Source organism: Lacticaseibacillus boliensis, from assembly GCF_054784775.1.
Map to the genome: position 1 here is coordinate 1 of NZ_BAAIHN010000006.1, position 99033 is coordinate 99033.

Below are 99033 nucleotides of genomic sequence, written 5' to 3' on the forward strand. Positions count from 1 at the left end.
TTGGAGCGGACCAGTACTAATCGGTCGAGGACTTAACCAAAGCGCGTAAGCGCTAGTGAGCAAATACGGTTCACGGCAACAAAAACAAACAATGATGTCCAGTTTTGAGGGTGCAAACCTTCTAAAAATACAGTGTGGTGGCGATGGCGAGAAGGATACACCTGTTCCCATGCCGAACACAGAAGTTAAGCTTCTCTACGCCGAGAGTAGTTGGTGGGTGACTGCCTGCGAGGGTAGGAAGCCGCCACGCTGAGTAAAAAGACCAGTCGTTGACTGGTCTTTTTTTGTCTGTTTAAAAGGTTGATGAGAAGGCATTGGTGTGCGCGTGGCAACATGCTACAATCAAGTTCGAGGTGAATGATCATGACAACGGCAGTGACAGTGAAGACGCTAGCGCAAGCAACGGCAAAAGGAACGACGGTACTTGAGCTATGGGCACCTTGGTGTGGTCCCTGCAAGATCATGAGCCCACTGATGGTATCTCTGGAAGAAGAACTGCCGATCCAAGTGTTGACGATGAACATCGACGAAGATAATCAAATCGCACGTCAATTCGGGATTCAGAGCATTCCGGCGTTAGTCGTTTATCAAGACGGGCGCCCGTATGAGAAAATCGTGGGGGCATACCCTAAAGCAGTCTTGAAAGCACATCTGGAAAAGAGCATTGCAGGAGCGACGCATCATGCGCAATGAGTTGTTAGAAACGTGCCTGTTGGCCGGGAGAATCATGATTGAAGGCGGTAGCGAGATGTACCGCGTCGATGATACTATGCGCCGAATCGCGCAAAATGGCGGCGTGAAGAATGCACTTGTCTTCACGACCCCGACAGGCATTTTTATCGGGTTGGAAGACTCCCCGCTGATGAAGTTAAGTCCAATCAATAAACGGTCGATCGATATGGAAAAAATCGCCCAGGTCAACCAGTTATCACGCGAATTTGCCGCTCACAAGCTCACAATCAGTCAGTTGCATCAAGCCTTGCACCATCTCGATGAAGACACGCCGTTTTTCCCGTTATGGTTACAAGTGTTAGCAGCGGCAGTCTGTAGCATGATGTTGATGGTGGTGTTTGCCCAGACTTATGATTGGTTTGACATGCCACTATCCGCAATCGCAGGGGCACTGGGGTATCTTGTCTACGCGAAGCTCAACCATGTGACGCAAGTACGCTTCATTTCTGAGCTCCTTGGGGCCTTTGTCGTCGGGGTGAGCGCGTGGCTAGGCGTGCGTTTAGGAATCGGTCGTAACCTCGATAACGTCATCATCGGGGCGGTGATGCCATTGGTGCCAGGCGTGGCGATCACGAATTCGATCCGGGATATGCTGGCAGGCCATCTGCTATCTGGAATCGCTCGCGGGATGGAAGCCTTATTGAGCGCTGCGGCCATCGGGGTTGGTATCGCGTTGATTTTCAGATTCTTCTAGGAGGAACATCATGCCATATTGGGTGCAGTTCTTGATTCAGCTGAGCTTCAGTTATCTGTCGACGGTTGCGTTTGCCATTATCATCAATGTGCCTCGACGTGCGCTGAACCTTGCTGGCTGGGCAGGGGCGGTCGGCTGGCTAGTTTATTGGGTGCTGACTTACGATCTTGATGTTGGGCGGATGCTGGCGAATTTATGCGGGGCCTTTGCAATCGGTTTGTGCGGGATCATTTTCTCACGGGTCAAAAAAATGCCTGTGATCATCTTCAACATTCCCGGCTTAGTGCCTCTGGTGCCGGGAGCGACAGCCTATCAGGCGGTGCGCGCTTTGGTGCTCGGTCAGATCGACAAGGCATCGCGCCTGACGATCAGAGTGGTGATGGTGGCTGGGGCGATCGCGGTCGGATTCATGCTGGCGCAATTGCTTGCTGAACAGACTTATCGTCAGCCGGTTGGCGCCAAGCCAAAATCGTGATATGATAAGGCCATGCGATGAGTCGAGTAACCCATTTTTAGGGTGAAAGCGCAGCTGGCAGGCATGATTTACCACCCGACGGATTTCGGGGCCAGTGGACACAGGTTGTGGAGCCGAGATGTCCTTATCTTCCTTGTGGAGGTACTGCAAACGAAAAAGCGTGTGACTTTTAGTCACACGCTTTTTTTAACGCTTCTTTTTAGGCGTCCAGCTCATCATGAACACGGCACCCAAGACCAAAACGATACCGGTGAATTGAAGGGCGTGAAACCCTAACGCCAAGAAGAAGATCGACAGTACCGTTGCCGTCAGCGGCTCTAGATTACCGATCATCGAGGCGATGGCAGGACGCAACGTCTTCAGACTGGAGACGTAAAGGATGTAAGCCAAGAAGGTGGCGCCAAAAACGATGAAAGCGATCGCCGCCCAAGTCCATGGCGTTAAACCAGTTGGGACATGCCAGACCGGGGAGAGGAAATTCATGAAGACACTACCGATGATTAAACCCCAGCCGACGACGACCAGCGGCGGTTCGGTGGCGATGACGCGACGTGGCAACATGGTATAGGCAGCGCCGGTGACGGCGGCTAAGATCCCCCAGAAAACCGCGATCGGAGCGACATGGAGCTTCGTCGGATTGCCGTCGGTGACCAGCAGGAAGACCCCTAATAAGGCGATGATGATGGCCAAGGTGTCAATCAGGCGTGGCCAGGTCCGCGCACGTACGCAAGTCACCACGGTAATCATCGCAGGCACTAAGGATAACATGATCGTCGCCAGTGCCGCGTTGCCATAATAAATTGCCAACAAATAGGTGAACTGAGCCAGTGCGACGCCCACCAGGCCAAAGAGCACTAAGCGGATCGCATTGCCACGGTCGTGCCAGACGCGAAGCAAAGGTTGCCGTGTCGCCACGGCGAAGATCAGCATGGCGATGCCCGCCCAGGTAAGCCGCATACTCACCAACCAGGCGGGCAGCGCGTGGCTGGTGTTGAAGACGATGTTGGCTAAGACGCCGCCGACGCCCCACATGGTTGTCCCGCAAGCCGCGCGTATTGCCGCGGTGCGATTAGTTGTTCGTTTCACATTGTATTCCTCCAAACCGCAATGCAACCAGTATACCATCACGGATCGCAAAAATTGGCCGGATCCCGCCAATTTCATACCGGATCGAATGAATTGGAATGAAATTAAAGGAATTTTGGGATTTCGGTTGACAATTAGGAGAGAGTGAAGTAAATTCTAATTAATCATTAATCTTGAAAGGGGGATACATCATGAATAAGTTTAACGTACTGGGTGTATCCACCCGTCAAGATTTGGCCTTGTTGTTGAAGTAGAGGACCCGATTTCAAGCGGCACGTACTTGCTGGTTGAACATTGAGCCCTCTGGTTTGCTTTGACGATGGGGCTCATCACGTAACTAGGTGGTTGGCCTCATCCGTTAAGGATGGGGCCATTTTTAATGAAGCGGATCTGTGGCGCGCGCAGATCCAACATTATTCCAAAAGGGGAAAAGACATATGAAAAAGACGATGACAAAAATTATCGGCGCCGCAGCAACGGTCGCCGCAGTGATGGCAATGGCTGGCTGTTCCGCAAAGAGTTCTGCTGCTAAAGGCAACACGGCAACCGGCAACAAGGTCAAGATTGGGCTCAACATGGAACTTTCTGGCGCTGCAGCCGGTTATGGCGAGCAGCAAAAGCAAGGCTTCGAGCTGGCGGTCAAGAAGATCAACGCAGCCGGCGGGATCAAGGTCGGTAACAAGAAGATGAAGATCCAAACCGTTGTTCAAGACAACAAGTCAACAACTTCTGGCTCCGCGTCGGTTGCCGCTCAGCTGGCCACCAAAGACAAGGTGACCGCGATCGTTGGCCCGGCCACGACCAATGATGGGACTGCCTCGATTCCAAACATCACTAAGGCCTATGTACCATCAGTCTCTCCATCGGCAACTGATCCTGACTACACGCTACAAAAGAACGGTAAGGTTCAGACCTACGTTTTCCGGGCTTGCTTCAACAATGACCTCCAAGGTAAAACCGCCGCACATTTTGCCAACAACACGCTGAAAGCCAAGAACGTCGCAGTGCTACAAGACAACTCGTCCGATTATGGTACCGGGTTGGCTAAGGCGTTCAAGAGTACCTTCAGCGGCAAGGTCGTTTCCACTCAGTCCTTCTCTGAAGGAGACAAGGACTTCAACGCGCTGCTCACCAGAATCAAGTCCAAGAAAGTCGACGCGATCTACGTGCCAGGGTATTACTCTGAAGTTGGGCTGATTATCAAGCAAGCTCGCCAATCCGGCATCACCGTGCCAATCATCGGCTCTGATGGGATGGCGGATCCTAAGCTGGCCAAGATCGCCGGTGACAGTAACGCAAGCAAGATCTACTACACCACACCATTCTCAACCATGGCGGGGCAAACCAACAGCGTCGCCAAGCAGTTCATGTCTGACTTCAAGAAGGAATATGGCACCGACGCCCCGACCTTCTCCGCACTGGCTTACGATTCTATGCTGATGGTCAAGCAAGCGATCGAGGATGCCAAGTCGACCAACTCCGTCAAGGTCGCAACCGCACTTTCTAAGATCAAGGATATGCCAGCGGTTACCGGGACGACTTCTGTTGACAAGCACCATGATCCAGAAAAGCCGATCGTGGTTGAACAGCTCACCAACGGCAAGGTTTCTCACGCGACTGCCGTTAAGTAATTAAGCTAGACTGAATGGTTAGATGAGAATCTTATGGGTGAAATAAAAAGACCTGATGACTGCTATGACGGTAATTGCTGGGTGATGCGCTGAAAATTAAATGTGAATTTTTCATTGACTTTTAATAATTCTCCCATTATTATTAAAACATTCGATCAGTACTGACATCTGGATATCCAGATGATTATGGCCGACGAGCATCTGGGCTAGCTCCAACCCATGTTTTGAGGGGAAACGAAGAAAGAGGGATTTATTATGAAGAAGTCAATGTTGAAACGTATCGCGGGCCTTGGGGTAACCATTGCCGCGTTTGGGGTCTTGGCCGGTTGTAGCGCCAAGGCTGCCAATAAAGGAAATTCCGCAACAGGCTCTACAATCAAAGTCGGGGTCAACATCGAACTTTCTGGTGTTGGTGGCGGCTATGGTGAACAGGTCAACAACGGGATCAACTTAGCCGTTTCCCAAATCAACAAAGATGGCGGCGTCAAGGTCGGCAAGAAGAACTACAAGTTCAAGACCGTCACCCAAGACAACAAAACGGCGACCTCAACGGCGGCTTCCATCGCCGCTGACTTGGCTGGCAAGCAAAAAGTCTCCGCTTTGATCGGCCCTGCAACGACCAACGCCGCGACTGCTGCACTGTCTAACGCGACGAAGTCCAGCGTGCCTCAAATCTCACCTTCCGCGACGGCCGCTGACTATACCTTACAAAAAGGCGGCAAGGTGCAACCATACGCCTTCCGTACCGCGTTTACCGATGATTTCCAGGGTACTGAAGCCGCACACTTCGTTGACCAGGATCTGAAAGCTAAGAAAGTGGCCGTCCTCGCTGATAACTCTAACGACTACGGCAAAGGTTTAGCCGCCGCCTTCAAGAAGGAATACAAAGGCAAGGTCGTTGCCACTCAGTACTTCCAGTCTGGCGACAAGGACTTCAACGCCGTGCTGACTTCCTTGAAGAACAAAGGCTTTGATGCTTTGTACATTCCAGGTTACTACACCGAAATCGGCTTGATCATCAAGCAAGCACGTGGCATGGGGATCAACACCCCAATCGTTGGTGGTGACGGGATGATGGATCCTAGCCTCACCAAGATCGCCGGTGCCAAGAACGTGACGAACGTTTACTACACCACACCGTTCTCCACGTTGTCTGCGAAGACTGATAAGACGGTTGCTAACTTCATGTCAGCATACCAAGCCAAGCACCACACCACTGCATCTGCTTTCAACGCCTTGGGTTACGACTCCGTATACCTGCTTAAGCAAGCCATCGTTGATGCCAAGTCGACCAACTCTGTCGACATTGCCAAGGCTTTAGGTAAGGTCAAGAACCTCAAAGGGGTCACAGGGACGATGACCATCGATTCTAAGCACAACCCAGAAAAGACCATCTCAGTCGAAAAGCTGGTTAATGGTAAGGCTGTGTCCGCCACAGTCATCAAGTAAAGTTTGACAATAGCAGGCGCTCACTGACGCCTGCTATTGCACTTATATTGGAAAAAAGGAGGCGATCTCTTGCATACTGTCATGCAACAATTGATCAATGGCTTATCTCTCGGGAGTATTTATGCGCTGTTGGCGTTAGGGTACACGATGGTTTACGGGATCATTAAGCTGATCAACTTCGCTCACGGTGACATTTACATGTTAGGGGCCTTTTGGGGCTACTTCGTCATCAATCGCTATCACGTCGATTTCATCGTGGCGTTGGTATCGGCAATGATCGTGACGGCCTTGGCAGGGATGTTGATCGAATATCTCGCCTATCGCCCGCTACGGAATTCACCGAGGATCACGGCGCTGATTACCGCCATCGGGGTCTCGTACTTCCTCGAAAACGGGATGTCGTATCTCTTTGGTGCCAACACGCGTAACTTCCCGCAAACGATCCAGCAGCATAACTTCACGGTGTTTGGGATCACGGTCTCAAACATTCAGTTATTGATCCTGGTCACTTCGATAATTTTGATGGTGGCCTTGCAGTTGATCATTCAAAAAACCAAGATGGGTACTGCGATGCGTGCCGTCGCGGTCGATCAAGAAGCCGCTGCTTTGGTCGGGATCAATCCCGATCACGTCATCTCCTTCACCTTCGGCTTAGGCTCCGCACTAGCCGGTGCCGCCGGAGTATTGATCGGTTTGTACTATAACTCGATCGATCCGCTGATGGGGATGGTTCCTGGGATCAAAGCCTTCGTTGCTGCCGTTGTTGGTGGTATCGGTTCAGTCCCTGGGGCTGCGATCGGGGGCTTCTTGATCGGTTTGTTGGAAACGGCTGTGCAAGCGGTCGGCTTATCTGCCTACAAAGACGCGGCGGTATATGTGGTCTTGATCATCATCTTGATCGTGTTACCTGCCGGGCTGTTAGGCAAGAATGTGAAGGAGAAGGTGTGAGCGCATGACCAAAAAGAAACTTCAAGCGAACAGCTTATGGCTGCTTGTCATGATCATCGGCTTCGTGGTCATCAACCTCCTCGTTTATGTCGGTGTGATCGATAGCTTTATCGAAAACATGTTAGTCACTATTGGCATCAACATCATCTTAGCAACAGGGCTCAACTTGATCATCGGCTTCTCTGGGCAATTTTCACTGGGGCATGCCGGGTTCATGGCTATCGGGGCGTACGCGACCGGGATCATTTTACAAACCGTTCCGACAGTTGGTGGTTTCATCGGCTCGATTGTCGTTGGGATCGTGATCGCGATCATCGCGGCGATCATCGTCGGGGTGCCAACGCTGCGGTTGTCTGGGGACTACCTGGCAATTGCAACTATGGGTGCCGCTGAAATCATCCGCGTGGTCATCAACAACATGAAGATCACCAATGGCGCTGCCGGATTATTCAACATCCCGCAGTTTGCGACGTGGCCGGTGGTTTACTTCTTCGTCTGCGTGACGACGATCGTGATCGTTAACTTCGCACATTCCCGTGCAGGGCGCGCGATCCAGGCGATCCGTGATGACGAGATCGCGGCTGAAGCCGTTGGGGTCAACCCGACGAAGTGGAAGCTGGCCGCCTTTGTTCTTGGCGCCGCGACTGCTGCGATCGGGGGCTCCCTGCATGCCAGTTACATCCAAACCATCGCCCCTAGCGACTTTGGGATCATGAATTCCATCGCCTTGCTGATCATCGTGGTGCTCGGTGGTGTCGGTTCCATGACAGGGACCTTCCTTGCCGCCATCGTGTTAGGCGTTTTGGACACCGTGCTTCAAAGCTTCGGGACGTTACGGATGGTTATCTACGCTGTGGCGTTGGTGGTCATCATGGTCTTCAAGCCATCTGGTTTACTCGGACGGTACGAGTTCTCGTTTGCTAGAATTTTGAATCGTCACAAAAAGGAGGATGCCGCATGACCACGTTATTAAAAGTGGACCACGTGTCCAAGATTTTCGGCGGTTTACATGCGGTCGAAGATGTTAGTATCCATGTTGATGATGGCGAGCTGGTCGCGCTGATCGGGCCCAACGGTGCCGGCAAAACGACGCTGTTCAATGCGTTGACCGGGGTTTCACCTGCGACAGAAGGCACCGTCGCGTTCCGTGTCGGTGATGAGATGGTTTCTTTAGATAAGAAGAAACCGTATCAGGTCGCCAAGATGGGGATCGCCCGAACCTTCCAGAATATCCGGTTGTTCCACCAACTGTCTGTACGGGAAAACCTGCAGGCGGCGATGACCCACCGGTACAAGGAAAATTTCGTCGCCAGTCTCTTGCGGCTGCCGGCGTTCAACAAAAAAGAAGCGATGGTCAACGCCTGGACCGATGAGATCTTGGCCAAGCTTGATCTGTCAGATGTCAGTGAAGTGATTACTGCCAACCTACCATACGGGACGCAACGTCGGGTGGAAATTGCCCGGGCGGTTGCCACCGATCCAAAGCTGATCTTTCTCGACGAACCTGCCGCGGGGATGAACCCCGAAGAAACCGCCGACCTGGCGAAATTGATCCGCAGCCTCAAGACCGATTTTGGCCTGACTGTGGTGTTGATCGAACACGACATGTCACTGGTCATGAATCTGGTTGAACGGATCTACGTGTTGGAACACGGCAAGCTGATCGCCGAAGGCACACCAGACGAGATCCAGCACAACGACGCCGTCATCACGGCTTATTTGGGAGGTGGCGTCCATGCTTAATGTCACTGGCTTAAAGGTCAATTATGGCGCGATCAAGGCGGTACGTGGCGTTGATTTCAACGTTCAAGACGGCGAAATTGTCACACTGATCGGGGCCAACGGGGCTGGTAAGTCGACGATTGTCAAGACCATCTCTGGGATGCTCAAGGCAGCAGACGGCAAGATTGTCTATAACGATCAAGACATCACGAAGATGTCAGCTTCTCATGTGGTTGGTGCCGGCATCGCGCAGGTGCCAGAAGGCCGGCGGATCTTTGCCGGGCTGACGACGATGGAAAACCTCAAGATGGGGGCTTATCTCGTGCCACGCAACGAGCAGGCCGATATCTTGGCTGAGGTCTTTGATCAGTTTCCGGTACTCAAGGAGCGGCGCAATCAAGACGCCGCGACGCTTTCTGGTGGTGAACAGCAGATGCTCGCCATGGGCCGCGCGCTGATGGCCCGACCGAAGTTTTTGATGCTGGACGAACCCTCAATGGGGCTGGCGCCGATATACATCCAGAAGATTTTTGATATGATCAAGACGATCAATAAACAAGGTGTGACTGTCTTATTGATCGAGCAAAACGCCTTGCAGGCTCTGGGAATCGCCAACCGCGGCTATGTTGTCGCAACCGGCGAGATCCGCCTGTCTGGCACAGGCAAAGAATTGTTAGCTAACCCAGATGTTCAAAAAACTTATCTAGGTGGCTGATCAAAACCAACAAAAATACGGATCGATCCCAGCAGGATCGATCCGTATTTTTTGATTCGTTATGGCGTTTACTGGGCAATGCGCTGTTGGGTGGTGAGAATGGTCAACCAGTTGCGGAAGAAGTGCTGGCGCGTGCTTTCCCATGACCAGCCAGCTTGCGGGTCGTCATGCTGCGGCATTGGGCCAAAGGGTTCGCGCTGGTGTTCCTGCCACAACCCCCAGCGCCGATATTCGAGGTGGGCGAACAAGAACACTTGGCGAAAATCGTGGCTACTTGCCAGCATTGGTTGGCCGTTGATGGTTGTGGCGTTTACGGTCACGACAGACGCCAGTGCTGTTGGGTCCATGTCGGTGTAGCGCGCATGGGGGGCGATGAAGTGCGATACGGTTCCGGCCAGTAGCGGCGACGGCATCAGTTGCCGGTGAGGGAAGGCCCCGAAGAGTTTGTGTGGTAATTGATACTTCTCGACGCCATACAGCGTGTGTAAGGCAGCCAATGCTCCCCAGCAAGAATACAACACAGGCATCGAAGCTACGGTCAGCTCGCGGATCAGGCGGCTGACTTCGGGGTAATAGTGCACCTGGTCAAACGGGAGGCGATCGATGGGTGCTCCGGTGATGACGAAGGCGTCACAAGCCAACGCGGCGGCGACGCTCAGAGGCTTTATCTGTGGTTGCGGGCTGTGTAGCGGATGGCTGACTGGATGGAAGAAGCGCAGGCGAACGCCGTCACCCAGCGCGTCTTGCCAGTCGGTCATCGTCGCTTGCTTGTCGTGCATCAGCACGAGCACACCGACGGTTAACATTAGACTAACGCGGCGAAGCCCGCCGCCAGATCTGCCTTGAGATCGTCGATGTCTTCTACACCGACAGACAGGCGAATCAGCTCGTCTTTAATGCCGTTTTGCAACCGGATATCGCGTGGAATCGACCCATGCGTCATGAGCGCAGGAATTTCGATCAGCGATTCCAAGGCGCCAAGGCTTTCCGCTAACGTGACCAGGTGGAGGTTTTCAACGAATTTTTTCGGGTCCAATCCAGGTTGTAGCTCGAAGGAGATCATCGCCCCGAAGCCGTGCATCTGTTTTTTGGCGACGGCGTAATCAGGATTGTCGGGATCGCCGGGATAGTAGATATGGGCAACTTGCGGCTGGGCTTTGAGAAATTCGAATAAGGCTTCGGTGTTAGCGAGATGGGCTTGCATCCGCAGCTTCAGGGTCTTGATCCCTCGCTGTAGCAACCAAGCTTCCTGCGGCGCAAGGATGGCCCCGATCGCGTTTTGTAAAAAGCCGATCCGCTCTGCCAACGCGTCGTCTTTCACGGCAACGACGCCGGCGATTACATCAGAGTGACCTCCGAGATATTTGGATGCGGAATGAAGTACGATATCGACGCCTAAAGCCAGTGGCTGTTGAACGATCGGGCTGGCAAAGGTGTTGTCGATGATGCTCACCAGGTTGTTTTGTTTGGCGAGCTTCGCGACCGCAGCGATGTCGGTAACACGCAACAATGGGTTGGTCGGCGTTTCGAGATAAACGGCCTTGGTATTGGGCCGAATGGCCTTGGCAACCGCCGTCAGGTCGCGGGTGTCGACTGCGGTGAAGGTGATGCCAAGCCGGGCTAAGACCTGGTTGAGCAGGCGGAAGGTGCCGCCGTACACGTCGTCGCCGACGATGATGTGATCGCCTGCGTTGAACAAGGAGAAGACGGTCATGATGGCCGCTGAACCGCTGGCAAAAGCAAAGCCAGCACTACCGTCTTCGATGTCTGCGACCAAAGCTTCGACCGCTTGGCGCGTTGGGTTGCTGGTACGAGAATACTCATATTCGGCTTCGCCAATGTGGGTTTGATGGAAGGTGGAGGCCATGTAGATCGGCACGGAAACGGCGCCGGTCGCCTTGTCTTCAGAGATACCGCCGTGAATCAGTTGCGTTGCAATTTTCATAATTGAGCTCCTTTAGTTTAGGACTTTGAATGTGGCTGTGTCGGTGTCGTAGATGTTTTCGCTTAAATAGCGCTCGCTACTGTCCGGGAAAATGGTGACGATGTTACTGCCAGCAGGCAAACTGGTGGCGACTTTCAGGCTAGCCGCGACGGCTGCCCCGCTGGAGCTACCGATGAATAAGCCGGCGGTGCGGGCGAGCTGGTGAACTTGGGCGAAAGCATCCGCATCGGTGATTGTGAGGGTCTGATCGATCGTCAGATGATTGAAAAATGGCGGGATGAACTCAACACCGATGCCTTCTGTACGATGTGGATGGGGTTTGCCACCGTTGAGAATCGAGCCGTCTGGTTCCACCACCACCGCTAGGGTGCGGGCATCTTGGCTTTTGAGGTAGGCGGCGACGCCGGCGAAAGTGCCGCCGGAGCCTGCACCAGCGACGAAGGCTGCAATCGGTTCGTGAAGATCACGTGTGATCTCCGGGCCGAGGGTGTGATAGTAAGTGGCAGGATTAGCGGGATTGGCGAATTGCATCGGGACGAAACTGTCATCGATGTTAGCAGCTAGCCGCTTGGCTTCTTCGATTGCGCCTTTGATGCCGGTATTACTGGGGGTGTTGATGATGCGGGCGCCTAAGGCTTGCATCAGCGTCTGTTTTTCTTGGCTGAAATGTTCTGGCACCACCAAGATGGTCGGAAGCTGGCGGGCCTGGGCTGCCAAAGCGACGCCGATGCCGGTGTTGCCTGCGGTGGGTTCGATGATGGTAGTGTGCTTGCCAACAAGGCCGCGGCGTTCCCCGTCTGCCAACAGGTATTCACCCAGCCGGTCTTTGATGCTGCCACCAGGGTTGAACATCTCGAGTTTGGCGTAGATATGAACATCGTTAGGAGCTTGGATCGGGAGTTCGAGTAATGGGGTGTTACCGATGGTTTCTTGAATATGATGGATTAGCATGTGATTGCTCCTTTGCTGAGCGTAAAAAAAGCGCGTTAACCAAAAATTGGTTAGCGCGCCTCAGTCCAGTCCCCACCTGGGCACTGGACTCTATGTGTCAAAACACAGAATCAATGCAAACAGGCCGGACATCGCCTTAGGCGCGCTGTCCGACAGCAACAATTGAAGTTGTACGTGTTCATTGTCTGCATGTGTTTTGACCTCCGTAATAGATTACCGTCACTTTACGCCAGAATGAAGGCGCTTGTCAAGCACTAAAATTTTTATGCAAAAGGTTTCGATGTGTGGCATAATAGCCGCACAACTGTCATGATAGGGGAGATTTTTCAATGAATAGACATTCAAAAGCTGCGCGTCTGACGCTGCGGGCGTTACTAACGGCGCTGATCATTTTGCAGACGATGGTCCCGATGCTCGGGTTCATTCCATTGGGCTTCACCAGCCTGACGATCATTCATATTACCGTGATTGTTGCGGCAATTGTGCTTGGACCTTGGGATGGTATGTTCATCGGCTTGATGTGGGGCGTCTTTACGATTGTGCGGGCGCTAACGGCACCGACTAGCCCATTGGATCCGATTGTTTTCACCAATCCGATCGTCTCGGTCGTTCCGCGGGTGCTGGTGGGCTTAGTCGCCGGAGTCGTGTTCAGACTGTTATACCGGCGGTTCCATCGGGTACCAGTCGCCAGCATTATTGCCGCGGTGCTAGGGACGCTGACCAACACGGTCGGGGTCGTCGTGCTGATGGGCGTACTGTATACCGGTGCGGTGGCTAAGGCATATGGCGTGACCTCTAGCGGCTTGTTGAAGGTTTTGATGGGTATCGTTGCGGCCAATGGGGTGCCAGAGGTACTCGGTGCGGCCATCTTAACGCCGCTGATTGTTGGCGCCTTGTTTGCCGTCAAGCGCTTGGGTTTGCGTCCGGAGTAGGCTTTACGCTTTTGGTTGCCACTTTTCTGTTAGAATGGAAGGTGGAAACGGAGGCGCAAAGACGTGAAGGAGACAAAAAAGGGGCTGGAACTGGCATTACCTGAGGCAGTGTGTAAACAGCTGGCGATAACCAAAGGCATGCCAATGGAGATCGAGGTCAAAAACGGGCGGTTGATCTTGCAGCCAAAACTGGCTGCGCGTGTTGACCGCTTGCGCCTGCAGTGGGTGTGGCCGATCGTGGTCGCCGTCTTATTCAGCATTGGGGTCTATATCTACTGGTGGCAGCAGGGCCTACACATGATCCCGCTGTCCGGAGGAGTATCGGTGGCAAGTTTTGTTATCGGGCTCGGACTGGTGGCGGGCTTGGGTTTGTTTGCCGGCTTTTTCATCAAGACGCAACGCGCGCAAACTGCACCTAAGATCTATTGGCGCAACTTTCCCGTCATCACCGGGGCGTTTGCCATCATGCTCGGCCTAGCGCTTGTCGGTGGCTTCTGGTTGCTTGGTCAGCTGTTTCCCGGGGCGACGTTTGATCGGTTCACCGCTGTCCTGATCTTTTTGGTATTCATCCTGATGTCAGGCGTGTTCATGGTACAGGCGGCATTAACGGTCGACGCCACGGCTTTGAACAACTTGTTATTGATCGTGATCGTCACCGGGTGTGTGATCGCGATGGCAACGAATAACACGCGCCGCTGGTGGCAGCATAATCTCAGCTTTTTGGGGACGAACATGGCCAGCCAGGCTTGGCAGTTCAACGTCACCTTAATGATTTCATCGCTGTTATTTATTGCGCTGGTAGACACCTTGTTTGTCGCTTTGGAGGAGCGGTATCCGCGGAGCTGGCGCTTGTGGACGATGCGGATTATGTTGACCATTGTCGGGATCGATCTCGGGTTCATCGGACTGTTTCCAAACAATGCGGCATCACACTTGTTGCATGATCAAGCTGCGGGGATGCTTGTTTTTTTGGTTGCAGGGCTGATCATTGGTTGCCGGTGGCTTTTGCCTGAAGTTTCCCGTGAGTTTCTTGGGTTGTCATATGCCATCGCGGTGGCGTTGATGTTATTAAATTTTGGCTACCGCCTATTTCGTTATCCGTCTTTGACGAGCTTTGAGATCCAGGCTTTTGTCCTGGCTTTCGGCTGGCTTTTGCTTTTGTTCGGTCGCTTAGAGAATCTAGTCAAACGTGGTAACCAGACCTGGGACGTCCACATCGTCAGCACGCGAAAAGAATAATTGAGATGGTCATTGTCCGGCAACGTAAGTCCTCTTCGGGATGTGTTGGGGATAGTGGTATAGGTCCGGACGGGGTGCACTTCAGACAGATATGGCTGGAACGGTGCGCGGCGCTCGGGAGCTAACTCTTCGCTGCGCTACGAGTGGATCTCCCTCGACGCCGTTGTTGTAGGTGGCAAGCCACCAACAACAATGTCGCGCCTGAGCCATATCTGTCTTCCGCGCACCCCGTCCTTACATTTGCGTTCGACTACAACAAAAGCAACGATTTACGAGATACCAGACGTTAATCGTAGAGCGTCATTTAGATTTGCTTACAGTAAGAGTCATTCGCAGTTAGCTTAACCTGTTCGTTACACCAAACTATCCTGATACGCAGAATCCAGGGTGTGGGCGAAAGTGACGGAAGCAGGTCAATCTGACGTGGTGAGATTGCTGTTAGCGGCTTGTCGCTTACAGCAAGGCGCAGATGGAGATCCACTCGAAGCGTAGCGGAGAGTTAGCTCCATCGAGCACCCTCTCCACGACAGATTGATCCTGCTGGAGTCGCTTTCGCCCGCACCCGACCGCGATTGGTCTACTACCAACGACACACTTACGCTGCCGGACAGTGTAAGTCTTTGAACAGATGAAAGCTCCCGCCAATCGTACATTGGCGGGAGCTTTTTGGTTATTCTAGTGGTGATTACTTGCCAGGAACATAGTCTTCATCGATGACCAGAACTGGCTTGATGGTCTTGCCGGAACGGGAATCAGCGTTGGCTTCGTTGATTTGCTCGAACTTGTAGAACTTTTCAGTCTTATCGAAGTCGAACACACCCATCTTGTAGAAGTCGATCAAACGCGGAATATCGATTTGTGGAATAGAATCACCCATGTTGACACCGACAATCTTCTTGTCGTCCACGCACAGGTCGTTCCAGGTGTCGACATCGATGTGATTTGGTGTAACGGCGATGGTAGCAGTGGTACCGCCTTGGGCCAGCACTTTGATGGAGTTTTCCATAACGGCGGTGACACCAGTGGTATCAACAGCCCAATCAACGCCATAGCCACCGGTCAAATCCTTGACAGCCTTAACGACATCGACGTCCTTGGAGTTGATGACATCAGTAGCGCCGAGTTCCTTAGCTAAGTCCAAACGAGAATCAACAATGTCGATCCCAATAACCTTGGTGCAACCGGAGATTCGGCCGGCCATCATAGCTGCTAAGCCAACGGCACCAGTACCGAATACGGCGATGGTATCACCAGGCTTTGGCTTCAAAGTGTTCAAAACGGTCCCGGAACCGGTGACATAGCCGCAACCCAGAGGACCGAGCTTGCGCAAATCGAGTTCCTTAGGTACTTTGACTGCATTGCGTTCGCGGACAACCGTGGTGGTGGTGAAGGAGCTTTGGTCGAACATGTCAGCAACATGATGGCCATCTTCAGTGAAGTGGCTGGTGCCGTCTGGACGGACACCAGACAAGTTGTTGTGGGCGTAGTTTTCACACTGCGTTGGAATCCCCTTCAAACAGGACTTGCACTGACCGCAGGCATAGAAGGACAAAACGACATGGTCGCCAGGCTTGAACTGGGTAACTTCAGGGCCAACTTTTTCAACGATCCCAGAACCTTCGTGGCCGAGGACAATTGGATAGTCGATGACGGCGTCCCCAATCCGCAGAGCTTCATCGGAATGGCAAATGCCGGTTGCCACCATGTGAACCTGAATGTCATCAGCGCCCATGTCGGCGAGTTCGACATCGTCTTTAATCACAAAATCTGCATTTTGCTTTTCAACAACTGCTGCTTTGATCTTCATGTGTGTAGCCTCCGTATTGAATGACTTTTTTCTACGATGTTAATTATTTCACATACAACGAAAAAATCAAGCGCTTTCAAGAAGTTCTGCGCATGTGTTACATTTAACTAAATTGAGAGTATGACAGCTGAGACCTACAGAATCAGTAGATACTGTGACAGATTTTGGCCACGATGACAACAGCATTGAGCAATTTGAGGGAACAAAAGCACAGATTAGGCCGGTGATGCTGGGGTGGCCGTAATTGGTCAACCCAATAAGCGCGTGAGGCTAAATCTAAAAGCGACACTGGCCATCACCCCAGACGTGGGGCATGATCAGTGCCGCTTTTGATGCGACGCGAAACTTCAGTTAAGAGTTGAATAGTTGCTCTGTACCGATGAACGATACCGTAGATTGTTTACGGTCGTCTTTGGGGGTGTGGCCGAACTTGTCTGCATATTTGTGATAGAAGAAACTCTTGTTGGAGATCCCGACTTGCGTGCAGATACTGGAAATCGGCTGATCGGTGGTTTGAATCAGTTCGCGGGCCCGGATAAGCCGCTCTTCGGTCAGCGCCTGGCTGAAGGTTTTTCCAACCTCTTTGCGGAATAAGTTACCGAGATAGTTTTTGTTGTAAGAATATTCCTCTGATAGCTCTTCGAGCGTGATGGTCTTGTAATGCGTCCGAATGTCATCAAGGATCTTAATGGCGATCTGTTGGGCAGTCGAGGTGTGCTTGGTTTCAACGTGGTAGTTACGAATGAGATCAGCGAGCAGGATCGTGAGTTCTGCTTGAATGATTGCATCAGAAAAGGTGTTTTGTTCATAATATTCGCTGATTAAACGCTCGATGGTGTTTTTGATTTTCTCGTTGTGGTGGTTCGCGAACAAAAGGAAGTTTGGGGTCTTTGCATCGGGATGTATACGATTGAGCAAGAAGTCGTACAAAACGCTCTTACTAGATTGAACTTCTTTGAGCAAATCGAGTGAGATGTTGCGATCCCTAAATAAGATGTTCATCAAGATATCATCTTTACCTGCGGCGCCGATGGTGTGTGTCGAACCGACATCGAGCAAAAGAACATCGCCTTCGCTCAAGGTCAAGTGCGTCCCGTTAACGATTTCATCGACGTGCCCAGAAAGCATGTAGTTGATTTCGAGAAATTGATGAGAATGCTCTGGGTAAGGCGCAAAGCGGGCGTGCTTAGAAATGTAGATATTACGGTTACGGAAAAAGTAGTCATTCAAGACGGGCATTTTGCCTGCACTTGTCAGCTCGAGGTTGATGGCAGCAGGGGGAATATCATCGTTCACAGAATGGCTGGTTTGTTGCATGCGCTCTACTGGTGTGAGCGCCTGAAGTTTTTTCATGACGTTGAGGTCCATATTTGCCTCCTGTGATTATGTTCCAAAATGAATTGATTTTTGACATTGTATCGCATCAGTGAAAACGGTTAAATGAAACTGTAAATCGGTTCCAATAATGTTACTACTTTGGATTATCACATTTGCTAAGCGCTTGTCAACCCGCAACTCGACAGCATTTTCCTGGACTAAGCTTTCGCCCCTTGTGAATTTGCACGCGCATAGCTGAATGGAGTGAATAAATATGAAGACATATGTTGCAGTTGATATAGGTGCATCAAGCGGTCGCTTGATTTTAGCCACGCAACAAAATGGCAAGTTGCAACTCGAAGAAGCACATCGATTCAAAAACGGGTTCGCCAACGAAGATGGTCATGATCGCTGGCAGATCGATCAGATCATCAAAGAAATCTTCACCGGCTTAGAAAAAATCAAGAAGCGCGGTATCGATCATGTTGATCTCGGGATCGATACTTGGGCGGTTGATTACGTTCTGGTCGATGAAGATGGGAATAAGTTGCACGATCCGATCAGCTATCGCGATAAGCGGACCGATCACGCGATCGAAGATCTTTCTGCGACAGTTTCTAAAGAGACTATCTACGAAAAGACCGGGATTCAGTTTCTTGACTTCAACACGCTGTATCAGCTCTATCGTGAAGATGCAGCGGACTTGAAGCGCACGGATCGGATCATGATGATTCCTGATTACATTGGTTACGTCTTGACCGGCAATGCGGTTACCGAAGTCACCAACGCGTCGACAACCCAGATGTTGAACCTGCGGCACGGCTTGTTCGACCAAGAACTGATGGCCAAGGTCGACGTTGAAGAGTCGCAGTTCCCAGAGCTGGTTGAAGCCGGGACGCAGCTGGGAAGTGTTCGGCGCAAGTGGCACAAGCAATACGATTTGCCTGAGACTGATGTGATTACAGTGGCGACGCATGATACCGCCAGTGCGGTTATCGGCACGCCAGGTAAAGGCGACAATTGGGCGTTCTTAAGCTCTGGGACATGGTCGCTGTTAGGCGCAGAGTTGAACACTCCGGAAAACGGGCCGCTCGCTTACAAGGAAAACTATACCAACGAGTGGGGCGCTTACGGGACGTACCGGTTCTTGAAAAACATCATGGGCATGTGGATCGTCCAGTCCCTCAAGCACAACTATGACGACAAGTATAGTTTCCCTGAGTTAGCGAAGATGGCTGCAGAGGCCAAGCCTTTTGCCCTGTTCATCGATGTGAACGACGATCGCTTTGCCAACCCAGACAACATGCTTGAAGAGTTGAAGGCATACGCCAAGGAAACCGGCCAATATGTCCCGCAAACACCTGGTGAAATGGTGCGTGCTGTGTACGATAACTTGGCGCTGTACTACGCTTCAGCCATTCACATGTTGGCGAAGATCATCAGCAAGCCGATCACGACGCTCAACATTGTCGGTGGTGGTTCTAACGTCGCCTTGTTGAATCAATTGACGGCTGATCTTGCTGGTGTCACTGTCATTGCCGGACCGAGTGAAGCGACCGCCATCGGTAACATCATTGTGCAGATGATTGCCACCGGAGCGGTGAAAGATGTTGTTGCTGGACGTCAGTTGATCGCAGATTCTTTTGACCTGAAGACTTTCAAGCCAGCACAAGATGCGTATGCAGGCGTTTTGGATCGTTACGAAGCATTCATGAAAGCGAAAGGATAGGGAGTTCAATCATGAAGCGAATCGCACAAGTGATGTATATCAATCCAGATTGTTACGATGAATATGCGAAGCGCCATGCCGAAATTTGGCCAGAGATGAAAGAGGCCTTGAAGGCGCACGGTGCAACCAATTATTCCATCTATCTCAACCGCGACAACGGGCAGACGTTGGCGTATCTGGAAGTGCCTGATGTTGACGCGTACAACGCCATTGCCAACACCGATGTCTGCAAGCGGTGGTGGCATTCCATGGCGCCTATCATGAAGACCAATCCTGATGAGAGCCCGGTCGCTAAGGACCTTGAAGAAGTATTCCATTTAGATTAAAAAAGGAGTGTACTAATTATGGTTAAACCTGAAGCAGTCGATAAGGCTTATGAAGTTGCCAAACAGCGTTATGCCGAAATCGGCGTTGACGCAGATGCTGCGATGAAGCAGTTGGAAAAGGTACCATTGTCAATTCATTGCTGGCAAGGCGATGATATTCACGGGTTCTTGAACCCAGATCAAGAGCTGACTGGTGGGATCGCGGTTACCGGGAACTATCCTGGTGTTGCCCGCACCCCTGATGAATTGACCGGTGATTTGCACGAAGCACTGAGCTTGATCCCAGGCAAGCACCGGGTCGCATTGCACATGATCTATGCGGTGCCAAAGGACGGCAAGAAGAAAGACTTCAATGATATCCGGCCAGAAGATTTCGATTACTGGATTGACTGGGCTAAAAAAGAAGGCGTTGGCCTGGACAACAACGGGACGTTCTTCTCTCACCCTAAGGTCAAAGACAACATGACCGTTTCTTCACCAGACAAAGATATCCGCGACTTTTGGATCGAACATGGTAAGTTGACCCGTGAAGTGTCCAACTACATCGGCGAAAAGATGGGCTCCACTTGCTACAACAACTTCTGGATCCCAGATGGCTTTAAGGATAACCCAGTCGACAAGAAGGATCCGCGTGAGCGCTTGTTGAAGGCCTTGGATGAAATCGAAGCCAAGAAGTATCCAGAAGCCAACGAGCAAGATTCCTTCGAAGGTAAGTTGTTCGGTGCGCCTGGGATCGAATCCTTCACCGTTGGGTCACATCTGTTCTATGAAAACTACGCGGTTACTCGCGGTCATCTGTGGACGATCGACGCCGGACACTTCCACCCAACAGAAGATGTTTCCGACAAGTTCGCCTCATACTTCCCATTCACCGACAAGGACTTGTTCATGCACGTTTCCCGTCCTGTTCGTTGGGATTCTGACCATACCGTAATTATGGACGATGCCTTGGTTCGCATCACCCGTTCGCTGGTTCGTGATGGCTACTTGAACCGCACCCATCTGGGCCTCGACTTCTTCGATGCCACCATTAACCGGGTCGCCGCTTGGGTCGTTGGCGCCCGCGCAACGCAGAAGTCCTTGCTGCAAGCGATGCTCGAACCGATCGATCAGCTCAAGAAGGCTGAAACTGACGCAGACTTCACGACGCGTTTGGTTGAAACCGAAGAACTCAAGAGCATGCCATTTGGCGCTGTTTGGGACAAGTTCTGCCAAGACCACAACGTCCCAGTTGGCTTCGACTGGATGAACAACATTCATCAGTACGAAAAAGACGTCCAGTTCAAGCGTTAATTTTAAATTATTAAAAACAAAGGAAGTAACTAACAGATGGATACCAAAAAACAATTTCTGAACCCTGAATATGCACCCGCTTTTGTTGATTCGCCATATGTGAAGCAATTAGGCAAGATCACTTACGGCTTGTACAACCATGGCTGGGACGAACGTAATGGTGGTAACGTTTCTTACCGCTTGCTTCCAGAAGAAGTCGCACCATATCTCGATTGCCACAAAGTTTTGCGCAACATCCCGATCGACTTCGATGCTAGTCAGCTGAAGGGTCAGCTTTACTTGGTTACCGGGACTGGCCGTTACTTCAAGAACGTCATCGATTTTCCAGAACGTGATGCTGGCTTGGTCCGTATCGCCGAGGATGGCCATTCCGTTGACTTGCTGTGGGGCTTCAACGACGGTGGTCAGCCGACCTCTGAATTCCCAGCTCACTTGATGACACACATCGTTCGTCAAAAGCAGGATCCGCAACAACGTGTCGTCATGCACTGCCACCCAACCAACCTCATTGCAATGAGCTTCACGTTGCCATTGGATGCCAAGGTCTTCTCCCGGATCCTTTGGAAGATGCAAGCTGAATCTGTCGTTGTCTTCCCTGAAGGCATCGGTGTCATTCCTTACATGACCCCTGGGACCAACGAAATCGGCGAAGCAACCGCTGAAAAGATGAACCAGTTCCGTCTGGTTTTGTGGCCACAACATGGTATCTTTGCAGCCGGCGACTCGATCGACGAAGCCTTTGGCTTGATCGAAACCGTTGAAAAGGCGGCCTTGATCTACACTACCGTCCAATCTCAAGGCGGCAAGTTCGTTAACGAAATTACCGATCAAGATCTCAAAGATCTGGCGGCTCGGTTCTCCATCACCCCGAACCAAGATTTCATTGATGGGGATTCACTCGTCAAGTAATCGTTGATGACGTCGACAGCGCGCTTAGGCATATCGCCTAGGCGCGTTGTTTTGCTTTCAGGAGATTGTGATGCGAACAGAAAAAGAGAAGTTTTTAGCAGGTGAGCCGTATCAAATTTTTGATCCCGAGCTGGCCGCAGATGAAACCAAGGCCCGGCGGCTGTGTGCAAAGCTCAACGCGCTAGACGATACGCAAACCGTAGAAAAACAAGCTGTTCTTTCCCAGTTGTTTGGTCAAGTCGGGAAGAACTGCTATGTCGAGCCAAACTTCAGGTGTGATTTTGGCTATCACATCTTTGTGGGAGATAATTTTATCTGCAATTACGATAGCGTTATCCTCGATATTGCGCCGGTGCACATTGGCTCCGATGTGATGTTTGGCCCGCATGTGCAGATCTATGCCGCCACCCATCCGCTAGACGCCAAACGGCGCAAGGCCCGCATCGGAATGGGGGCACCAATCACAATCGGGGACAACGTTTGGCTGGGCGGTGGCGTGACCGTTTTGCCCGGAGTGACGATCGGAGACAACACCGTCGTGGGTGCCAACAGCACTGTCACTCATGATTTCGGCCCCAATTTGATCGTCGCCGGCAACCCTGCCCGCGTGATCCGAGAAAATCCAGAATAGAAAAAATCAGGCTGTGGCAATTTTGCCACAACCTGATTTTTTATTTACGCTGTCCGGCAGTGTAAGTGTGGTTAGGTTGGTGTTGGGGGATGGTGTATAGATCGGGCTTGGTGTGTTCCGGCCCTTGAGATGGCTGGAACGGTGCGAGGCGCTCAGAAGCTAACTCAGGCAAAGCCTGAGTGGATCTTCCTCGACGCCTTTGTTGTAAGCGGTAAGCCGCTAACAACAATGCCGCGCCTGAGCCATCTCGGGTCTCCACACACCAAACCCTGACGTTAGCGTCTGTCATCGCCGGAAGTGGCAATTTCCAAGAGAGTAGAAATGGATTAGTTGTAATTAGCGAGTTAGCCCGATTGTCCATGACATCAAATTATCCAGGTACGTAGAATCTAGGGTGTGGGCGAAAGTGACGGAAGCAGGTCAAACTGACGTGGTGAGATTGCTGTTAGCGACTTGTCGCTTACAGCAAGGCGCAGGTGAAGATCCACTTGGCCGGAACGGCCAAGTTAGCTCCGCCGAGCACCCTCTCCACGACAGATTGAAGCCTGCTGGAGTCACTTTCACCCGCACCCGACCGCGATTGGTCTACAGCCAACTACACACTTACGCTGCCGGACAGCGATTAATGATTAGCGATTGTCGTAATCGTCGTTTTCAGCGGTGTTGGCTTGGGAGACGGAGACGTTGACGTCGTTGAATTGCAAGCCGTTGACAGCAACGATATGGCCGAATTCGTGGGCTTGGATGCGGACGTGATCGAATGTCACGTCTTTCATCGGCTTCTCCGGCAAGGCCTTGAGGTCAAAGGCACGTGACGGCCACGTGTAATCTGGGGTGAGGGTGGCATCGACGTCTTGCACATGGATATTTTGGACCTGGGTGATTCGCTGATCTTCTGGAATCTGGGCTGCGACCGCGCTCCAGGAAGCCGGCTTGTCGGCCAGATCGACCATGGTCTTGTGGTTGTATTGGTTGTGCCACGTCAACAGCCAGGAGAATGGGAACTGCACGTTGACCATATGTAGATTGGACACGGTGATGTCTTCGATGATGCCGCCGCGATCGATGGCAGATTTCATCCGGAAACCGCAGCCGGAATTGTCAAACTGCATGTCGTGGATATTGATGCGGCGAATCGATCCAGAGACTTCACTCCCAATCGTCACCCCATAACCGGACAAAATGTGGCAGTGATCGATTTCGACATCAGCGGTTGGCTTGTTCACGCGCAGGCCGTCGCCATCACGACCGGATTTGATTGCGATACAGTCGTCGCCGCAAGCAAGGGTGCAGTCATGGATATGGACATGGGTCGAGGAATCGACATCAATACCATCGGTGCTGGGTCCGTTGCTTTGGTTGATCGTGAGATTGGTGACCTCGACGTCATCGCAATAGGTGAGCTGTAAGTTCCAGAAGCCAGCGCGCTGCAAGGTGAGGCCGTCGACGCGGAGGTGGTGGCACGATTGCGCGAGAATCGTCCGCACACGTTTGATGTCATAATCGGCGATCCAACGCAGATCTTTGGCATCATAATCCGCGCGGAGGCCGCCGTGTTGGTCTGCGCCCCAATACTTGTTCCACCAAAAAGGCCCGGACCCGTCGAGGACGCCGGGACCTTGGATAGTGACGTCGTCGAGTCCAAACAGGTTCAAGATCGCCGTTGGCCAGTTCATCTCTACACCTGCCACACGGGCGAAGCGCTCGGGAAACTGGTCGATGTCGGTGGTTGCGACCAGCTTAGCACCGGGGGCGAAATCCAGGGTCATGTGATCATGCAAAAAAATGGCGCCGGTCAAGTAGGTGCCTGCGGGAATGTGAACAACCGAACCAGAAGCGCTTGCAGTATCGACTGCCGCTTGGATGGCGGCAGTGGTTAAATGTTCCCCATCCGGAGAAGCACCAAAGTCGGTGACTTGATAGACTGTCATGATGAAAACCTCCTCATTTTTCAGTGATAACGTTGCCATTTGGGGCAGATCCATCGTACCATTCTTGTCAGATAGGAACAAATTATAAGTAAGATTATTTTGACACGATGCGAGTAATGACTGGCTTTTCATTTGACGTAAAGTGCTGTTAATGGTTAAACTAAATCGATTGATACCGCTGTTAGCACGACGATTTGAGTAGTGCCAGCTGGTTAAAAAGACAAGGATGCGATTAGAGCAACAGTTAAACCGGTAACCTGTGAATATGACCCGATAAAATAGAAAAATGCCATTGCGATACATGTGAGAAAGTTATTAAATAGTATCTGTAAGCGATTGCAGATTCTCTGTGAAGCAGTAGAAAGATTGAGGTGTGTGAACAAATGGCACAGTATAAAAAAGACGAAGTCGAAGCGAAAATCGATTTGCTGATCGACAACGAAATTCACTTGAGCGATCCTACCGGTGAATTCTTCGTGAAGGTTGCCGATGGCTCACTGATCGATAACAAGAGCTTCGATTTCTGGGAATGGACTTCAGGTGTCGGCCTGTACGGCATGATGAAGTATTATCAACTCAGCCGCAAGCCGGAAGTTTTGGCCACCATCAAAGATTGGTTCGACCGTCATTTCCAACAAGCGCCGGTTGAAAAGAACATCAACACGATGGTGCAGATGCTGACGCTGGCTTATCTCTATGAAGAAACTGGGGATAAGTCTTATCTGCCACACTTGCAAGCATGGGGCGACTGGTTGTACTATCGCCTGCCGCGGACAGAAAAAGGTGGTTTCCAGCACGTCACATATGGTGATCTGAACCCCGATGAAATGTGGGCAGACACCTTGATGATGAGTGTGCTGACGCTCACCAAGCTTGGCAAGACGCTGAACAAGCCGGAATACATCGAAGAAGCCAAGAAGCAAGTCCTCTTACATATTCAGTTCTTACAAGACAAGAAGACAGGCTTGTGGTATCACGGCTGGAGCTTCCTGCGGCGGGATAACTTCGCCGGGGCGTTCTGGGGTCGTGGCAACTCTTGGATCACAATTGCCTTCCCAGAATTGCTCAACCTTTGGGATCTGCCAAAAGGCGATGCCTTGCGGGAATTTGTCATCATGAACTTGCAATATCAAATCGATGCCTTGAAGAAGTATCAAGATGAAAAGACCGGTTTGTGGCACACCTTGATCGACGATCCGTCCAGTTACCTTGAAGGCTCTGCAACTGCAGGCTTCACTTACGGGATCTTGAAGGCGGTTCACGATCACTACATCGATCCGTCATATCGCGACGTTGCCCTCAAAGGCATCAAGGCGTTGTTCGACAACATCGATGAAGACGGCGGCTTGGCTCGGACTTCCGGTGGGACCCCGATGGGCGAGACCAAGGAATTCTACAACCAGGTCAAGTGCTCATCAATGCCTTATGGGCAATCGATGGCCGAATTAGCCTTAACCGAATACCTCAAAGAATTCTATTAATTTGAACTAAAGACGCGACGTTAACGCGTCTCAGTGTGAAGGCGACATATCGCCTTTGCACCCAGGCGGGTTAACTCGTTGTTACCATTATATGTAAACGCTTAGCTCACTATGTGTTTAATCCCAGTGCTGCGTCCAAAGCAACCTGACATTATCGAATCGCTTTATCTTGTTGGGCAACGCACTGAATCTAAAAAGAGGAGTGTCTTTGCTATGAAGGACAAAGAATCATCTGCGGCAGAAACTGCTGCTGGCCTGGAAATGGTCAAGACCAATGCCCATCCATTTAATTGGGTCGACAAGGTCGGATATGCTTTCGGGGATTTAGGTAACTGTTTCATCCTCGGGTTAGTCAACAGTTTCTTAACCATTTATTACACCAACGCGCTGGGGATTTCCGGTGCGGTTGTCGGGATGTTGTTCCTATCCGCGCGGTTCATCGACGCCTTTGCTGATGTCACCGTCGGCCGGATTGCCGATATCACACCACTGACCAAGAACGGGCGTTTCCGTCCTTGGATCAAGTGGGTCAAGTATCCTTTCTGTGCCATCACCGTTATCTTGTTCCTGCCATTCGTTAAGGACTGGAGCATGGGTTACCGTGTGGTTTACATCTTCATCACTTACCTGGTTTATGGGATCTTGAACTCTTGCATCAACATCCCTTATGGTTCTATGGCTTCTGCGATTTCTTCTGATCCTGACCATCGTGCCAGCCTCTCCACGTCGCGTTCCGTTGGTTCCGCTATTGGTGGTGCGACCACTGGTTTCATGATTCCGCTGTTGGTTTACTCCACAAATTCGGCTGGCCAACAAACCGTTTCTGCTAACCGCTTCTTCATGGTTTCGATCATGTGCGCGGTCATCGCGTTCGTTTGCTACAACGTCATCTACCGGATGACCACCGAACGTGTTCAGGTCAAGAAGACCGAAAAAGTTTCTGCTAAGCAACTGATCAAAGGCCTGTTCACCAACCGTGCATTGATGGCCCTCGTGTTCGCCGACTTCTTCTTGGTTATCAACCAGAACCTGTCCGGGACCTTAGCCACATACATGTTCACCGATTACTTCAAGAACAAACAAGCTTTGTCTATCGCGTTACTGTTTACTTATGGGACTGTTGTTGTCCTGGCACCATTTGCAACTAAGTTGATTAAGAACTTTGGTAAAAAGGAAGCTTCTATCGCTTGCTTGGCCTTCGGGACTGCAATGTACTTGCTGATGTACTTCCTGCACATCACCAACCCTTGGATCTACTTGGTCCTGTTGTTCTTAGCTACCCTTGGTTCTGGGATGTTCAACCTGATGGTTTGGGCGTTCATCACCGATGTTATCGACTATCACCAATACTTGACCGGTTTCCGTGAAGACGGTACTGTGTACGGGGTTAACTCATTTGCCCGTAAGTGCGCGCAGGCTGTCGGCGGTGGTCTTGGCGGCTTCATGCTTTCTGCGATCGGTTATGTTTCTTCCACAACCGGTGGTGCCCAACAGTCTGCTGCCGTTATCCAGCGGATCTACATGTTAGGTAACTTGATCCCTGCAGGGTGCATGTTGCTTGGGATGCTGACTTTGATCCTCTTCTACCCTCTGTCTAAGAAGAAGATCGACTATGTTGACGCTGAATTAGCTAAGCGTCGTGCTGAAGAAATGAAGTAGTCCGTTGTGTCGATAACAAGATGAGGGAGTGAGTTCTATGGCCAAAAAAGAAGAAGTGCAACTCGATCCAGAGAAGTTCGCTTATTCTGTAGTTAACTTGTATCGTCCGACTGAAGAAGACGACCTCAAGGCTTCCAAGCAAGTCTTGAAGCGGTACTTAAGCGCCTACTTCTTGGCGCAAGAGTTCAACAAGCTGGAAACACATCAGTTTGAAGCTAATTCAGGGTTGGATTACAGCTTGTTAGCCCAAGCGTTAGACTCGATCAAGTCTAGTCGCCAGCTGTAACAAATTGGCGGTGTGGCGAAAGCCGCACCGCTTTTTTGATTCCAGAAGCAAAAAACGAGGAGGAACCATCGTGAGACGTGATTTTGGTTTTCGAGGACATGATCTGCCTGTCCAAGATGATATTGAAGGCATCGCCCAGGCCGCTGAACAGCGCGGCATTCATACGCTACAGTTTGCCTTGCCGCTGTCGCTGCCAACCGTGAGCGACCATGGCAACAAGATCAGCCAAGGGTTAGGCAACTATGTGCGCCGGATCTTTGCCGACCGAGATGTCGAAGTGGGCATCTTAAGTTGCTATGTGAACATGATCGACCCAGATGCCACCGCGCAACAGGCGGCCTTGGCCCGCTTGCAGCGGTATCTGCGCTACGCGCCAGCATTCGGCACGCGTATCGTGGCGACCGAAACCGGCAGTGTCGTCGCCGGCTTCCCATACACGGAGAAAAATTTCGCTGCCGAGCCTTTTGAAGCGCTACTTGAAGCCGTCACCAAGGTGTTGCCTGCGGCGCATGCGGCAGGGACGATGCTGGCCTTGGAACCTGGGGTCAACCATCCGCTGTATTCGCTGGATAAAACCGCAGCGTTGCTGAAGCATTTTGACAACGATCCCGCGCTGAAACTCATCATCGATCCGGTCAACCTCTTGCAACCTGAGCACCATGACGTTGTCGGGATCTTGCAAGAAGCGTTCGATCGCTTTGCGGATCAAATCGTTGCGGTCCACATCAAGGACTATCAATGGACGCCTGGTGCCGCCCGCCTGGTCAAAACCGTGATCCCGGGTGCTGGTGAACAAGATATCCAGCCACTGATCGACCTGGCCGAGCGCTATCAGCCGTTTGGCATCAAGTGCTTAGACGAGCTTGAACCCGCCCACATCGACGAGGCCTTGGCTACGCCTGTGGTAAAACAATATCAATAGAAATTAAGCGTCGGTGTGACATGACCCAGGTCGTGTGGCACCGACGTTTGCGTTTTGCAATCGTTGTAGGAAGATAGCCGCCGCCACTTTTAAGGGGCAAAATGGTAAGATAGGGATAATGAGAACGAAAGGGAGCGATTCCAATGAAGCCATTAGCCAAGTATATTGATCATACCTTGTTAAAACCTGACGCGACCCAAGATCAAATCGATGTTGTGTTGGCAGAGGCCAAACGCTATGCGTTCGCCTCGGTGTGTGTGAATCCGTATTGGGTCCCTCGCGCCGCCGCGGCCTTGGCAGGCAGTGGGGTGAAAGTGTGCACGGTAGTTGGCTTCCCGTTGGGGGCGAACACCACGTTGGTGAAGGTGGCTGAAACCAACCACGCCTTGGACGAAGGCGCCCGCGAAATCGATATGGTGTTGAATATTGGTGAGCTCAAGGCCCACCACGATGACCAGGTGCGAGCAGACATTCAGGCGATTGCGGCGGCGACCCATGCCAAAGGCGGCTTGTTGAAGGTCATCATCGAAGCCGGCCTGCTGTCAGATGAAGAAAAGACGCGCGCGTGTGTCTTGAGTGAAGCGGCAGATGCAGATTTTGTTAAAACCTCGACAGGCTTTGCTAGCGGTGGGGCCACGGTCCATGACGTCGTGCTGATGAAGCAGGCGGTGGGAACGCGGCTGGGCGTCAAAGCCGCAGGGGGCATCCATACCTATCAACAGGCGCAGGCGTTGATCGATGCCGGTGCGGATCGTATCGGCGCCAGCGCAGGGGTCACAATTCTTAAGGAGGCAGGATTAGCATGACGAAATTTGAACGTGTGATCGTCATTGTTACCGATTCGATTGGGATCGGCGAAGCGCCAGACGCCAAGGCGTTTCACGATGTAGGCGCAGATACACTAGGCCATATCGGAGACTTTTTCGATGGCGATCTGTATCTGCCAAACTGGCAGCGGTTAGGGTTGGGCAATATCACGCGCTCACGGCCGATCCTTGGTGTCGGGCCGGTGCTGAAGCCGCAAGGGTATTTTGGAAAAATGGCTGAGATCTCTGCTGGCAAAGATTCCATGGACGGCCACTGGGAAATGATGGGTTTACCGGTGACGGAGCCGCTGGGTTATTTTCCAGCAGGCTTTCCGGATGCGCTGATCAAGCAGATCGAGCAGTTCTCTGGTCGCAAGGTGATCGTGAACAAGCCTTATTCCGGTACCGAGGTGATTGCAGAATACGGCGAACAACAGCTCAAAACCGGTGATCTGATCGTGTATACCTCAGGCGACTCGGTGCTTCAGATCGCTGCGAACACAGCCGTCATCCCGCTTGAAGAACTTTATCGGATCTGTGAGTTCGCGCGTAGCATTACGATCGATGATTATCGTATCGGTCGGATCATCGCCCGGCCTTATGTCGGCACCAGTGCAGCCACGTTCACGCGCACGAGCGATCGCCACGATTACACGCTGCGCCCGACGGCACCAACTGATCTGGATCGCTTGCAAGAAGCCGGCGTGGCGACTTACGGAATCGGCAAGATCAATGACATTTTCTCGGGCGTCGGGTTGAGCGACGGGGTGCACACGACCAGCAATGATGACGGCATGACGCAGACGATCGCGGCGGTAGACAGCGATCGACCTGGCTTTATTTTCACCAACCTCGTTGATTTCGATGCCATGTACGGCCACCGGCGCAACCCTCAAGGTGACGGCGACGCGTTGATGGCGTTCGATGCACGGCTGGGAGAGTTGCTGACGGTGCTGAAGCCGTCTGACCTGTTGATGATTACCTCTGATCACGGCAACGATCCCAGCTTCACCGGGACAGACCACACGCGCGAATACGTGCCGTTGATTGCTTACAGCAAGTCACTGGCTGGCGGTGGCGATCTGGGCGTCCGTTCGCCGCTGGCGGATCTTGGCGCGACCGTGCTGGCCAACTTCAACGTGGCAGATAACGGTGTCGGGCACTCGTTTTTGGATTTGTTACGCTAAAAGGAGGCAGCTATGAGTACACATATCGATGCCCCAACTGGCGCGATCGCGCCGATCGTGTTGTTGCCAGGCGATCCGTTGCGAGCACAGTATATCGCTGAGACCTATTTAAAAGACCCAGTGCGCTATAACACCGTCCGCAACGCCTACGGCTACACAGGGACGTATGCAGGTACGCGGGTGTCAGTGCAAGCTACTGGCATGGGGATTCCGTCGATGAGCATCTATGCGACAGAATTGATGGTGGATTACGGCGTTCAAGTGTTGATTCGCGTCGGTACGGCTGGCGGTTTGAGCGCTTCTGTGCATGTACGTGACGTATTGCTTGCGCAAGGGTCGACGACAGATTCGAGCATCATCTTAAACACGTTTGGGGCGGGGATGTATTTTGCGCCGCTGGCGGATTTTGGCTTGCTCGATCGGGCTTTCCATGAGGCCCAGGCAAGAGGACTCCAGACGCGCGTTGGCAACATCTTGGGTGAAGATCGCTTCTATAATGATGAGATGGATCGCCACAAGCTGATCAAGTATGGGGTACTTGCCACAGAAATGGAGACCCCGGCGTTGTATCTGCTAGCGGCCAAGTATCAACGGCGCGCTTTAGCCATTTTGACGGTGTCCAATCATCTTGTGTCAGGCGAAGAAACAACAGCTCAGGAACGCCAGACGAGTTTTGATGATATGATCACGCTTGCATTAGCAACTGTAAAAGGATTGTAACATTTGGCCACCACTCGGTCTTAAGCCCGAGTTGGCGGCTTTTTTAATGCGCTTTCGCCGTGACGCGAACGCGTATTCGCGTGTGTATTAGCGCTAAAGGTGCTATTCTAAAATTATCTATTTAAGAAAAACTAAAGCTATTAAAAAGCGATGTTAATTTCGATTGGAGGAATTTAGATGACAGAGTCAACGAAGGCATTAGCGATTGCCGCTGGCCTGGCAGGGGTTGCAGGGGCGGCCACTCTAGCAGTGGCGCCTAACCAAGTCAGCGCAGCGACAGGGACAGTCACCTATGCTGATGGGGCAACAACCGTCTGGCAAACGCCGGCGTTCAAGTCGGTTAAGCGTTACGTGGTGAAAGATCAGTCCATTGCCATCCTTGGTCAAAAGACCATCAATGGGACGACTTGGTACAAGATTGGTGCCGGTGAATGGATTCCAGAAATCTACCTCCAGGTCCAAGGCACAACGCCTGAAGCGACTAGTACGGCTAACGCCGCGACGGCCAAGGCCACCGCGACTACCGCAGATACGTTTGCTGTTCAAGCAACTTACACAGAAGGTGCCGTTACGATTTGGAACGGAACTAACTATACCAGCGCTTCCGGCAAATATCTGACGACTGACAGCAACTTGACGGCTGTGGCGACGGTTCAGGCTAACGGTGAAACTTGGTACAAGTTGAGCGACGGTGGCTATGTGCCTGCCCGCTTTGCAGCCAAGGCTGGTAGCGCAGAAGCGACTGCTGCCGCAGCTACCGCAACCAAGACGGCAACGACGGCAACTGTTAAGACTGCCACTCCGGCCCCTGCGACAACGGCAACGCCTGCTGATACGACCAACACCAGCACTGGTGCTACTGCAGAAGATACGGCGTCAACCGCAGCTAACGCAACGGCTGCGGCAAGCACCAGCACAACCGCTGCTCCTGCTGCAAAAGCCACAACGCCTACTACCACTGCGACGCCTGCTGCGAAGGCCTCAGCTCCTGCTACGGCGGCAACAACGCCTGCAGCGGCAACGCCTAAGGTCGCGGCCACGACACAGTCGACTGCAACGCCTAAGGCAAGTCCAACAACCGCAACGGCTAGCCAGTCCCTCACCGTCACCTACACTGACAGTGTTGTCACTGAATGGAAATCTGCCGGCTATACCCAGACTGCAGGCAAGTACCTGACTTCTGGCACGACGGTAACAGCTGTCGGGACGACCACAGCCAACGGTGAGACTTGGTACCAGCTGAGTGATGGCAACTACGTGTCTGCCCGCTTCTTCGGTGCCCAAGGCAAAGCTAACAGTAGCGCTGCAAAGGCAGCGGCTACCACGCAAACAACCGCCACACCAGTAGCCACGACGCCAGCCAAGGCCGCAACGCCTGCCCCAACGACGCAAAGTAGCACACCTGCTACGACCAATACCCAAGCGAGTGCGAACACTGCAAGCACGACCCAAGCAACGCAAACCAATACTCAGGCGCAAACTAGCACCCAAGCAAGCACTGCAACGCCAGTCAACACGGTGAAGCAAACGACTGCTGCTAGTGCTAACGGGTCTCGTGCAGCACGGATCGCGGCAGTGATCAGCGTGGCCAAGGCGCAACTTGGTAAGCCTTATGTTTGGGGCGGCAAGGGCCCTAGCAGCTTCGATTGCTCCGGTTTGACCCATTACGCATACTTAAACGGGGCTAACAAGGAGATCGGTGGCTATACTGGCGCGCAAGAAAACGCTGGTACTGTGGTATCTCTTGCCAATCTCCAAGTTGGGGATCTGGTCTTCTGGGGTAGCCGTGGCTCAACATACCACGTTGCCATTTACCTCGGTGGCAACCAGTACATCGCTGCACCGCAACCTGGTGAAAGCGTCAAGATTTCATCAATTTCAAGCTACTTCATGCCATCCTTTGGGGTACGCGTGCTGTAATCTGAGACACACAAAAAGCCTGCTCATCATGAGCGGGCTTTTTGTGTGTCTAGCCAGCGGCCGACGATCGTCAACCAATGCATCAGTTGCAACTTGCGGACGGTGCCTAGTCCTGGAAAATGATCCAAGGCCAACAACTTCGTTAACGCGGGCGTCGCCGCTTGGGGCTGAGTTTTCAACCAGGCGGTGACAGGGCTGAGAGCTTCGAAAAATTTGGTGGCCGGGTCGCGGAAGTCTTGGTTGTTCACCGAGACGAAGTGGTGCACCCACAACATTTTGTCGCGGGCATACAACAAGTGTAAGGCAATCGCGCGTTGCGGATAGCCGGTTTCTGAATAATGGCGGGTGCTCAGCGGGTAATCGGCAAAGCCTATCCCTGGCAGGGTAGCCAACGGGTATTGGTAGAGCTCGTCTTGGATGTGGTAATAGTCTTCGGTGCGCTCTCGTGTCGGATAGTGGTCTTCCAGATAAACTGCTTGGGTGTGCTGAACGGCACGCACGCGCGCGGTGTTTGAGACTAAGGCCAGCTGTGCCGGCGAAAGTAACTGCACTTGGGTTTTGGTCTGTGCGATGGTGAGGGCTGCTGGGTAAGGATCGAAGTAGCGTGCGGTTGCGACTGGTTCAGGCAATGGACTGGGCAAGGCGTGTTTAGGCGCCGCCAGCAAGCCGTATTGGCCGACCTGGGGATTGGCGATGAGGTATAGCGGGTGGTTGGCCTTGGCAAACGCGTTGACCGTGCGCGGCAACGCAGCGATGTCTTTGACCGGTTCGATAATTGGCAAGATGTGCGGGCTGAGCTCTGGTAGACTGGCCTGCAGCGCCAATAGGTCGTATTGGCGTCCTCGAATCAGCGGATAATAATCTATCATGGCGCCTCCAGTTTGGCGATGGCCAGCTCTGCCGTCAGCGCGTCGACTTCTTCTTGTAAGGTGGCGATGGTATCGCTGTGTAGCTGGGCTTCGAACTGGTCGTAGAGATTGGCCTCGGGATCGTACACGGCGTAATCAGTGCTACGCCGGCGAAGTTCTCGCATCAGTTGGTCGTTGCTGAAGGCGCTCAGGCCGCGCTCGACGCGCTTGGCCTTATTGACTTCACGGTTGAGGCTGGCGATGAAGCGGGTCGTTAGCGCCGCGTCATCGACCTGCAGTGCCTGATAGCTGGCGGGTTTGACGATGGTCAGCAAGCCTGGTGTTGCTGGCGGTTCGCTGCTGGCGGCGATGGCCTTGGGATCAAAGGCGCGATAGGTGAAGACCCCGATGTTGGCTGGAATTTCGGCTTTGATTTTGGGGTAAAGCATCGCCGGCAAGACGAAGTAGTTGTAATTGCCGATAAAGCTGAGCTTGGCGCTGGAGTGAAAATCGGCCTTGGTGACTTTGAGCTCGAAGCAGCGCCAGGTGCCGTCGTTTTGGCGTACCAGCGTGTCGACGATCCCGGCGTCGTCGGGCATCGTGACCTCTTCGACGGCCGTAGCGCCTTGTTCTTCCCAATAGGCGTAAAGCGTTTTTTCAAGATCAAGTGTCAGCGGGGTTTTCATCAGAATTTCCTTTCACATCGCTCCAAAAGGCGGTGAGCTTGGTGGCGAGCTGGTCTAAGTCATAGGTGACCTGCGCATGGGCCCAGTGTGGCGGAAACAGCGTCGCGTAATCAGGACGGCAGAATCTGGCGTCTAGCAGCATGATCACCCCGCGGTCGTGGTTGCCACGAATCACTCGGCCACCCGCTTGTAAGACGTTGTTGAACCCGGGGAGCTGATAGGCGTAAGCGAAGCCGTTGCCGTTGATCCGGTCGAAGTAGGCTTTCAGCTGATCAGTTTCGGAATTGAGACCAGGCAAGCCGACGGAAATGATCGCCACCCCGATCAATTGCGTGCCTTTAAGATCGATGCCTTCGCTGAAGATGCCACCCAAAACGGCAAAGCCAATGCAAGGCGTCGGGTCTTCGCGATAACGGTCCAAAAACTGGGCGCGGGCTTCTGCATCCATCTGCGCAGTTTGGCGGATGACATCGATGTCAGGCTGGGCGGCGGCAAAGGCGGAAGCAACCATGTCCAAATAGGCGTATGACGGCAAAAATACGAGGTAGTGGCCAGGCTGGGCTTGCACCATCACGGTCAGGCTGGCGACCACTTCAGGCAGGCTTCGTTGGCGCATGCGATAGGTGGTTTGGATGTTGCCGGTGACGATGACGGCTTGGTGTTCTGGCGGAAACGGGGATGGCAGGCGGTAAGCCAGGCTCTCTTCGGCCCCACCCAACACGTCTTGATAATACGGCAGTGGCGATAGCGTCGCGGAAAACAGTACGGCCCCACGGCCTTTATCCAGTGAGTCGCTGATGAAGGCGCTGGGATCCAAGCAAATTTCTTTGATGACGAGGTGGTCAGGCGTCGCGGTAAATTTGGTCTGGAAGCAGTCGTTGTAAAAGTCGTAGATGCGCAAGAAGCCGAGACAGACGAAGTAAACCGGAAGTAACAAATCGACGACGTTTTGTTGATCGGTACGCAGATCCCCCGTCAGCCAGTCGTGGATGCTGGCACTGAGCTGGTTTAAGGCCTCAACGAACGCCTCGACCGGCGCGGCTTGAAATACCTCGCGCTGATTGTCCATGCCCAAACGGACGACGTCAAAGGCAGTGATCAGCTTGGTGAGGTTGCCTTTGATTGCCGGCAAGCCTTTGCCTTTGAACGGCGCAAGTGCGATTTTTAACTGGGTGAAGGCGGCATCGTCGATCTCAGCAGAGTACATGTCGCGTGCCCGCGAGACCAAGTTGTGCGCCTCGTCGATCAAAAAGAAGTTGGCGTCGTCGGCCTCGGCAAAGAAGCGTTGCAGGTAAACGGCAGGATCGAACACGTAGTTGTAGTCACAGATGATGACATCACAAAACAAGCTGGCATCCAGCGAGAATTCAAAAGGATCCAACGTATGCTTTTTGGCGTAGAGCTCGATCGTCTTGCGGGTCAAGGCGTCTTCGTTGGCAAACATTTCTTTTAAGGCGGGCTTGAGCCGATCGTAGTAGCCGATCATGTAAGGATTGCGGCTGGGATCGTCGGGCTCGTCGTCGAAGGTGATGGTGTCTTTGGCCGTCAGCGTGATGCTTTTGGCGTGGAGACCGTGCGTTTCCAATAACGCCATCGCGTTTTCCGCGACGTGACGGGTGCTTTGTTTGGCGGTGAGATAAAAACACCGCTGGATCAAACCTGCGCCCATTGCCTTGATGGTGGGGAACAGTGTTGAGATCGTTTTGCCGGTTCCTGTCGGTGCTTCGACAAACAGCCGCGTCGCGTTGGCGATGGTGCGGTAAGCGGCGGCGGCCAGCTCGCGTTGGCCTTGGCGGTAGGCGGTAAAAGGAAACTCGAGCGTGGCGATGCTTGCATCACGCTGGGTAATAATGTCGCTGCGCATTTTCAACCAGTCGCCAAATTCACTCAGCAGATCGTCAAACATCACGCTTAACTCTTCTGCGGAATGTGTCTCGGAAAAGCGGGTGACAGCGTCGTTGCTGGTTTGGTAGTAGACTAAGTCGAGCGTGATGGCATCGAGATCGCGATCAACACACAGAAAATGGCCGTAAACGCGCGCCTGTGCCCAGTAGCGGTCTTTGGTGTTTTGAGTGAGCTGATCCCACGAGCGTGCAGAGGTCTTGATCTCTTCGACGACCACGCCATCTGTAGTGGTTTGCACTCCGTCGGCGCGCCCGTCGATGACATAATCTTGATTGTTGACCTGCACGCGCTGTTGCAAGTAGACTTCTTTGGCATAGGTGTCGTCGTAAGCCGACTGCAGGCGGCGGTGGATCTTGGCACCGATCAAGGCGGTGTTGTTCGAATTGGTGGTGATGGGGTTGAGGTCGCCAGTGCGGACTGTGAACTCAACGAACTCACGCACCCCGATGCGGTTAGTAGCCAAAAGCTCCCCTCCTTTTGTCGTTAATTATAGTAGAGCTTCTAAAAAAGTTGAACCGTTCGCCCTAAGTACGCTATCATGGGCCATGTCATGAATTTCTGAAAAGAGGCATATATCACATGCAGATCAATACCAAGGCCTTCCAAGACGCGGTCATGGACGGCAACTACACGACGTTCGACCAAGAGGCAACGCCTGAGGCAATCGCCAAAAGCGGCTTGGATACGGCGCTTGCACCTGTGTTTGCGGCGGTCGATGCGGCGCTTGACGCCGGGAAGCTGATCCAGGCACAGCTGACGATCACGAGCAAGGAACCGACCATTATCCGCCTGGAAACCGGCATCGTCAACCTGCCATTCGCTGATGCCAAGAAGATCATCAATTTCTTGGAACCAGAAGAAATGGTGCCATTGCGATTGTACCTGATCGTGATTTCCGAGCATGTTAACGCCTCGGGGCTACGTATCGATGAGGTCGCGACGCTCGATGATTATTCGAAGGCCAAAGGTGCCCAGCAGGCCGCAATCATCGCCGCCGGCCAAGAAAAGCTGGCACTGATTGCGGAAAACGCGGTTAAGCCGAAACCTGAACCGGCAAAACCGGCGGCTAAGAAGCCGGCAGCAAAACGGGCAACGACTAAGAAGACCACCAAGCGTACGACGACGCGTAAGACTGCCGCCAAGAAGAAGCCGGCGACTCGAAAAACGACCCGCAAGCCGGCGGCCAAGACGACCAAAGGGGCAGCCAAGGCATGATGGTTCAGGCCATCATGCTGATCGGCGTTGGCATGTTGGCCGGTGTCATGGGCGCGCTGTTGGGGTTAGGCGGTGGCATCATCGTTACCCCGGTGGTTACCTTGATCATGGGACTGCCGATCCGGTATGCGATCGCTGCGTCGATCATTGCAGTGATCGCCACGAGTTCTGGGGCGACGATCGCGTATCTCAAAGACGAGATGCTTAATCTGCGGGTGGCGATGTTTTTAGAAATTGCCACGACCGTTGGTGCGGTGCTAGGTGCGGTGATTACCGGCTTGGTTTCTGGTCAATTTTTGTACGTGCTATTCGGGGCGTTGTTGCTGTTTTCAACCTATAACATGGTGCGCAAGCTGATCGGCAAAGGCGAGAAGCTTCGCGACGCCAAGCCAGATCCGTTAGCAAAAAAATTGCGGCTGAACGGTGCGTATTACGATAAAAACACGATGCAAGAAGTCGAATACAAAGTCACCAACGTCTCCGGTGGGTTCGCGATGATGTTTGGTGCGGGGCTGGCCAGCGGCTTGTTAGGCATCGGTTCTGGGGCGTTCAAGGTGTTGGCGATGGATTCCATCATGAAGATGCCTTTGAAGCCTTCCACGGCGACCTCGAACCTGATGATGGGAGTCACCGGAGCGGCCAGTGCGACGGTGTATTTCTTCAATGGCTCACTGCAACCACAGATTGCCGCGCCGCTGGCCATCGGGATCTTGGTTGGCGCTACCATTGGGACGCGGTTGATGCAGGTGATGCCAACGAAGGTGTTGCGGTTGATCTTTATTCCGGTGATCGGTTATATGAGCGTGCAGATGTTGCTTAAAGGATTCGGGGTGACGATCTGATGTCAGACGAAATGCGCAAGGAAATCGATGACATCGAGAAAATCATTGGGAAGATCATGCAGATCGGGGTCTTGATTGCCGCGGCTGTGTTAATCATCGGCTTGGCTACTTTATTGATTACCGGCAATACCGGCTATGCTACTGGCGTGCATCCGCACAGCGTTAGCACCATTTTGCAAGGCGTGGTGCATCTGCGCCCGTATGCGGTGATGATGCTCGGAATATTCTTGCTGATTTTGACCCCTGTATTGCGGGTCGTGGTTTCGATCTACGCGTTTATCAAGGAAAAAGACCGACTGTATGCCGGCATCACAACGATCGTGTTGATCATCTTGCTTGTGGCGATGGTGATTGGCTATCTTGAATAAGTTTTCGAAGGGGTAAGCCGTTCCGGCTCGCCCCTTTTGTTGTTGTGAATGTTGCTAGAAGCGGCCGAACCCACGCCAGGCCTGTTATCCCACCCTGATTTGAGGTTGGTTCACCGGTTTAAGGATTGTTATTAAATTTCAATATGTATCTTGATTGTTCTTTTCAAGTAACGTTCACGTAAACTTCACCTGTTAAACTCAAGTTATCAAAAGGTGATTACCAGATGAATATTGTGTGATCAACCAAGAATCGTTGTTATCTATGTTAACGAGTGCCACGCCAGGAGGAAATTCACGTGAAAATCAGTAAATTAACCGCATCCCTATTAACCAGTACCGCGGTCTTCGCCGGAGTTTTGGTTGCCCAGGGCCAATCCAAAAACGTCTCTGCCAGCAGCAAACTGCGCGTCGACTATTCATCTAACCTGCGCCAGAAGGCTGGAACTGATGCTAAGATCATCGGTGGCTTGAGCGTCGGCTCCAGCTATACTTACGATAAAACCGAACAAGCCAGCGGCTATACCTGGTATGAAATCGGTGATAACCAGTGGGTTGCTAATGCTGGCGCCACCGCTGTGAGCGGCCAAGTAAAGGTCAACTATGCGGCCAACAAGCGCGTCGGCCCAAGTACCGGTCATAAGATTGTTGGCAGCTTTTACCCAGGCCAAGTACTGACTTTCACCGAAACCCAAAAGGCCAACGGCTACACCTGGTATAAGGTTGGGACGAACGCTTGGATTGCTTCCGCTGGTGCTTCTGAATATACTAACGGTCAGACAACTGTTGCCACGACAACGGCTGCACCAGCCGCTCAAGCGACAACTACTGCCGCTACCCAAGCTACCACCGCTCAGGCACCGGTGGCTGCTAAGACCGCCACTCCCGCGGCTACAGCAAGCACGCAAGCTAGTCAACCGGTCAGCCAAGCAACAACTACCACTGCTAGCGTAGCAACGACTAAAGCGCCAGCCACTCAGGCTGCCACAACTACGGCCGCACCAGCCGCTCAAGCGACGACTACTGCCGCAAGTGGTCGCGTGAAGACCAACGTTGCTTCCAACCTGCGTAGCGGTGCTGGTACCAGCTACGGCGTTGCTGGGACATTGCCTGCAGGCTCCGTCCGTTCTTACACGGCCACAGCAACGGCGAACGGCTACACTTGGTACAAGGTCGGTGCTAACGCTTGGGTTGCCGGTGCAACACCATATTATGGTAACGCCGCAACAACGACCACCACGCCGGCAAAGACCACAACTGCTAGTCAGAGTAACGCTAGCGCTAACTATAGCTCTCCTGCAACCAGCAACGCTTCGAACACGACGAGCCAAGCAACAACGACGACTGCAACCAGCAATGGGTCCAAGACGTCTAGTGATGCCGCTGGCAACGCTTATGCTTGGGGTCAATGCACCTGGTATGTGAAGTCGGTTGCGCCATGGGCTGGCAACCACTGGGGTAACGGCGGTCAATGGGGTTCAAGCGCTGCGGCTGAAGGCTTCACCGTTAACCGCACGCCATCTGTTGGGTCGATTGTTGTTGTTGCCGGTGGTCAAAACTTTGGCGGCTGGACGGCAGCACCAGGTTACGGCCATGTGGCTTATGTTGTCGGTGTCAGTGGCAACACGATCACCGTTCAACAAGGCGGTACAGGCTTCTCCAACCCGGGTGGTCCTAACACCCAAACCGTTAGCGGTGCAAGCAATTTCACGTACATCCACCGTTAATCAGTTATCACTAACGAGCCTCTTGATTCGCAATCGGATCGAGAGGCTCGTTTTTGTGTGGCATTAACTTGCAGACTGATATTATTTTAATCTGTCATACTTGTCATTTTAATGGTTGCAATATGGCCGTGCACACCGGGATGTGTCTTGCTGATGTCGTAATTTAGACATAGTGGCGCAATATTGCCTTGATATACTGAATGTGTTCAATTTGAACATGTGATTTTTAATTGTTGTCAAACGTTATTGAATGATGGGGGTAGTTTCGTGAAAACTAGTCGAATTAAAGCGTCATTATTAGCCAGCACCGCAGTTTTTGCTGGCGTTCTTTTTGCTCAGGGACAGGCAAAGCAAGTGGCTGCTAGTAGCACTGTTACAATCAACTATGCGTCCAACTTGCGGCAAGGACCCAGCACCAGCGCCAAAATCGTTGGCGGACTGAGTGTTGGGGCGACGTATACATACAGCCAAACCGCAACGGCCAACGGGTACACGTGGTATCAGATCGGGGCCAATCGTTGGGTCGCTTCTGCAGGGGCGACGGTTACCAACGGCGCTACGACCACTACGTCCGCAACTGGCAAGGTGCAGATCAAATATACTTCCAATCAGCGCAGCGGCGCCGGGACTAGCTACGGCATTACCGGTAAGCTCGCGGTAGGGCAAGTGTATAGCTATACGGCGACCGCGACGGCCAACGGCTATACATGGTATAAGATTGGCACGAACAAGTGGGTGGCTTCAGCAGGCGCGGCGGTCACAAACGCCAGCACGACACCTGCAACCAGCACACCGACGACGGCCAGCGGCAAGGTGCGGATCAACTACGCGTCTAACCAGCGTAGCGGTGCCGGCACCGGTTATAGCGTCACTGGGCGTCTTGCGGTGGGCAGCATCTACAGTTACAGCGCCACCACAACGGCCAACGGGTACACATGGTATCAGATCGGGGCCAACGCGTGGGTGGCTTCTGCAGGGGCTTCGGTTTACACCGGCAGTGGTAGCACCAATGGCGCCACCACGACGACCGGCACCACTGCCAACGCCAAGGTCAACGCGGTGATCGCATTGGCTAAAACTGAAATTGGTAAGCCATACGTTTGGGGCGCAAAAGGGCCAAACAGTTTTGACTGCTCGGGCTTGATGTACTACGTCTTCTTGCACGGTGCTGGGGTGAACATCGGTGGCTACACGGTCGCTCAGGAGTCTGCAGGGACTAGGGTTTCACTAAGCAATCTCAAGCCAGGCGATATCTTGTTCTGGGGGAGTGCCGGTGCTTCATATCATGATGCCTTGTATATCGGTAATAACCAGTACATTGCCGCGCCAGAACCTGGAGAAAACGTGAAGGTTGCGACAATTTCGAATTACTTCATGCCAAGCTTTGGCGTTCGCGTATTGAAATAATCGTCTATCCAAAAAACACCGCCAACACCCTCAAATACTGAGTGCTGGCGGTGCTTCTTACGTGATGCTATTTAACTGCGGACTGTTTCAACTCGGTTTGCAACGCCAGCCCGAGCGCACGAGCGCCGGCTTTGATCGCCGTTAAGGAAGCGCCAGTGAAGTTCAAGCGGGCACCGTTGGTCATCGTGTGATCGGGAACCATGATGCTGGCAGGGACAAAAGAGACGTTTGCTTCAGGTAACAACGTATCGTTCATGAAGGCTTCAGCGTCGAAGCCTTCTGGTAGGCGCAGCCACAAGAAGAAGCCGCCTTCTGGGTCGTTGATCGAACAACCATTAGGGAGATATTGGCGTAGCGTCTTCACCATCAAGTTCTTCTTCTCACGATAGCAGGCGCGAATCGTCTCGATGTGAGCATCAAGGTCGTTGTGTTCGAGGTAATTGTCGATCCCGTGCATCATCAGGTTGCTGGATTCGACATCGACGCCGCCTTTGAGTGACATTAGCGGGCGTAAAAGGGCAGGGCTAGCATTCACCCAGCCGAGGCGTAGGCTAGGCGCGAGGATCTTGGAGAAGCTACCAAGAAAGATTACCCGGCCTTGGGTGTCAAAATGACGCAGTGGTGGCAGACTTTCGCCAGTGTAGCGCAGGTCGCGGTAAGGCCCGTCTTCAAGGATCACGACATCGTATTGGTTCGCCAAAGCGACAAGCGCCTTGCGCTTGGCCAAAGACATGACGGTACCAGTCGGATTTTGAAAATCTGGGATCGTGTAGATCATTTTCACGTGATGGGTCATTAAGACCTTCTGTAGGGCGTGGAGATCCATACCGTCTGCTTCCATTGGCACGGTGTAATAAGTCGGCTGATAGGCGTCAAAAGCCGCCAAGGCGCCCACATAAGTTGGGCCTTCAACGACTAAGCCATCGCCTGGGTTCAATAACAAGCGGGCAGTGAGATCGATGCCTTGTTGGGCACCTTGCGTCAGCAAGATATCGTCAGCCGAAGCGTCGATATCGTTGCCCTGCATCCGCTTAGCGAGCTTCTCGCGTAGCGGGCGGTAGCCAGCGGCGGAGGTGTATTGGAGCAATTCGGTGTCGTCAGAGGCAAAGCTGTTGGCAAAAGCCGCATTCAGTTCGCGTTTAGGAAACAGGCTACGATCTGGATACCCACCGGCAAAAGAGATCACATCCGGAGTGCTGGCGGCAAACAGTGCCTCTAATCCTGTTGCTGCATTATGGTTATTGCGTTGTGCGAATTCCATCGTGACCTCTTCCTTTCATGAATTAACTTGACTTCATCATACCGAGATCCTATGATGAAGTAAAATTCAACTTGTTCAAACTTACATGAACAATTCTCAACAATGAGCCAAGGCGCAGTTCAGGAGGGCATTATGAGTAATTTTAGCTATGAAGTTTTTAGTGCGGTTGTCGAAAAAGGGACGTTCATGCAGGCGGCGGCAGAGTTAAACGTCACACCTAGTGCCGTTTCTCACAGCATCTCGCAACTCGAATCCGATCTGGGCTTTCCATTGTTTATCCGCAACCGTACCGGCGTGGAGCTGACACCGGATGGCAACGCCATTTTGCCCACCATCCAATCGATTCTCAACCTCGAAGACCAACTGGTGCAGATTGCAGACAATATCAATGGTATCAACACCGGACGGATCCGGATCGGAGCCTTTTCATCGGTGTCCAACAATTGGCTACCTGAGATCATCATGGCCTTCAGAAAGCAATATCCGAAGATCGATGTGTCCTTGGTTCAAGCTAGCTTTAATGAGGTCGCAGAGCAGGTACGGGTGGGGACAATCGACATCGGGTTTTCGCTGATGCCGGTGCCCAAGCAACTCATCGCGATCCCACTATTGCAAGATCCGATCTACTGCATCACGCCACGGGCCTATACGCCGGCTAACGGGACCTTCATGACCGATCGGGACATGGCCCATCAGAACTTCATTTTGCAACAGGCCGACTATGACCGCGACACCAAAAAAGCGCTTGACCGCTACAATGTTTCGACGAATTCGCTGCATTATTCGCTCGATGATCAAAGCATTTTGTCGATGGTCGAAGCGGGCTTAGGCTTAGGGGTGCTTCCGCGCTTGGCGCTACAAAAGCTTGTCGGGGATGTCAACACCTTCCCATTCTCCGAGCCCTTCGCCCGCACCTTGTGTCTGGTCATGAATCCCACCACCCAAAAGTCGCCTTCCGTCGCCAAGATGCAAGAAGTCATCATCGACTACATGCGCACGAATTACCCAGAAGACTGCCTGGTCCCACGGCAATAATGCTGTCCGGCAACGTAAGCATTTTGCGTTGGGTAGACCAGTAAACTGTCGGGTGCGGGCGAAAGTGACTCCAGCAGGTTTCAATCTGTCGTGGAGAGGGTGCTCGGCGAAGCTAACTCAGCTTCGCTGAGTGGATCTCCACCTGCGCTTGGCTGTAAGCGACAAGTCGCTAACAGCAATCTCACCACGTCAGATTGACCTGCTTCCGTCACTTTCGCCCACACCCTGGATTCTGCGTATCAGGATAATTTGATGTCATGGACAAACGGGTCAACTCGTTGATTATAACTAATCCGTTCTTAGTTAGATGTACTGTCAGCCGCTAGTCCATTTCTACTCCCGTGGAATTTGCCACTTCCGGTGACACAGGACGCTAACGTCAGGGTTTGGTGTGTGGAGGCCCGAGATGGCTCAGGCGCGGCATTGTTGTTAGCGGCTTGCCGCTCACAACAAAGGCGTCGAGGAAGATCCACTCATAGCGCAGCGGAGAGTTAGCTTCCGAGCGCCTCGCACCGTTCCAGCCATCTCAAGGGCCGGAACATACCAAACCCGACCTATACCACTATCCCCAACGCATCCCAAAGAAGACTTACGTTGCCGGACAACGACAGTAGATGAAACAAGCCCAACCGGAACGTGAGAGTCCTGGTTGGGCCTGTTTGGTTAGCGTTTGGTTGGTAGCTGGTCCATTGTGTGGTTGAGCGCCGCGTCAACGGCGTTGTTGTTTTCGTTGTTGGCGTGGCCTTTGACCTTGTGGAACGTGACTTGGTTGAAGCGGTTGATCTGGGCGAGTAACTGCTGCCATAGATCGGCGTTGATGACGGGTTTGCCGCCTTTGATCCAGTTGTTTTGTTGCCACTTGACCCACCAGCGTTGTTGCATGGTGTTGATGACATAGGCCGAGTCGGAATAGATATCGACTGGCACCTCTGGCTTTTTAATCGCCTTAAGGCCTTGAATGACGGCCATGATCTCCATGTAATTGTTGGTGCGGCCATAGTCACCGCCGGAGAGCATTTTCTTGTGATCGCCGTAAATCAAAAGTGCCGCCCAAGCGCTTTTGTCGGTCGGCCGGACGGAGCCGCCTTTGTTGTTGCCAGTGTTGCGGTTGCCGCCGTCGGTGTAAAGTGTGATTTCTGCCATGTGATCCCGCCTTTCGTCCCTCCATTGTACGGCAGTGGTACAATAGAACTCAATGCCTAACGAGGAGGCGGCGTATGACCCGCAAACTGATTGCTTTAGATCTTGATGGTACCACGCTGAACCAAGCCGGTTTGCTGAGTGCCAAAACCGTTGCGACACTACAAAAGGCAAGTGCTGCTGGGCATCTTGTAGTGATCGCGACCGGAAGACCGGATGCCATTTCCGAAACAATTTATGATGAGCTTCACCTGCAAGGCCCGATGATCAACTTCAACGGTGCGCTGGTCCATATCCCGCACCAGCGTTGGCGCGGGGAGCGCCAAGTAGCCATCGAGGTCCCGACTGCGCTGGCACTACGCCGGTTCAAGCGAGAGTTTCAAATCCGGTTGATGATTGCGGAAGGCAAGCGGTTGCTCGTGGCGGATCGTGGGTATCGTAACGTGCCTTTTTTGCCTGATATGCCGCATCCTGATCGTTTGTTGAATGTGTCTGGGCTGACGCAGGCCCCTATTTCTGTGACGATGTTTATCAAAGAAACGACGCTGGCGCCGTTGCAGGCTGCGATCGTTGCGGCCTTTCCACAGCTGACGCCAAAGACTTGGGGCGCTTGGAGTGGTGAAGACACAGCGCTTGAGGTGACCGCGGGGCAGACCGGTAAGGCCAAGGCGCTGGCTTATGTCGCTTCCCAGTATGGCATTGCGCGCGACGATATCGTGGCGTTTGGAGATGACCTCAACGATTTGGACATGCTGGCGTTTGCCGGCGTCGGGGTGGCGATGAAAAACGCGCGTCCTGAGTTGTTGGCAGTGGCCGATGCCATCACGGCGCGCGATAATGCAGCCGACGGCGTAGCAGATTATTTGACTACGCATTTGGCGTTGTAGGGACAATGTATGCGGCTTTGGAGCATAACCACACGTCATTCACTTACAGCGTTGAGCGTGATGAGACGGGAATTATACTGGTGATAAAGGAGTGGTGACATGCAGCAACCAAAAACGCATCTATCGAGTGCAAAGCTTCTTGGGATGTTCAGTTTTTCGTTGATCTTGAACGGGTTTGGCAACGGGTTGACCGTGGCGATGAACTTAGGGTCAGCGTTGTGGACGTCGAGTGCGGTCAATCTTAGCCATGCCTTTTCCGTGTCGCTACTTACCATCTTGTTGCTCGAAGGGGTCGCGGTGGTGATTACAAACACGATGATTCTCGGGCATATCGATTGGCGGCGGATCTTCGGGAACTTCTTGTATATGATTCCGTTTTCTTTCCTTGTGTCTGGTTTCGCGTATGTGATTCGTTTGACGCCGGTGGTCGATCTACCGCTAGCGGCGCGGGTAGTGTTGGATCTGTTGGGGATCGTCTGCATTGGTAGTGCGACGTCGATCTACCAGCGCATCAACGTGCTCTTGCACCCCAACGATGACTTCATGCAGATCCTGCGCTTCCGCTTCCTGCATGGTAACGCCGCTGCTGCCCAACCGGTGTCGTTCATCCCCCCAATTGTGTTGGATCTGCTGTGTTTGCTGTTTACCCATCAGCTCTACGCCGTCAACATTGGGACCTTGTTCTCATTGGTCGCACAAGGTGCTATCGTCGGGGTGGCAGACAGGCATGTCTTTCCAAAATTAAAGCATCGTCACTTAAAGGTCTGACAAAGGCCTTTTTCTTATGGGCTTCTCATCATCTTGCCAGAATGGCTTGATACAATTGCGGATAGTTAACTCTGGGAGGAATATGATGGCTACTCGCAAACTAACCCGCCAGGAACTGCTCTTCATTGGGACCATGCTGTTTGGGCTGTTCTTCGGTGCTGGTAATTTGATTTTTCCGGTCTTTGTCGGGCAAGAAGCCGGCAGCCAGCTGTGGCCGGCGTTGCTCGGGTTTCTGTTATCCGGGGTCGGCTTGCCGCTACTTGGGGTGGCGGCCATCGGGATCACCAAGGTCGACGGCGTGTATGAACTTGCCAAAAAAGCCAACCGTCCGTTCGCCTACGTGTTTACGATTTTATTGTATCTGTGTATCGGACCGCTGTTTGCCTTGCCGCGGCTGGCGACGATTTCCTTTGAAATCGGGCTGACACCTTTTGTCGCGACGCCGCACACGACGCCGGCGCTATGGGTGTATTCGGTGCTCTTCTTTGCCGTGGCGTGGTGGTTTGCACGCAAACCCAGCAAGATCATGGTATATGTCGGTAAGGTGCTCACGCCAACGTTTCTGGGCGTATTGGCGATCCTGTTGGCAGCAGTAGTCATCCATCCCCTCGGGCATGGACAGGCAGCCGCAGGCACTTATCGGACCGCGGCGCTGTCCACGGGTTTCACCGCTGGTTATTCGACGATGGATGCCTTAGCTGCACTGGCCTTTGGCATCATTGTCGTCAACGCGTTGCGGGATCTTGGGGTTACCCAGCCGACTCAGATCGCCAAGCACACGGTACGTGCCGGGGGCTTGGCTGTCGGGATGATGGCGGTGATCTACACTTTGCTGGCCTTGCTCGGCCGTAACGCCTTGGGGCCGTTTGCCCGTGCGGACAACGGCGGGGTGATCTTGGCCAATGTCGCGCACGCTTATTTTGGGACGGCGGGCAATGCCTTGTTGGCGGTCATCGTGATCATCGCGTGTCTCAAAACGGCGATTGGTTTAATTACGGCGTTTGGCGACACGTTCAAGGAACTGTTCCCGAAGGTGCCTTATCAGGTGCTGATCGCAGTGGCGACGTTGGTGCCGATGGTTTTTGCCAATGTTGGTTTGGATGCGCTACTAGCGGTGTCAACACCGGTGCTGACGGCGCTGTATCCGCTGGCAATCGTGTTGATCTTGGTCGGTCTTGCCAGCCCTTGGTTGGCGCGTACGCGCATGCTGTTCAACTGTACGCTGGTCGCCACGGTGATCCCAGCGCTTCTCGATGGTCTGAACGCTTTGCCGGCAGCAACACATCAAGGCTGGGTGGCTGTTGCACTACGCCTTGGCCGGCTTCTGCCTGGCTTTGCAGTTGGTCTGGGCTGGATCGTGCCTGCGCTGATTGGGGCGGTCATCGGCTGGCTGTGGGATCGCGTACGGCAACAGCGTGAGGACGTGTCGCGCTGAGCGGCATTAGAAGTGCTTAAAGAGGCTCGAAGCAAACGGATTAGGGTTTGCTTCGAGCCTTTATTGTATGTTGTCGCTGTTTTTGATTTTACTCTGCCTGTTCTTCAGGTTCTGGTTCGATGATGCCGCCGCCAAAGTTTTTCTGGATGGCTTTGAAATTAATGACAATCTTGAAGTTCAGTTCAGCCACGTTTTGTTTATCGGCAGACTCATAATCGGTGATGTCGAGTAGTGCCGAGTTCTCGTAGACCTTCTGGACCGTGCCGGTGAATGGTTTCTCCATGTCTTCTTTGACCTTGCATTGCAGGGAGTCGCCGAGATGAATATCTTCCTTCTTCATACGCTCAGATCCTTTCGCTCAATCGATATGATGATTGATGGTAAGAAGAGTATCTCATTTCGTGGAGAAATACAAGCTATTAGCGAAAATTTTCACAAAATAATTCAGATTTGCCATTCACCCATAATTTAGCTATCGTATAATAGTAAGCAATCTGAAAGGATGGGAACAAGTTTATGGCAACAATCGACGAATTAACACCCGAAGCGCAAGCGAAGGCTTTGAGTGATTTCACCAAATTTTATCTGGATAAATACCGTCATGAAGGGTTGGATCTGATCGCCCAAGCCGACGGTGCGGGGCACGTGGCGGATATCAACGCCTGGCTGGTCGCCAACGCTAACTTCACCACGGCCGAGCTACAAGCAGGGCTGCTGGCCGATCGCGGCGACAACATCAAGGCGCTGCTGACGGCGATCAAAGCACCGTTCACCGAGGCCGGGTTACCACAAACGCCTTGGGACGAATGGTTTAAACAAAGCCTGGCAAGCATCCCTCAAGGACGTTAAGCAGGTGTACGGCGGCGGATCAACGCCGTCTTTTTTTCGAAAGGAAGACGAGATGGACAAATACTTGATTATCTCCGATATCGATGGCACGTTGTCATACGATCATCAACACGTCAGCGCTAAGACGGCAACCGTCTTGCAGCAACTGTTAGATGCGGGGCATGAATTTTACGCGGCGACCGGGCGTATGTACAATCTGGCCAAGTTGATGACAGATCAGGTGGATGCACGCGCGGAGATCATCGCGTCTAACGGAGCGGTTTATGATTTCAACGGATCGCGGGTACATCATCTGATGGGCAAGCCGGCCTTGCAGGCGACCGAAACAGCCGCTTCTGCGCAAGGCTTGGTGGCGGTGTATTTTACAGATGACACCGTCTACTACACGCAGACGCCGAGTCAATCTGTGATCGATACCTTGATGAGCTTCGCCAACGACGCGGCGCACATCAAAGTCGAGCAGGTTTTTGACCAAGCGGGTCTGCTGCGCCATACCGAAGAAATCACCAACGGGATCATTTTCAGCCCTAACGATCCAGAGGCCTTGGCCAAAACAATGATGACACTGGCGGCTACTAACGCCATGCACCTGTCTGCAAGCGACGCGACGAATATCGAGCTGATCCCTAAGCACGTCGATAAGTCGACGGCAATCTCGGAACTGCAAGCTAAAACTGGGATCCCGGCATCGCGCACGATCGTTTTTGGCGACGGGCTCAACGACTTAGGCATGTTGCAGGCAGCTGGCGTCAGCGTGGCCATGGGCAATGCGGTGCCGGAAGTCGCGGCAGCGGCACGTTTCCAGACGCTCAGTAACACTGAAGACGGCATCGCCCACTTTTTGTCCCGGTACTTCGCATAATCTTGCACGCCAAACGCCTCTGAATCGCGATCCCAAAACAAATCGTGGTGCAGAGGTGTTTGTGTTTTGTTTTGGTGAAAAAGTAGACGGCAACCGCGGTGGCATGGTACATTGAAACCGCAATCAGAAAGGGTGGTAATCATGTATCAAGCAGATTCACAGCGTTATCAGCATGTGCCGTTGCGCCACGCGGGACGTTCCGGGTTGCTGCTGCCGGCAGTATCGCTTGGGCTGTGGCAACATTTTGACGCGGCGTCACCGTATGCAGCCCGCCGAGATCTATTGTTGCACGCTTTTGATGCCGGTGTCTTCCATTTTGATGTTGCGGATCACTATGGCGCCCCAGAGCTCGGGTCGAGCGAGGAGTTGTTAGGCCGTGTCTTAAGCCATGACCTGAAGCCATATCGTGACGAGCTAGTGATCGCGACCAAAGGCGGATTTTCGATCCACGAAGGGCCTTATGGCATCGGCCAGTCGCGCAAGGCCATCATGCAACATATCGATGGGTCACTGCGCCGCCTACAAACCGATTACGTGGATGTCTATTATGCCCACCGCTTTGACGAGCTGACACCGCTGGAAGAAACCGTGCAGGCCTTAGACGACGTTGTCCGCCAAGGCAAGGCGTTGTACATCGGAATCTCGAATTTTGAAACTGCCCAAGCGCAAAAAGCGATCGCGTTGTTCCGCGAACTCAAGACGCCGCTCGTGCTGAACCAGATGAGCTACAACATGTTCAACCGCAACGTCGAAACGACCGGCTTGCTGGACACTCTACGCGCCGGCGGGGTCGGCTTGATTGCTTACGGGCCGCTGTCGGAAGGGCTATTGTCTGATCGCTACCTGAACGGGTTGCCAGCAGACTTTGCGATCCACCACACCAACCAGGCGACTTTGAAAGACGGTGCTGAAGCGGTCGTGGCCAAGCTCAACGAACTGAACAAGCTCGCGGCCGATCGCGGCCAAACGCTGTCGCAGATGGCCTTGGCATGGCTGTTGCGCGATCCTGTCGTGACCAGCGTGATCATCGGCACCACCAACGCCGATCATCTCGACGACAACTTGAAGGCTTGCGACAACCTGACCTTCACGCAAGACGAATTGGAAGCCATCGATCAAATTACCAAGTAATCTTGGATTCAACTCAAAAGGCAGTCTCTCTGTTTCCAAACGGAGAGACTGCCTTATTTGTTATGGTTTGAACCGTTCGAGGTGTGCTTTGAGATATTGGGCGGTGTGGCCAGTGCCTTGGACGATGACTTCAGGCGTGCCGGTGGCGACGACCTTGCCACCAAACTCGCCGCCTTCAGGCCCCATGTCGACGATGAAATCGGCGTTGGCGAGCATATCTAAGTCGTGTTCAATTGCTAACACGGTGCCGCCGTTGGTGATCAGCCGCTGGAAGACTTGCAACAAGACTTGGACGTCTAACGGGTGTAAACCGACGCTGGGTTCATCGAAGACAAACAGCGTGCCTTTTTGCGTGCGCCCCATGTGGCTGGTCAGTCGGAGGCGTTGGGCTTCGCCACCGGACAAGGTCGGGGTGCTTTCCCCGAGATGGAGGTAACCTAGCCCCATGTCGTGAAGCGTCTGTAGAGTGGTGTGAATGGCGGGCTCGTCTGCAAAAATCGGCAAGGCGTCATCAACGGCCAAGGCGAGCAGGTCCGCGATGCTGTAACCGTGCCAGTGAACGGTCAAGATCTCTGGCGTGTAGCGCTGGCCGTGGCAGGTCGGGCAGACTTCTTGCATGTCTGGAAGGTATTGGATGTCGAGGCTGATCGCGCCGGTACCGCCACAAGTCGGGCAGGCGCCAGCTTTGACATTGTAAGAGAAGTTGCTGGCGGTGTAGCCGCGTTCCTGGCTTTCTGGCAATGCGGCAAAAAGCGCGCGCAAGTGGTCGAGGATGTCGGTGTAGGTAGCGACCGTGGAGCGAATATTTTTGCCCACCGGAGTAGCGTCGATTGCTACGACCCGGCGGATGCCCCCGCGCTTGAGAGCTTTGACAAATGCTGGGGCTGGGTGCTGCTTGGTGGCGGTTAAGGCCGGCACCAAGGCGTCGAAGATTAGCGTCGATTTGCCGGCACCGGAAAAGCCTGAGACGACCGTGAACTGGTTGATCGGCAGGCTGACAGAAAGATCATGGAGATTGAAACGGTCGGTGACAGTGAGGCCAAAGTGTTTGGTGGCAGGGACCGGCTGCGGTCGCGTGCGCAAGGTTGCTTCGCCGGTCAAAAACGGCCCGATGAGTGAGTTTGGCGCCTGGGCGACGGCGGTTGGGGTGCCAAGATTCAACAGGTGGCCGCCGGTGCTACCGGCGCCTGGGCCGATTTCTAAGACCGTGTCTGCGGCTTCGATGATGGCGGTGTCGTGGTCGACGACGACCACGGAATTGCCTTGGGCGACGAGCTCGCGCATGACCGTCAACAGGCCGTCGACGTTGGCGGGATGCAACCCGATGCTGGGCTCATCGAGGACGTACAAGACGCCGGTGGTTTGGGTACGGAGCGTGCGCGCCAGTTGGATACGCTGTAGCTCGCCGGTGGAAAGGCTGGCGCCTGCGCGACTCAAGCTGAGATAGTTGAGTCCAAGCGCCAACAGCGGCTGGAGGATCTGTGTCAGCTCGCGGATGACGTCATGGGCCAACGCCTGCATGTCTGCCGGCAACCAGGTGTTGATCTTGGGGATGAACGCTGTCAGTTCTGCCAAGGTCATGTCGGTGACTTCTGCGATGTTCTTGCCGGCGATCAGCTGCGTCAACAGCTCTGGTTTGAAGCGGCTGCCGTGGCAAGTCGGGCAGACGTCAAACTCGTAGAAGCGGTTGAGGCGGGCGATGGCCCGTTCGTTGGTCGTGGTCGCCATCGAATCGAGCACCGCGTTATAGGCGTTTTCGTAAACGGCGTTGTCCATGTGAAAAATCTTGCCGGTTTTGCTGGGGATGTTGATGGCGTAGGTCTTCTTCGGACCGTGCCAGACCATCTCTTGTTGGGCTTTGGGCAAGTCCTCAAAGGGTGTATCGATGTCGACGCCTGCGTATTGGGCGACGATCTGCATGAAGTTGCGTCCCGGCAGGCGCCAAGAAGCGACCGCACCATCCCGGATGGTCTTGGTCGGGTCGGGGATCAAGCGCGACACCGCCAGCGTCTTGGCGACGCCGGTGCCGCCGCAGGTCGGGCAGGCCCCAACAGAGTTGAAGGCGAAGCTTTCCGCTCCGTATAAGCGGATGTCGGCGCCGCAAACTGGGCAGGCGAGGTGGGCTTTTTCACCTTGTGTGTCCATCAAGTGGGCAATGGCGATCGTCGGCGGGATTTGGTGGCCGTTGGGACAGCGCGGCGAGCCGAGGCGCGAAAACATCAAACGCACGACGTTCAAGGCCTCTGTGGTGGTGCCGACGGTGCTGCGGATACCAGGCACGACCGGACGCTGGCGCAAAGCGATGGCGCTGGGGATGTGTTCGACTTTGTCGACTTGCGCGTGGCCGACTTGGCTAAGTCGCCGGCGCGTGTAGGTCGACAGCGCTGAGACGTAACGCCGCATGCCTTCAGCGTATAAGACACCCATGGCGAGGCTGGATTTTCCCGAACCAGAGCGGCCGGTGATGGCGACCAGCTGGTGCAATGGGATATCGACGTCGATATTTTTCAAGTTATTGACATGCGCGCCGCGCACGACAATGTGAGTGGGAATCGTGGTATGATTTGGCATAGTAACCTCTTTAGTGGACAAATTGAATGGTATATCAGTAGTGTACCACTGAGAAAAACAACAAAAAAAGTCTGGCATTACGCCAGACATATCAGGAGGCTCCCAATGGATCAACAAGCGTTCAATCATCGTAGCATTCGCGCGTTCAAAGACGAACCCGTCGACTATCAGGCATTGCTTGCCGTCGCTCAGGCAACCAGTTCAAGTGAATTTCTGCAAGAATTCACGGTGATTCGCGTCACCGACCAGGCGTTGCGCGACGCGATCGTCAAGATCACCAACTGTGCCTTCATTGCTGGGCCCGGTGAACTGTTCATTTTTGTGGTCGATACCGGCCGGGATATCCGGATCGCCGATTCCCAAACAGACAACCACAACTTCAGAAACTGGAACGCCTTTTTAGCCGGTGCCTTCGATTCTGCGCTGGCCGCACAAAACGTCTTGGCCACCGCGGAACGCAGCGGGTTGGGCGGCGTCATGCTTGGCAGCATTTTGAACGATCCCCAGCAGATGATCGACCTGTTACACCTGCCACGCTATACCTTCCCCTTGCTCGGGCTGATGGTTGGAGTGCCAGATCAGTTGCCGGACGCCAAGCCGCGCCTACCTAAGCCGCTGGTCGTCGGCGAAAACAGCTACCCGCAAGCCACTGCAGATCTGGCGGCGTATGATCGTCAACTGGCGGACTATTACCAGTCACGGGCGTGGAATCCACGCGAAGAGACGTTCACCAGCCTTGTGCAGCGGCATCTGAGTGCAGATCAGCATCACCGCGATGAGATCGGCGCGATCCTCAAGGCGCAAGGCTTCGTGTTGCCTCAATAAGGACATCGTTAGCGTCTTCGAGCAGGTTGGTGAGCTTGCGGAATTTCTTTTTGCCCAAGCCGTCGCGGAGATGTTCCAACGGCTGAAAATAATCCGCGGCCAAGGCTGTTGCCAGCTCCGCACCGGCAGGCGTCAGCGTCAGCGTGAAGCTGCGCTTGTCTTGCGGGGTGATGGTCTTGGCGACCAACCCTTCTGCCAACAGCGGGCCCAAGGCTTTGGTGATCGCAGCACGCGAGACTTGCCATTCACGGGCCAAGGTGCTGGGTTGCGGCGCGACGGGCCGATCGATCAGCCCCAGCAACAGCCGGATTTCAGGGGAAGGCCGACTCAGGCGCATCGGCGGGACCAAGCGCAAAAACTGTTGCAGCGTCTCGCTGGTGGTAAACATTTCTGGCTTCATGATGGTGCCCTCCTTTAGGCGGGATGTGTCCAAAGATTCCTACTTTAAGTGTAACCAAGTGCAGGCGCGACAAACAAGTTAGAAGGTGACCGAGATGGATCTAAAACAATTGCAGGCTTATGCAGATAGGGTAGCTGCGACCGACCACAGTGGCCATGCCGATGACCATATTCAGCGCGTGGTCGCTAACGTTAAGCGGTTGTTGGCCGAGACGCCAAAAGCAGACGCGACGATTGCCTTGGCCGCGGCGATGTTGCATGACACCTATGATGACAAACTGGTGGCTGACGTTACCGCCGCCCGTCAACAAACGCAGGCCCAGCTAGCAAAAGCCGGCGCAACGGCTGCTCAGCAAACGGCGGTGCTTGCAATCATCGATCATATGGGGTTCAAGGCCAACCTCGCCGGCCACCAGAAGTTGATCCTGGAAGGCGAGCTCGTTCAAGACGCTGATCGGTTAGACGCGTTGGGTGCAATCGGCATCGCGCGCGCCTTCATGTATGGCGGTGTGCACGGCAGTAAAATGTACGATCCCCAACTGCCGCCACGGCAGACACTAGACGCCACTAGTTACCGTCAAGGCGAGTCGACGGTGCTCAATCATTTTGAAGAAAAGCTCTTCAAACTCGCCGGGCAAATGAACACGTCGGCGGGCAAAATTGTCGCCCAACAACGCACTGGCGTCATGCGCCAATTTGTCACTGAATTTCTGCTTGAATTTAATGGGAAAGCGTGACTTTTTTAGTCAAAAGGGTTGCAACACCGTGTCAGATATTGTATATTAATTGGGCAGTTGTTTTTCTTAAAACAAACGCATATGCCGTCTTAGCTCAGCAGGTAGAGCGCAGCCATGGTAAGGCTGAGGTCACCGGTTCGAATCCGGTAGACGGCAGCGTTGCCCAACTTACGAGTTGGGCTTTTTTTGTTATTTAATTCGTTGAAATCCGGAGGTGTTGAATGAGCCTTTTCAAGTCATTAGGGCGCATTGCGGCGGTTGTCGGCGTGTTCGCCTTGTACAGTGTCGCCGAGGCAATCAGCGTGTTGCCAACGATGCTGACCAATGGCAAGGCCAACGCCGTTTTGGTCGGTGTGGTCTTTGCCGTTGTGTTTGGAAGCCTGATTTACTTGCTGGCGTCGATGTATCAGTACTTTTTACGCAGCGAGACACCGCAACTTTTTGGTCCGCGCCGACCAGATAAAAAGGTGTGGCGCTTCATGGCGGGGATGGTGTTGGCACTGGTGCTCATCCAGGCCTTAAACGCGGTCGCCATCAGCTTGCACTGGGTGGCGGAATCACAGAATCAAGACGCCTTGGTCAAGCTGCTCCAACAAGCGCCGCTGGCGATGGTGTTAGTCGCCGTTGTCGGGGCGCCACCGGTGGAAGAGCTGATCTTCCGCGGGTTGTTGATGCACAGCTTCCCACACTTAGAAAAGCGTGGCTGGTTAGTCGCCGCCGGTACCGTCTCGGCTGTGGTCTTCGGGCTCTTGCACGCTGGGCCCAGCGAACCGTACAGCATGGTGTCTTATATCGCCATGGGTGCGGTATTTGCGGCAACATATGCTTACACCAAAGACATCCGCTACAGCATCGCGTTGCATTTTCTCAACAATTTTGTGGCGTTATTCATCTAAATTCAAAACAGCCTCAGATACTGAAAATCCAGTATCTGGGGCTGTTTTAGGTTTTGTTCTTGCTGTCGGGTGTAGGCAAAAGCGACTCCAGCAGGATCGATCTGTCGCCTTCGCCTACACCCTGAATTTGACGTTACAATATCATTCGATGGCCAGCGATCGTGTTTCTTTAACCGGATATGGGGCTAGCGGCGCGTAGACGGAAATGGCAGTATGCAGTGATAACGCCAACGCCTGTGAGACAGCTTAGCTGGTTCACAGGCGTTGGCGTCGGCAATTTTGGAGACGCAAAGCGGCTTCAAAATTAGTCGTAAGACTGCAAAGCAGGCTGAAGACGGCCGCACAGCATACTGTCATTGCCGTGGAAGACGACTGTCTGTCTCAGGCGTGTTGAGGATCGCCTTGGGGGCGCTCGTAGAGGTCTTCTGGTAAGGCCGTGATCAAGGGACTGGGATCGTCTAAGGCGACTAAGGTCAGGTGGTGCAAGGCACGAGAACTCAAGGTGTATAAGATATCGCGGTCGGCTTCTGAATTGTAGGTCGAAGCTGAGATATCCCAGCCGATCACGGCGTCAAACTCTAAGCCCTTGGCTAGGTAGACCGGCAAGATCAAACAGCCGGTATGCATGGTGTGGTCGGCCGGCGACAGCAGGTGCGTCGGGGTGTCGATCTTCAAGGTCGTGTAGAGTTGCTCGGCCGCGGCACGATTTTTGGTCAAGATCGCAACGGTGTGGTTGGCACGCAACAAAATGTTGGCCAGCTGGGTCAGATGGGTGATGGCTTCTGTCTTGGGAACGGTGAGGACCTGCGGCTTTTGGCCGTCGCGGTTGAACGCCTGGATGTGCCGGCCGTCAGGAAGCAGCGCCTTGCCAAAGTTGGTGATCGGTTGTGTGGAGCGATACGACTTGTTTAAGCTGATCAGCTCGACACGCATGCCGGCAAAAACGGCCTCGATTTCGTGGATGAAGTCGCTGGGCTGGTAGTTGCTGGTGAACACGTCTTGCTTGGCGTCACCCAATAAGGTCATCTTGGCTTTAGGGAAGGCGTGGTGGAGGTAGCGTAGCTGACACATCGAGTAGTCTTGCATCTCATCGATGAAGACGTATTGGATCTGGTGGTTGGCGCCGGCGCCGGCGATGGCGTCGCGCAGATAAAGGATCGGCGCGGCGTCTTCAAGCCGCAGGCGGTGGGCTTCGAGGTCGGCGGCAACGGCTTCGGCCATGGTCGCCCACACGTCAACCGTGACGTCAGGCGCACAGACGGTGGTCAAAAAGCGCTGGTACTCTTGGTACTCGTCGAGGAAGTAGTCGTTGTAGATGGCGTCGTACACGGGTTCAAAGGCGTCTGCAACGACGCTTTCAGCGATGAAGCGCGCTTCTTGATCGCCGGTGGCAAAATGATGATCGCCGATGATCGCGCGGGCTTGGTCGTCTGATAGCAGGTCGAGTCGGTCTTGCACCCAGTCTTCGTAGGCGGCCAACTTGATGCGAGTCTTCAACCGCCGGATCAAGGTGTTCTTGGTGTCCAAGAATTTGTTGGCGGCGGTTGCCGTTGCCGGCTGACTGGCATAAATCTTAGTGATGGTTTTGGCTGAGAAGAAGACCTCACCGTTGAGCATGATATCGATGAAATAAGGGATGCGGCCGGGTTCGTCGGCGTAGGCTTGGATGGCGTCGAGGTAAGAGGCGCTTTCTTTGAAGCGGCGAATCTTCTTGGTGGTTTCGGGCAGTCCTTGGCCGTCTTGTTCGAAGCGTTCAAAAAGCGTCTGCACGTGTAGACCGGAGAAGCGCTTGGCGAAGAATTCGTACATCGTTGCTTGGCGCATGTTCTTTTCGCCTAGGCTTGGGAGCACCGCAGAGATGTAGTTGGCAAACAGTTGGTTTGGTGAGAACAACACCATTTGATCTGCGTCTAGCGATTCGCGGGCGTGGTACAGCAAGTACGCCACGCGTTGAAGCACCGCGCTGGTTTTGCCAGAGCCGGCGACGCCTTGCACGACCAAAACATCGGCGCTGGTGTCTCTGATAATGTCGTTTTGTTCCTTTTGGATCGTGGCGACGATGTTTTGCATGTAGTCATCGGTTTGTTTGCCTAGCACGGATTGGAGGATCTCGTCGCCGACGGTTTCATTGGTGTCGAACATGTTGGTGATCTTGCCGGCTTGGATCATGAACTGGCGTTTCTTGGTGAGCTCGACTTGTTCTTGGCCGAACGGGGTCTCGTAGCTGACCGAACCGAGGGTGCCATTGTAATAAACGGAGGAGATCGGCGCCCGCCAGTCGTAAACCAGAAATTGGTTGTTGGCATCCATGAAGGTGCCGGTACCAATATATAAGGTTTCCGGGGTGTCGCCATCGGTGATGTCGATACGCCCAAAGTATGGGTTCCCTTGCAGCCGCGTCAGGCGCGACTGTTCGTGTTCGAGAATGGTTTCATTTTCGACGGCCCGGGCGACCATCATCTTCTGTTGCTGAACCGCGGCGTTGGTTTCCATCCGGTCGTCGATTTCGGTGATGTTGACCTTGGTGGCATCGCCGTAACTTTGTTCAATGCGGGTGGTGTCTTCGTGGGCTTCTTCTAGCTGTTCAGTGATGACGCCAAGGCGCGCGTTGAGCTTGGCGATGACGGCATCAACTCTGATCTGTTCTTGGGCTTTCGTGGCATTTTTCATCTCGGTTCCTCCTTCCGCAGGCAAAATAGCGTCCATCTAGTTTAGTGCAAACCAGGCGTGCTGGCAAGTGACGCCAAGGCAAACGAGTAGGTATTCTAAAATAAATTGTGTTAAGCTCGTACCATTATGAAAAACAATCCCGGTTAGTGCGGGTAAACGGAGGTAGGCATGACGGATTTATGGCAGACTTTTCTGGATAAGCGCGGCGATCTGCTGGTGGCGTTGGGGCAGCATCTGCAGATCTCGTTGATCTCGTTGGTAATTGCAGTGCTCATTGCGCTACCTTTAGGCATCTGGGCGAAAGATCACCGGCGGTTTGCCAACGTGCTCTTGCAACTGACCGGTGTTTTGCAGACGATCCCGTCGCTGGCGTTGTTGGGCTTACTGATCCCGTTCGTTGGCATCGGGACGGCGCCGGCAATCATCGCGCTGGTGGTGTATGCGCTGCTCCCAATTTTTCAAAATACCTATATTGGCCTGAGCGAGATCGATCCTGCCTATCAAGAAGCGGCCGAAGCTTTCGGGATGTCTGAATGGCAAAAGTTGCGCAAGGTCCTGCTACCGCTGGCGATGCCCACCATCATTGGCGGCGTTCGCACCGCCACTGTGTTGATTATCGGGACCGCTACTTTGGCGGCACTGATCGGCGGCGGGGGACTTGGGAGTTTCATCCTATTGGGGATCAACCGCAACGACGCCAGTCTGACCTTGATCGGGGCGCTGGCCTCAGCGTTGTTGGCGTTAGTATTTTCTGCGGGCCTGGCGCTGATCCAGAAGATACGCTTCCGCTATGTCGCCTATGGGATCGGGGCGCTGGCCGTGATCGGCGGCGGCTGGTTTGGCGTGCAGGAGCTCAAGCCGGCACCTGAGACGATCACGATCGCCGGTAAGCTGGGCAGTGAACCGGAGATCCTCATCAACATGTACAAGCTGTTGATCGAAGATGGCAACGACAACGTGAAAGTCGAGCTGAAGCCGAATTTTGGCCAGACCAGTTTCTTATACAACGCCTTGAAGTCTAAAAAAATCGATATGTATCCGGAATTCACCGGGACCGTGGTGACGAGCCTGGTGAAGCCGACCACTAAGCAGCAAGCGGCGATCGCAGACGGTGCAGATAGTTACCCAATCGCCAAGCAGTTGCTGGCCAAGCAAGGTCTGGTCATGTTGCGGCCGATGAAGTACAACAACACCTACGCGCTGGTGGTGAGACAAGTTGACGCCAAGCGCGACGGGCTCAAGACGATCGGGGATCTACAGAAATTAGCGACGGGCAAGGCCGGGTTTGACCTCGAGTTTGCCAGCCGTCAAGACGGCTATGCAGGCATCAAAAAACAATACGGGCTACAGTTGAATGTGCAATCGCTCGACGCGTCACTACGGTATCAAGCGCTGGCGCGCGGGCAAGTCGTGGTGACCGACGGGTATTCGACGGATTCACAGATCGCGCAATATCACTTGCTGGCGCTGCAAGACGATAAACACGTTTTTGCCACCTATCGTGGGGCGCCTATGATGACCAAGGCCTGGGCCGATGCCCATCCCGCCATCGTCAAGCGGCTCAACCGCTTGGCCAACAAGATCTCAGAAACCGACATGCAACAGATGAACTACGCGGTGAACGTGAAGAAACAAAGTGCCAACGCGGTTGCCAAAGCATATTTGATGAAGCATGGGTTATTGAAGGAGGCGCGCTGATGACGGATCTGATCACATTTTCGCATGTCAATAAGGTGTATGATGCCGGTGTGGCGGTGGCCGATTTGAATTTGAAGATCCGAGAAGGCGAGCTGTTCGTGCTCGTCGGTGAGTCAGGCAGTGGCAAAACCACGACGTTGAAAATCATCAATCGTCTGATCGAACCGACCGAAGGCGAGATCACTTTCAACGGCAAGCCGCTGACGTCGTATCCGGTGCGGACCTTGCGCTGGGACATTGGGTATGTCTTGCAGCAGATCGCGTTGTTCCCCAACATGACGGTCGGCCAAAACGTTGGCCTGATCCCGGAACTGCGCGGTTGGCCGAAAGCCGAGGTCAGCACGCGCATCGATGAGCTGCTGAATTTAGTCGGACTACCGGCGGCCCAATATCGCGACCGCTTGCCTAAGGAGTTGTCCGGCGGGGAACAGCAGCGCGTGGGTATCTTGCGGGCCTTTGCCGGTAAGCCACCGGTGGTGTTGATGGATGAACCATTTTCTGCGCTGGATCCCTTGTCGCGCAACCAGCTGCAAGAGCTGGTGTTACAGTTGCACGCGGATCTGCAGATGACGGTGGTGTTTGTCACCCATGACATGAACGAAGCGATGCGGCTCGGTCAGCGGATCGGGGTAATGCGCGACGGCAAAATGGTGCAGTGCGCGACGCCGACAGAGATCGCGCACGAGCCGGCGACCGACTGGGTGGCAAGTTTCTTCGCCGGGGCCTCGCAGGTGCTGTTGGACACGCCGTTGCGTGAGCTGGCGGCGTTTGGCACGCCGACTGCCAGCGGCATCACGCCTGGTGCGGTCAAGTTGCGTGAAGTTTTGACGTCGGTGGCGGCGGGTAAAAGCGTGACAGTTGCCGCTGAATCGGGTAGTTTTAAACTAGATGCCCAGGCTGTTTTGAGGTTTCTGGCAGCCAAGGCGTAGGCAGTTGACGGCAGTTTGCGGAAAGGAAGATGACGATGGAACAGTATGATGTGATCGTAATCGGCGGCGGGCCTGCAGGATTGGCGGCGGCCAGCGGATTGGCCAAAAGCAAGCGGGTGCTGGTGATCGAGCGTGACTTGTGGGGTGGTACCTGCCCAAATCGCGGTTGTGATCCCAAGAAGATGCTGTATCGGGCGGCGGAAGTGCAAACCGCTGCGGCCCACATGCAAGGCTCAGGCCTGAAGTCCGTGCCAGGCGTCGACTGGCAGGCGTTGATGGCGTTCAAGCGCGGCTATACGACACGAGTCCCTGAAGGCACGCTGGCGGGATTAAAAGCCAGTGGCATCGCCACGCGCCACGGGCAGCCGCATTTTGTTGATGCCCACACCATCGTGGTTGGCGACGAGCAGTTCCAAGCGACTGACATCATTATCGCCACCGGTCGTGAACCGGCGCGTCCGGAGATTCCAGGGGCACAGTTGTTGCAGACGTCGAATGAGTTCTTGGATCTCGACGAGCTACCGGCATCGATCGCGTTTCTTGGGGCCGGCTACGTCAGCTTGGAGCTCGCCAACATCGCCGCGGCAGCAGGGGCGGAGGTTCACATCGTTAATCGCTCTAAGCGGGCACTGCGGGCTTGGGATGCCCAGGCGGTGGCGGAACTGCGTGAGCAGATGGCGGCCAAGCGGATTCACTGGCACGATGAGGTGCACGTGGAAGCTGTTGAGCGGGTCGAAGCCGGGGTGAAGCTGACCGGTGCGGATGGTTTTGAGCTGACTGTTGCCATGGCGATCAGCGCCATCGGCCGGGTACCGGCGGTGGCGTTAGGATTAGATGCGGCAGGGGTGGCGACGACCGCCAAAGGGATCGAAGTCAACAAGTTCATGCAGACCAACGTGCCGCATATTTACGCGATCGGGGATGTGGTTGCCAAGACGCAACCGAAGCTGACGCCGGTGGCGAGTTTTGAAGGGCGCTATGTCGCCCGACATCTGGCAGGCATGACCGAGCCAATCGCTTATCCGGCGATTCCAGAAATCGTTTTTGGCACGACGGAGCTCGCCCAAGTTGGGGTTACGCTGGCGGCTGCCAAGGCGGCACCGCAGCGCTATTCCGTGCTCGACCAAGACGTCACGCACTGGTACACTTATAACCGAGTGCAAGAAGCCGGTGCGCGGGTGGTCACGATTACGGATCGGGATACCGGGTTGTTAGCCGGTGCTTTGGTCGTTGGGACCCATGCAGAAGAGCTGATCAACCAGTTCACCGTGATGATCGACAAGCACACCAGCGCCACAGCCAAAGAGCTCGTGTATGGTTATCCGAGCGCATCCAGCGATTTGCAATATTTGCTTTAGAATACAGTTTAAGAGGGGTTTCTATTGTCTACAACAATTTCAATTCTTATGGTCGCCGGCATGCTCCTTGCGGTGATCTTCGTCATGATCTTCGCTGTCGGTCACAAGTTCAAAAACGATAACAAGCCTTCCGGGCGTGTCATGGAGCTGGTGGGCATGATTGGGGTATTTGTGTGTGTTATCGGGGTATTTTTGGTTGCGTTTTCACAAGTGATGTAGTTAAATCCAACGTGGAGGCGTAAATTATGGAGGGTAAACAGGGAATCATTGAACTAGTAAATGCAACAGATTGGCCTGATACATCTGGTGGAGCGGATGAGTGGTATAGCTGGGATGAGCCTTCTGATTTTGATCAAAGAGGTAACAAACTATGTCAGCAATATCTGAGCGCGAGGGTCTGGATACAATATCGAAAGCTAACTGATGCTAATCATAAAGTGTGGAAAGCGGTGAGATATGCCAATAGCCGTAAATCTTCAGATAAGCCTGTGGCAACCGATTATGCTCGAAACTTATTAGAAATTCAAAAATTCAACGATAAGAGTCGAACAGAGAAAAAGGTCGGGAAGACGATATTGGTTATCATGCAGAACCCAAGTGATGGCCTAAATGATTACTGCGATAGAACGCTGGGTTACTTGGTTGATTATCTTCCTAACGATTATACGCGGATCATCGTGGCTAACGCGACGCCAGTTGTGACGACTAAGCCTAAGTATTTATCAACGCGGGGGAAAGCGACTGGGCTGAGGCTTTATTGGTGGAATGGTGATGACGATCAACGCCCATTCAGAGATGGTGAAAGCGATGAGATTCGCAAACGGAACGAAGCACAAGTTGATTCTATGCAACGTTTTAACCAAGAGATGATTCACAGCATTATTAACAAATTAAACAAAAATAGTGAGTTTGATATTTTTTTAGCAACAGGTGAATTGAAGGCTTCCGTAAAGCAAGCCTATGAGTCGTTGTTAGGATCTCTGCGGGAGGATCTCGTTAAGTGTGAAAAATCAGGGCACCATACCTATGTGTGTGGAAGTAACCAAGGTCATACTCAGCTAGTAACGTCATTCGAAAAAATACGTGGCGCACATCCATTAGCGGCGAAAAAGAAAGAGGATGTAAAAGCGACAGGTAAGGTCTTTGATTGGGTACAGGTTCCTGTGGGTGACCTCCCAAATTAAGTTTATATGCTGGCAGTACTCCTAATGGGGGCACTGCTATTTTTTTTGTCAAAAAGGGTACGCCACAAAATAATTAAGTAACGGCAAAAAGCCAAACCTCCTCCCACCGCCGACTAAAACTGCGAATGGGTCGGGCTAGATGAATAAGCCCAGCAAGATGGAAAAATTTTCACCTAAACCCCGTTGACGCCAAGTGTGCCGCAGGAAACACTATTGATGTTGATAACGATCAACGCGATCGAAGGAGGTCATGGCATGTTGCAAACGCACTTTATCCCAACGCTCGGCGCGGCAATCAAATTAAGTCAGGCACTGACTGAAGTCGATCCGACGCTACAGGTTGAATTCGCACCGGCGTATCGGAATCGTCGGGGGCGTGAATATCCCGCTAACGTGGCGGTTTGGTGGCAGAAAGAACCGCGTGCCCTTGTGTGGCAGGCACACAGTGACGATGACTTCGATCGCTGGGATCTGCGGGTGCCAAACGCACTGCATCAGCGTGTCATTGCGACCGTCGATGCGCAACCGCAACCCGATGAGTTGTTTGAGGTTACTGCGGTGACGGGCAAGGCGGGGATGCCGGTGATGGTTGTCGCTGAGAATCAGGCGCAATTAGAAGCTCAAATTGAGCGCGACCAGAAGGCGTTGGCCGCCAAAGCCCAAAGCGTTGCGTTAGAAGAAATAATCACCACGCAAGAATTACGGTACTGGTTGTGGACGCAGGCGACGGGAGATCGTGAGGAATTCGAACCGGTGGTGACGCTCACGCACGGGGCGGATACCGAGCCTCGATTTGATCGCTTCAAGATGGTCAAAGCCAAAGGTGTGGTCCCGGTCCGGCGGCAAAGTCTCAATGATATTGACGTGTTGCCGGGAGCACCATATCTGGACTTAACCAACGAACTTGGGTTGCGGGCGATCTTGGCCTATCTGCCGCGCCGCCACGCCTGGGTGCTCCAGCTAAGCCCGGCGGCAAATTTGTTTGCTTGGTTGCAAAAGGAAACCGCCGGGCAACCCCAGTATGAGGTGCGGTATCGAGCATTCGCTGACGGGGCTGTGCGTGTGCTTGATGAGGAGGATGACTGATGGCGGTAATCACAATGGACTTGGCCAAGGCGCTAGATGGTATTTTAAAACGTGTCTCACCACGGCTGAACGTCCGCTACTGGCCGGCGTATCGCGACTTGCGCGGGCAAGTTACCAACGCGACGTTTGCGGTGTGGTGCAGCGATCCTGATGATTCCGAAGAGGAGGTGCTGTTTGCCACGAATTCAGTGTTGTTGACGCGTGGCCGGCATCCTGATCAGCTACCGCTGTCAGAGAAGCGCCAAGCGATGGCACGGCGGGCCGTCGTCAAATTTTTTGCCGACTTGCCAGACGATGTCTATGCGCCGTTGGTGGAAGCAGTCGACGAGGAAACTTATGCACCGTTGCGGCTGGACCGTCTGACGACAGACGTTGTGAAGGCGCGCGCCCAAGCGATGCAAGCGCGGGTGTCGAAGCAAGCTCAGACGCAAGACTTCACCGCGTTGTTGGATCGCGAGGCATTGCTGACGGCGCTGATGGCGCATTGGCAATACGATTGCCGATTGCCGGTGCATGTGCCTGAGGTGATGCTGGCTACCCACAACCTGACCGGAAGCCTGCCCTTTGAGGCCTATCCGCGACTTGAACTGGATGCCTTTTTTGACGCTCATGCAGTTGCAAAAATTCGCCAGCAGCAATTTGCTAACGCGTCGATCCCAGCGGGACAGCTTTATCTGCAGACGCATGTTGGTGAAGCCCGCTTGTATCTGTTTCACGATCATGACGCCTATCGCCTAATCGTCGTGGGCGCGGCGGCTTTTGCGGATTGGTTGGGGGTCCCCGAAGCGGCGGCTGAAGCGGGCTGGCAGTACACGGCGCAGGCGGATGGCAGCTTCGAGGTGGTGGCCCAAGATGCTTGAGACGGTGACATTGGGCTTGTGTGCGGCGATCGATGCCGTTGTTAAAGCTGAAGTCAGCGATGGCTTTGTCGAATACCTACCGGCGACACCAGCTTATCCGGCTGGGTTTGCGGTGTGGCGTGGGCAGGTCAAACTCATGCAACGCCGCGGCAATCCCAACGGTGAGTGGTCAGACGCACAAGATGCCCGGCTGGCAGTGTTGGTGGAAGATGGCATCGATGCCTACCAGGAGCCAGGGGAGTTTGTCCCTGATGCCGCGTTGATGCCGGCGTCTGCGATCCGTGTCGATAAGATCGCGCCGAGGACGATTCGCGAAGCCAGCGCGTTAAGTCAGGTGCTTTGTGCAAAAAAGGCCGAGCAACAAGACGCTTGGCGACTGCTCGATCGTGGAGCCTTGGCTTGGTATCTTAACGCGGTATTGGTGGCCAAAACTAGGGATTTTGGCGCGATATTATGCCGCGAGTGGGGGGATGCCCCCGACGTGAGTTGCTATCCGGCCCAAGCGTTTACCATCCGTAATTTTGAGCGCGAGTTTGACGCGCAAGCGGTTTGTCGCAATCGGCGATGGCACGGGATCCCAGACGGCTGTCCGTGTGTCGTCGGGGACGGACTCAAGATCTATCGTACCCAAGAGCGTTACTGGGTGGTGCTGGCACCGCTGGCGGATGTAGTGATTCGGCTGGGGTTGGCACAACAGTGGCAAGCGGCCGGGATGCAATTTTGGCGACAAGCCGATGGTGGGTTTCGACTGCGCTGAGTAACTGGAAGAAAATTCAAGGAGGAACTGAGATGTCAGTCTATTTAAGCCAAGCAATTAACGTCTATGAAGCAGTGCACGCCATGTCGCCGAATCTGACGGTGGCCTTTTATCCCGAATATATCAATGCCATCGGTGAGCACGCCGACGCGATGTTGAAAGTGTTTGAGCGGCATGGCGACCAAGTCAAAATGCTGTGGTCGACCACGCATGGTGCGCGGTTGATCCGCGACCCGTTCGATCCGTTCGCAGACGTTAATCCGTTTGCCAAAGCGTCCCAACCAGTCGGGGCTGATCCTAAGCTTGCACAGGTGGCTGATGTCGCAGCAGTTGCATCGCGGAAAGACCTGGTGGAGTCGTACATGCCACCGGCCGCCACCGGCGATGCCGCTGCACCGATCTGGTTAGATCAGGTCGGTCGCGATGATCTGCTGCGCCAGATCAACCACAACGACGCTGTAATAGATGACCGGATGGCGGCGCTGCAGCTCGGCGATTTCTTTGCTCTGGATGATTTCAAAGCGGTCTTGTGTGCGTATGCCAAGCGCCCAGATGATCAAGTGCCTGAAGCGTTCACGCTGACGCTGTGGCCCGGGTCTGATGTCGCAAAAGCCTGCGTTTCTGATTTTGACGCCAAGGTGGCCAAGACGGCGGCCAGGTTGGTGTTTGAAGAAGAAGACCTGCCTGCCGAACAGCCGATGATCCGGATCCGCGCTGAGGAGTATCAGGTCTATCTGGTGCAGGTTCATGACGTCTGGACGGTGAGATTTGTTGGTAGTGCCGGCTTGTATCGGGAACTTGGCTTGCTGGAAGAGCTTGAACACCATAGCCACGAAATGGCACTCATCCCAGGCGGTGGGATCCATCTCGCCGGTTATTGGGGTCCTGATGATGATGACTGGGACGACTAGGAGGAAACCATGAAAACATTAAGCGAAGCGATTGCGTTAGATCAAGCCTTAAAGGCAGTTTCTTCACGGCTGTTCGTGCTATACCGGCCTTATTACCGCGATCAACGAGACCGGTATTATCCTGCTGCAGTCACCGTCCGGTTGCAGGACCCAGACGATGCCACCCAAAGCGAATCGTTTTCCCATGTGGATGGGTCGTTTTTCGTGACGGCGGCAGAAGGGGCTTTGCTAGCCGCACCCAGACGAGAGCAAGCGCTCGAGATCATCAAGCAGTTGGACAACCATGAAAAAAATCACTACTGGGATCCGCAAGCGATTGTCACAGATGCTAACTGTGAGCCCGTTCGCGTGGATACCTTAGACGCCAATAAGGTGGCGTGTGACGCTGATCGCGTCGAGCGGCGCGAGACTGCCAGAGAAGAAGCCCAAGACTGTAGCGACCAGATCGACCCCCATCGCTTGAAACAAGAATGGGCGCAGCGGATGCTGGCACACGTCGCGCTTCGCCAGCGCAATGGCATTGGCGCCCCGTTCAGTAGCGCGAATAATGAAGAGCGTCATCGCGTCGATAGCGAGTCGGTCATGGATTGTGCAATCGCTGAGGCAACAGTCGATCCAGAGACGTTCCCGGCGTACTTTGACCGTGAACAGCTGGTTGCGACCGATCCAGGCCATCAAGAATTATCGGTGATCTGGATGCGGACGACTAATCCCCGCCCAGAGCACTATGTTCGAGCCGAGATCGACGGTTCCCTGTTATATGTGCGCAAGGCGGAAGATGGTCGCTTCCAATTCGTCACGACCGACGTGGTTAAGCTGGCGAATTGGTGCGGGCTGCCCAATGAATTCCGCAGGCTCGGGTGGTACTGCGGGGCCGACAAGTTTGGAGGGCTGAGCTTTTGGCGCGCAGATGCCTGAAGTGGCTGGGCCTGGTGCTCGCTTGCGGGTTATTAATGGGATCCCTTGCAGAGCCAGCGACGATCACGGCGCGGTATACCTTGCGTCGTGATGGTGCGCTCGGGGACCTGACGTTCATTCCTAATCAGCGTTGGTGCTTGCGATGGACGCCAACGAATTGCTGGCGCGGGCGTTATCGCCTTGTCGCCGGTGGCGCGGTGTTGACGTCGCGGCGCCGGGTGATTACAGTCGCTTGGTGTGATGGTGGCTGGGGTTGTCGGCTGGTCAGGATACAGCGCCGTTGACATTTGCCTAGCGCTTCACTATCATGAACGTATCGTCAATGCATGCGAAAGGCGTTATCGCAGAGGTGTACAGAGAGTGGTCGTGACTGCAAAGACCATCACCAAGCGGCAACAATGGGCTCGTGTGGGACAATTCGGTGGGTGCGCCTTAAGCCGCTTCGAGAGGTCACGCTTAGCGTGGCAAATTAGGTGGTACCGCGCGCAGTCGTCCTATGTCTTTATGACATAAGACGACTTTTTTATACATTCAGGAGGCAATTATCATGGCTAAACATACATTCTTGACCGGCGACCGCCCAACTGGCCGCTTACACATCGGGCATTACATCGGGAGCTTACAGAACCGCGTGGCACTGCAAAACTCCGGCGACTACGACAACTTCGTCATGATCGCTGATACCCAGGCACTGACCGACAACGCCAACAACCCCGAGAAGATCCGCAACTCGCTGATGGAAGTGGCACTGGATTATCTCGCCGTCGGCATCGATCCGAAGAAAACGACGATCTTGGTGCAAAGCGCGATCCCGGCGTTGCCAGAGCTGACGATGTATTACCTGGATCTGGTCACCGTCAACCGCTTAAACCGCAACCCGACTGTCAAAGCCGAGATCCAGCAAAAAGCGTTTGGCGAATCTGTGCCTGCAGGCTTTTTCATCTATCCTGTCAGCCAGGCGGCCGACATCACCGCGTTCAAGGCGGATACTGTGCCGGTCGGTGACGACCAAGAACCGATGCTCGAGCAGACCCGCGAGATCGTGCGGACGTTCAACCGCACCTATAACGCTGACGTGCTGGTGGAACCAGAAGGCTACTTCCCACCAAAAGGTTCCGGACGTCTGCCTGGTATCGATGGCAACGCCAAGATGTCCAAGTCGCTCAACAACGGGATCTACCTGGCCGATGACGCCGACACCGTGCAAAAGAAGATCATGTCGATGTACACCGATCCCAACCATATCCATATCGAAGATCCTGGTCAGGTAGAAGGCAATGTCGTCTTCACCTATCTCGACATTTTCGATGAGGACAAGGCCAAAGTCGCTGAGCTCAAGGCCCAATATCAACACGGCGGCTTAGGGGATGTGAAAATCAAGCGTTACCTCAACGATGTCATGGATGGCGTGTTGCGCCCGATCCGCGAACGCCGCGAAGAATACGCTAAGGACATGGCCAGCGTGCAACAGATCTTGATCGACGGCACCGCCCACGCCAATGAAGTCGCCAACCAGACCTTGCAAGAAGTCCGCGACGCTATCGGGTTTAATTACTTCAAGTAGCAGGAGGCAACATGGTCAACGCGCATCGAACGATTCGCCAGTTTACTGATCAGCCGCTAACGGCCACGCAGATCCATGACCTGATCGCGGCGGCCCAACACACCGCGACATCGCATTATCTGCAGTCTTTCAGCATCATTCACATTACCGACCGTGAGCTTCGCGGCCAGATCGCGGCCATCAGCAAGCAGGCATACGTCGATGCCAACGGCGAGTTGTTTATCGTGATCGCAGATCAACACCGCGCCGCCAGCCTGCCTGAACCGGCAGACTTTGTAGCGGTGGGCGCTGATGCCCCGAACCAGGCGCTGGGATCGACAGATAAGTTCATTCAAGCCACATCAGATGGGTTGCTGGCGACGCAAAACTTGGTTGCCACCGCAGAAGCGGCAGGGCTGGGCACTGTGATCCTTGGCAGCATCTTAAACGACCCGCTACGGTTGATTGCGTTGTTGCACCTGCCGACACTGACGTTTCCGCTGTGCGGGGTCATCGTCGGTCATCCCGACCAAACCCCGCAGTTCAAACCGCGGATGCCGCAGTCGTTGATGGCTTTTGAAAACACCTATCAGCCTCCCGTGGATTGGCAGGATAGCCTGGCGGCATATGACGAGCAGGTACACCATTATTACGCCACGCGCGACACCAACCGGCGCGAAGAGTCGTTTCGCCACCTCTTGGCCAATGGCGCCAAGATGACACCGGCCAAGCGTGGCGAGCTGTACCGCGCGTTGAGACAGCAAGGATTCTTGACAGAAGCATAATGATTGAAGGTCGATCGGTGATGATCGACCTTTTTATCTCATGAAATCCACCTTAAGACTGAGGTTGCCTAGGCCCGACATGGTACACTGAGAATATATTGAGAGGGGTTATTCATATGCAAAGCAAACGTCTGAGTCCTGTCGCCATCACCGGAATCGTGATCGCGGCGATCGCCGTGATCCTTGGCATCTACGGCGTCAGCACTTACAACAGTCTCGCCAAGCAGAACCAAACCGTTAAAGCACAGTGGAGTCAAGTCGAAAACGTCATGCAACGCCGTGCCGACTTGATCCCGAACCTAGTCAGTGCGACCAAGGGGTCAATGAATCACGAAACTGAAGTGTTCAACGACATTGCTAAGGCGCGCAGCAACTACGCCAACGCATCGACCACCAAGGAAAAGGCTAACGCTGACAGTCAGCTGAATCAAAGCGTCGGCACGTTGGTGAACGTGATCAAAGAAGATTACCCACAACTGTCTTCACAAAAAAACGTCCAGACCTTGATGACACAACTGGAAGGCAGTGAAAACCGGATCTCAACGGAGCGCCGGCGGTATATCCAAGATGTCGAAGCATACAACCAAAGTGTTGTCACGTTCCCGAAGAACATTTTTGCTAACATGATGGGCTTAGGCCAGAAGCCGACCTTCAAGGCTAACCCTTCTGCGTCGCAGGTACCGAAGGTCGATCTCGATAACTGAAAGTAGGCGGGCTTATGCGCAAATGGGCATGGGGATTACTGTTACTGCCGTTCGTGTGGTGGCTGACGCAGGCCCAACCGGTTCAGGCGGCCATTCTACCAGCAAAACCGGCAGCGCATTATTACTATGACGACGATCTGCACCTGCTGGATGCTAAATCCCAGCAACTGATCGATTCGAAAAACCAGACCTATCAGAATACGAAACAGCAGCCACAGATCGGTGTCGCGGTGGTCAAATCCACTCACGGTGAAGCGCTCGGTCAATACGCGCCTGATCTTTTCTCGAAGTGGGGGATCGGTAGTAAGTCCCGCGACAACGGGGTGTTGATTGTTTTCGCCAAAAACGGCGGCAAGAACAACATGCGGATCGAAGTTGGGTATGGCCTGGAAGGTGAGCTGACCGATGCCTTGGCTGGGCGGATTTTAGATAACAACCTGAGCGATATCAAGTCGGCCGATACCGCCAAGCAAAACACCGCGATCCGCAAGGTGTTCAACGCGGTGGCGACGGTAATCGACAAGAAGTACAAGTTTCCTAAAGACGAGAACACGCAATCGATGGCGCAGTATTCCCAGAAACAACAAAACACCGGGAATAACAGCGGCTGGTTTGGGGCAATCGTCAAGATTATCATTGCCGTTGTGATCGTTATCGTGATTATCGCGTCCATTGGTGGCGGCGGTGGTGGTCGTGGCGGTCGCAGGCGCCGCGGTGACAACAGCTGGTGGCTGTGGTGGTTGCTCGGGAGTTTGCTGAGTGGCGGCCGCGGACCGCGAGGCGGTGGCTTCGGCGGCGGTGGCGGCTTTGGCGGTGGCTCCGGTTGGGGCGGCGGTTCTTCAGGCGGCGGCGGTGCCGACGTCTAGCTAGATTAACGGTGTGTCGATTATAGACATGCCGTTTTATTATGGTTGTCACAAGAACGTATGTTTGCTAGAATGGCAGTAGATAGGGGATGTGGAAATGGATACGTTGAAATTGCAGGCTTTTATCCAAGCACACCAGGCGTTGATCGCTGATTTCCACGACAGTGCGTTGGCCTTCCAACGCGAGAAAAACGCCCAACGGCCGTTAGCGCAGCAACACGATGCCAAGCGGCTAAGGCGCGAGGTGTTAGCGATGGTAGCGGCGTTTGTCGCGACGGTTTACAGCCAGGAACAAGCTGGCCCAACGGCTCCGGCCAATCCGTCGTATCACTCTTGGCTAAGTGTCATCGAACAAACAAAATCCTTCGACCGTCTCTCAAGCGGCGTCGGCGAATAACGCAATCTCATGGCGACTTCCCAGTTCGGGATGCCGCCTTTGTTTGTCACTAACGTTGTCCGGCAGCGTAAGTCTTCTTTGAGATGTGTTTGGGATAGTGGTATAGGTCCGGACGGGGTGCGCTGCGACAGGAGACGGCTGGAACGGTGCGAGGCGCTCGGAAGCTAACTCTCCGCTGCGCTACGAGTGGATCTTCCTCGACGCCTTTGTTGTAAGCGGCAAGCCGCTAACAACAACGCCGCGCCTGAGCCATCTCCTGTCTCCGCACATCTCGTCCGCACATTTGCGTTCTTAAATATCCTCAGTGGCAATTTCTGAGGCTGAAAACATTAGACAGCGGCTGACAATACATTTGTTGCACATTCATAGCGTGGAATAACCCGATTGTCCGTTACACGATACTATCCTGATACGCGGAATCCAGGGTGTGGGCGAAAGTGACGGAAGCAGGTCAATCTGACGTGGTGAGATTGCTGTTAGCGACTTGTCGCTTACAGCAAAGCGCAGGTGAAGATCCACTTGGCCGGAACCGGCCAAGTTAGCTTCGCCGAGCACCCTCTCCACGACAGATTGAAACCTGCTGGAGTCGCTTTTGCCCACACCCGACAGCTTACTGGCCTACCACACCCCAAATGCTTACGCTACCGGACAGCGAAGTTGCTAGGAGGGATTGGTTTAGCTAAAAAATTAGCAGTGACTAGTTTGCGTGAAAATGATGAGATTATTATTTTCTTGGTGGAAGAGTGATGACAGTTGGGCAGACATGGAGTAAGATGCTCGAAGTTGGAAATTTCGGATGAGAAAAAGGAGGGGCACTGTGCATACGCTAACTAAAGGCAACCCATTGAAGCTGGTCGTTTTATTTACAATTCCACTATTAATTGGGAATGTCTTTCAACAGCTGTATAGTTTTATGGATGCATTGATCGTCGGCCGGACGATTGGTAAAGACGCATTAGCTGCGGTCGGGGCGACAGGGAGTATCAACTTCTTGATCATCGGATTCGCGCAAGGCATCACTGCCGGCCTATCGGTGCTGACTGCACAAGCCTTCGGTGCCCGCGATGAACGTGGGGTGCGCAAGAGCTTCGGAACCAGTATTTGGATTGCCTTGGGGCTGACTGTGATCTTGACGGCGCTGTCTGTGTCGATGACACGGCCGCTGTTGACACTGATGCAGACGCCTGCTGAAATCATCGACCAATCGGTTTCTTTTGTGCGCGTGATCTTCATCGGGGTGGGGGCATCGATGGCCTTTAACCTGTTGAGCAATATGATGCGGGCACTGGGAGATTCGCGAACACCGCTACTTTTTTTAATCATCGCAACCGTCGTGAACATTGCCTTAGAGTTATTGTTCATCTTGGTCTTCCATTGGGGTGTCGCCGGTGCCGGCTGGGCGACGGTGATAGCGCAACTGTTTTCTGCGGTTTTGTGTTGGTTGTTCATCAAGCGGCGTATCCCGCTGTTGGTGATCAGGCGCGCAGACATGAAGATCGACTGGAAGGATATTTCTCGCCATCTCAAGGTCGGCTTGCCAATGGGCTTTTCGATGTCGATTATTGCCATTGGGGCGGTGATCTTGCAGGTCATGTTAAACACGTTGGGGACTGATGCCGTGGCAGCATACACCGCCGCCGGCCGGATCGATCAGCTGGCGACGTTGCCGGCATCGTCTTTTGGTTTGGCGATGGCGACCTTTGCAGCCCAAAATCTAGGTGCACGGGAATACGGGCGGATCCGGCGTGGGGTCCATCAGACATTGATCTTAAACGTCGCCGTGTCAGCCGTGTTAGGCGCGTTGATCATCATGTTTGGGCGGCCGCTGGTCAACTTGTTCTTGGGCCCGAACCAACCCGCCGTCACCGCGCTGGCGCAGACTTACTTCCATTATAATGCCAGTATGTATTGGCTGTTGGCGATCTTGTTCACCATGCGCAACCTCTTGCAAGGTTTGGGCAAAACGATGGTGCCAACGGTTGCCGGGTTGTTTGAGCTGGTCATGCGGGCGTTTGCCGGCATCGTGTTAGTCGCCCACCTCGGGTTTGCCGGCGCGTCGATGGCCAATCCGTTAGCCTGGATCGGGTCAGTGATCGTTTTGGTGAACGTCTACTTCCGGACGATGAAGGTGATCCGCCAAAAAGAAGACAAGCAAGTGCAAAAGGCTGAAGCCATGCAGACCGCAGAGCGTCTCGAAGAATAAGCATTGGGTGCCAGCTTCTCGAATCTGAGAGGCTGGCATTTTTGCTTGTTGACGCGCCGAAGACCAGTGTGCTTCAATCGAATTAAGCGAGGTGGAACATGTTAACAGCAGAAGCAATTTTTGAAGCGATCCGACAAGATCCGGACAACGCCCAGTTCACCCAGGCGGGGATCGATCCGTTGTATCATTATGAAAAAGACGCGACAATCTTGATCGTCAGCCAGGCCCCAAGCCGCTCCGCCCAGGCGGCCAAGACGTATTGGCGTGATGCCTCAGGCGACCGCCTGCGGGACTGGATGGGGGTGTCGGAAGCGGAGTTTTATGACGCCGGCAAGTTGGCGGTGGTGCCGCTAGATTTTTATTATCCCGGCAAAGGCAAAAGCGGTGATCTCCCGCCACGCAAGGGTTTTGCCGAAAAATGGCACCAGCCGCTGCTACAGCTGATGCCCAAGATCCAGCTGACGCTTTTGATTGGGATGTATGCGCAGAAGTATTATTTGCCGCATCGTGAAAAGACGCTGACCGCCACCGTCCGCCACTTTGCGGATTACGCCCCGTATTTTCCGCTGGTGCACCCGTCGCCGCTGAATTACGGGTGGCTGCACAAGAACCCATGGTACGAGGCGGAGGTCTTGCCGGAATTGAAAAAGCAGGTGCGCGCGCTGTTGTGACGGGCGCCTTTTTTGCAAGCAGATGTGCGAAAAATTGGTAGCAAGCGGAAAATGGCTTTCAATATTGTAAACGCTTGCCTATCTGGTGACGGCATGATACGTTAAAGCCGAAGTAACGGTTAAGGAGGTTGACTATGCTCAATCTTGCAGCAATGCACCGCCGTCCTGACAGCGAAGATTGTTTCAGTATTAGCAGCGAGCGCTTGCGCTTGCGTTTTGCCACTGGCCAAGACGTGGCCTCTGTCGTCGCCCTGGTCGGCGATCCATATATGGACCGCGCAGACGGCCAGGTGCGCTATCGCGAGGTGGCGTTATTGCCGCTGGGTCGCGGCCAAGTCCACGATTACTGGGGGCAAACGATCCAGACGCCTTATCACCGATTGCGCTATTTGTTTGCGGTGGTCGGCAAAAACGGCGACCGCTGGTTGTTTACGGCGCAAGGGCCGCGGCCGGACAGTGAAGAAGCGCGCGGGGTGGCGGAAAATTATTACCGCATGCCGTACCTGCATGCCGTGGACGCCGTGGATCCGCCTGAATGGGTGAGCGAAACGGTGTGGTATCAGATCTTCGTGGAGCGCTTCGCCAATGGTTCGACCGCCAACGATCCGCAGCACACCAAGCCTTGGCAACCGCAGACCCATCCCGGCCGTAATGATTTTTATGGCGGGGATCTGCAAGGGGTGCTCGATCATCTTGATGATTTAGAGGCGCTAGGGGTCAACGGGTTATATTTTTGCCCGCTATTTCTTGCGCCTTCCAACCACAAGTACGACACGACTGACTATTATCAGATCGATCCGGCGTTCGGGGACAAGGAATTGTTTACCAAGGTCGTCCAGGCCGCTCACGAGCGCGGGATGCGGGTGATGCTCGATGCGGTGTTCAACCACCTCGGAGAAACGGCATTGCCTTGGCAAGACGTGCTGGCCAACGGCCAACGGTCGCGTTTTCGCGATTGGTTCCATCTCTACGATTGGCCGCTGACACCATATCGTGATCCCCGGAAAAATGAAGGGCGGCCGCAATATGACGCGTTCGGGTTCGAACCGAGCATGCCTAAGCTAAACACCGCTAACCCTGAGGTTCAAGACTACCTGTTGGCGATTGCAATATATTGGGCAAAAAACTTCGGGATCGATGCCTGGCGGTTGGATGTGGCTAACGAGATCGATCATCATTTTTGGCGGCGGTTCAAGGCGTCGATGGTTGCGATCCGCCCAGATTTTTATGTGCTGGGAGAGGTGTGGCAAACCGGCCAGCCGTGGTTGAACGGCGGCGAGTTCGACGGCGTGATGAATTATCCGTTCACCCAGCCGATCTTGAATCATTTTCTCCAAGGGCAACTGACGCCGGCTGGTCTGTGTGCCCAATTGGTCGACCATCTGATGCAGTTTCGTGATCCGGTCAACCAGGCGCAACTTAATCCGCTGGGTTCGCACGACACACCGCGCTTGATGACGATCGCAAACGGTGACCACGACGCCGTTGTTCAGGCGTTGGCGTTCACCTTCATGCAAGAGGGAGCGCCATGTTTGTATTACGGCACAGAAATGGGTATGACTGGGGAAGCCGATCCGGATAATCGCAAACCGATGGACTGGACGCGCCTGCACGGCCAAATGTGGCGACAAGTCGCTGCGCTAGTGCACCTGCGCCGGCGGTACGCGACGGTACTGGGCCGCGGGACGACCACTTTGACGACGACCGAAACCGGCCTGATCAAGGTGACTCGGCGCTGGCAAACAACGGTGCTGTCTGGCTGGTTCAACACCACGAGCACGTCGCAACCCGTCCAGGCGGAGGCGGTGCTTGCAGAAGGTTATGATGACGGCATCTTGGCACCAAAAGGCTTTGTGATAGAAAAGTTAACAGGTGAGACTGCATAAAAAATAGGGTCGCCGGATATTTCCGATGACCCTATTTTTTTTGCAGTCTCACTTACCTTCGTGAATAATCGCAACTGAAATGGCACCGATAACCATCGCGCCAAAGCCAAAGATCATCATCATTGATTGACTGTTTCCAAGTAGCGGGAAGAGCCAGAAGCTCAAGACTGAGCCGATGATCTGTGGCACGCAGACGACGATGTTGAATAGTCCTAAGTACGAGCCTTGGTTTTCGCCATCCAATGCAGACGTCAGTATTGTGAATGGCAAGGTATTGATGGTAAAGTTGCCAATCCCATAAAGCGCAAACGCGGCTAGCGCAATCCATTGGTTATTGGTCAAGGCCACAATGATGATACTGATGGCATCAGCGAATAAGCCGAAGGCGTACCAGAATCTCCGCTGGTTAGGTTTGGTTTTAGCGTAAACGAAGCCCCATAGAAGTGCGGCCACACTGTAGAATGCGGTCATCACCCCGTACCAGTTGCCGGCGGCTTGGAAACCAACTGAAGCAGGATTGGTGGTGTGCCAGATGTTGTTGGCCATCGCACCGGTGGCATAAGTCCACGTGTACATGATCCCGATCCAGCTGAAGAGTTGCACCACTGCCAATTCCCAGAACGAACGAGGCGCCTTTTTTACCAATTGCCAGAGGCCGACAGAATTAGCCTTAGTCTTAACGGCAATGCGATGATATTTCGCATAGGTTTCCGGATCGTATTCGTGAACGTTGAAGATGGTGACGGCACAGGTGATAATCATTGCTGCCGCCCCGATGATGTAAGCCCAAATGACGGTGTCAGGGACTTTCCCTTTGGATGCGGTGTTAGAGATCCCAATGGTTGTCAATAAGTAGGGCAACAAAGCGGCCAGGATCCCGCCGGCATAACCAAAGATCTGTTGCCACGACCAAGCGGCGTTCTTCTGATCGTTATTGACCATGTCACCAGCTAGCATCCGGAAAGGCGCCAGGCAGATGTTGCTGAACATATCCATCAGCGCGATCGCGACTGCGGCATAAATCAGCGCCACAGTAGAACCGTAGCCAAATCCAAAGGAACCGGTGAAAGGCAACATCAGCATCACAATTGCGGTGATTGGCGCGCCGACTAAGAGGAATGGAATTCGTCTGCCAAAACGCGTCCAGGTTGTATCTGAGAACTTGCCCAACAACGGTTGAACGATCATCCCTAATAATGGCGGAAGAAGGAAGAAAAATCCCAAACTGTTAGGATTGACCCCAATCGTCTGCGTGATCCGACTCATCTGGGAGCCTTGCAAGGTGAAGGCCATGTTGACCCCGATACAGCCGAAAGTCATAGCCAAAATGGTCTTCATGGGTAACGTTGGCAAGTTGTTGTCAGCCACTTGTGGTTGTTCTACAGGCGCTTCGACATTGGGTTTGGGAGTATTGACTGATTCTTTTTGCATGACGGGCCTCCTCACTCGTTAAACTGATAAACCTTTGCTTCGTAAGGGCGAAGGTCATCACCTTGATCATCCGGATAATTGCTGATCAGTAACTCAGCGTCGGCAGGAACATCATAGTGACGCTGTAGTGTGGCTTGGGTGTAATTTAAAACGATCAACAACGTCGTATCAGCAAGCTTACGCGTGTAGGCATAGACCTGATCATCTGTTTCGTTGCCAGCCACTAAAGCATAGGTGCCATCTGTGATAACCGGTAATTCGTGCCGAAGCTTGATCAGCTTTTGATAGTAATAGAAGACTGAATCTTTATCGGCTAGTGCTTGTTCAACGTTGATTGTCGGGTAGCTCGGGTTCATCTTCTCCCAAGTTGAGTGGGCAGAGAATCCGGCGTTTTGGCTGGCATCCCACTGCATCGGTGTTCTCGCGTTATCGCGGCTGTGGGCACTGAGGTATTTCAACATGGTCTCGCCAGACAACAAATGTTGTTGGTCGACGAGCTGATGATAGGCGTTGATCGACTCCAGGTCGACATAATCGCTTAACTTATCGAAGTGAGCATTGGTCATGCCAATCTCTTCCCCTTCGAAAATGAACGGCGTGCCTTGCTGGAAGTGCAACATAGTGGCTAGCATCTTCGCGCTCAACACGCGGAAAGTTTCTGTGCTGTCGTCACCAAAGCGGGAAACGACGCGAGGTTGATCATGGTTGTTCCAGTAGAGTGAGTTCCAAGCCTTGTTTGCTAGCGCCGTTTGCCATTTTGTCAGGTTCGCGCGCAGATCACTTAAACTTGCTTTCTTATCAGCCCAACGACCAAGTGTGGGATTATCGTTACCATCCAGGCCCATGTGCTCGAACTGGAATACCATATTGAGCTCGTTATTCTTAACGCTTGCATAACGTTGCGCTTCATCGGTTGTCACGCTAGGGGCTTCGCCAACTGTAATCATGTTGTAGGGGGTAAGTACCTGTTGGTTCATCTCTTGAAGAAATTCATGGATGCGATGCCCATTGGCGACTAATGGCTCTGGGTTGCCATATAAGTCGTCTTTGTTCTTATGTGCATCTGGTAATCCTTCTGGCTTGGAAATGTAGTTAATGACATCCATCCGGAAACCATCGACGCCCTTTTCGGCCCACCAGGTCATCATTTTGTAGACTTCTTGGCGTAGTGCTGGGTTTTCCCAGTTCAAATCAGGTTGTTGCTTGGCAAACAGATGCAAATAGTACTGACCTGATGATTCATCTTTCTCCCAGGCAGGCCCACCAAAGAAAGAACCCCAGTTGTTGGGCGCACCATTATCTTTACCATCACGCCAAATGTAGTAGTCACGGTAAGGATTGTCTTTACCTTTGAGGGCTTCTTGGAACCAGTGATGTTGATCTGATGTGTGATTGACGACTAGGTCCATCATGATCTTCAACCCTAGCTCGTGTGCGCGCTTGAGTAGCGCATCAAAATCTGACATCGTTCCAAAGTCAGGGTTGATGGCTTGATAATTCGAGATGTCATAACCATTATCGACTTGTGGTGATTGATAGACTGGACTCAACCAGACAATATCAACACCGAGCTGTTTGAGATACGCTAGGCGTGATGTGATGCCAGGCAAATCGCCGATTCCGTCGTTATTGCTGTCTTGAAAGCTAGCAGGGTATACTTGATAGATAACTTTGTTTTTCCAACTTTTATCCATAGTATTAATATCTCCTTGAATTAATATATTTCTAAATAATTGCTGATATAGTATTTAAATATACTTTGATATTGCTTTAATTCTTTTGCAAATGTTGCACAAACGTTTGTGTAATTGAATAGTAAGCCTTTCCAAGATGCTTGTCAACCGGTTACAATCAATTGCGTAAAAAAATTGAGTTTACGAGTGTGTACCAACTTTTGAAGTTAATCCAATGCAGGGGGCAATATTCGTCATTATTCACAGCAGAGTCTGCGGGCACAAGGAATTACCATGCGATGAAGAAGATGTAAACGTTACCTTTTGTTTTCCTGGACAAAGTTGTACACTTTGAACTATATAATTCGAAGGGAGTTAATGCTGATGGTTACGATCAAAGAGATTGCAAAAGAAGCTGGGGTTTCTCCGTCAACAGTTTCCCGAGTATTGGCCAATAAGGCTGATTTTTATGCCAGCGCAACAGCGGAGCGCGTCAAAGCTGTGGCCAAGGAAATGGGATATAAAAAAAATCAAGCTGCGGTTGAACTGGTGCAGCAACGAAGTAATGTGATTGCGGCCGTGGTGAGCGCAGTGAAAACCAATTTTGCCAGCGACATGTTAGATGGGATTCAGCAACAGGCAAACGCATACGGCTATCGCTTAATCGTCAGCTATGCGGGTAGTGCTGATCCGGTAGAACAACGGCAAGCCTTGTTGACAGTTATCGAACGCCCAGTGATGGGCATATTGCTCCTGTCAGTGGCGTTGTCAGAGGATAATCTAACGTTACTCAAAAGTGCCAGGATTCCATACTGTTTCTTGTCGATGAGTTTTGATGATCAGCGACCATTCATCAGTTCTGATGACCACGAGATTGGCTATCAAGCGACGAAATACTTATTAGCTGCGGGACACCGTAAGATCGGGCTCGCCGGTTTGGATCAATACCCTTATACTGGGAGGCGGCGCCTAGAGGGCTACCGACAAGCACTGATGGAGGCGGATATCGTTCCTGAAAAAGCATGGCTGCAAATTGGTGATTATAGTTTTCAGTCAGGATTGGCGGCGATGAAAGCTTACGGGGCCAATACAACTATCACTGGCGTCGTAGCCGCCAGTGATATGGTTGCCGTTGGGTTATTGAATCAGGCGCGGCGCCTAGGCAAGCGTGTGCCTGACGATCTGTCGATTGTCAGCATTGACGGGACAGAAATGTGTGAAATCGTGCAACCAGCTTTAACCAGCGTCACGCAAGATTTCTATCAGATGGGTATCGATGGCGTGCAACGAATTCACCAAATGGAAGTGGCAAAGCAACCAGTTAACGGCGTGCAAGCCTTTGTGCCAGTGGTGATTACCGAGCGTGAAAGCGTTAAGGAATTGCGCTAACAAAACATCTTTGATGATTATCAGGATGTAGTCAAAGAAAAAGCAGCTATCAAAGTGGTCATTTTGATAGCTGCTTTTTCTGGTTGGTTGAATCATTATCGAAAATTCGCGAATTTGGGGCAATATTTGTCAGGGAACTAGCCACAATACTCGAGAACGATTAAATTATTGAGGCGTAACGTTGCCTGGCAAGAAGCGCCGCTGAGTTTAGAATGCCATTTGGTTAGTTTCTTACGGTGCGTAATCACAACCACAAATATAACCAAAAAACGCCAAGAAGCCCTCCAAAAAGAAAGTTGCTTTCTAGCGTTTGTAGAAATCATCTTGTTAAAACTGGCGTGACTTTGTCGGTAGCATGAAACCCTGCTTTTCGGGTACGCCCAAGAAGCAATTTTTCTGCCGTCCAGTTTACGGCAGATCGTTGCCCGCTGCGAGGTAGAGGTCGTACCATTCCTGGTGCGTAAGAGTAAAGTCGCCGGCTTCCGCGATCTGGGCGATCCGGTCGGCGTTGGTGGTACCGGCGATGACTTGGAAATCACCGGGGATGCGCAAGATCCAAGCGGCCGCCACGGCGTTGACGTTGGTGTGGTACTTGGTGGCGAGCTTCTGGAGTTCCGCGTTAAGTTCAGGAAACTTCGGATTATCGATGAAGACGCCTTCGAAGAAGCCATATTGATACGGGCTCCAGGCCTGGATCGTCATGTGGTGTAGCCGTGAGTATTCCAGGATGCCATCGTCGTGGCTGGTGGCCCGCGTATCGGTCATGTTGGTGTGGATGCCAAAGTCGATCATGCCGGTGTGTTTAAGCGATAGCTGCAACTGGTTGGCAAACAGGTGCTGACCGACGGCTTGTTGAAGCAAAGCAACTTGGCCGGGATTAAAATTAGACACCCCGAACTGGCGGACCTTGCCGGCGTTTTGCAACGTGTTGAAGGCTTCTGCGATCTCGTCGGGTGCCATCAGTGTGTCTGGCCGGTGGAGCAAGAGGCTGTCGACGTAATCCAGTCCCAGGCGCTTCAAGGAAGCGTCGACAGAATCGAGGATATGTTGCTTGGAGAAGTCGTAGGCCTTACCAGGGATGATCCCACATTTGGTTTGGACTAAGACGTCATCGCGCTTGAAGCTTGCTTTTTTGAGGGCGGCGCCGAACAGCGATTCTGCTTTGCCGCCGTCGTAGATATCCGCGTTGTCAAAAAAGTTGATGCCTGCCTCATACGCGCGATCGAGCAACGCCACGGCGCCGGCTTCGTCCAGTTTGGTAATGCGCATGACCCCCAAAGCGATAGGGGAAGCAAGCAAACCGGAGCCACCTAAGTTGATCAGTTTCATAGTGCACCTCCATGAAGTTAATAATGCTTTAATTAAAAATAGCCTAGCACAAGTATCGAGAGAATGAAAGCGAATTCGCGACGCGACGATGCCGGTATCAAGGTGGTAGTATAGAAGTAAAGCGTGTGCGACATACCGCTATAAGGAGTGATGGGCATGGCCAGCAGTCGAGGCTTCGTTGTTATTGGGGCACAGGCGCTATTTTTCAGTATCACAGACCTCAAGACGCTCAATGAGATTGAGCGCGGTACCTATTCAGTGGCGATCGGAGAAGACATTTTTGCCACCAACCAGATCCAGCCAGGCACCGTGGATTCGATCGTCGCGGCATTCTTGACGATCCAACAGTTATTCAAAGATTATGGTAATCGTGAGGTGACGATCGTCGGTAGCCACAGTTTCTTCGAGGCGGACAATGCGCAATTCGTCTGGGACCAGATCGTGGCCCGGACCGGCTGGCAGATTCAGCGGGCAACGCTGTCGCAAGAAGCCTTTTACCGGACGCAGGCGGTATTTGCGCGGTTTCCTAACTTCGCCAAGATCACCAAAAAAGGCACCGTGTTGATCGATATCTCAAGCGGTAGCGTCGAGCTGACGGCCTTCACCAACGGCGAGTTCGGGTTTTCACGGAACCTGAGCCTCGGCCCGCTGCGAGTGTATGAGGTGATGAGTTCCGTGCAGGCTAGCGTGCCTAATTATGTCGAGGTCATGCGCGACTACATCGATTCGCGGTTGGTCGACTTCATGCGCTTGTTGCCACGGGATGTGGATTACCACAACATGATCTTGATGGGCAGTGCCTTGTCGTTGCTCGAGACCTTGATCCCGGTGGGTGAAACGGCGGTGGAAACTGATCGCGAAGGTTTTGATTTGTTGTATCACGAGGTCATTCACGCTTCGGATCAATACTTGATGGACACTTATGAACTGCCACAGAATCAAGTTGCCCAGGTGTTACCAACCATCTTGCTGGTGTACCGCTTGGTCAAGACGCTTCACGCGGAAAAAATCTGGGTCTCCAACCTCAAGATGCTCGATGGTCTGGAAGTTGATGCCGCACTGGAGGCCGGATATAAGCCGGTGGCACTGGATCCGACCAAGGAAATCGTGATCTCGGCTCAGAACTTGGCGGAAAGGTATCAGGTCGACCCCAAGCACCAAAAGTCGACAGTCACCTTCGCCTTGCAACTATTCGACCGGTTGCGTAAGCTCCACGGGCTGGGCAAACGCGAGCGGCTGCTGTTGCAGATCGCCGCGATCGTCAACGATATCGGCAGCTATGTCGACACCCACAAACACTACGAGCACTCCGATTACATCATCAAGGCTTCGGAATTGATGGGCCTGGATGCCAACGAGCAACAGATGGTGGCGACAATCGCACGATTCCATTCCAGCGACAGTCCACAGATCGATCTCGGCGACTTGCCAGAGATGTCATCTGCCCGGCGGTTGACGATTGCCAAGCTGTCGGCGTTGTTGCGAGTCGCGGACAGCCTCGATGCATCGCGGCAACAAAAGATCACCAGCATCCGGGTGTCGCAACGCGACGATCGCGTCGTGCTGACCGCTACGGCCAACGACGACGTGGAGCTGGAACGCTGGACGCTGGCGCGCAAAGGACAGTTTTTTGCCGCGGTGTTCGGATTACCGATTGAACTGAAAGGCAGGCTTTCTGTATGAGCAAGAAGACGTATGAGCATCCGAAATATTTTACCAACCGCGAGCTGAGTTGGATCGCCTTTAACGATCGTGTGTTGGAAGAGGCGCGTGATCGCGATAATCCGCTACTGGAGCGTGTCAAGTTCTTGGGCATCACCCAAAGCAACCTCGATGAATTCTTCAACGTCCGCGTCGCCAGTCTGCGCAAGATGGTGGCGGTCGATTATGACCAACCCGACGCTGCGGGGATGACGCCTGCCGCCCAACTCAAGGCCATCGCCAAAGACGTGCACAAGATGGTGGAAAAACAGTACACGACGTTCAGCCGGATGTTGCGCCCCGCGCTAGAAGCGGTCGATATCCGGTTGCGTAGTTTTGATGAGCTATCGGATCGTCAACACGAATACGTCGACGACTATTTTCACCAAGAGCTGTATCCGGTGCTGACGCCGATGGGTGTGGATCCGACACGGCCGTTTCCGTTTTTGAGCAACGATTCGTTGAACCTCGCTGTGCGCCTGCAACGCGAAGAAGACGACAACGACAAGGCGTTTGCGACGGTGCAGATCCCCAGTAGCTTCCCGCGCGTGGTGCGGCTGCCGGATGCACCTAATGATTTTATCTTGATCGAGCGGATCATTGACCATTATGTCGGGGAGTTGTTCGTTGGCGCGCAAATCAAAGAGACCGCGCTGTTTCGTGTGACGCGAGACATGGACCTCGACGTCGCGGAAGAAGACACGTCTGATTTGATGAAAGAAATTCAGTCGCAGCTCAAAAAGCGACAACACGGTAAGGTCATGCGCTTAGAAATCGATGCAGATATGGGCAAATACCTCAGAAGGCGCCTGGTGCGCGGTTTAGATATCAAAGACGAAGACGATATCTATGAGATCCACGGACCGATTGATCTGAACGTCGCCTCCAAGCTGGCCAAACAGGTGCAAGGCCATCAAGACCTGTTGTTCCCGAAGTTCACGCCTTATCGTGACCCGGCGCTACAAGGCGACTTGTTTGCTCAGATCGCCCAGCACGACATCTTCTTGCAACATCCGTATGATTCGTTTGCCACCGTGGTGGACTTCATCCACCAAGCTGCCATCGATCCGCAGGTACTGGCGGTGAAAATGACGCTGTACCGCGTTTCCAGCAAATCCCCGATCATCGCCAGCCTCAAACAAGCCGCCCAAAACGGCAAGCAGGTGACGGTGCTGGTCGAACTCAAGGCGCGCTTCGACGAGGAAAACAACGTCCACTGGGCCCAGGAACTCGAACGTGCCGGTTGCCACGTAATTTATGGGCTGGTGGGGTTGAAGACCCACTCGAAGCTGGCACTGGTCGTCCGCCGCGAAGAGTCTGGTATCAAGCGGTACATGCACATGGCGACGGGAAATTACAACGATGTCACCGCCAACTTCTACACCGACATGGGCTTGTTCACCGCCAATGCCGAGATGGGCGCTGACGCCAGCAACATTTTCAACATGTTGAGCGGCTTCTCGGAGCCGGCGTACTTCCACAAGCTGGTAATCGCCCCGATCGGGATCCGCGATTTCTTGATCACTCAGGTCAACGCCGAAATCGCCAACGCCAAGGCAGGACGCAAGGCACTGATCCGGATGAAAATGAACTCGCTGTCGGACACCGAGATGATCCAGGCGTTGTACGCGGCGAGTGCCGCCGGCGTGCAAGTCGAGCTGATCGTGCGCGGGATCTGCAATCTCAAAGTGGGCATTCCTGGCGTTTCAGATAATATCACCGTGCATTCGATCGTCGGCCGGTTCTTGGAACACAGTCGTATCTATTACTTCTACGCTGACGGTGACGAGCACCTCTACTTGTCCAGCGCCGACTTGATGAAGCGCAACTTGTCGCGGCGGGTGGAGTTGTTGTTCCCAATCTTGGCAGACGCCGTGCACAAGCAGGTCATGCACATTTTCAACACGATGTGGGCAGACACGATCAAGTCGCGGGTGTTGATGCCAGACGCGACCTGGGAGCGGATCGACTTGCGCGGCAAGGAGCTGATTAACGCCCAAGAAGTCTTTATGCAAGAGGCGTCGGCCAAAATCGCCGCCGCCCATACCAAACAAGGTGCCGATCCGCAGCAAGCACACCGCTTCACGCCGATGAAAGCACCAGAACAACACGACTAAACCAAAGCCTCGCAAGATCTAGCTTGCGGGGCTTTTTGGATGGGGGCAGGTGTACACGGTAGCCGCCAGGCGGCAGGGGGATAGCTCTGCTACGGCTATGGTACGGACGGGGTGCACTCCAGCCAGATATGGCTGGAACGGCGCGAGGCGCTCGGGAGCTAACGCTCCGCAATACTTCGAGTGGATCTCCCTCGACGCCTTTGTTGTAAGCGGCAAGCCGCTAACAACAATGCCGCGCCTGAGCCATATCTGGCTTCCGTACACCCCGTCCTCACATTTGCGTTTTGAACATACCGAGTGGCAGTTTCTAAGTTGTTAGGATTCTAAAAAGGAGATATTGCCGACAATGCGTCTTGTTTTGAATGTGCTATTCGAGGCCACTGAAGTGCTCTCACGTACCCAACGTACCCATTAAAATAAACTAGCCTGCTAGAGTCGCTTTTAGCCCACACCCGGCCGCATACACATATGCTGACAGGAACACATTCACGGCTATGACCAGATTATTCTGTATCTCTGCTCCTGACAATCGGCTGTGAAGTGTGGTTAACTGTGGAAAGGCGCCCTGATTGCGCTTGCAATCAGAGCAAAATTAGGTAAGCACGCAGGTTTGTGGGCGGGGAGGCAATTGTGGCAATACTGATCGGGTTGATTCCGGCATTCTTCTGGGGCATCTTGCCGATATGGATCCATCAATTTGGTGGCGGTAATTTCCGCCAGCAACTGCTGGGCACGAGCATTGGGATGGTGATCTTGGCAACCGGGGTGACGCTGATCTGGCAGTTGCAGTTTAACATGACGACGGCGGTGTTGTTTTTCCTGTCTGGTTTTTGCTGGAGCTTCGGGCAAGGCGGGCAGTACCACGGCTTCGAGACGCTCGGCGTCAGTACGACGATGCCGCTGTCGACAGCGTTGCAGATCATTGGCAACAGTGTGATCGGGGGGCTGGTATTTGGCGAATGGCATGGTGTTCGAGATATTGGCTTGAGTCTAGTGGCATTGGTAGTGATTATTGCAGGCGTCTTGATGGCCAACGGCAAGATTCATGCCGGGCACGGGCGAATGCGCGATTATCTGATGCTGATCGCTAGCACTGCTGGGTATTGGGGGTATTCTGCGATCCCGCATTACGCGCATGTGGCCTCCAACCTTTCCGGCTTTTTCCCGCAGGCGCTAGGAATGTTGTGTGCAGCGTTAGTGATCGGGTTGACCCAGCCACGCGGGCTGAAGTCGTTGGCAACGATGCGTAATATCTCTTCCGGATTCATTTATGGTGTCGCGGCCGCGGCATATCTGGTATCGTTATCGATGAGTGGTTTGGTCAATGCGTTTATTTTGTCTCAGCTGAACGTCATCGTGTCGACGTTGCTTGGCGGCGTCGTCTTGCACGAGTTCGTCAAAGGACAGTTACGCATGACCATTCTGGGCTTAGTTGTCTTGCTCGCCGGTGCAGTCGGGCTGGTGATGCTATAATCATAACGATATGGTGAACGTGGAGGCTCGTCAAAAATGAAACATTACGGTGTGATCGATCTAGGCAGTAATTCGGCGCGGTTGAGCGTGTGGGAGATCAACGAAGATGGTGGCGTGAAGCAGTTATTGAAGCTGAAGGAAATGGTGCGACTGTCTGAAGGCATGGGCGACGCGCGCGTCCTCCAAGAAGCTGCGATGACACGCACGATCGATGCGTTGGTCGAGTTCAAGCGACAATACGCTGACTTAGACGACCTGACGCTCGAAGCGTATGCGACAGCAGCGACGCGAATGGCGGCTAACCAGAAGACCTTTTTGAAGCGGGTCAAACAAGCTATCGGGGTCGACTTGCAGGTGATTCCGGGGACGAAGGAAGCCGAGCTCGATTACACCGGGGTCATCAACACGCTTCCGATTCAAAACGCCTTGATCATGGACACCGGCGGCGCGTCGACGGAACTGATCTTGGTGCAAAACCGCAAGCTCCAACACCTGATCTCGATTCCGTTTGGGTCGGTCAACCTCAGTGAGCGCTTCTTGTCGACCGACGTGGTCAGCGCCGGCGAGCTGTTTGATCTGATTACGGAAGTTAACCGGATCTATAACTCAATTTGGTGGCTGCGCAAGGCGCAAAACCTGCCGATTGTGGCGCTGGGCGGGTCCAACCGGACGCTGGCGAAGATCCAGCGGCGTAAAGACAAGGTCGCAGATTTTGAGGATATCCATGGCTACCGAATGATGACCAAACAGGTGAATACCATCTTCAAAGAAGTCGTCGATGCCAACTTGGAAGAACGCAAGGCGATTCCAGGCTTGGCCAAGTATCGAGCGGATATCATCATCGGTGGCATGGTACCGGTGGTGATGATGATTCGTTATCTCGACTCGGACCGGCTGACCTTTTCCCAATACGGGTTGCGTGAAGGGGCGCTGTACCATCATCTCGAAGCGACCAAGGCCAGTGAGTAAGAAGACGTTAAGAATCCACGCGGCGGCTAGCTTGCAACGCGCGGATTTAGTATTGTAAAGACATCTTAGTTAACAGGAGCAATCACGATGAAAAAACTAATTATCGTGCTGGGGCTATTCGTTGCCGCGGCGCTAGGCTTCACCAGTCAATCAGTTCACGCCGACGACACTTGGCAGCCGGTGGCGACCTTGGGTACCAGTTTAACCGCAGACCAGAAGTCCGGCACCGTTTCGACATTGGAAAAAGCTGCCAATGTCACTTCGGTGTCTGAACTCACCGTCAATGGGGATACGTTGGTGAAGTACCTGAACCCGAGCGGCTCGACCTTCACCAGTACCAGCGGCGTGTGGTCGTCAGCGTTAGTACAAAAAACCACTAGCGGCGGCATCAATGTTACCATCGTGCCTTACAACGGCACCAACAATATCACGACGATCACCAGTGACCAGTACCGCAACGCAGCGCTGACCGCCGGGGTCACGAATGCTAACTTGTACATCACGTCTGCGGTTCGCATCGATGGTTCTGGCGCGCTGGCCGGCGTGTACGCGGCCTTTGCTCAAAACGGCCAGACGCTTAACGCCAACCAGATCAACGCGGCGCAAACCGAGGTCAATACGCTGTCCGGCATCACCGACGCTAACAAGGGCAAAGACGGTTACAGCGATAAGCAGCTGAATAACGCGGTGGCAGGGATGAAAAAGGACATGGCCACCCAGTCTAATTCTGGGCAACAAACCTTGTCACAAAACACCATCGGCAATATCGTGGATTCGCAGCTGAAGGCCAACAACTTGACCAACATCATCAACAACAACCAGCGTACCCAGATCGTCAACTTGATGGTCAAGATCCAAAACTCCGGTGCGCTGAAGTCCGGCGACTTCAAGGCACAGGCTTCCAAGCTCGCTAGTTCTATCCAAAGCTCCGCGAAGAACCTGTTTGCCAAGATCAAGGGCTTGAACACCCAAGAAAACCGCAACTTCCTGCAGAAGATCCTCGATGCCATTGTTAACTTTTTCAAAGCTATCATCGACTGGATTGCCAGCCTGTTTTAACAATGAAGCGTCTCTACGCCGTGATTCTTGCGGTGCAGGGGCGCTTTTTGCGTCTGGCGAGAGACTTTGAGATAATAAGTTCAATTAAGGGGGGAACATGATGCTTGGATTGATCTTGATCGTGGCGGTCGTGGTAATCACGATCGGCTTAGGTTACGTTAACTATGCGCTGGGCAAGTTGGGCAAGTCGAAGCAGGTGGGGCTGGTGATTCCAGTGGCCTATTGCGTTGTGCGGCTGGTGATGGCGCTGGTGCAAAAACCTAACTTGGGAGCGCTACTGGTCGCGTTGATTCCCGCGCTGATCATCGCGTGGGTGTATTACGTGCTGTATCGCAACGGGCTACGCAAGGCCGGCAATGCGTGATCGGAGCGAGTTGGAGGAAGGTAAACAGATGTATAAAATGATCGTTTCGGATTTAGATGAAAGTCTGTTGCGCACAGACGGACACGTGTCGCCGGCGGATGTCGCCACGATCGCCAAATTGCGCGAGATGGGTGTGAAGTTCGTTCCCAACACCGGGCGCGGGTTTGCCTCTGTGCAGGCATTGCTGAAGACGATTGGGACTTACGGCTTGGCGGGGCAGTATGTCATCGCTTATAACGGTGGGGCCATCGTTGAGAACGCGGGTAACACCGTGCTTGCCAGCACCGCGCTGGATTTTGCCGCGGCAGATCAGCTCTTCCGCTTGGCGGCGGCGCATCCCGATCTCGGCGCTCATATTTATACGCTAAACCATGTGTATGTTTTCCGCCCGACCGCAGACGAAAAAGTGTATCTGGCCAATCGCGGCGTTGATTACTTAGGCTGGACTGACCCGAACTTGGCGGCCTTGTGCGGGCAGCAGGTCATCAAGGTGATCTTTGAACATCCAAAGCTCGAAGCGCGACAGGCGTTCGCCGCTGAAGTGGCACGAGTGATGGGCGACGTGTTTACGGTCAGCTATTCGTCTGGGCGTTACGTCGAGTTTAATCCGACTGGCATTGACAAAGGGAATGCTGCCATCGCCTTGGGCAAGCAAATCGGGATCGCCCCAGACGAGATCATCGCGCTGGGAGATAACCTCAACGACTTGGCGATGATCAAGAAAGTTGGGCTGGGCGTCAGCGTCGCCAACGGGGTACCACAGGTACAGGCGGCAGCTGACTTGGTGTTGTCCGTCGACAATGATCACGACCCGGTAACAGCACTGTTTCAGCGGGTGTTTGCGTAGGCAACCAGCGCTTGCCGGTGTATGATAAACGCTTGACTTTTAACCATAAACGACTATCTTTTACGATAGAGACTTACGAAAAGAGGCCGTATAATGACTTTTGATCCGACGAATACCCTGACGTTGGGGCAACAGGATGCTGACCACCAGGTGTGGCTGGTGCTTAACCTCGGTTGCTCTGACACCCGGGACTGGTTTAACGCGAACTTTGCGTCCCTTGAAGCGGCGGTTGCAGCAGGACGGGTGCAGGCCCATCTGCAATTTTGGAGCAAGCAACGGGTCAAACTCGTGAACGGCGCGATTGCAGATTGCTATATCGATTAATGCCCATCCCGAATCTGCGTTGGACTTCATCAAGGCGGTTTTTGCTGACCAAGATGCGCTTAACGCTGCCAGCGACGTGCCAGCGTATCTGGAAGGTACCTATCACGTCCAGCGGCATCCGCAAGCAGAGCTGATCGCGGCGCAAGTGGCCGAAGCGGTCAGCGAAGCCGGCATCACCAGCGTGCCGACGGTGGTATATGATGGCAAGCTGTATTTTGATGATACGCTCGACAACGTGCCAGCCTTTTAGCCAGACAAATGGCGCTACGGTCAACCACTGGAGTTGGTCGTAGCGCTATTTTTTTACCGTCGGATGTCAAATCCTTTTGACATTCAGTTTCGCGGCTGGTAGATTGAGGCTGTCAAGACGTTAACAATTATGGAGGGGTAGCGATGCACAAAAACGATGAGATGCAGCAAATGTTCAGCCGGCAGGGGTTGCTGGCTGGATACGTCTATTTGGTGGTCGGGCTGGCGGTGCTCACGGGTTACCGGGCGTTAAGCGGGCACTACGATCCGGTGTTGACGGGATTGTGGGGCTCATCGGCATTGGTGGCGATCGGCGCCACGCAGGTGCTTCAGTGGCACCGGCTTGGTAAAAGTGCGCGCACCACGGCGTCTGTCGGTTTGGTTGTGCTGTGCGGTGTCGTATTGGGGCTGATGGCCGTGGTCTATGGGTTAGGAGCGCTAGGTTAATGCAGAATCAGATCCATGCACTCAGGCAAGCGGCAGGCATCACGCAGCAGACATTGGCAGATGAATGTCAGGTCAGCCGCCAGACGATCAACGCGATCGAAAACGACAAGTATGACCCGACACTGAAGCTCGCGTTCGCCTTGGCTGAGCAACTCGACACGACGGTCGACACGCTGTTTCAGCCAGCGAAGACACAAAAATAGCCGCCAGGGCAGGCGGCCAATTAGGGTATATATTCACTTTGGAGGAGTGAAAAGTTGACGGTGCAGGGAACACCGACCAACTAAGAAAAAGTGGGGTAAGTAGAAACAAGGGGGTAACTCATTTCTATGGTTCCATATTATCGGGTAAATGTGGCGAAATTGTGACGAAGGTATGAGGCTTTCGTGCAGGAGATGGCATCCGTGAAGAAACGATTGCGCAAGAAATTGCACCGGTGGCGGCAAAAAGATCTCTCCCGCCAATTGCACACGAGTATCCCGCGATTGATGAGCGGCACGACGTCGCTGAGGGCATCAAAAGCCCATGCAGATAAACGCTGATTAACCAAACGGCCCAAGACAAAATTCAAGTTCACGAAATAACCACGACGATTACAGAGATATACGCGCCATAAAGCAACGCATTTGCGTAGAAGACTCCTGCCAAGCAAATCCTAAATTCGGGATTTACTTGGCAGGAGTCTTCTACTCTATGCTAAAACCGCTTTTTGTCGCAGCTACTCTTTTGTGATTAGCGCTGAGTCTGGTTGTGGCCGTGGCTTGGGGCAGCGTCGTCCATGGCGTTGAGCGTCGCCATGTCGTCGTCGTTGATCGTGAAGTTCAGTTTCGTGTTGGCTTTGATATGAGCCTTGCTGGTCGCTTTTGGCAGCGGTAAGACCCCGTTTTGCAAGACGAAGCGCAATGCCAGCTGAGCGATGGTAACGTCGTAGTGGGCGGCAATGCCTTGAATCGTCGCGTTGTTCAATAGATCGCCGGTCGCCAGTGGCGAGTAGGCTTCAACCAAGATGTCGTGTGCTTGAGCGAAGGCAGTGTTTTCCGGCTCTGTGGCCCCGATGTAGTATTGAATCTGATCGACCGCTGGGACGACATCGCCGTGGTCGATCAGGTTTTGCATGTCGTGGACGTCAAAATTCGAAACTCCAATGGCGCGGGCTTGATGGTCCGCATAAAATTGCGTCATCGTGTCCCAAGCGACCAGGTTTTCTTTGTCGTAGCGGGTGCCCGGTTCGCTCCATGGCCATGGCGCATGGATTAAGTAGAGGTCGATGGCTTCGATGTCGAGGCTATCCAGTGTCCGCTTGAAGTGTTCTTTGACTCCGGCGGCGTCTTTGACGCTGGCCGGCAGCTTGGAAGTCACAAACACGTCATTTCGAGGCAAGCCGCTATCGCGCAAGGCCTTGCCGACACTTTTTTCGTTGCCGTAAGCAAAGGCGGTGTCGATGTGGCGGTAGCCGGCTTCCAGCGCCCGAGATACCGCGTCATAGGCGGTTTGGCCATCCGGGATCTGCCAGGTGCCAAAACCGACTTGAGGGATCTCGACGCCGTTGTTTAGTTTGAATGTCTGGGTCAGTATTGTCATACTCATGAGTCCTTTCTATATCATAGCGAGATACACAACAAAACGTATGTCAAATTTCCTACCTATCGTTGTCCGGCAACGTAAGTGTGTCGTTGGCTGTAGACCAATCGCGGTCGGGTGCGGGCGAGAGTAACTCCAGCAGGTTTCAATCTGTCGTGGAGAGGGTTCGGCTTCGCTAACTTCGTCTGCGACGAAGTGGATCTCCACCTGCGCCTTGCTGTAAGCGACAAGTCGCTAACAGCAATCTCACCACGTCAGATTGACCTGCTTCCGTCACTTTCGCCCACACCCTAGATTCTGCGTATCAGGATAATTTGATGTCATGGACAAACGGGTCAACTCGTTGATTATAACTAATCCGTTCTTAGTTAGATGTACTGTCAGCCGCTAGTACATTTCTACTCCCGTGTAATTTGCCACTTCCGGTGACACAGGACACTAACGTCAGGGTTTGGTGTGTGGAGGCCCGAGATGGCTCAGGCGCGGCATTATTGTTAGCGGCTTTGCCGCTTACAACAAAGGCGTCGAGGAAGATCCACTCGGAGCGAAGCGGAGAGTTAGCTTCCGAGCGCCTCGCACCGTTCCAGCCATCTCAAGGACCGGAACATACCAAACCCGACCTATACCACTATTCCCAACACATCCCAAAGAAGACTTACGTTGCCGGACAGCAACAGTGGTGTGATGGTAGTGATTGCTGACACACCTTTTAGTATATGACAGGGTGACAGCGCATACAATATCGATACAAAAACAGCCGCCAGGGGATGGCGGCTGTTGGGGATTGGGGTTTCACTTTGGAGGGGTGAATTAGAGATGGCATTCAAGCCCTCCATATCAACGTTTTAAGATGGTGCACTACCGAGGTGGCACATAAATGGCACAACCCGGTTTTGAATATCTCAAGGCTGCCAGCTATGCGACAACCTTCTTTTGGGGCTCCGGTTTGTAAGTCACTAGACCATTCAAACGTTTTGCCATTTCGGTATTGCTGTTTGGATATAGATGCCCGTATACACCGAGCGTGGTTTGGATATCTGTGTGACCCAAGCGTTCTTTGATCATCAACGGATTTTCCTTCATGCTGATGAGCAATGCCGCATGAGAGTGACGGAAACCGTGAAGGGTGATTGCTTTGAGTTTCAGCGTTTTCGTGTGATCCTTCATCGGCTTATCCAACTTTTCACGACCAATCGGCACGCCGTCTTGTGAAACCACAAAATCAGAGCTGACGCGCTCTTTTTGGCGTGCCTGCCAGTTTTTCAGATATTGAAGCGTTGTTTCGTCTAGCGCAAGCAAGCGCCGACTAGCAGCGGTCTTGGGTTCAGACAAATCATAGTCGAACACCGAACGATAATGCAAAGTCCGCTCAACTTGAAGCGTCCCCTGATCGAAATCGATGTCGTCCCAGAACAGCCCGGTCGCCTCGCCCATTCGCAAGCCGGTGAAGAACATCAACCAGTAGCTAATGAACAAAAAGTGCTGCTGGTAATCTGTAATGTCAAACGAACTAATAAACGCCTCAAACTCCTGTAATGTCCAAAAAGAGATTGGCTTCTTAGTCTTACGCACGTTACCAACGATCTTTGCCGGATTCTCTTTTGCATAACCCATAACAACAGCTTGCTTGAGAATCTGTGACAGCAGGCAATGATTAACCCGTGTGTAGGCATTGCTTGCACGTGCGTTGAATTCGTTCTGCCATTTCATCACATCAGCCGAAGTAATCTTGCTGATGAGCATGTTGTCAAAGCACTTCAAGTTTAAGTCTCGGCAATATTTTCGGGTGCGATAAGTGTAGTCTTTCACTCGTCCTTTGTACCAGGGCAGAAATAGCGTATCGACAAATTCGCTGAACCGAATTTCGTTGGTATCGTTCTCCTTTGGCGTTGCGCCATTTGCCATCACGGTATTATATTCTTCACGGGCTTCTTTCTTGGTTCGAAAGCCACTGCGGCGAACTTGGACTCGTTTGCCAGTCTTTTCGTTAAACCCGACATTGGCACGAAAGTACCAAGTTTTGTTCTTAGAACTTTGTTTGATTGGATCTGCAAGTTTCGGCATGTTAGTTACCCCTCATTGCAGATGACCAACAAATGAGCCTGAATCTAGCTCAATCCCTAGTATCTCCTCAACAGTAGTAATTGGAACTCTGCCCAGCTGCTTTGACTTGTAGTAAGGGTGTCCGCTTTTTACCAATAATAGTTTGGCTTGACGGATAATATCCTTCGAGAATGAAGGCCCATAGCCGAGCGCCATCAGCTCATGCTTGGTCAAAGTTGGGGTTACGATGCGGGTCATTTTGCCTCCTTTCCTAATGGTAGCTGGGTTCTTCCAACTACTATTATACCTCCAGCAGATCCATACGAATATACTGACGCGTATGCTTGTACGACTAATGTTAAAATTCACGATTGGAAGCTATTACAGTGGAACTGCTCCGATTGTGACTTGTAAGTGGAACACGAACTCACCTCCAAATAAACCAATTCATAGCGGCGTTGTTCAGCCCGGTTCCGACCGGCTAGCTGATCCACGGTGGATTAGTTCTCCCGTTGCGTGGGAGTGACGTACAAGTATCTGGCCTTGGGGTTCGCTCACTCATACGAGGTCATGGCGACGGCTGTTGTTGCTGAACAATGCTATTCAATTGTCAAAGAACTATAAATTCGTTTAAATGCGGATAAATCCAAAATTTAAAATCTAAACCTTTTTTCAGGATTGAAATCATCGGCAACTGGCTGAACCTCTTGCTGAATTCGATGCAAATCAAATGCTATAGTTGCAAGAGCAACCTGCAACTCAAGCTCATGGAGAAGCTCGTAGTCGATGTGAGAGCTAGTAGTTGAATGCCTGTGACAAAGTCCGGAAAACTCATTAATAAGAAATTGTAATGCCTCACTGTCTCCTGATTGGGCAGCAGCGATGTAAGGCACAAGATTAACGTAACCCTTCCACTTAGACTGAGAGTCCATGAATTAACCTCCAGTATTTATATTGGAAACTGAACGCAACAATTTATAAATGTTCCGCCGTTGTGCGCCAACTGATTGTGCAGAGATTCCAAGTAACGCCCCAATTTCGGCATCAGAATAATCAGCAACGAATTTGTAATATAATATAAATTTTTGCCGCTTATTCAAACAGCGTATCATTTCACTTAATTCATAATTTTCCACATACAGCTCTAATCGTACAATATCTGTAGAGGGTGCCTTATCAAAAAGCGGCGCGTCAAATGACGGTGTCACTAAAGAATGAAGGACTGAATCTTGTACAGGAATCAAAGTAATCCTGGATTATTCACCTCGGTATTTGGGACATGAAATCGCATCTGGCCGGTCTGAAAGCAACGTTTGGAGCGTTGCGAATACTGACTGAGCGGAGAAGTTGGTGATCGATGCACCACGAACAGACCGA

Annotated in this window: 93 protein-coding genes, 1 tRNA gene, 1 rRNA gene and 2 pseudogenes; 73 read left to right on the forward strand and 24 right to left on the reverse strand. The window is 53.2% G+C overall.

Going from position 1 to position 99033, the window contains the following annotated elements:
- Nucleotides 1-133 precede the first annotated feature (133 nt).
- The 4 genes from rrf to ACYVRB_RS04030 all read left to right on the forward strand — a co-directional run bounded on the left by rrf (nucleotide 134) and on the right by ACYVRB_RS04030 (nucleotide 1901).
- A 5S ribosomal RNA gene (gene rrf / locus ACYVRB_RS04015) occupies nucleotides 134-250 on the forward strand.
- A gap of 113 nt (nucleotides 251-363) precedes the next feature.
- A complete protein-coding gene (locus ACYVRB_RS04020) occupies nucleotides 364-693 on the forward strand; it encodes a thioredoxin family protein (protein WP_461213724.1) in 330 nt (109 codons plus the stop codon).
- Nucleotides 683-1426, forward strand: a complete 744-nt coding sequence (locus ACYVRB_RS04025; protein ID WP_461213725.1) for a threonine/serine exporter family protein — start codon at nucleotides 683-685, stop codon at nucleotides 1424-1426. The genes ACYVRB_RS04020 and ACYVRB_RS04025 overlap by 11 nt, the downstream gene beginning before the upstream one ends.
- A gap of 10 nt (nucleotides 1427-1436) precedes the next feature.
- Complete coding sequence (locus ACYVRB_RS04030; RefSeq protein ID WP_461213727.1) at nucleotides 1437-1901, forward strand: threonine/serine exporter family protein; 465 nt, start codon at nucleotides 1437-1439, stop codon at nucleotides 1899-1901.
- Between the two features lie 186 nt (nucleotides 1902-2087).
- Here the strand turns inward: ACYVRB_RS04030 and ACYVRB_RS04035 are convergent, their stop codons facing one another.
- Nucleotides 2088-2987: a DMT family transporter gene (locus tag ACYVRB_RS04035; RefSeq protein ID WP_461213728.1), complete on the reverse strand. Its 900-nt coding sequence runs from the start codon at nucleotides 2985-2987 to the stop codon at nucleotides 2088-2090.
- A gap of 437 nt (nucleotides 2988-3424) precedes the next feature.
- Between ACYVRB_RS04035 and ACYVRB_RS04040 the strand changes: the two genes are divergently transcribed.
- The 6 genes from ACYVRB_RS04040 (at nucleotide 3425) to ACYVRB_RS04065 (ending at nucleotide 9452) form a co-directional block, all read left to right on the forward strand.
- Nucleotides 3425-4618 carry an ABC transporter substrate-binding protein gene (locus ACYVRB_RS04040; protein ID WP_461213730.1) on the forward strand — a complete coding sequence of 398 codons (1194 nt, stop codon included), beginning with the start codon at nucleotides 3425-3427 and terminating at the stop codon, nucleotides 4616-4618.
- A gap of 255 nt (nucleotides 4619-4873) precedes the next feature.
- The gene (locus ACYVRB_RS04045; protein ID WP_461213732.1) at nucleotides 4874-6067 is read left to right on the forward strand and encodes an ABC transporter substrate-binding protein; all 1194 of its coding nucleotides are present in this window, start codon (nucleotides 4874-4876) and stop codon (nucleotides 6065-6067) included.
- A gap of 69 nt (nucleotides 6068-6136) precedes the next feature.
- Complete coding sequence (locus ACYVRB_RS04050; protein ID WP_461213733.1) at nucleotides 6137-7015, forward strand: branched-chain amino acid ABC transporter permease; 879 nt, start codon at nucleotides 6137-6139, stop codon at nucleotides 7013-7015.
- Between the two features lie 4 nt (nucleotides 7016-7019).
- A complete protein-coding gene (locus ACYVRB_RS04055) occupies nucleotides 7020-7976 on the forward strand; it encodes a branched-chain amino acid ABC transporter permease (protein WP_461213734.1) in 957 nt (318 codons plus the stop codon).
- A complete protein-coding gene (locus ACYVRB_RS04060) occupies nucleotides 7973-8758 on the forward strand; it encodes an ABC transporter ATP-binding protein (RefSeq protein ID WP_461213736.1) in 786 nt (261 codons plus the stop codon). Before ACYVRB_RS04055 ends, ACYVRB_RS04060 begins: the two co-directional genes overlap by 4 nt.
- On the forward strand, nucleotides 8751-9452 hold the full coding sequence (locus ACYVRB_RS04065) for an ABC transporter ATP-binding protein (protein ID WP_461213737.1): 702 nt from the start codon (nucleotides 8751-8753) through the stop codon (nucleotides 9450-9452). The genes ACYVRB_RS04060 and ACYVRB_RS04065 overlap by 8 nt, the downstream gene beginning before the upstream one ends.
- A 68-nt stretch (nucleotides 9453-9520) precedes the next feature.
- On the opposite strand, the gene ACYVRB_RS04070 is transcribed toward ACYVRB_RS04065, so the two are convergent.
- From ACYVRB_RS04070 to ACYVRB_RS04080, 3 genes are read right to left on the reverse strand one after another with little or no spacing between them, the layout of a single operon-like run.
- Nucleotides 9521-10258, reverse strand: coding sequence for a homoserine O-acetyltransferase/O-succinyltransferase family protein (locus ACYVRB_RS04070; protein WP_461213739.1), 738 nt, complete (start codon nucleotides 10256-10258; stop codon nucleotides 9521-9523).
- Nucleotides 10258-11397: a trans-sulfuration enzyme family protein gene (locus ACYVRB_RS04075; protein WP_461213740.1), complete on the reverse strand. Its 1140-nt coding sequence runs from the start codon at nucleotides 11395-11397 to the stop codon at nucleotides 10258-10260. The genes ACYVRB_RS04070 and ACYVRB_RS04075 overlap by 1 nt, the downstream gene beginning before the upstream one ends.
- Nucleotides 11398-11409: 12 nt before the next feature.
- Nucleotides 11410-12348 (reverse strand): PLP-dependent cysteine synthase family protein, encoded by a 939-nt coding sequence (locus ACYVRB_RS04080; protein WP_461213741.1) that lies wholly within the window; start codon nucleotides 12346-12348, stop codon nucleotides 11410-11412.
- A gap of 329 nt (nucleotides 12349-12677) precedes the next feature.
- Here ACYVRB_RS04080 and ACYVRB_RS04085 point away from each other — a divergent pair, with 329 nt between their 5' ends.
- Entirely contained in the window at nucleotides 12678-13280 is a 603-nt protein-coding gene (locus ACYVRB_RS04085) for an ECF transporter S component (protein ID WP_461213743.1), read from the forward strand.
- Between the two features lie 63 nt (nucleotides 13281-13343).
- Nucleotides 13344-14519 (forward strand): AbrB/MazE/SpoVT family DNA-binding domain-containing protein, encoded by a 1176-nt coding sequence (locus ACYVRB_RS04090; protein ID WP_461213744.1) that lies wholly within the window; start codon nucleotides 13344-13346, stop codon nucleotides 14517-14519.
- 685 nt (nucleotides 14520-15204) lie between these two features.
- Here the strand turns inward: ACYVRB_RS04090 and ACYVRB_RS04095 are convergent.
- Nucleotides 15205-16326, reverse strand: a complete 1122-nt coding sequence (locus ACYVRB_RS04095; protein ID WP_461213745.1) for an NAD(P)-dependent alcohol dehydrogenase — start codon at nucleotides 16324-16326, stop codon at nucleotides 15205-15207.
- Between the two features lie 351 nt (nucleotides 16327-16677).
- Nucleotides 16678-17694, reverse strand: a complete 1017-nt coding sequence (locus tag ACYVRB_RS04100) for an AraC family transcriptional regulator (RefSeq protein WP_461213746.1) — start codon at nucleotides 17692-17694, stop codon at nucleotides 16678-16680.
- Between the two features lie 223 nt (nucleotides 17695-17917).
- Here ACYVRB_RS04100 and rhaB point away from each other — a divergent pair, with 223 nt between their 5' ends.
- The 5 genes from rhaB (at nucleotide 17918) to ACYVRB_RS04125 (ending at nucleotide 22531) form a co-directional block, all read left to right on the forward strand.
- Nucleotides 17918-19372 (forward strand): rhamnulokinase, encoded by a 1455-nt coding sequence (gene rhaB, locus ACYVRB_RS04105; RefSeq protein ID WP_461213748.1) that lies wholly within the window; start codon nucleotides 17918-17920, stop codon nucleotides 19370-19372.
- An 11-nt stretch (nucleotides 19373-19383) separates the two neighbouring features.
- Nucleotides 19384-19698, forward strand: a complete 315-nt coding sequence (gene rhaM / locus ACYVRB_RS04110) for an L-rhamnose mutarotase (protein ID WP_461213749.1) — start codon at nucleotides 19384-19386, stop codon at nucleotides 19696-19698.
- 18 nt (nucleotides 19699-19716) lie between these two features.
- Nucleotides 19717-20991 carry an L-rhamnose isomerase gene (locus ACYVRB_RS04115; protein WP_461213750.1) on the forward strand — a complete coding sequence of 425 codons (1275 nt, stop codon included), beginning with the start codon at nucleotides 19717-19719 and terminating at the stop codon, nucleotides 20989-20991.
- A 36-nt stretch (nucleotides 20992-21027) separates the two neighbouring features.
- Nucleotides 21028-21900 carry a rhamnulose-1-phosphate aldolase gene (gene rhaD, locus ACYVRB_RS04120; protein WP_461213751.1) on the forward strand — a complete coding sequence of 291 codons (873 nt, stop codon included), beginning with the start codon at nucleotides 21028-21030 and terminating at the stop codon, nucleotides 21898-21900.
- A gap of 70 nt (nucleotides 21901-21970) precedes the next feature.
- Nucleotides 21971-22531: a sugar O-acetyltransferase gene (locus ACYVRB_RS04125; protein ID WP_461213752.1), complete on the forward strand. Its 561-nt coding sequence runs from the start codon at nucleotides 21971-21973 to the stop codon at nucleotides 22529-22531.
- Nucleotides 22532-23160: 629 nt separating this feature from the next.
- Here the strand turns inward: ACYVRB_RS04125 and ACYVRB_RS04130 are convergent.
- A complete protein-coding gene (locus ACYVRB_RS04130) occupies nucleotides 23161-24462 on the reverse strand; it encodes a glycoside hydrolase family 28 protein (protein WP_461213753.1) in 1302 nt (433 codons plus the stop codon).
- 383 nt (nucleotides 24463-24845) lie between these two features.
- Between ACYVRB_RS04130 and ACYVRB_RS04135 the strand changes: the two genes are divergently transcribed.
- The 8 genes from ACYVRB_RS04135 to ACYVRB_RS04170 all read left to right on the forward strand — a co-directional run bounded on the left by ACYVRB_RS04135 (nucleotide 24846) and on the right by ACYVRB_RS04170 (nucleotide 33443).
- Complete coding sequence (locus tag ACYVRB_RS04135) at nucleotides 24846-25943, forward strand: glycoside hydrolase family 88/105 protein (RefSeq protein ID WP_461213755.1); 1098 nt, start codon at nucleotides 24846-24848, stop codon at nucleotides 25941-25943.
- 213 nt (nucleotides 25944-26156) lie between these two features.
- Nucleotides 26157-27602 carry an MFS transporter gene (locus tag ACYVRB_RS04140; RefSeq protein WP_461213756.1) on the forward strand — a complete coding sequence of 482 codons (1446 nt, stop codon included), beginning with the start codon at nucleotides 26157-26159 and terminating at the stop codon, nucleotides 27600-27602.
- Nucleotides 27603-27639: 37 nt separating this feature from the next.
- Nucleotides 27640-27888, forward strand: a complete 249-nt coding sequence (locus tag ACYVRB_RS04145; protein ID WP_461213758.1) for a hypothetical protein — start codon at nucleotides 27640-27642, stop codon at nucleotides 27886-27888.
- 70 nt (nucleotides 27889-27958) lie between these two features.
- Complete coding sequence (locus ACYVRB_RS04150; RefSeq protein ID WP_461213759.1) at nucleotides 27959-28810, forward strand: sugar phosphate isomerase/epimerase family protein; 852 nt, start codon at nucleotides 27959-27961, stop codon at nucleotides 28808-28810.
- A gap of 143 nt (nucleotides 28811-28953) precedes the next feature.
- Nucleotides 28954-29616 (forward strand): deoxyribose-phosphate aldolase, encoded by a 663-nt coding sequence (gene deoC / locus ACYVRB_RS04155; RefSeq protein ID WP_461213760.1) that lies wholly within the window; start codon nucleotides 28954-28956, stop codon nucleotides 29614-29616.
- On the forward strand, nucleotides 29613-30803 hold the full coding sequence (locus tag ACYVRB_RS04160; RefSeq protein ID WP_461213762.1) for a phosphopentomutase: 1191 nt from the start codon (nucleotides 29613-29615) through the stop codon (nucleotides 30801-30803). The genes deoC and ACYVRB_RS04160 overlap by 4 nt, the downstream gene beginning before the upstream one ends.
- 12 nt (nucleotides 30804-30815) lie before the next feature.
- Complete coding sequence (deoD, locus tag ACYVRB_RS04165) at nucleotides 30816-31523, forward strand: purine-nucleoside phosphorylase (RefSeq protein WP_461213764.1); 708 nt, start codon at nucleotides 30816-30818, stop codon at nucleotides 31521-31523.
- Nucleotides 31524-31700: 177 nt separating this feature from the next.
- A complete protein-coding gene (locus ACYVRB_RS04170) occupies nucleotides 31701-33443 on the forward strand; it encodes a C40 family peptidase (RefSeq protein ID WP_461213765.1) in 1743 nt (580 codons plus the stop codon).
- Nucleotides 33444-33469: 26 nt separating this feature from the next.
- Here ACYVRB_RS04170 and ACYVRB_RS04175 read toward each other — a convergent pair whose 3' ends face one another.
- The 3 genes from ACYVRB_RS04175 to ACYVRB_RS04185 are packed head-to-tail and all read right to left on the reverse strand — an operon-like array spanning nucleotide 33470 to nucleotide 37345.
- The gene (locus ACYVRB_RS04175) at nucleotides 33470-34309 is read right to left on the reverse strand and encodes a sce7725 family protein (RefSeq protein WP_461213837.1); all 840 of its coding nucleotides are present in this window, start codon (nucleotides 34307-34309) and stop codon (nucleotides 33470-33472) included.
- A complete protein-coding gene (locus ACYVRB_RS04180; protein WP_461213766.1) occupies nucleotides 34309-34977 on the reverse strand; it encodes a hypothetical protein in 669 nt (222 codons plus the stop codon). The genes ACYVRB_RS04175 and ACYVRB_RS04180 overlap by 1 nt, the downstream gene beginning before the upstream one ends.
- Nucleotides 34955-37345 (reverse strand): ATP-dependent DNA helicase, encoded by a 2391-nt coding sequence (locus ACYVRB_RS04185; RefSeq protein WP_461213767.1) that lies wholly within the window; start codon nucleotides 37343-37345, stop codon nucleotides 34955-34957. The genes ACYVRB_RS04180 and ACYVRB_RS04185 overlap by 23 nt, the downstream gene beginning before the upstream one ends.
- A 116-nt stretch (nucleotides 37346-37461) precedes the next feature.
- Here ACYVRB_RS04185 and ACYVRB_RS04190 point away from each other — a divergent pair, with 116 nt between their 5' ends.
- From ACYVRB_RS04190 to ACYVRB_RS04215, 6 genes and pseudogenes are all read left to right on the forward strand, one after another.
- Complete coding sequence (locus ACYVRB_RS04190; protein WP_461213769.1) at nucleotides 37462-38097, forward strand: hypothetical protein; 636 nt, start codon at nucleotides 37462-37464, stop codon at nucleotides 38095-38097.
- The gene (locus ACYVRB_RS04195) at nucleotides 38097-38939 is read left to right on the forward strand and encodes a sulfite exporter TauE/SafE family protein (RefSeq protein WP_461213838.1); all 843 of its coding nucleotides are present in this window, start codon (nucleotides 38097-38099) and stop codon (nucleotides 38937-38939) included. The genes ACYVRB_RS04190 and ACYVRB_RS04195 overlap by 1 nt, the downstream gene beginning before the upstream one ends.
- Nucleotides 38939-39307, forward strand: a complete 369-nt coding sequence (locus ACYVRB_RS04200) for a DUF1634 domain-containing protein (protein ID WP_461213771.1) — start codon at nucleotides 38939-38941, stop codon at nucleotides 39305-39307. Before ACYVRB_RS04195 ends, ACYVRB_RS04200 begins: the two co-directional genes overlap by 1 nt.
- A gap of 296 nt (nucleotides 39308-39603) precedes the next feature.
- Entirely contained in the window at nucleotides 39604-41031 is a 1428-nt protein-coding gene (locus tag ACYVRB_RS04205) for an SH3 domain-containing protein (RefSeq protein WP_461213773.1), read from the forward strand.
- A 354-nt stretch (nucleotides 41032-41385) separates the two neighbouring features.
- A pseudogene (locus tag ACYVRB_RS04210) lies at nucleotides 41386-41553 on the forward strand (SH3 domain-containing protein); the annotation flags it as partial.
- Between the two features lie 522 nt (nucleotides 41554-42075).
- Nucleotides 42076-42438 (forward strand): annotated as a pseudogene (locus ACYVRB_RS04215) (C40 family peptidase); the annotation flags it as partial.
- A 67-nt stretch (nucleotides 42439-42505) separates the two neighbouring features.
- Here the strand turns inward: ACYVRB_RS04215 and ACYVRB_RS04220 are convergent.
- Entirely contained in the window at nucleotides 42506-43699 is a 1194-nt protein-coding gene (locus ACYVRB_RS04220) for an aminotransferase-like domain-containing protein (protein WP_461213774.1), read from the reverse strand.
- A gap of 132 nt (nucleotides 43700-43831) precedes the next feature.
- Here ACYVRB_RS04220 and ACYVRB_RS04225 point away from each other — a divergent pair, with 132 nt between their 5' ends.
- Nucleotides 43832-44734: a LysR family transcriptional regulator gene (locus tag ACYVRB_RS04225; protein WP_461213776.1), complete on the forward strand. Its 903-nt coding sequence runs from the start codon at nucleotides 43832-43834 to the stop codon at nucleotides 44732-44734.
- A 663-nt stretch (nucleotides 44735-45397) separates the two neighbouring features.
- On the opposite strand, the gene ACYVRB_RS04230 is transcribed toward ACYVRB_RS04225, so the two are convergent.
- Nucleotides 45398-45877: a ribonuclease H family protein gene (locus tag ACYVRB_RS04230; protein WP_461213778.1), complete on the reverse strand. Its 480-nt coding sequence runs from the start codon at nucleotides 45875-45877 to the stop codon at nucleotides 45398-45400.
- 74 nt (nucleotides 45878-45951) lie between these two features.
- Here ACYVRB_RS04230 and ACYVRB_RS04235 point away from each other — a divergent pair, with 74 nt between their 5' ends.
- The 3 genes from ACYVRB_RS04235 (at nucleotide 45952) to brnQ (ending at nucleotide 48964) form a co-directional block, all read left to right on the forward strand.
- A complete protein-coding gene (locus ACYVRB_RS04235; protein ID WP_461213780.1) occupies nucleotides 45952-46761 on the forward strand; it encodes a Cof-type HAD-IIB family hydrolase in 810 nt (269 codons plus the stop codon).
- A 99-nt stretch (nucleotides 46762-46860) separates the two neighbouring features.
- Nucleotides 46861-47529: a hypothetical protein gene (locus tag ACYVRB_RS04240; RefSeq protein WP_461213781.1), complete on the forward strand. Its 669-nt coding sequence runs from the start codon at nucleotides 46861-46863 to the stop codon at nucleotides 47527-47529.
- 82 nt (nucleotides 47530-47611) lie between these two features.
- The gene (gene brnQ / locus ACYVRB_RS04245) at nucleotides 47612-48964 is read left to right on the forward strand and encodes a branched-chain amino acid transport system II carrier protein (RefSeq protein ID WP_461213782.1); all 1353 of its coding nucleotides are present in this window, start codon (nucleotides 47612-47614) and stop codon (nucleotides 48962-48964) included.
- 88 nt (nucleotides 48965-49052) lie between these two features.
- Here the strand turns inward: brnQ and ACYVRB_RS04250 are convergent, their stop codons facing one another.
- Nucleotides 49053-49304 carry a DUF2187 domain-containing protein gene (locus ACYVRB_RS04250; RefSeq protein WP_461213784.1) on the reverse strand — a complete coding sequence of 84 codons (252 nt, stop codon included), beginning with the start codon at nucleotides 49302-49304 and terminating at the stop codon, nucleotides 49053-49055.
- Nucleotides 49305-49480: 176 nt separating this feature from the next.
- Here ACYVRB_RS04250 and ACYVRB_RS04255 point away from each other — a divergent pair, with 176 nt between their 5' ends.
- The 3 genes from ACYVRB_RS04255 to ACYVRB_RS04265 all read left to right on the forward strand — a co-directional run bounded on the left by ACYVRB_RS04255 (nucleotide 49481) and on the right by ACYVRB_RS04265 (nucleotide 51806).
- Entirely contained in the window at nucleotides 49481-49813 is a 333-nt protein-coding gene (locus ACYVRB_RS04255) for a hypothetical protein (protein WP_461213785.1), read from the forward strand.
- Between the two features lie 52 nt (nucleotides 49814-49865).
- Nucleotides 49866-50675: an HAD family hydrolase gene (locus ACYVRB_RS04260; protein ID WP_461213786.1), complete on the forward strand. Its 810-nt coding sequence runs from the start codon at nucleotides 49866-49868 to the stop codon at nucleotides 50673-50675.
- 141 nt (nucleotides 50676-50816) lie between these two features.
- On the forward strand, nucleotides 50817-51806 hold the full coding sequence (locus ACYVRB_RS04265; protein WP_461213788.1) for an aldo/keto reductase: 990 nt from the start codon (nucleotides 50817-50819) through the stop codon (nucleotides 51804-51806).
- A gap of 60 nt (nucleotides 51807-51866) precedes the next feature.
- Here ACYVRB_RS04265 and ACYVRB_RS04270 read toward each other — a convergent pair whose 3' ends face one another.
- Nucleotides 51867-54377, reverse strand: coding sequence for an excinuclease ABC subunit UvrA (locus ACYVRB_RS04270; protein ID WP_461213789.1), 2511 nt, complete (start codon nucleotides 54375-54377; stop codon nucleotides 51867-51869).
- Nucleotides 54378-54482: 105 nt separating this feature from the next.
- Between ACYVRB_RS04270 and ACYVRB_RS04275 the strand changes: the two genes are divergently transcribed.
- A complete protein-coding gene (locus tag ACYVRB_RS04275) occupies nucleotides 54483-55202 on the forward strand; it encodes a nitroreductase family protein (RefSeq protein WP_461213791.1) in 720 nt (239 codons plus the stop codon).
- Here the strand turns inward: ACYVRB_RS04275 and ACYVRB_RS04280 are convergent.
- Nucleotides 55171-55602 carry a MarR family winged helix-turn-helix transcriptional regulator gene (locus ACYVRB_RS04280; RefSeq protein ID WP_461213793.1) on the reverse strand — a complete coding sequence of 144 codons (432 nt, stop codon included), beginning with the start codon at nucleotides 55600-55602 and terminating at the stop codon, nucleotides 55171-55173. The genes ACYVRB_RS04275 and ACYVRB_RS04280 overlap by 32 nt on opposite strands.
- Before the next feature lie 94 nt (nucleotides 55603-55696).
- Here ACYVRB_RS04280 and ACYVRB_RS04285 point away from each other — a divergent pair, with 94 nt between their 5' ends.
- The 3 genes from ACYVRB_RS04285 (at nucleotide 55697) to ACYVRB_RS04295 (ending at nucleotide 57234) form a co-directional block, all read left to right on the forward strand.
- The gene (locus ACYVRB_RS04285; protein WP_461213794.1) at nucleotides 55697-56338 is read left to right on the forward strand and encodes an HD domain-containing protein; all 642 of its coding nucleotides are present in this window, start codon (nucleotides 55697-55699) and stop codon (nucleotides 56336-56338) included.
- A gap of 83 nt (nucleotides 56339-56421) precedes the next feature.
- A tRNA-Thr gene (locus tag ACYVRB_RS04290) sits at nucleotides 56422-56494 on the forward strand.
- A 65-nt stretch (nucleotides 56495-56559) separates the two neighbouring features.
- Entirely contained in the window at nucleotides 56560-57234 is a 675-nt protein-coding gene (locus tag ACYVRB_RS04295) for a lysostaphin resistance A-like protein (protein ID WP_461213795.1), read from the forward strand.
- Nucleotides 57235-57615: 381 nt separating this feature from the next.
- Here the strand turns inward: ACYVRB_RS04295 and helD are convergent, their stop codons facing one another.
- Complete coding sequence (helD, locus tag ACYVRB_RS04300; protein WP_461213796.1) at nucleotides 57616-59904, reverse strand: RNA polymerase recycling motor HelD; 2289 nt, start codon at nucleotides 59902-59904, stop codon at nucleotides 57616-57618.
- Between the two features lie 168 nt (nucleotides 59905-60072).
- On the opposite strand from helD, the gene ACYVRB_RS04305 reads away from it, so the two are divergent.
- The 19 genes from ACYVRB_RS04305 to ACYVRB_RS04395 all read left to right on the forward strand — a co-directional run bounded on the left by ACYVRB_RS04305 (nucleotide 60073) and on the right by ACYVRB_RS04395 (nucleotide 78660).
- Complete coding sequence (locus ACYVRB_RS04305) at nucleotides 60073-61602, forward strand: ABC transporter permease/substrate-binding protein (protein WP_461213798.1); 1530 nt, start codon at nucleotides 60073-60075, stop codon at nucleotides 61600-61602.
- Nucleotides 61602-62531, forward strand: coding sequence for an ABC transporter ATP-binding protein (locus tag ACYVRB_RS04310; protein ID WP_461213800.1), 930 nt, complete (start codon nucleotides 61602-61604; stop codon nucleotides 62529-62531). Before ACYVRB_RS04305 ends, ACYVRB_RS04310 begins: the two co-directional genes overlap by 1 nt.
- A gap of 35 nt (nucleotides 62532-62566) precedes the next feature.
- Nucleotides 62567-63889, forward strand: a complete 1323-nt coding sequence (locus tag ACYVRB_RS04315) for a dihydrolipoyl dehydrogenase family protein (protein WP_461213801.1) — start codon at nucleotides 62567-62569, stop codon at nucleotides 63887-63889.
- 24 nt (nucleotides 63890-63913) lie between these two features.
- Nucleotides 63914-64108 (forward strand): hypothetical protein, encoded by a 195-nt coding sequence (locus tag ACYVRB_RS04320; protein ID WP_461213803.1) that lies wholly within the window; start codon nucleotides 63914-63916, stop codon nucleotides 64106-64108.
- A 26-nt stretch (nucleotides 64109-64134) separates the two neighbouring features.
- Nucleotides 64135-65073, forward strand: a complete 939-nt coding sequence (locus ACYVRB_RS04325; RefSeq protein ID WP_461213804.1) for a hypothetical protein — start codon at nucleotides 64135-64137, stop codon at nucleotides 65071-65073.
- Nucleotides 65074-65328: 255 nt separating this feature from the next.
- The gene (locus tag ACYVRB_RS04330) at nucleotides 65329-66159 is read left to right on the forward strand and encodes a hypothetical protein (protein ID WP_461213805.1); all 831 of its coding nucleotides are present in this window, start codon (nucleotides 65329-65331) and stop codon (nucleotides 66157-66159) included.
- A complete protein-coding gene (locus ACYVRB_RS04335; protein ID WP_461213806.1) occupies nucleotides 66159-67019 on the forward strand; it encodes a hypothetical protein in 861 nt (286 codons plus the stop codon). Before ACYVRB_RS04330 ends, ACYVRB_RS04335 begins: the two co-directional genes overlap by 1 nt.
- Nucleotides 67012-67776, forward strand: a complete 765-nt coding sequence (locus ACYVRB_RS04340) for a hypothetical protein (RefSeq protein WP_461213807.1) — start codon at nucleotides 67012-67014, stop codon at nucleotides 67774-67776. Before ACYVRB_RS04335 ends, ACYVRB_RS04340 begins: the two co-directional genes overlap by 8 nt.
- Before the next feature lie 32 nt (nucleotides 67777-67808).
- Entirely contained in the window at nucleotides 67809-68687 is an 879-nt protein-coding gene (locus tag ACYVRB_RS04345; RefSeq protein WP_461213808.1) for a hypothetical protein, read from the forward strand.
- Nucleotides 68688-68696: 9 nt separating this feature from the next.
- On the forward strand, nucleotides 68697-69605 hold the full coding sequence (locus tag ACYVRB_RS04350; RefSeq protein WP_461213809.1) for a hypothetical protein: 909 nt from the start codon (nucleotides 68697-68699) through the stop codon (nucleotides 69603-69605).
- Nucleotides 69587-69889, forward strand: a complete 303-nt coding sequence (locus ACYVRB_RS04355; RefSeq protein WP_461213810.1) for a hypothetical protein — start codon at nucleotides 69587-69589, stop codon at nucleotides 69887-69889. The genes ACYVRB_RS04350 and ACYVRB_RS04355 overlap by 19 nt, the downstream gene beginning before the upstream one ends.
- Before the next feature lie 263 nt (nucleotides 69890-70152).
- A complete protein-coding gene (gene trpS, locus ACYVRB_RS04360; protein WP_461213811.1) occupies nucleotides 70153-71169 on the forward strand; it encodes a tryptophan--tRNA ligase in 1017 nt (338 codons plus the stop codon).
- Nucleotides 71170-71180: 11 nt separating this feature from the next.
- The gene (locus ACYVRB_RS04365; RefSeq protein ID WP_461213812.1) at nucleotides 71181-71933 is read left to right on the forward strand and encodes a nitroreductase family protein; all 753 of its coding nucleotides are present in this window, start codon (nucleotides 71181-71183) and stop codon (nucleotides 71931-71933) included.
- Between the two features lie 116 nt (nucleotides 71934-72049).
- Nucleotides 72050-72637 carry a LemA family protein gene (locus ACYVRB_RS04370; protein ID WP_461213813.1) on the forward strand — a complete coding sequence of 196 codons (588 nt, stop codon included), beginning with the start codon at nucleotides 72050-72052 and terminating at the stop codon, nucleotides 72635-72637.
- A gap of 14 nt (nucleotides 72638-72651) precedes the next feature.
- Entirely contained in the window at nucleotides 72652-73503 is an 852-nt protein-coding gene (locus ACYVRB_RS04375; protein WP_461213814.1) for a TPM domain-containing protein, read from the forward strand.
- A 97-nt stretch (nucleotides 73504-73600) separates the two neighbouring features.
- Complete coding sequence (locus tag ACYVRB_RS04380; RefSeq protein ID WP_461213815.1) at nucleotides 73601-73900, forward strand: hypothetical protein; 300 nt, start codon at nucleotides 73601-73603, stop codon at nucleotides 73898-73900.
- Between the two features lie 817 nt (nucleotides 73901-74717).
- Entirely contained in the window at nucleotides 74718-76103 is a 1386-nt protein-coding gene (locus ACYVRB_RS04385) for an MATE family efflux transporter (RefSeq protein WP_461213816.1), read from the forward strand.
- A gap of 98 nt (nucleotides 76104-76201) precedes the next feature.
- Complete coding sequence (locus ACYVRB_RS04390; RefSeq protein WP_461213818.1) at nucleotides 76202-76774, forward strand: uracil-DNA glycosylase family protein; 573 nt, start codon at nucleotides 76202-76204, stop codon at nucleotides 76772-76774.
- A 134-nt stretch (nucleotides 76775-76908) separates the two neighbouring features.
- Complete coding sequence (locus tag ACYVRB_RS04395; protein WP_461213819.1) at nucleotides 76909-78660, forward strand: glycoside hydrolase family 13 protein; 1752 nt, start codon at nucleotides 76909-76911, stop codon at nucleotides 78658-78660.
- A 48-nt stretch (nucleotides 78661-78708) separates the two neighbouring features.
- Here ACYVRB_RS04395 and ACYVRB_RS04400 read toward each other — a convergent pair whose 3' ends face one another.
- On the reverse strand, nucleotides 78709-80091 hold the full coding sequence (locus tag ACYVRB_RS04400) for an SLC45 family MFS transporter (protein ID WP_461213820.1): 1383 nt from the start codon (nucleotides 80089-80091) through the stop codon (nucleotides 78709-78711).
- 11 nt (nucleotides 80092-80102) lie between these two features.
- Nucleotides 80103-81785, reverse strand: coding sequence for a glycoside hydrolase family 13 protein (locus tag ACYVRB_RS04405; RefSeq protein WP_461213821.1), 1683 nt, complete (start codon nucleotides 81783-81785; stop codon nucleotides 80103-80105).
- Between the two features lie 360 nt (nucleotides 81786-82145).
- On the opposite strand from ACYVRB_RS04405, the gene ACYVRB_RS04410 reads away from it, so the two are divergent.
- Entirely contained in the window at nucleotides 82146-83153 is a 1008-nt protein-coding gene (locus ACYVRB_RS04410; protein ID WP_461213839.1) for a LacI family DNA-binding transcriptional regulator, read from the forward strand.
- 408 nt (nucleotides 83154-83561) lie between these two features.
- On the opposite strand, the gene ACYVRB_RS04415 is transcribed toward ACYVRB_RS04410, so the two are convergent.
- Nucleotides 83562-84482, reverse strand: coding sequence for an aldo/keto reductase (locus tag ACYVRB_RS04415; RefSeq protein ID WP_461213822.1), 921 nt, complete (start codon nucleotides 84480-84482; stop codon nucleotides 83562-83564).
- Nucleotides 84483-84638: 156 nt separating this feature from the next.
- On the opposite strand from ACYVRB_RS04415, the gene ACYVRB_RS04420 reads away from it, so the two are divergent.
- The 11 genes from ACYVRB_RS04420 (at nucleotide 84639) to ACYVRB_RS04470 (ending at nucleotide 94235) form a co-directional block, all read left to right on the forward strand.
- Nucleotides 84639-86165 (forward strand): Ppx/GppA phosphatase family protein, encoded by a 1527-nt coding sequence (locus tag ACYVRB_RS04420; protein ID WP_461213823.1) that lies wholly within the window; start codon nucleotides 84639-84641, stop codon nucleotides 86163-86165.
- A complete protein-coding gene (locus ACYVRB_RS04425) occupies nucleotides 86162-88300 on the forward strand; it encodes an RNA degradosome polyphosphate kinase (protein ID WP_461213824.1) in 2139 nt (712 codons plus the stop codon). Before ACYVRB_RS04420 ends, ACYVRB_RS04425 begins: the two co-directional genes overlap by 4 nt.
- 630 nt (nucleotides 88301-88930) lie before the next feature.
- Nucleotides 88931-89773: a GRP family sugar transporter gene (locus ACYVRB_RS04430; RefSeq protein ID WP_461213825.1), complete on the forward strand. Its 843-nt coding sequence runs from the start codon at nucleotides 88931-88933 to the stop codon at nucleotides 89771-89773.
- Nucleotides 89774-89809: 36 nt separating this feature from the next.
- The gene (locus tag ACYVRB_RS04435) at nucleotides 89810-90742 is read left to right on the forward strand and encodes a Ppx/GppA phosphatase family protein (protein WP_461213826.1); all 933 of its coding nucleotides are present in this window, start codon (nucleotides 89810-89812) and stop codon (nucleotides 90740-90742) included.
- An 87-nt stretch (nucleotides 90743-90829) separates the two neighbouring features.
- Complete coding sequence (locus tag ACYVRB_RS04440) at nucleotides 90830-91801, forward strand: DUF1002 domain-containing protein (protein ID WP_461213827.1); 972 nt, start codon at nucleotides 90830-90832, stop codon at nucleotides 91799-91801.
- Nucleotides 91802-91898: 97 nt separating this feature from the next.
- Nucleotides 91899-92165, forward strand: a complete 267-nt coding sequence (locus ACYVRB_RS04445; RefSeq protein ID WP_461213828.1) for a hypothetical protein — start codon at nucleotides 91899-91901, stop codon at nucleotides 92163-92165.
- A 28-nt stretch (nucleotides 92166-92193) separates the two neighbouring features.
- Nucleotides 92194-93012 (forward strand): Cof-type HAD-IIB family hydrolase, encoded by an 819-nt coding sequence (locus ACYVRB_RS04450; protein ID WP_461213829.1) that lies wholly within the window; start codon nucleotides 92194-92196, stop codon nucleotides 93010-93012.
- Between the two features lie 93 nt (nucleotides 93013-93105).
- Nucleotides 93106-93336, forward strand: coding sequence for a hypothetical protein (locus ACYVRB_RS04455; RefSeq protein WP_461213831.1), 231 nt, complete (start codon nucleotides 93106-93108; stop codon nucleotides 93334-93336).
- The gene (locus tag ACYVRB_RS04460; protein WP_461213832.1) at nucleotides 93314-93586 is read left to right on the forward strand and encodes a hypothetical protein; all 273 of its coding nucleotides are present in this window, start codon (nucleotides 93314-93316) and stop codon (nucleotides 93584-93586) included. Before ACYVRB_RS04455 ends, ACYVRB_RS04460 begins: the two co-directional genes overlap by 23 nt.
- Nucleotides 93587-93729: 143 nt before the next feature.
- Complete coding sequence (locus ACYVRB_RS04465; RefSeq protein WP_461213833.1) at nucleotides 93730-94032, forward strand: hypothetical protein; 303 nt, start codon at nucleotides 93730-93732, stop codon at nucleotides 94030-94032.
- Nucleotides 94032-94235 (forward strand): helix-turn-helix transcriptional regulator, encoded by a 204-nt coding sequence (locus ACYVRB_RS04470; protein WP_461213834.1) that lies wholly within the window; start codon nucleotides 94032-94034, stop codon nucleotides 94233-94235. Before ACYVRB_RS04465 ends, ACYVRB_RS04470 begins: the two co-directional genes overlap by 1 nt.
- 529 nt (nucleotides 94236-94764) lie before the next feature.
- Here ACYVRB_RS04470 and ACYVRB_RS04475 read toward each other — a convergent pair.
- From ACYVRB_RS04475 to ACYVRB_RS04495, 5 genes are all read right to left on the reverse strand, one after another.
- Entirely contained in the window at nucleotides 94765-95613 is an 849-nt protein-coding gene (locus ACYVRB_RS04475) for an aldo/keto reductase (protein ID WP_461213840.1), read from the reverse strand.
- A gap of 915 nt (nucleotides 95614-96528) precedes the next feature.
- Nucleotides 96529-97677 carry a site-specific integrase gene (locus tag ACYVRB_RS04480; RefSeq protein ID WP_461213835.1) on the reverse strand — a complete coding sequence of 383 codons (1149 nt, stop codon included), beginning with the start codon at nucleotides 97675-97677 and terminating at the stop codon, nucleotides 96529-96531.
- A gap of 12 nt (nucleotides 97678-97689) precedes the next feature.
- Nucleotides 97690-97914 (reverse strand): DUF3173 domain-containing protein, encoded by a 225-nt coding sequence (locus tag ACYVRB_RS04485; RefSeq protein ID WP_461213836.1) that lies wholly within the window; start codon nucleotides 97912-97914, stop codon nucleotides 97690-97692.
- 395 nt (nucleotides 97915-98309) lie between these two features.
- Nucleotides 98310-98588 carry a helix-turn-helix domain-containing protein gene (locus ACYVRB_RS04490; RefSeq protein ID WP_260185217.1) on the reverse strand — a complete coding sequence of 93 codons (279 nt, stop codon included), beginning with the start codon at nucleotides 98586-98588 and terminating at the stop codon, nucleotides 98310-98312.
- A gap of 3 nt (nucleotides 98589-98591) precedes the next feature.
- A complete protein-coding gene (locus ACYVRB_RS04495) occupies nucleotides 98592-98768 on the reverse strand; it encodes a hypothetical protein (RefSeq protein WP_461213841.1) in 177 nt (58 codons plus the stop codon).
- Between the last annotated feature and the right edge of the window lie 265 nt (nucleotides 98769-99033).

Coding starts and splice junctions, on each gene's coding strand:
- ACYVRB_RS04020 (WP_461213724.1), top strand. CDS start 364: ATGACAACGGCAGTGACAGTGAAGACGCTAGCGCAAGCAACGGCAAAA.
- ACYVRB_RS04025 (WP_461213725.1), top strand. CDS start 683: ATGCGCAATGAGTTGTTAGAAACGTGCCTGTTGGCCGGGAGAATCATG.
- ACYVRB_RS04030 (WP_461213727.1), top strand. CDS start 1,437: ATGCCATATTGGGTGCAGTTCTTGATTCAGCTGAGCTTCAGTTATCTG.
- ACYVRB_RS04040 (WP_461213730.1), top strand. CDS start 3,425: ATGAAAAAGACGATGACAAAAATTATCGGCGCCGCAGCAACGGTCGCC.
- ACYVRB_RS04045 (WP_461213732.1), top strand. CDS start 4,874: ATGAAGAAGTCAATGTTGAAACGTATCGCGGGCCTTGGGGTAACCATT.
- ACYVRB_RS04055 (WP_461213734.1), top strand. CDS start 7,020: ATGACCAAAAAGAAACTTCAAGCGAACAGCTTATGGCTGCTTGTCATG.
- ACYVRB_RS04060 (WP_461213736.1), top strand. CDS start 7,973: ATGACCACGTTATTAAAAGTGGACCACGTGTCCAAGATTTTCGGCGGT.
- ACYVRB_RS04065 (WP_461213737.1), top strand. CDS start 8,751: ATGCTTAATGTCACTGGCTTAAAGGTCAATTATGGCGCGATCAAGGCG.
- ACYVRB_RS04070 (WP_461213739.1), bottom strand. CDS start 10,258: ATGTTAACCGTCGGTGTGCTCGTGCTGATGCACGACAAGCAAGCGACG.
- ACYVRB_RS04075 (WP_461213740.1), bottom strand. CDS start 11,397: ATGAAAATTGCAACGCAACTGATTCACGGCGGTATCTCTGAAGACAAG.
- ACYVRB_RS04080 (WP_461213741.1), bottom strand. CDS start 12,348: ATGCTAATCCATCATATTCAAGAAACCATCGGTAACACCCCATTACTC.
- ACYVRB_RS04085 (WP_461213743.1), top strand. CDS start 12,678: ATGAATAGACATTCAAAAGCTGCGCGTCTGACGCTGCGGGCGTTACTA.
- ACYVRB_RS04095 (WP_461213745.1), bottom strand. CDS start 16,326: ATGAAGATCAAAGCAGCAGTTGTTGAAAAGCAAAATGCAGATTTTGTG.
- ACYVRB_RS04100 (WP_461213746.1), bottom strand. CDS start 17,694: ATGGACCTCAACGTCATGAAAAAACTTCAGGCGCTCACACCAGTAGAG.
- rhaB (WP_461213748.1), top strand. CDS start 17,918: ATGAAGACATATGTTGCAGTTGATATAGGTGCATCAAGCGGTCGCTTG.
- rhaM (WP_461213749.1), top strand. CDS start 19,384: ATGAAGCGAATCGCACAAGTGATGTATATCAATCCAGATTGTTACGAT.
- ACYVRB_RS04115 (WP_461213750.1), top strand. CDS start 19,717: ATGGTTAAACCTGAAGCAGTCGATAAGGCTTATGAAGTTGCCAAACAG.
- rhaD (WP_461213751.1), top strand. CDS start 21,028: ATGGATACCAAAAAACAATTTCTGAACCCTGAATATGCACCCGCTTTT.
- ACYVRB_RS04125 (WP_461213752.1), top strand. CDS start 21,971: ATGCGAACAGAAAAAGAGAAGTTTTTAGCAGGTGAGCCGTATCAAATT.
- ACYVRB_RS04130 (WP_461213753.1), bottom strand. CDS start 24,462: ATGACAGTCTATCAAGTCACCGACTTTGGTGCTTCTCCGGATGGGGAA.
- ACYVRB_RS04135 (WP_461213755.1), top strand. CDS start 24,846: ATGGCACAGTATAAAAAAGACGAAGTCGAAGCGAAAATCGATTTGCTG.
- ACYVRB_RS04140 (WP_461213756.1), top strand. CDS start 26,157: ATGAAGGACAAAGAATCATCTGCGGCAGAAACTGCTGCTGGCCTGGAA.
- ACYVRB_RS04145 (WP_461213758.1), top strand. CDS start 27,640: ATGGCCAAAAAAGAAGAAGTGCAACTCGATCCAGAGAAGTTCGCTTAT.
- deoC (WP_461213760.1), top strand. CDS start 28,954: ATGAAGCCATTAGCCAAGTATATTGATCATACCTTGTTAAAACCTGAC.
- ACYVRB_RS04160 (WP_461213762.1), top strand. CDS start 29,613: ATGACGAAATTTGAACGTGTGATCGTCATTGTTACCGATTCGATTGGG.
- deoD (WP_461213764.1), top strand. CDS start 30,816: ATGAGTACACATATCGATGCCCCAACTGGCGCGATCGCGCCGATCGTG.
- ACYVRB_RS04170 (WP_461213765.1), top strand. CDS start 31,701: ATGACAGAGTCAACGAAGGCATTAGCGATTGCCGCTGGCCTGGCAGGG.
- ACYVRB_RS04180 (WP_461213766.1), bottom strand. CDS start 34,977: ATGAAAACCCCGCTGACACTTGATCTTGAAAAAACGCTTTACGCCTAT.
- ACYVRB_RS04190 (WP_461213769.1), top strand. CDS start 37,462: ATGCAGATCAATACCAAGGCCTTCCAAGACGCGGTCATGGACGGCAAC.
- ACYVRB_RS04195 (WP_461213838.1), top strand. CDS start 38,097: ATGGTTCAGGCCATCATGCTGATCGGCGTTGGCATGTTGGCCGGTGTC.
- ACYVRB_RS04200 (WP_461213771.1), top strand. CDS start 38,939: ATGTCAGACGAAATGCGCAAGGAAATCGATGACATCGAGAAAATCATT.
- ACYVRB_RS04220 (WP_461213774.1), bottom strand. CDS start 43,699: ATGGAATTCGCACAACGCAATAACCATAATGCAGCAACAGGATTAGAG.
- ACYVRB_RS04225 (WP_461213776.1), top strand. CDS start 43,832: ATGAGTAATTTTAGCTATGAAGTTTTTAGTGCGGTTGTCGAAAAAGGG.
- ACYVRB_RS04230 (WP_461213778.1), bottom strand. CDS start 45,877: ATGGCAGAAATCACACTTTACACCGACGGCGGCAACCGCAACACTGGC.
- ACYVRB_RS04235 (WP_461213780.1), top strand. CDS start 45,952: ATGACCCGCAAACTGATTGCTTTAGATCTTGATGGTACCACGCTGAAC.
- ACYVRB_RS04240 (WP_461213781.1), top strand. CDS start 46,861: ATGCAGCAACCAAAAACGCATCTATCGAGTGCAAAGCTTCTTGGGATG.
- brnQ (WP_461213782.1), top strand. CDS start 47,612: ATGATGGCTACTCGCAAACTAACCCGCCAGGAACTGCTCTTCATTGGG.
- ACYVRB_RS04250 (WP_461213784.1), bottom strand. CDS start 49,304: ATGAAGAAGGAAGATATTCATCTCGGCGACTCCCTGCAATGCAAGGTC.
- ACYVRB_RS04255 (WP_461213785.1), top strand. CDS start 49,481: ATGGCAACAATCGACGAATTAACACCCGAAGCGCAAGCGAAGGCTTTG.
- ACYVRB_RS04260 (WP_461213786.1), top strand. CDS start 49,866: ATGGACAAATACTTGATTATCTCCGATATCGATGGCACGTTGTCATAC.
- ACYVRB_RS04265 (WP_461213788.1), top strand. CDS start 50,817: ATGTATCAAGCAGATTCACAGCGTTATCAGCATGTGCCGTTGCGCCAC.
- ACYVRB_RS04270 (WP_461213789.1), bottom strand. CDS start 54,377: ATGCCAAATCATACCACGATTCCCACTCACATTGTCGTGCGCGGCGCG.
- ACYVRB_RS04275 (WP_461213791.1), top strand. CDS start 54,483: ATGGATCAACAAGCGTTCAATCATCGTAGCATTCGCGCGTTCAAAGAC.
- ACYVRB_RS04280 (WP_461213793.1), bottom strand. CDS start 55,602: ATGAAGCCAGAAATGTTTACCACCAGCGAGACGCTGCAACAGTTTTTG.
- ACYVRB_RS04285 (WP_461213794.1), top strand. CDS start 55,697: ATGGATCTAAAACAATTGCAGGCTTATGCAGATAGGGTAGCTGCGACC.
- ACYVRB_RS04295 (WP_461213795.1), top strand. CDS start 56,560: ATGAGCCTTTTCAAGTCATTAGGGCGCATTGCGGCGGTTGTCGGCGTG.
- helD (WP_461213796.1), bottom strand. CDS start 59,904: ATGAAAAATGCCACGAAAGCCCAAGAACAGATCAGAGTTGATGCCGTC.
- ACYVRB_RS04305 (WP_461213798.1), top strand. CDS start 60,073: ATGACGGATTTATGGCAGACTTTTCTGGATAAGCGCGGCGATCTGCTG.
- ACYVRB_RS04310 (WP_461213800.1), top strand. CDS start 61,602: ATGACGGATCTGATCACATTTTCGCATGTCAATAAGGTGTATGATGCC.
- ACYVRB_RS04315 (WP_461213801.1), top strand. CDS start 62,567: ATGGAACAGTATGATGTGATCGTAATCGGCGGCGGGCCTGCAGGATTG.
- ACYVRB_RS04325 (WP_461213804.1), top strand. CDS start 64,135: ATGGAGGGTAAACAGGGAATCATTGAACTAGTAAATGCAACAGATTGG.
- ACYVRB_RS04330 (WP_461213805.1), top strand. CDS start 65,329: ATGTTGCAAACGCACTTTATCCCAACGCTCGGCGCGGCAATCAAATTA.
- ACYVRB_RS04335 (WP_461213806.1), top strand. CDS start 66,159: ATGGCGGTAATCACAATGGACTTGGCCAAGGCGCTAGATGGTATTTTA.
- ACYVRB_RS04340 (WP_461213807.1), top strand. CDS start 67,012: ATGCTTGAGACGGTGACATTGGGCTTGTGTGCGGCGATCGATGCCGTT.
- ACYVRB_RS04345 (WP_461213808.1), top strand. CDS start 67,809: ATGTCAGTCTATTTAAGCCAAGCAATTAACGTCTATGAAGCAGTGCAC.
- ACYVRB_RS04350 (WP_461213809.1), top strand. CDS start 68,697: ATGAAAACATTAAGCGAAGCGATTGCGTTAGATCAAGCCTTAAAGGCA.
- trpS (WP_461213811.1), top strand. CDS start 70,153: ATGGCTAAACATACATTCTTGACCGGCGACCGCCCAACTGGCCGCTTA.
- ACYVRB_RS04365 (WP_461213812.1), top strand. CDS start 71,181: ATGGTCAACGCGCATCGAACGATTCGCCAGTTTACTGATCAGCCGCTA.
- ACYVRB_RS04370 (WP_461213813.1), top strand. CDS start 72,050: ATGCAAAGCAAACGTCTGAGTCCTGTCGCCATCACCGGAATCGTGATC.
- ACYVRB_RS04375 (WP_461213814.1), top strand. CDS start 72,652: ATGCGCAAATGGGCATGGGGATTACTGTTACTGCCGTTCGTGTGGTGG.
- ACYVRB_RS04380 (WP_461213815.1), top strand. CDS start 73,601: ATGGATACGTTGAAATTGCAGGCTTTTATCCAAGCACACCAGGCGTTG.
- ACYVRB_RS04390 (WP_461213818.1), top strand. CDS start 76,202: ATGTTAACAGCAGAAGCAATTTTTGAAGCGATCCGACAAGATCCGGAC.
- ACYVRB_RS04395 (WP_461213819.1), top strand. CDS start 76,909: ATGCTCAATCTTGCAGCAATGCACCGCCGTCCTGACAGCGAAGATTGT.
- ACYVRB_RS04400 (WP_461213820.1), bottom strand. CDS start 80,091: ATGCAAAAAGAATCAGTCAATACTCCCAAACCCAATGTCGAAGCGCCT.
- ACYVRB_RS04405 (WP_461213821.1), bottom strand. CDS start 81,785: ATGGATAAAAGTTGGAAAAACAAAGTTATCTATCAAGTATACCCTGCT.
- ACYVRB_RS04415 (WP_461213822.1), bottom strand. CDS start 84,482: ATGAAACTGATCAACTTAGGTGGCTCCGGTTTGCTTGCTTCCCCTATC.
- ACYVRB_RS04420 (WP_461213823.1), top strand. CDS start 84,639: ATGGCCAGCAGTCGAGGCTTCGTTGTTATTGGGGCACAGGCGCTATTT.
- ACYVRB_RS04425 (WP_461213824.1), top strand. CDS start 86,162: ATGAGCAAGAAGACGTATGAGCATCCGAAATATTTTACCAACCGCGAG.
- ACYVRB_RS04435 (WP_461213826.1), top strand. CDS start 89,810: ATGAAACATTACGGTGTGATCGATCTAGGCAGTAATTCGGCGCGGTTG.
- ACYVRB_RS04440 (WP_461213827.1), top strand. CDS start 90,830: ATGAAAAAACTAATTATCGTGCTGGGGCTATTCGTTGCCGCGGCGCTA.
- ACYVRB_RS04445 (WP_461213828.1), top strand. CDS start 91,899: ATGATGCTTGGATTGATCTTGATCGTGGCGGTCGTGGTAATCACGATC.
- ACYVRB_RS04450 (WP_461213829.1), top strand. CDS start 92,194: ATGTATAAAATGATCGTTTCGGATTTAGATGAAAGTCTGTTGCGCACA.
- ACYVRB_RS04455 (WP_461213831.1), top strand. CDS start 93,106: ATGACTTTTGATCCGACGAATACCCTGACGTTGGGGCAACAGGATGCT.
- ACYVRB_RS04465 (WP_461213833.1), top strand. CDS start 93,730: ATGCACAAAAACGATGAGATGCAGCAAATGTTCAGCCGGCAGGGGTTG.
- ACYVRB_RS04470 (WP_461213834.1), top strand. CDS start 94,032: ATGCAGAATCAGATCCATGCACTCAGGCAAGCGGCAGGCATCACGCAG.
- ACYVRB_RS04475 (WP_461213840.1), bottom strand. CDS start 95,613: ATGACAATACTGACCCAGACATTCAAACTAAACAACGGCGTCGAGATC.
- ACYVRB_RS04480 (WP_461213835.1), bottom strand. CDS start 97,677: ATGCCGAAACTTGCAGATCCAATCAAACAAAGTTCTAAGAACAAAACT.
- ACYVRB_RS04485 (WP_461213836.1), bottom strand. CDS start 97,914: ATGACCCGCATCGTAACCCCAACTTTGACCAAGCATGAGCTGATGGCG.
- ACYVRB_RS04490 (WP_260185217.1), bottom strand. CDS start 98,588: ATGGACTCTCAGTCTAAGTGGAAGGGTTACGTTAATCTTGTGCCTTAC.
- ACYVRB_RS04495 (WP_461213841.1), bottom strand. CDS start 98,768: ATGATACGCTGTTTGAATAAGCGGCAAAAATTTATATTATATTACAAA.